Source organism: Variovorax sp. LjRoot130 (assembly GCF_964253755.1).
Taxonomy (GTDB): domain Bacteria; phylum Pseudomonadota; class Gammaproteobacteria; order Burkholderiales; family Burkholderiaceae_C; genus Variovorax.
Window position 1 is genome coordinate 491764 of the sequence record NZ_CAXURM020000001.1, and the last position, 109687, is coordinate 601450.

The 109687-nt window shown below is 66.9% G+C and carries 110 protein-coding genes, 1 tRNA gene and 1 pseudogene (2 of these 112 running past the window's edge); 44 read left to right on the top strand and 68 right to left on the bottom strand.

Going from position 1 to position 109687, the window contains the following annotated elements; genetic code table 11:
- The 9 genes in view from ACSQ86_RS02570 to ACSQ86_RS02610 are tightly spaced (at most 29 nt apart) and all read right to left on the bottom strand, a layout consistent with a single transcriptional unit that may run on beyond the window.
- On the bottom strand, positions 1–959 hold the 5' portion of the coding sequence (locus tag ACSQ86_RS02570) for an ABC transporter substrate-binding protein (protein WP_436308437.1). 88 nt of this gene lie to the left of the window's left edge; only the first 959 of its 1047 coding nucleotides appear in the window; the start codon lies at positions 957–959; its stop codon lies off the left edge, out of view.
- A gap of 29 nt (positions 960–988) precedes the next feature.
- Positions 989–1975 (bottom strand): isopenicillin N synthase family dioxygenase, encoded by a 987-nt coding sequence (locus ACSQ86_RS02575; RefSeq protein ID WP_436302569.1) that lies wholly within the window; start codon positions 1973–1975, stop codon positions 989–991.
- Positions 1972–2667, bottom strand: a complete 696-nt coding sequence (locus ACSQ86_RS02580; protein WP_436302570.1) for a cysteine hydrolase family protein — start codon at positions 2665–2667, stop codon at positions 1972–1974. The genes ACSQ86_RS02575 and ACSQ86_RS02580 overlap by 4 nt, the downstream gene beginning before the upstream one ends.
- Positions 2664–3590 (bottom strand): ABC transporter permease, encoded by a 927-nt coding sequence (locus tag ACSQ86_RS02585; protein WP_436302571.1) that lies wholly within the window; start codon positions 3588–3590, stop codon positions 2664–2666. The genes ACSQ86_RS02580 and ACSQ86_RS02585 overlap by 4 nt, the downstream gene beginning before the upstream one ends.
- Entirely contained in the window at positions 3590–4732 is a 1143-nt protein-coding gene (locus tag ACSQ86_RS02590) for an ABC transporter permease (protein ID WP_436308438.1), read from the bottom strand. The genes ACSQ86_RS02585 and ACSQ86_RS02590 overlap by 1 nt, the downstream gene beginning before the upstream one ends.
- Entirely contained in the window at positions 4725–6245 is a 1521-nt protein-coding gene (locus ACSQ86_RS02595) for an ABC transporter ATP-binding protein (RefSeq protein ID WP_436308439.1), read from the bottom strand. Before ACSQ86_RS02595 ends, ACSQ86_RS02590 begins: the two co-directional genes overlap by 8 nt.
- Positions 6242–7333, bottom strand: a complete 1092-nt coding sequence (locus ACSQ86_RS02600; RefSeq protein WP_436308440.1) for a BMP family ABC transporter substrate-binding protein — start codon at positions 7331–7333, stop codon at positions 6242–6244. The genes ACSQ86_RS02595 and ACSQ86_RS02600 overlap by 4 nt, the downstream gene beginning before the upstream one ends.
- A complete protein-coding gene (locus ACSQ86_RS02605) occupies positions 7323–7730 on the bottom strand; it encodes a VOC family protein (RefSeq protein ID WP_436295055.1) in 408 nt (135 codons plus the stop codon). Before ACSQ86_RS02605 ends, ACSQ86_RS02600 begins: the two co-directional genes overlap by 11 nt.
- A 2-nt stretch (positions 7731–7732) precedes the next feature.
- On the bottom strand, positions 7733–8734 hold the full coding sequence (locus ACSQ86_RS02610) for an isopenicillin N synthase family dioxygenase (protein ID WP_436308441.1): 1002 nt from the start codon (positions 8732–8734) through the stop codon (positions 7733–7735).
- A gap of 236 nt (positions 8735–8970) precedes the next feature.
- On the opposite strand from ACSQ86_RS02610, the gene rutR reads away from it, so the two are divergent.
- On the top strand, positions 8971–9699 hold the full coding sequence (gene rutR / locus ACSQ86_RS02615) for an HTH-type transcriptional regulator RutR (RefSeq protein WP_436295057.1): 729 nt from the start codon (positions 8971–8973) through the stop codon (positions 9697–9699).
- 13 nt (positions 9700–9712) lie between these two features.
- Here rutR and rutF read toward each other — a convergent pair whose 3' ends face one another.
- Genes rutF through rutA form a run of 6 tightly spaced genes read right to left on the bottom strand, consistent with a single transcriptional unit; the run spans position 9713 to position 13945 of the window.
- Entirely contained in the window at positions 9713–10207 is a 495-nt protein-coding gene (rutF, locus tag ACSQ86_RS02620; RefSeq protein WP_093104945.1) for an NADH-dependent FMN reductase RutF, read from the bottom strand.
- A 16-nt stretch (positions 10208–10223) separates the two neighbouring features.
- Positions 10224–10814 (bottom strand): malonic semialdehyde reductase, encoded by a 591-nt coding sequence (locus ACSQ86_RS02625; protein ID WP_436302577.1) that lies wholly within the window; start codon positions 10812–10814, stop codon positions 10224–10226.
- Complete coding sequence (gene rutD / locus ACSQ86_RS02630) at positions 10811–11611, bottom strand: pyrimidine utilization protein D (RefSeq protein WP_436308442.1); 801 nt, start codon at positions 11609–11611, stop codon at positions 10811–10813. The genes ACSQ86_RS02625 and rutD overlap by 4 nt, the downstream gene beginning before the upstream one ends.
- A 2-nt stretch (positions 11612–11613) precedes the next feature.
- Positions 11614–12006 carry a pyrimidine utilization protein C gene (gene rutC, locus ACSQ86_RS02635; RefSeq protein WP_436302579.1) on the bottom strand — a complete coding sequence of 131 codons (393 nt, stop codon included), beginning with the start codon at positions 12004–12006 and terminating at the stop codon, positions 11614–11616.
- Positions 12007–12035: 29 nt separating this feature from the next.
- Positions 12036–12815 (bottom strand): pyrimidine utilization protein B, encoded by a 780-nt coding sequence (gene rutB, locus ACSQ86_RS02640; protein WP_436308443.1) that lies wholly within the window; start codon positions 12813–12815, stop codon positions 12036–12038.
- 17 nt (positions 12816–12832) lie between these two features.
- A complete protein-coding gene (gene rutA / locus ACSQ86_RS02645) occupies positions 12833–13945 on the bottom strand; it encodes a pyrimidine utilization protein A (RefSeq protein ID WP_436295061.1) in 1113 nt (370 codons plus the stop codon).
- 244 nt (positions 13946–14189) lie between these two features.
- On the opposite strand from rutA, the gene ACSQ86_RS02650 reads away from it, so the two are divergent.
- The 3 genes from ACSQ86_RS02650 to ACSQ86_RS02660 are packed head-to-tail and all read left to right on the top strand — an operon-like array spanning position 14190 to position 16201.
- Positions 14190–14642 carry a YybH family protein gene (locus ACSQ86_RS02650; RefSeq protein WP_093104961.1) on the top strand — a complete coding sequence of 151 codons (453 nt, stop codon included), beginning with the start codon at positions 14190–14192 and terminating at the stop codon, positions 14640–14642.
- Position 14643: 1 nt separating this feature from the next.
- Positions 14644–15618 carry a YheT family hydrolase gene (locus ACSQ86_RS02655; protein ID WP_436308444.1) on the top strand — a complete coding sequence of 325 codons (975 nt, stop codon included), beginning with the start codon at positions 14644–14646 and terminating at the stop codon, positions 15616–15618.
- 40 nt (positions 15619–15658) lie between these two features.
- Positions 15659–16201 (top strand): DUF2946 family protein, encoded by a 543-nt coding sequence (locus ACSQ86_RS02660; RefSeq protein ID WP_093104966.1) that lies wholly within the window; start codon positions 15659–15661, stop codon positions 16199–16201.
- A 66-nt stretch (positions 16202–16267) separates the two neighbouring features.
- Here ACSQ86_RS02660 and ACSQ86_RS02665 read toward each other — a convergent pair whose 3' ends face one another.
- From ACSQ86_RS02665 to ACSQ86_RS02680, 4 genes are all read right to left on the bottom strand, one after another.
- A complete protein-coding gene (locus ACSQ86_RS02665; protein ID WP_436295063.1) occupies positions 16268–16885 on the bottom strand; it encodes a c-type cytochrome in 618 nt (205 codons plus the stop codon).
- A gap of 92 nt (positions 16886–16977) precedes the next feature.
- The gene (locus ACSQ86_RS02670) at positions 16978–18396 is read right to left on the bottom strand and encodes an efflux transporter outer membrane subunit (protein WP_436302581.1); all 1419 of its coding nucleotides are present in this window, start codon (positions 18394–18396) and stop codon (positions 16978–16980) included.
- Positions 18389–21553 (bottom strand): efflux RND transporter permease subunit, encoded by a 3165-nt coding sequence (locus ACSQ86_RS02675; RefSeq protein WP_436302583.1) that lies wholly within the window; start codon positions 21551–21553, stop codon positions 18389–18391. Before ACSQ86_RS02675 ends, ACSQ86_RS02670 begins: the two co-directional genes overlap by 8 nt.
- Before the next feature lie 17 nt (positions 21554–21570).
- On the bottom strand, positions 21571–22845 hold the full coding sequence (locus ACSQ86_RS02680) for an efflux RND transporter periplasmic adaptor subunit (protein ID WP_436302584.1): 1275 nt from the start codon (positions 22843–22845) through the stop codon (positions 21571–21573).
- Positions 22846–22991: 146 nt separating this feature from the next.
- On the opposite strand from ACSQ86_RS02680, the gene ACSQ86_RS02685 reads away from it, so the two are divergent.
- Together ACSQ86_RS02685 and ACSQ86_RS02690 are read left to right on the top strand one after the other, a co-directional pair.
- Positions 22992–23648, top strand: a complete 657-nt coding sequence (locus ACSQ86_RS02685; protein WP_436302585.1) for a TetR family transcriptional regulator — start codon at positions 22992–22994, stop codon at positions 23646–23648.
- Positions 23649–23690: 42 nt separating this feature from the next.
- Positions 23691–23765: transfer RNA gene (locus ACSQ86_RS02690), tRNA-Arg, on the top strand.
- Between the two features lie 224 nt (positions 23766–23989).
- On the opposite strand, the gene ACSQ86_RS02695 is transcribed toward ACSQ86_RS02690, so the two are convergent.
- Positions 23990–24376, bottom strand: a complete 387-nt coding sequence (locus ACSQ86_RS02695; RefSeq protein ID WP_436302586.1) for a helix-turn-helix domain-containing protein — start codon at positions 24374–24376, stop codon at positions 23990–23992.
- Between the two features lie 253 nt (positions 24377–24629).
- Here ACSQ86_RS02695 and ACSQ86_RS02700 point away from each other — a divergent pair, with 253 nt between their 5' ends.
- Positions 24630–25250: a helix-turn-helix domain-containing protein gene (locus ACSQ86_RS02700; RefSeq protein ID WP_436306244.1), complete on the top strand. Its 621-nt coding sequence runs from the start codon at positions 24630–24632 to the stop codon at positions 25248–25250.
- 54 nt (positions 25251–25304) lie between these two features.
- Positions 25305–25436: pseudogene (locus ACSQ86_RS02705) on the top strand (hypothetical protein); the annotation flags it as partial.
- A gap of 22 nt (positions 25437–25458) precedes the next feature.
- On the opposite strand, the gene ACSQ86_RS02710 reads toward ACSQ86_RS02705, so the two are convergent.
- The 7 genes from ACSQ86_RS02710 to ACSQ86_RS02740 all read right to left on the bottom strand — a co-directional run bounded on the left by ACSQ86_RS02710 (position 25459) and on the right by ACSQ86_RS02740 (position 32233).
- Positions 25459–26316, bottom strand: coding sequence for an ABC transporter ATP-binding protein (locus tag ACSQ86_RS02710; RefSeq protein WP_436302587.1), 858 nt, complete (start codon positions 26314–26316; stop codon positions 25459–25461).
- Entirely contained in the window at positions 26316–27059 is a 744-nt protein-coding gene (locus tag ACSQ86_RS02715) for an ABC transporter ATP-binding protein (protein WP_436302588.1), read from the bottom strand. The genes ACSQ86_RS02710 and ACSQ86_RS02715 overlap by 1 nt, the downstream gene beginning before the upstream one ends.
- The gene (locus ACSQ86_RS02720; protein WP_436302589.1) at positions 27056–28036 is read right to left on the bottom strand and encodes a branched-chain amino acid ABC transporter permease; all 981 of its coding nucleotides are present in this window, start codon (positions 28034–28036) and stop codon (positions 27056–27058) included. Before ACSQ86_RS02720 ends, ACSQ86_RS02715 begins: the two co-directional genes overlap by 4 nt.
- On the bottom strand, positions 28033–28932 hold the full coding sequence (locus ACSQ86_RS02725; protein WP_436302590.1) for a branched-chain amino acid ABC transporter permease: 900 nt from the start codon (positions 28930–28932) through the stop codon (positions 28033–28035). The genes ACSQ86_RS02720 and ACSQ86_RS02725 overlap by 4 nt, the downstream gene beginning before the upstream one ends.
- A 58-nt stretch (positions 28933–28990) precedes the next feature.
- Positions 28991–30229: an amino acid ABC transporter substrate-binding protein gene (locus ACSQ86_RS02730; RefSeq protein ID WP_436302591.1), complete on the bottom strand. Its 1239-nt coding sequence runs from the start codon at positions 30227–30229 to the stop codon at positions 28991–28993.
- Between the two features lie 627 nt (positions 30230–30856).
- A protein-coding gene (locus ACSQ86_RS02735) for an IS5 family transposase (RefSeq protein WP_436308390.1) occupies positions 30857–31721 on the bottom strand; the annotation gives its coding sequence in 2 pieces (ribosomal slippage) (positions 30857–31304 and positions 31303–31721; 867 coding nt in all).
- Positions 31722–31786: 65 nt separating this feature from the next.
- Positions 31787–32233, bottom strand: coding sequence for a universal stress protein (locus ACSQ86_RS02740; RefSeq protein WP_436302592.1), 447 nt, complete (start codon positions 32231–32233; stop codon positions 31787–31789).
- An 805-nt stretch (positions 32234–33038) separates the two neighbouring features.
- Between ACSQ86_RS02740 and ACSQ86_RS02745 the strand changes: the two genes are divergently transcribed.
- From ACSQ86_RS02745 to ACSQ86_RS02760, 4 genes are all read left to right on the top strand, one after another.
- On the top strand, positions 33039–33680 hold the full coding sequence (locus ACSQ86_RS02745) for a hypothetical protein (RefSeq protein WP_436302594.1): 642 nt from the start codon (positions 33039–33041) through the stop codon (positions 33678–33680).
- A 281-nt stretch (positions 33681–33961) separates the two neighbouring features.
- Entirely contained in the window at positions 33962–34768 is an 807-nt protein-coding gene (locus tag ACSQ86_RS02750; RefSeq protein WP_436295723.1) for a creatininase family protein, read from the top strand.
- Between the two features lie 198 nt (positions 34769–34966).
- The gene (locus tag ACSQ86_RS02755) at positions 34967–36124 is read left to right on the top strand and encodes a hypothetical protein (RefSeq protein WP_436306245.1); all 1158 of its coding nucleotides are present in this window, start codon (positions 34967–34969) and stop codon (positions 36122–36124) included.
- A gap of 93 nt (positions 36125–36217) precedes the next feature.
- Entirely contained in the window at positions 36218–37270 is a 1053-nt protein-coding gene (locus ACSQ86_RS02760; RefSeq protein ID WP_436308445.1) for a serine hydrolase, read from the top strand.
- 220 nt (positions 37271–37490) lie between these two features.
- On the opposite strand, the gene ACSQ86_RS02765 is transcribed toward ACSQ86_RS02760, so the two are convergent.
- The gene (locus ACSQ86_RS02765; protein ID WP_436302597.1) at positions 37491–37712 is read right to left on the bottom strand and encodes a hypothetical protein; all 222 of its coding nucleotides are present in this window, start codon (positions 37710–37712) and stop codon (positions 37491–37493) included.
- Between the two features lie 382 nt (positions 37713–38094).
- Between ACSQ86_RS02765 and ACSQ86_RS02770 the strand changes: the two genes are divergently transcribed.
- Complete coding sequence (locus tag ACSQ86_RS02770) at positions 38095–38451, top strand: hypothetical protein (RefSeq protein ID WP_436302598.1); 357 nt, start codon at positions 38095–38097, stop codon at positions 38449–38451.
- Positions 38452–38644: 193 nt separating this feature from the next.
- The gene (locus ACSQ86_RS02775) at positions 38645–38932 is read left to right on the top strand and encodes a hypothetical protein (protein WP_436302599.1); all 288 of its coding nucleotides are present in this window, start codon (positions 38645–38647) and stop codon (positions 38930–38932) included.
- A 56-nt stretch (positions 38933–38988) separates the two neighbouring features.
- On the opposite strand, the gene ACSQ86_RS02780 is transcribed toward ACSQ86_RS02775, so the two are convergent.
- From ACSQ86_RS02780 to ACSQ86_RS02815, 8 genes are all read right to left on the bottom strand, one after another.
- Positions 38989–39840, bottom strand: a complete 852-nt coding sequence (locus ACSQ86_RS02780; RefSeq protein WP_436310250.1) for an alpha/beta fold hydrolase — start codon at positions 39838–39840, stop codon at positions 38989–38991.
- A 152-nt stretch (positions 39841–39992) separates the two neighbouring features.
- Positions 39993–41087, bottom strand: a complete 1095-nt coding sequence (locus tag ACSQ86_RS02785) for an alkene reductase (RefSeq protein WP_436308446.1) — start codon at positions 41085–41087, stop codon at positions 39993–39995.
- 70 nt (positions 41088–41157) lie between these two features.
- Positions 41158–41862, bottom strand: coding sequence for an SDR family oxidoreductase (locus tag ACSQ86_RS02790; RefSeq protein ID WP_436302601.1), 705 nt, complete (start codon positions 41860–41862; stop codon positions 41158–41160).
- A 122-nt stretch (positions 41863–41984) separates the two neighbouring features.
- Entirely contained in the window at positions 41985–42986 is a 1002-nt protein-coding gene (locus ACSQ86_RS02795) for an NADP-dependent oxidoreductase (protein WP_436308447.1), read from the bottom strand.
- A gap of 9 nt (positions 42987–42995) precedes the next feature.
- Positions 42996–43511: a DUF2147 domain-containing protein gene (locus ACSQ86_RS02800; RefSeq protein WP_436308448.1), complete on the bottom strand. Its 516-nt coding sequence runs from the start codon at positions 43509–43511 to the stop codon at positions 42996–42998.
- Positions 43512–43549: 38 nt separating this feature from the next.
- Positions 43550–44149 carry a TetR/AcrR family transcriptional regulator gene (locus ACSQ86_RS02805; protein ID WP_436308449.1) on the bottom strand — a complete coding sequence of 200 codons (600 nt, stop codon included), beginning with the start codon at positions 44147–44149 and terminating at the stop codon, positions 43550–43552.
- A 32-nt stretch (positions 44150–44181) separates the two neighbouring features.
- The gene (locus ACSQ86_RS02810) at positions 44182–45156 is read right to left on the bottom strand and encodes a Bug family tripartite tricarboxylate transporter substrate binding protein (RefSeq protein ID WP_436308450.1); all 975 of its coding nucleotides are present in this window, start codon (positions 45154–45156) and stop codon (positions 44182–44184) included.
- Positions 45157–45201: 45 nt separating this feature from the next.
- Positions 45202–46155, bottom strand: a complete 954-nt coding sequence (locus ACSQ86_RS02815; protein ID WP_436308451.1) for a 2-hydroxyacid dehydrogenase — start codon at positions 46153–46155, stop codon at positions 45202–45204.
- Positions 46156–46293: 138 nt separating this feature from the next.
- Between ACSQ86_RS02815 and ACSQ86_RS02820 the strand changes: the two genes are divergently transcribed.
- From ACSQ86_RS02820 to ACSQ86_RS02835, 4 genes are all read left to right on the top strand, one after another.
- Entirely contained in the window at positions 46294–47457 is a 1164-nt protein-coding gene (locus ACSQ86_RS02820; RefSeq protein ID WP_436302607.1) for a citrate/2-methylcitrate synthase, read from the top strand.
- Positions 47458–47541: 84 nt separating this feature from the next.
- On the top strand, positions 47542–47751 hold the full coding sequence (locus ACSQ86_RS02825) for a hypothetical protein (protein ID WP_436308452.1): 210 nt from the start codon (positions 47542–47544) through the stop codon (positions 47749–47751).
- The gene (locus ACSQ86_RS02830) at positions 47748–47945 is read left to right on the top strand and encodes a hypothetical protein (RefSeq protein WP_436308453.1); all 198 of its coding nucleotides are present in this window, start codon (positions 47748–47750) and stop codon (positions 47943–47945) included. The genes ACSQ86_RS02825 and ACSQ86_RS02830 overlap by 4 nt, the downstream gene beginning before the upstream one ends.
- A gap of 5 nt (positions 47946–47950) precedes the next feature.
- Positions 47951–48382 carry a class I SAM-dependent methyltransferase gene (locus ACSQ86_RS02835; protein ID WP_436308454.1) on the top strand — a complete coding sequence of 144 codons (432 nt, stop codon included), beginning with the start codon at positions 47951–47953 and terminating at the stop codon, positions 48380–48382.
- 553 nt (positions 48383–48935) lie between these two features.
- Here ACSQ86_RS02835 and ACSQ86_RS02840 read toward each other — a convergent pair.
- The 5 genes from ACSQ86_RS02840 to ACSQ86_RS02860 are packed head-to-tail and all read right to left on the bottom strand — an operon-like array spanning position 48936 to position 55685.
- Entirely contained in the window at positions 48936–49970 is a 1035-nt protein-coding gene (locus ACSQ86_RS02840; RefSeq protein ID WP_436308455.1) for a Zn-dependent oxidoreductase, read from the bottom strand.
- Between the two features lie 40 nt (positions 49971–50010).
- Complete coding sequence (gene manD, locus ACSQ86_RS02845) at positions 50011–51219, bottom strand: D-mannonate dehydratase ManD (protein WP_093105041.1); 1209 nt, start codon at positions 51217–51219, stop codon at positions 50011–50013.
- A 27-nt stretch (positions 51220–51246) separates the two neighbouring features.
- A complete protein-coding gene (locus tag ACSQ86_RS02850) occupies positions 51247–53106 on the bottom strand; it encodes a TRAP transporter large permease (RefSeq protein WP_436308456.1) in 1860 nt (619 codons plus the stop codon).
- Positions 53107–53143: 37 nt separating this feature from the next.
- Positions 53144–54163 carry a TRAP transporter substrate-binding protein gene (locus tag ACSQ86_RS02855; protein WP_436302615.1) on the bottom strand — a complete coding sequence of 340 codons (1020 nt, stop codon included), beginning with the start codon at positions 54161–54163 and terminating at the stop codon, positions 53144–53146.
- A 49-nt stretch (positions 54164–54212) separates the two neighbouring features.
- Entirely contained in the window at positions 54213–55685 is a 1473-nt protein-coding gene (locus ACSQ86_RS02860; RefSeq protein WP_436308457.1) for a mannitol dehydrogenase family protein, read from the bottom strand.
- Between the two features lie 176 nt (positions 55686–55861).
- Between ACSQ86_RS02860 and ACSQ86_RS02865 the strand changes: the two genes are divergently transcribed.
- Positions 55862–56623: a GntR family transcriptional regulator gene (locus tag ACSQ86_RS02865; protein ID WP_436302617.1), complete on the top strand. Its 762-nt coding sequence runs from the start codon at positions 55862–55864 to the stop codon at positions 56621–56623.
- A gap of 121 nt (positions 56624–56744) precedes the next feature.
- On the opposite strand, the gene ACSQ86_RS02870 is transcribed toward ACSQ86_RS02865, so the two are convergent.
- Entirely contained in the window at positions 56745–56966 is a 222-nt protein-coding gene (locus tag ACSQ86_RS02870; protein ID WP_093105053.1) for a hypothetical protein, read from the bottom strand.
- Between the two features lie 437 nt (positions 56967–57403).
- Between ACSQ86_RS02870 and ACSQ86_RS02875 the strand changes: the two genes are divergently transcribed.
- Positions 57404–58132, top strand: coding sequence for a glutathione S-transferase (locus ACSQ86_RS02875; RefSeq protein WP_436308458.1), 729 nt, complete (start codon positions 57404–57406; stop codon positions 58130–58132).
- Positions 58133–58232: 100 nt separating this feature from the next.
- On the opposite strand, the gene rsmI is transcribed toward ACSQ86_RS02875, so the two are convergent.
- Positions 58233–59171 carry a 16S rRNA (cytidine(1402)-2'-O)-methyltransferase gene (gene rsmI / locus ACSQ86_RS02880; RefSeq protein ID WP_436302619.1) on the bottom strand — a complete coding sequence of 313 codons (939 nt, stop codon included), beginning with the start codon at positions 59169–59171 and terminating at the stop codon, positions 58233–58235.
- A 40-nt stretch (positions 59172–59211) separates the two neighbouring features.
- On the opposite strand from rsmI, the gene ACSQ86_RS02885 reads away from it, so the two are divergent.
- The 3 genes from ACSQ86_RS02885 (at position 59212) to ACSQ86_RS02895 (ending at position 61026) form a co-directional block, all read left to right on the top strand.
- The gene (locus tag ACSQ86_RS02885; RefSeq protein WP_436308459.1) at positions 59212–59568 is read left to right on the top strand and encodes a YraN family protein; all 357 of its coding nucleotides are present in this window, start codon (positions 59212–59214) and stop codon (positions 59566–59568) included.
- Between the two features lie 97 nt (positions 59569–59665).
- Entirely contained in the window at positions 59666–60292 is a 627-nt protein-coding gene (locus tag ACSQ86_RS02890; RefSeq protein WP_093105064.1) for an SIS domain-containing protein, read from the top strand.
- The gene (locus ACSQ86_RS02895) at positions 60289–61026 is read left to right on the top strand and encodes a BON domain-containing protein (RefSeq protein ID WP_093105066.1); all 738 of its coding nucleotides are present in this window, start codon (positions 60289–60291) and stop codon (positions 61024–61026) included. The genes ACSQ86_RS02890 and ACSQ86_RS02895 overlap by 4 nt, the downstream gene beginning before the upstream one ends.
- Before the next feature lie 107 nt (positions 61027–61133).
- On the opposite strand, the gene ACSQ86_RS02900 is transcribed toward ACSQ86_RS02895, so the two are convergent.
- Genes ACSQ86_RS02900 through ACSQ86_RS02910 form a run of 3 tightly spaced genes read right to left on the bottom strand, consistent with a single transcriptional unit; the run spans position 61134 to position 64601 of the window.
- Complete coding sequence (locus ACSQ86_RS02900) at positions 61134–62057, bottom strand: NAD(P)-dependent oxidoreductase (RefSeq protein WP_436308460.1); 924 nt, start codon at positions 62055–62057, stop codon at positions 61134–61136.
- Positions 62058–62090: 33 nt separating this feature from the next.
- Complete coding sequence (locus ACSQ86_RS02905; protein ID WP_436308461.1) at positions 62091–63080, bottom strand: Bug family tripartite tricarboxylate transporter substrate binding protein; 990 nt, start codon at positions 63078–63080, stop codon at positions 62091–62093.
- Positions 63081–63113: 33 nt separating this feature from the next.
- Positions 63114–64601 (bottom strand): amidase, encoded by a 1488-nt coding sequence (locus tag ACSQ86_RS02910; RefSeq protein WP_436308462.1) that lies wholly within the window; start codon positions 64599–64601, stop codon positions 63114–63116.
- Between the two features lie 117 nt (positions 64602–64718).
- Between ACSQ86_RS02910 and ACSQ86_RS02915 the strand changes: the two genes are divergently transcribed.
- Positions 64719–65630, top strand: a complete 912-nt coding sequence (locus ACSQ86_RS02915; protein ID WP_436308463.1) for a LysR family transcriptional regulator — start codon at positions 64719–64721, stop codon at positions 65628–65630.
- Positions 65631–65656: 26 nt separating this feature from the next.
- On the opposite strand, the gene ACSQ86_RS02920 is transcribed toward ACSQ86_RS02915, so the two are convergent.
- Together ACSQ86_RS02920 and ACSQ86_RS02925 are read right to left on the bottom strand one after the other, a co-directional pair.
- Positions 65657–66793, bottom strand: coding sequence for a PilT/PilU family type 4a pilus ATPase (locus ACSQ86_RS02920; RefSeq protein ID WP_093105080.1), 1137 nt, complete (start codon positions 66791–66793; stop codon positions 65657–65659).
- A gap of 31 nt (positions 66794–66824) precedes the next feature.
- Complete coding sequence (locus ACSQ86_RS02925; RefSeq protein ID WP_436308464.1) at positions 66825–67868, bottom strand: type IV pilus twitching motility protein PilT; 1044 nt, start codon at positions 67866–67868, stop codon at positions 66825–66827.
- 39 nt (positions 67869–67907) lie between these two features.
- On the opposite strand from ACSQ86_RS02925, the gene ACSQ86_RS02930 reads away from it, so the two are divergent.
- A complete protein-coding gene (locus ACSQ86_RS02930) occupies positions 67908–68606 on the top strand; it encodes a YggS family pyridoxal phosphate-dependent enzyme (RefSeq protein ID WP_436302621.1) in 699 nt (232 codons plus the stop codon).
- On the opposite strand, the gene ACSQ86_RS02935 is transcribed toward ACSQ86_RS02930, so the two are convergent.
- Positions 68599–69294 (bottom strand): hypothetical protein, encoded by a 696-nt coding sequence (locus ACSQ86_RS02935; protein WP_436302622.1) that lies wholly within the window; start codon positions 69292–69294, stop codon positions 68599–68601. The two genes, ACSQ86_RS02930 and ACSQ86_RS02935, sit on opposite strands and share 8 nt — an antisense overlap.
- 88 nt (positions 69295–69382) lie before the next feature.
- Positions 69383–69862 carry an Lrp/AsnC ligand binding domain-containing protein gene (locus ACSQ86_RS02940; RefSeq protein ID WP_436302623.1) on the bottom strand — a complete coding sequence of 160 codons (480 nt, stop codon included), beginning with the start codon at positions 69860–69862 and terminating at the stop codon, positions 69383–69385.
- Positions 69863–69955: 93 nt separating this feature from the next.
- Here ACSQ86_RS02940 and ACSQ86_RS02945 point away from each other — a divergent pair, with 93 nt between their 5' ends.
- From ACSQ86_RS02945 to ACSQ86_RS02960, 4 genes are all read left to right on the top strand, one after another.
- Positions 69956–72919: an L-glutamate gamma-semialdehyde dehydrogenase gene (locus ACSQ86_RS02945; RefSeq protein ID WP_436302624.1), complete on the top strand. Its 2964-nt coding sequence runs from the start codon at positions 69956–69958 to the stop codon at positions 72917–72919.
- An 85-nt stretch (positions 72920–73004) separates the two neighbouring features.
- Entirely contained in the window at positions 73005–74276 is a 1272-nt protein-coding gene (locus tag ACSQ86_RS02950; RefSeq protein WP_436294415.1) for a Glu/Leu/Phe/Val family dehydrogenase, read from the top strand.
- Positions 74273–74890, top strand: a complete 618-nt coding sequence (locus ACSQ86_RS02955; RefSeq protein ID WP_436308465.1) for a nucleoside/nucleotide kinase family protein — start codon at positions 74273–74275, stop codon at positions 74888–74890. The genes ACSQ86_RS02950 and ACSQ86_RS02955 overlap by 4 nt, the downstream gene beginning before the upstream one ends.
- Positions 74891–74994: 104 nt before the next feature.
- Positions 74995–75615, top strand: coding sequence for a DUF2242 domain-containing protein (locus ACSQ86_RS02960; RefSeq protein WP_436308466.1), 621 nt, complete (start codon positions 74995–74997; stop codon positions 75613–75615).
- Between the two features lie 4 nt (positions 75616–75619).
- Here the strand turns inward: ACSQ86_RS02960 and ACSQ86_RS02965 are convergent, their stop codons facing one another.
- From ACSQ86_RS02965 to senA, 7 genes are all read right to left on the bottom strand, one after another.
- Complete coding sequence (locus ACSQ86_RS02965; protein WP_093105107.1) at positions 75620–75847, bottom strand: hypothetical protein; 228 nt, start codon at positions 75845–75847, stop codon at positions 75620–75622.
- A gap of 99 nt (positions 75848–75946) precedes the next feature.
- On the bottom strand, positions 75947–76861 hold the full coding sequence (rocF, locus tag ACSQ86_RS02970; protein ID WP_436294418.1) for an arginase: 915 nt from the start codon (positions 76859–76861) through the stop codon (positions 75947–75949).
- 22 nt (positions 76862–76883) lie between these two features.
- Positions 76884–77693, bottom strand: a complete 810-nt coding sequence (gene phnE / locus ACSQ86_RS02975; protein WP_436308467.1) for a phosphonate ABC transporter, permease protein PhnE — start codon at positions 77691–77693, stop codon at positions 76884–76886.
- Positions 77694–77698: 5 nt separating this feature from the next.
- On the bottom strand, positions 77699–78532 hold the full coding sequence (locus tag ACSQ86_RS02980) for a PhnE/PtxC family ABC transporter permease (protein WP_436308468.1): 834 nt from the start codon (positions 78530–78532) through the stop codon (positions 77699–77701).
- Positions 78529–79368: a phosphonate ABC transporter ATP-binding protein gene (locus tag ACSQ86_RS02985; RefSeq protein ID WP_436308469.1), complete on the bottom strand. Its 840-nt coding sequence runs from the start codon at positions 79366–79368 to the stop codon at positions 78529–78531. Before ACSQ86_RS02985 ends, ACSQ86_RS02980 begins: the two co-directional genes overlap by 4 nt.
- A gap of 16 nt (positions 79369–79384) precedes the next feature.
- The gene (locus ACSQ86_RS02990) at positions 79385–80248 is read right to left on the bottom strand and encodes a putative selenate ABC transporter substrate-binding protein (protein WP_436302628.1); all 864 of its coding nucleotides are present in this window, start codon (positions 80246–80248) and stop codon (positions 79385–79387) included.
- Positions 80249–80280: 32 nt separating this feature from the next.
- Positions 80281–81501 carry a selenoneine synthase SenA gene (gene senA, locus ACSQ86_RS02995; protein WP_436308470.1) on the bottom strand — a complete coding sequence of 407 codons (1221 nt, stop codon included), beginning with the start codon at positions 81499–81501 and terminating at the stop codon, positions 80281–80283.
- Here senA and senB point away from each other — a divergent pair.
- Both senB and selD read left to right on the top strand, forming a co-directional pair.
- Entirely contained in the window at positions 81494–82453 is a 960-nt protein-coding gene (gene senB, locus ACSQ86_RS03000) for a selenoneine biosynthesis selenosugar synthase SenB (protein ID WP_093105460.1), read from the top strand. The genes senA and senB overlap by 8 nt on opposite strands.
- 25 nt (positions 82454–82478) lie before the next feature.
- Positions 82479–83540, top strand: a complete 1062-nt coding sequence (gene selD / locus ACSQ86_RS03005; protein ID WP_436302631.1) for a selenide, water dikinase SelD — start codon at positions 82479–82481, stop codon at positions 83538–83540.
- On the opposite strand, the gene ACSQ86_RS03010 is transcribed toward selD, so the two are convergent.
- Positions 83530–85107: a WS/DGAT/MGAT family O-acyltransferase gene (locus ACSQ86_RS03010; RefSeq protein WP_436302632.1), complete on the bottom strand. Its 1578-nt coding sequence runs from the start codon at positions 85105–85107 to the stop codon at positions 83530–83532. The two genes, selD and ACSQ86_RS03010, sit on opposite strands and share 11 nt — an antisense overlap.
- 205 nt (positions 85108–85312) lie before the next feature.
- On the opposite strand from ACSQ86_RS03010, the gene ACSQ86_RS03015 reads away from it, so the two are divergent.
- From ACSQ86_RS03015 to ACSQ86_RS03045, 7 genes are all read left to right on the top strand, one after another.
- A complete protein-coding gene (locus tag ACSQ86_RS03015) occupies positions 85313–85864 on the top strand; it encodes a hypothetical protein (protein WP_093105125.1) in 552 nt (183 codons plus the stop codon).
- A 48-nt stretch (positions 85865–85912) separates the two neighbouring features.
- Positions 85913–86368, top strand: a complete 456-nt coding sequence (locus ACSQ86_RS03020; RefSeq protein WP_436308471.1) for a phasin family protein — start codon at positions 85913–85915, stop codon at positions 86366–86368.
- A gap of 27 nt (positions 86369–86395) precedes the next feature.
- Complete coding sequence (locus tag ACSQ86_RS03025) at positions 86396–87031, top strand: TetR/AcrR family transcriptional regulator (protein ID WP_093105131.1); 636 nt, start codon at positions 86396–86398, stop codon at positions 87029–87031.
- Between the two features lie 72 nt (positions 87032–87103).
- A complete protein-coding gene (locus tag ACSQ86_RS03030) occupies positions 87104–87877 on the top strand; it encodes an esterase/lipase family protein (protein WP_436302634.1) in 774 nt (257 codons plus the stop codon).
- A 57-nt stretch (positions 87878–87934) separates the two neighbouring features.
- Positions 87935–88162: an addiction module protein gene (locus ACSQ86_RS03035; protein WP_436308472.1), complete on the top strand. Its 228-nt coding sequence runs from the start codon at positions 87935–87937 to the stop codon at positions 88160–88162.
- A 339-nt stretch (positions 88163–88501) separates the two neighbouring features.
- Positions 88502–88870 carry a VOC family protein gene (locus ACSQ86_RS03040; protein ID WP_436310251.1) on the top strand — a complete coding sequence of 123 codons (369 nt, stop codon included), beginning with the start codon at positions 88502–88504 and terminating at the stop codon, positions 88868–88870.
- A gap of 13 nt (positions 88871–88883) precedes the next feature.
- On the top strand, positions 88884–89276 hold the full coding sequence (locus ACSQ86_RS03045) for an iron chaperone (protein WP_436308473.1): 393 nt from the start codon (positions 88884–88886) through the stop codon (positions 89274–89276).
- A gap of 11 nt (positions 89277–89287) precedes the next feature.
- Here ACSQ86_RS03045 and ACSQ86_RS03050 read toward each other — a convergent pair whose 3' ends face one another.
- From ACSQ86_RS03050 to ACSQ86_RS03060, 3 genes are all read right to left on the bottom strand, one after another.
- Entirely contained in the window at positions 89288–92506 is a 3219-nt protein-coding gene (locus ACSQ86_RS03050; protein WP_436308474.1) for a bifunctional cytochrome P450/NADPH--P450 reductase, read from the bottom strand.
- A 98-nt stretch (positions 92507–92604) separates the two neighbouring features.
- The gene (locus ACSQ86_RS03055) at positions 92605–93855 is read right to left on the bottom strand and encodes a branched-chain amino acid ABC transporter substrate-binding protein (RefSeq protein WP_436308475.1); all 1251 of its coding nucleotides are present in this window, start codon (positions 93853–93855) and stop codon (positions 92605–92607) included.
- A gap of 30 nt (positions 93856–93885) precedes the next feature.
- Positions 93886–94542: a TetR/AcrR family transcriptional regulator gene (locus ACSQ86_RS03060; protein ID WP_436308476.1), complete on the bottom strand. Its 657-nt coding sequence runs from the start codon at positions 94540–94542 to the stop codon at positions 93886–93888.
- 74 nt (positions 94543–94616) lie between these two features.
- Here ACSQ86_RS03060 and ACSQ86_RS03065 point away from each other — a divergent pair, with 74 nt between their 5' ends.
- From ACSQ86_RS03065 to ACSQ86_RS03080, 4 genes are all read left to right on the top strand, one after another.
- The gene (locus tag ACSQ86_RS03065) at positions 94617–96236 is read left to right on the top strand and encodes an AMP-binding protein (protein ID WP_436308477.1); all 1620 of its coding nucleotides are present in this window, start codon (positions 94617–94619) and stop codon (positions 96234–96236) included.
- Entirely contained in the window at positions 96236–99538 is a 3303-nt protein-coding gene (locus ACSQ86_RS03070) for a carboxyl transferase domain-containing protein (RefSeq protein WP_436308478.1), read from the top strand. The genes ACSQ86_RS03065 and ACSQ86_RS03070 overlap by 1 nt, the downstream gene beginning before the upstream one ends.
- Before the next feature lie 64 nt (positions 99539–99602).
- Positions 99603–100883 (top strand): SGNH/GDSL hydrolase family protein, encoded by a 1281-nt coding sequence (locus tag ACSQ86_RS03075; protein WP_436308479.1) that lies wholly within the window; start codon positions 99603–99605, stop codon positions 100881–100883.
- Between the two features lie 118 nt (positions 100884–101001).
- Positions 101002–101418 carry a YXWGXW repeat-containing protein gene (locus ACSQ86_RS03080; protein WP_093105154.1) on the top strand — a complete coding sequence of 139 codons (417 nt, stop codon included), beginning with the start codon at positions 101002–101004 and terminating at the stop codon, positions 101416–101418.
- A 41-nt stretch (positions 101419–101459) separates the two neighbouring features.
- Here ACSQ86_RS03080 and ACSQ86_RS03085 read toward each other — a convergent pair whose 3' ends face one another.
- Genes ACSQ86_RS03085 through purU form a run of 4 tightly spaced genes read right to left on the bottom strand, consistent with a single transcriptional unit; the run spans position 101460 to position 104891 of the window.
- A complete protein-coding gene (locus ACSQ86_RS03085; RefSeq protein WP_436308480.1) occupies positions 101460–102185 on the bottom strand; it encodes an LrgB family protein in 726 nt (241 codons plus the stop codon).
- A gap of 3 nt (positions 102186–102188) precedes the next feature.
- On the bottom strand, positions 102189–102539 hold the full coding sequence (locus ACSQ86_RS03090) for a CidA/LrgA family protein (protein ID WP_093105159.1): 351 nt from the start codon (positions 102537–102539) through the stop codon (positions 102189–102191).
- A 17-nt stretch (positions 102540–102556) separates the two neighbouring features.
- On the bottom strand, positions 102557–104032 hold the full coding sequence (locus tag ACSQ86_RS03095; RefSeq protein ID WP_093105161.1) for an FAD-linked oxidase C-terminal domain-containing protein: 1476 nt from the start codon (positions 104030–104032) through the stop codon (positions 102557–102559).
- Positions 104033–104045: 13 nt separating this feature from the next.
- A complete protein-coding gene (gene purU / locus ACSQ86_RS03100; RefSeq protein WP_093105164.1) occupies positions 104046–104891 on the bottom strand; it encodes a formyltetrahydrofolate deformylase in 846 nt (281 codons plus the stop codon).
- 91 nt (positions 104892–104982) lie between these two features.
- Between purU and ACSQ86_RS03105 the strand changes: the two genes are divergently transcribed.
- A complete protein-coding gene (locus tag ACSQ86_RS03105; protein WP_436294433.1) occupies positions 104983–106317 on the top strand; it encodes an aminotransferase class III-fold pyridoxal phosphate-dependent enzyme in 1335 nt (444 codons plus the stop codon).
- Here the strand turns inward: ACSQ86_RS03105 and ACSQ86_RS03110 are convergent.
- The gene (locus tag ACSQ86_RS03110; protein WP_436302645.1) at positions 106301–107116 is read right to left on the bottom strand and encodes a ChaN family lipoprotein; all 816 of its coding nucleotides are present in this window, start codon (positions 107114–107116) and stop codon (positions 106301–106303) included. The two genes, ACSQ86_RS03105 and ACSQ86_RS03110, sit on opposite strands and share 17 nt — an antisense overlap.
- 62 nt (positions 107117–107178) lie before the next feature.
- Here ACSQ86_RS03110 and ACSQ86_RS03115 point away from each other — a divergent pair, with 62 nt between their 5' ends.
- Entirely contained in the window at positions 107179–108252 is a 1074-nt protein-coding gene (locus ACSQ86_RS03115; RefSeq protein WP_436302646.1) for an AbrB family transcriptional regulator, read from the top strand.
- Here the strand turns inward: ACSQ86_RS03115 and ACSQ86_RS03120 are convergent.
- Together ACSQ86_RS03120 and ACSQ86_RS03125 are read right to left on the bottom strand one after the other, a co-directional pair.
- The gene (locus ACSQ86_RS03120) at positions 108246–108524 is read right to left on the bottom strand and encodes a BTH_I0359 family protein (protein ID WP_170855562.1); all 279 of its coding nucleotides are present in this window, start codon (positions 108522–108524) and stop codon (positions 108246–108248) included. The genes ACSQ86_RS03115 and ACSQ86_RS03120 overlap by 7 nt on opposite strands.
- Before the next feature lie 121 nt (positions 108525–108645).
- Positions 108646–109687, bottom strand: partial view of a DUF3108 domain-containing protein gene (locus ACSQ86_RS03125; protein ID WP_436308481.1) — the 3' portion only. The gene runs 77 nt beyond the window's last position; only the last 1042 of its 1119 coding nucleotides appear in the window; its start codon lies beyond the right edge, outside the window; the stop codon is at positions 108646–108648.

Genomic DNA, 109687 nt, shown 5'->3' on the forward strand with positions numbered 1-109687 from the left:
GCCTGGCCGCTGACCGGCACGTCGGCCGCCATCGCCGATGCCAGCTGCACCTTGGTGTTGGTGGGCGAGGTGAAGAATTCCTTGGCCATCATCTCCTGCACCTCGGGCTGCAGGATGAAGTTCAGGTACTTGTAGGCATCCTCCTTGTTGGGCGCGTTCTTGAGGATGTTGAAGGACTGCTCGAAGGCCACCACGCCCTCGCTCGGCACCACCATCTCGACCGGCACGCCCTTCTTCTTGAGCGCGACGATCTCGGGAAAGTCGATCACCGCCACAGTCACGTCGCCGCGCGTGAGCATGGTCGAGAGCGTGCCGCTCCAGTCGGCCTGCGTAAAGGGCAGCAGCTTCTTGATCTCGACGAAGGCGCGGTCGATCGCGTCCTGCGAGCCGCCGTAGATCTTGGCGGTCATCAGGAGGAACAGCATCGCGGCCGTGTTGCCGATCTGGTAGAGGCCGATCTTGCCCTTGAACTCGGGGTTGCTCCAGAGGTCGGTCCAGGACTTGGGCGGCGTCTTCACCAGGTCCTTGCGGTAGCCGATGCCGATGGTCGAGACGATGCCGCGCACGCCGTTGTCGCCCGGGTTGCGCAGGTTGGGGTAGACGTTCGCAAGGTTGGGCACCTTGGCCGCGGGGATGGGCTCGAAGTAGCCCTCGCCGCGCACCACGCTCGCGATGTTCTCGTTGACCATCAGCACGCTGTAGGGCGGCTTCTCGATGCCGGCGGCGCGCAGGTTGGCGATGAAGTTCTTGCCCAGGCCGACGTCGAGCGTGGGCTGCACGCCGCTCGTCTTGTCGAGCATCGGCAGCAGGTCGCTGCGCCAGAACTTCTCCCAGCGGCCGCCGTAGGTGTTGACCACCAGCGGCGCGGCGGCTAAGGAGGGCAGGGCGGGCAGCGCGAAGCCGGCGGCGGCGCCGAGGCTGCGCAGGAGGAGGTCGCGGCGATTTTGAAGAGCGAGCATGGGAAGACTTTCGGGCGGCAGTGGAAGGATCAGGCGGTGACGGAATCGCCGGCCGATGTGCGGCGGTAGTCGTAGTTGCGGTTCAGGCGGTCGAGCAGGTAGTCGCCGTAGCGCACCGGCGCATGCTTCGGCGGGTTCGCCTCGCCGGTGCAGGTCGGCAGGCATTCGATCAGCGCGTCCATGCCCGGGTCGAAGAAGTAGGGCAGCGAATAGCGGTCGCCGCCGGAGCGGTTGATGACGCGGTGCGGCGTCGAGACGAAGCGCATGTTGGTCCAGCGCGCGAGCATGTCGCCGACGTTGAGCACGTAGGTGTTCGCAATCGGCGGCGCCTCGATCCAGTCGCCGCCGCGCGGGCGTACCTGCAGGCCGCCCGCGTCGTCCTGCGCCAGCAGCGTGATGACGCCGTAGTCGGTGTGCGGGGCCGAGCCGATCTGCTCGTCTTCCAGCGGCGGCTGCGGCGGGTAGTGCAAGAGGCGCAGGAAGGTGGTGGGCTTCTCGAAGTGATGATCCAGCGCATGCGCCGGCAGCCCCAGGCTCATGGCGATCAGCTGCACGAGGTAGCGGGAGAGCGCGTCGACTTCGGCGATGTAGCGCTCGATGCGCACCTGGAAGTCCGGCACCCAGCCGGGCCACTGGTTGGGGCCCTGCAGCGGCAGGCCGGCGAGCAGCCGCGGGTCGTCCGGCGGCAGCTCGTGCATGAGCATCAGCGACTCGCTCATGTTCGGCCGCGTCACCTTCGCCACCGAGGAGGTGACGATGGTGGAAGTGGCCATGCCCATGTAGCCGCGATGGAAACCGTTGATCGCGATCGACTGCTTGCGTTCGAGCGGCGAGGCATGGAACTCGCGCGAGGCCGCGAAGGCCGCGTCGCGCGAGGCGGGCGCGACGTTGTGGCCCGCGATGTAGGCGAAGCCGATGGTGCTGAGCGCCTCGTACAGACGCGCCGCAGTCTCGCGCGCAAGAGGCGCCTCGGAGTCGATGTTGCCGTGTAGATCGATGAGGGGAATGGATGTCATGGATGAACTTCGAACGAGGAGTACTGCTGCCAGTGCGCCAGCAGGTCCGCCGCCTCCACCACCAGCCCCAGGTGCAGCGACACCATGCTGAGCGCCGCGGCCTCCAGGTGCGCGTCGGTGCCGCGCACCAGGTCGCGCAGCACGATCACGCGGTAGTTGTGGTTGTTGGCGTCGAAGGCGGTGTTGAGCACGCAACAGTCGGTGAAGCCGCCGTTGAGCACCACGGTGCGGATGCCCTGGTTGCGCAGCAGGAAGTCGAGGTCGGTCGGATAGAAGGCCGAGAGCCGGCGCTTGTTCTCCACCCGCAGGTCGCCGGGATCGACGCGCGTGACCCACTCGGTCCAGCGGCTGCCCTCGATCGCGTGCGCATCGGCATTCGGAATTTCCCCGACATGCAGCGGGAAGGTGCGCCGCCATGCGGCCGGGATGCCGCGCAGGTCGTCGGCGCCGCCGGGCCGGAGCACCGACTTGACGTGCACGATGGGTATGCCCAGCGCGCGGGCTAGGTCGTGGAAGGCGTCGATCGGCGCCACCAACTCGCGTGCACGCGGCGCCGGGCAGGGGCAGTCGGGCCCGTCATCCAGATGGCCGCGGTGCATGTCGATCGAGATCACGGCGGTGGCCGCCGCGTCGAGATAGTCCTCGAAGCCCTCGCCCAGCTCGCGCGGCTGCTCGTAGACGTAGGCCTTCATCGTCTTTCCTCCCGCACATAGGGCACGCCCAGGGCGCCCGGTTCGCCGTCGCCGCCGCGCCGGGCGAGCGCCACCCAGACCATCACGCCGAGCGTCACTGCATAGGGCGTCATCAGCACGAAGTACTGCGGCAGCTGCACGCCGGCCGCGGCCAGCTGCGGGATCAGCGCCTCGATGCAGCCGAAGAGCAGCGCGCCGGCCAGCGCCTTCCACGGCGACCAGCGCGCGAAGATCACCAGGCCCACTGCGATCCAGCCGCGCCCGCCGGTCATGCCGGCGATCCACAGCTTGGTGCTGACCACCGAGATGTAGGCGCCGGCCAGGCCGACCAGCGCGGAGCCGGCCAGCACCGCCGCGAAGCGCCAGGCCGAAACCGAGAGGCCGGCCGCATCGGCGGCCTGCGGGTTCTCGCCCACGGCGCGCAGCCTGAGGCCCGCATCGGTGCGCAGCAGGAACCAGGTGACGGCGGCGAAGACCGGCAGCGTGAGCCAGACCATCGCGTTCTGCTGGAACAGGCGCCCGACGACGGGCAGCGAGGAGAAGGGCCACAGCGCCATCGTGCCGATGCCGGGCGTGGCCTGGTTGGTCCATTGGGCCAGCGTGCCGACCAGTGCCGTGAGCCCCTGGCAAAAGAACACGAGCGCGAGACCCGCGATCACCTGGTTGACGCGCAGCCAGATCACCATCACCGCGAACAGCAGCGAGACGACGGCAGCCGCGAGCATGGCCAGCAGCAGCGACACCGCCGGCTCGCCGAAGGCCAGCTGCGCGCCGATGCCGGCCAGCGCGCCGACCAGCATCAGCCCTTCGGCGCCTAGCGAGAGCACGCCCGCGCGTTCGCAGACGATCAGGCCCAGCGCGGCCAGCGCATAGGGCACTGCGAAATCCGGCGTGTTGGCGAGCCAGTTGAGGACGATGTCCATCACGCTGCTCCGGTGCCCACGCGGCGCAGGCGATGCCTGATGAAGAAGTCGCTCGATGCCACGCACACCACGATCACGGCCTGGATCAGCTGCACCATCGAGAAGGGCACCTGGTAGAACACCTGCAGGCTGCGCCCGGTCACGAACAGCGCCGCGACCATCAGCGCGACCACGCTGGCGGCCAGCGGGTTGTTGCGCGCGAGGAAGGCGATCAGGATGCCGGAGAAGCCATAGCCCTGGTAGAAGGCCTGCGTGAGCCGGCCCTCCTGCCCCGCGGCGACGGCGAAGCCCGCGAGGCCGGCCATCGCGCCGGAGAGCAGCACCGCGCCGTAGATGACGCGCGCCACCGGTACGCCGGCTGCATGCGCCATGCGCGGGTTGGCGTCGACGAAGCGCAGGTACAGGCCGGCGCGGCTCACGCCGACCAGCCACCATCCCAGCAACGCAACGACGGCGGCCAGCAGAATCGCGCTGTTCACGCCCGAGAAGAGATCGGGCAAGCGCTCGAAGGCGCGGAACTGCGGCGAATAGGGGAAGTTGTCCTTCGGGTCCTTCCAGCTGCCGTACACCAGGTGCAGCAGGAAGTTGGCCGCCATGTAGTTGAGCATCAAGGTCGAGATGATCTCGTTGACGCCCAGCCTGAGCTTGAGCAGCGCCGGGCCCAGCACCCACAGCAATCCGGCGGCCAGCGCGGCAAGGAACATCAGCGGCAGGCGTAAGGAAGGCGGGCCGATCTCGAAGAGGGAAACGGCCGTGGCGCCGATCGCACCCCAGATCATCTGGCCCTCGAGGCCGAGGTTCCAGAAGCGTGCGCGAAAGGCCATCGCACCGGCCAGCCCGACCAGGATCATCGGCGCCGCCTGGAACAGCACGGCGCGGAAGTTCTGGCCATCGAGGAAAGTCTGGACGATGAACTCGTTGAGCAACTCGCCGGCCGGCACGCCCGCGGCCACCAGGATGGCGGCCGAGAGCAGGAGCCCCACGCCGATGGCGGCGGCGAGGATCAGCGCCTGCCAATGCCAGGCCATGTGCTGGCGGATCTCGAGCGCATAGCGGCGCGCGCCCCAGGGCTGGCGCGCGGATGCCGCCGCCGGTGTGTCCGCGAGGTGCGTAATGGGCATCGCGAGCGAGGGCTCAGCCATGGTCCACCATCGCCTGGCCGATGGCCTGCCGGTCCGCCGGCTGCGCGAACTCGGCCACGATGCGGCCGCGCGTCATCACGCCCACGCGGTCGGCCAGTGCGAGCACCTCGTCGAGGTCTTCGCTGATCAGGAGCACGGCCGCGCCGGCATCGCGCGCGGCGCGCAGCCGCGCATGCACTTCGGCGCCGGCGCGCACGTCCAGCCCGCGGCTCGGGCTGTGGGCCAGCACCAGCCGCGGCGACTTGCCGAACTCGCGCGCCAGCACCAGCTTCTGCGCATTGCCGCCCGACAGCAGCGCAGCCTTCTGCGCGATCGAGCGCACGCCCTGCACGTCGAAGGCGGCGACGGCGGCTTGCGCGTCCTGGTCCATCTCGCGGCGCTTCAGGCGCCAGGCCGAGCCGTAGCGCCCGCTGTGGACCTGTCCGATGCCGTAGTTCTCGGAAACCGAGAGGCCGCCCGCGAGCGCGAGGCCGTAGCGGTCGGCGGGAATGGTCGCCAGCCCCAGTGCACGGCGCGCCGTCGTCGGCGTCGCCTTGAGATCGCCATGGCGATCAAGCGCGATCTCGCCTTCGGTCCGGCCCGGCAGGCCCATGATCGCGCCCGCCAGTTCCCCCTGGCCGTTGCCGCCGACGCCGGCCAGCCCGTAGATCTCGCCCGCGCGCAGGTCGAGGTCGATGCCGTCGAGCACGCGGCGGCCTTGCACTTCGGGCGAACGCAATCCGCGCACCGTGAGCCGCACCGGGCCCGGCGTCGCGCGCGTCGACCCGGCTGCGGGCGCGGTGATCGATTCGCCGACCGTGAGCCGGACCAGCTCGCCCACCGGCATCTGCTGCGGGTCGACCGTCGCGACCGTGCGGCCGCCGCGCATCACGGTCACGCGGTCGGCATGGCGCTTGACGTCGGCCATCTTGTGCGTGACCAGCACCACCGCCGCGCCGCGGCGCGCGAGCCCATGCACGGTCGAGAGCAGGCGCTCGGCCTCCTGGTCGGTCAACACGGCGGTGGGCTCGTCGAGGATCAGGATGCGCGTGCCGGCCAAGAGCACCTTGAGGATCTCGACGCGCTGCTGCTCGGCCACCGACAGCCGGTCCACGCGCTGCGCCGGGTCGATGTCGAAGCCGAGTTCTCGCGCCTTGTCGCGGATCGCCTCTTCGACGCGGCGCAGGCGCTTGCCATGGCTTTCGAAGCGCTCGGACCGCGGCGCGGTCAGGAGGATGTTCTGCGCCACCGTGAAGGGCTGCACCAGCCGGAAGTGCTGGTGGACCATGCCGATGCGCGCCTTCGCCGCATCGCGCGGCCCGCTGAAGCGCACCGGGTTGTCGTCGACCGACATCGTGCCGGCCTCGGCCGCATAAAGGCCGGCCGCGATGTTCATCAGCGAGGACTTGCCCGCGCCGTTCTCGCCCAAGAGCGCATGCACTTCGCCCCAGCGCGCCGAGAAGTGCGCGTCGGTCAGCGCCGCAAATCCGTCGAAGGACTTGTGGATGCCCTGGAGCTGCAGCGCCGTGGTCATTTCTGCGTGACGACGCCCTTGACGAACCAGTCCATCTTCCAGAGATCGGCATCGGACAGCACGGCGCCCTTGGCGACGCGCTCCTTGCCGTCGCGGTCGGCCAGCGGGCCGGCATAGATCTGCTTGCCCTTGAGCAGTGCGTCGCGTTCTGCTGTGATCGCGGCGGCCTTGTCCTTCGGCACCCCGGGGCCGAAGCCCGCGATGTCGGTGCCGCCCGCGCTCATCGGAATGAAGGCGCCGTATTGCGCCGGCTTCCAGTTGCCGGCCATGATCTTCTTCAGCTCCGGCGAGAGGAACTTGTCCCACACCCAGACCGAGGAGCACAGCGTGGCCTTGGGCGCGAACTGCCGCAGGTCGCGGTGATGGCCGGTGCCGTAGACGCCGCGCTCCTGCGCCACGATCTGTGGCGTCGGGCTGTCGACGTGCTGGCCGATCACGTCGGCGCCCTGGTCGATCAGCGCGGCCGCGGCGGCGCGTTCCTTGACCGGGTCGTTCCACGAGCCGGTGTAGATCACGTTCACCGTGGCATTCGGGTTCATCTTCTGCGCGCCGAGCGCGAAGGCGTTGATGGTCCAGTTGACGACGCCGAAGGGGTTGGCCGCGACGAAGCCGAGCTTGCCGGTCTTCGAGGCTGCGCCTGCAGCCATGCCGCAGAGGTACTGGCTCTCGTAGGTGCGGCCGTAGAAGGATTCGAGGTTGGCGCCGTTGCTGGTGCCCGAGCCGTTGAGGAAGGCCACCTCGGGGTACTTGGCCGCGAGCTCCTTGAAGCTGTCGGAATAGCCGAAGGCGGTGCCGATGATGATGTTGGCGCCGCGCTGGATGAACTTCTCGGCCGCGGGCTTGATGGCGGATGCGTCTTCCGGCACGTTCTCGACGAACTGGATCTTCTCGCCCGTTTCCTTCTCGACCTTGATGCGCGCCTCGTCGAAGGCCTGCGTCCAGCCGCCGTCGTTCTTGGGGCCGAAGTACAGCATCGCGATCTTCGGCTTGCCCTTCAGGGTGAAGCCGTCGGCGGCCACCGCCGGGCCGATCAGCGCGGCGCCCGCGACAAGCGCTGCGACCGCGCAAGGAATCGATTTACGCAACATCACTCGGACCTTTCATCATGAAATTGATACGGAACACATTGCCCTCGGGGTCGAGCAGCACCGACTGGTACCAGTGGTAGTAGGTGACGTAGGGCGCCTTGACGAGCGTGGCGCCGGCAGCGACGGCGACCGGCACCATGCGGTCGACTTCCTCTTGCGAATCGACATCGATGTTCAGCAGGAACTTGACCCCGCGCGTGTCGGAGAACTCGGCCAGCTGCAAGAGCTCGTAGGCATCGAAGGCGTTGAAGCCCAGCTTGGCCTTGCCCGCGTCGAGGCCGCGGAAGATCGGCGAGCGGATGGCCTCGATCTCGGGGAAGCCGAACACGCGCTGGTAGAAGCCGCTGAGCGCGACGACGTCTTTCGCGAAGACGTTGACGTAGGAAAGATGAGGCATGTTCAGGCTGTCACTTTGGTGCCGCCGAAGGTCGTCTGTTTCAGGAACTTCGACTTCAAGTGGTCGCCGGAAGAGATCGGCGCGTACTTCGGCGCCTCGCCCGGCGCGAGGCAGCTCGGCAGGCACTCGACCATCGCGTCGTAGTTGGGCTGGTGGAAGAACACCAGCGACTGCCGGCGGTTGGTGGCGGCCGCATCCGGCGGCGGGTTGACCACGCGGTGCAGGGTCGAGACCCACAGGTCGTTGGTCCACTGCATCATGAGGTCGGCGATGTTCACCACCAGGCCGCCCTCGACCATCGGCACGTCGACCCATTGGCCGGCCTTGTTGAAGACCTGCAGCCCCTTGTCGTCAGGCAGCACGACGGTGAGGCTGCCGTAGTCGCTGTGCGCGCCGGCGCGCAGCTGGCCGGGCAATGCAGCCTCGGTCTGCGGCGGGTAGCTCAGCACGCGGAACATGCTGATGTGCTTGTCGATCTTGTCGTCGAAGAAGGTCTCGGGAAGTTCCAGCGCGAGCGCGAAGATGCGCATCAGCGAACGCGAGAGATCGCTCATCGCCTCGAAGTATTCGTCGAAGGCCGGCTGGAAGCCCGGCAGATCGGGCCAGACATTGGGCTCGAAGTGCGGGCCGGCCGCAGCGCCCCGGTGGTAGTCGTCGGCCGGCACATTGGAGGGACCGATGGAGAAGGACTCCTTCAGGTCGCCCGGCGCCGCTTCTTCGAGGCTGTACGACAACCCTTCCTCGCCCACCGCACTGTAGCCGCGCACCGCGTCGTCGCGCGGGCGATCGACCTTGCGCTTGTCGGCCAGCGGCAAGGCGAAGAATTCACGCGAGGCCGCGGAGACGCGCGCGATGAGTTCGGGGGCGATGCCGTGGTTGGTGATGACCAGGAAGCCGATGCTGCGGCAGGCCTCGTCGACCTTGCGCGCCACCTCGGCCTTGCCTTCGGGCGTTCCGGAAAAGAAGGGCGCCAGATCGATGATCGGTACGGACAGCAGGGTCATGCTTTCAATCCTTCGGTGTGACGGTGGCGGCGCTTCGACATGCAACGTCCATGCCAGTTGGACCAAATGGACAAATGCGCTTTGCTGCATCGGCGTGGTGCGCGGGCAGCGGTGCGGCACGGCGAATGCGTGCGCTGGGTGTTGCCATGGTGCGTACCATGGGCGGTATGGCTCGTGCATGCGGGCTGCATCGCAGACAACGAGAATCCCGGGTGGAGAAAGAAGCAAAGCAACACATGCCGAAAACTCGCAGCAGCAGCATCAAGCCGCCGTCCGTGCTGGCCGTCGAAGCGCCGCCATCCAAGCGCGTGCATCCGAAGCGCGCGCCCGTGGCGCGCAGCGTCACGTCGGTGAACCGGCGGCTGCGCCAGATCGAGGACAAGCGCGCGGCGATCCTGCGCGCGGCGCTCGGGCTCTTCTCGCGCTTCGGCCTGCACGGCACCAGCGTCGACCAGGTCGCAGCGCGTGCGGATGTCTCGAAAAGCAACCTGCTCTACTACTTCGCCAACAAGGAGGAGCTCTACGTCTCGGTGCTGCGCGAGTTGCTCGCCGTGTGGCTGGAGCCGCTGCGCGGCTTCAGCGCCGAGCAGGACCCGCGGCAGGCGATCGGCGACTACATCCGGCGCAAGCTGGTGATCTCGCGCGACCAGCCCGATGCCTCGCGCCTGTTCTGCCTCGAGATGATCCAGGGCGCGCCGCTCTTGCGCGACGAACTCGATCGCGAGCTGCGCGACCTGGTGACGCGCAAATCCGAAGTGATCCGCGCCTGGGTGGCCGCCGGCAAGCTCGCGCCGGTCGATCCGCATCACCTGATCTTCGCCTTGTGGGCCACCACGCAGCACTACGCCGACTTCGGCGTGCAGGTGCAGGCCATCACGGGTCGTACGCTGGATGACCCGGAGTTCTTCGAAGAGACGGTGGACAACGTGCAGCGCATCGTCTTGAGCGGCATCACCACGCGCTGAGCGCGCCGCGCGCTCAGTGCGGCGCGGCGACGATGTCGTGGTAGCGGCGGTCGAAGTAGATCAGGCCGTGCGCGGTGCCGCCGATCGCGATCGCAACGGCCTCGCAGAACAGCACGTCGTGGGTGCCCACCCGCGTCACCTGCGACACGCGGCAGTCGAAGGACACGGCCGCGTCCTCGAGCACCGGCGCACCGGTGCGCTTGCGGCTCCAGCGGCCCGCGGCGAAGCGCTCGTCCATCGGCGTCTTGCCGCCGAACAGGCCCGACAGCGCCTGCTGCCCCGCGGCCAGCGCGTTCACGCAGAGCACGCCGTTGGCCTGGAAGGCCGGGTAGACCGAGGCCGAGCGATTGAGGCAGACCAGCAGCGTCGGCGGCTCGTCGGTCACGCTGCACACGGCCGATGCGGTGAAGCCGGCGCGGCCGCCGGGGCCGTCGGTGGTGATGACATGCACGGCCGCGCCGAGGCGGGCCATCGCATCGCGGTAGTCGCTCTTGGGCAAGGCGTTCATGGCGGCGGTGCTTTCCTCAGGCGAGCGCGCAGGCTTCTGCGAAGTCCAGGCGCGGCAGGCGGCCGAACAGCTTCGAGGGGTCGCCGTGGCCCAGGTTGATCAGGAAGTTGGTGGTCCAGGGCGTGCCGGTGAAGAAGGCGGCGTCGATCTTCGCCCTGTCGAAGCCGGACAGCGGCCCCGCATCCAGCCCCAGCGCGCGCGCGGCGAGCAGCAGGTAGGCGGCTTGCAGCGTGGCATTGCGAAAGGCGGTTTCGCGGGCGGCCTCGACGCTGCCGGTGAACCAGCTTCTGGCGTCGGCATGCGGGAACAGCGTGGGCAGCTTGTCGTAGAAGGCGCTGTCCCAGGCCGCGATCACGGTGACCGGCGCGCTCATCGTCTTCGCCAGATTGCCCTTCGACAAGGCCGGCGCCAGGCGCGCCTTGCCCTCGGGCGTGCGCACGAAGACGAAGCGGCCCGGTGAACAGTTGGCCGAGGTCGGCCCGGTGCGCGCCAGCGCGTAGACCTGTTCGAGCAAGGCGTCGGAGACCGGCTCAGGGCGCCAGCCGTTGTGCGAGCGGGCCTCGGTGAAAAGAAGTGCCAGGGCGGCGTCGTCCAGGGAGGGTTTCATGCGGGGACTCCAGGTGCGCCCACGCGCGCCAGGAAGGCGAGCAGGCTGCGGTTGAAGAGCTCGGCCTCGGTCACGCTGTGTGCATGGCCGCCATGGGGCACGCACTCGAGGCTCGCGTGAGGCAGGCCCTCGGCGAGGCGCTGCGAGCAGGTCCAGGGGACCAGCACGTCGTCGGTGGCGGCTGCCACCAGCGCGGGCGCGGCGATCTCGACCAGCCGCGCGTCGACATCGAAGGCGCGCAGCGCACCGATGCGCGCGCGCATGTTGGCCTCGCCGGGGAAATGCGCGAGCGCATGCTCGACTTCGTCGGCCACGCGCTGCGCGTGGGCGGCGCACCAGGCGGCGGGGTAGAGAAAGATGGGCTGCGCCTCGACATAGGCGCGTGGGCCGCAGGCGCCGAGCAGCGCCAGGCGCGCGTCGAAGCAGCGGGCCGAATGCGGATTGGGCTTCGACCACGCGTTGACGAGCACGAGGCTGGCCACGCGCGAGGGTGCGTCGAGCGCGAGCTGCAGGCCGACCAGGCCGCCGAGCGCGTGGCCCACCAGGTGGCAGCGCGCCGTCGAGGTGGCGTCGAGGATCTCGATCACGTCGCGCGCCATGTCGGCGATCGCATAGTCGGCCTGCAGGTCGACGGGGCTGCGGCCGGTGCCGCGCTGGTCGTAGGCGATCACGCGGTGGCCGGCCCCGATCAGTGCAGCGATCTGCGGCAGCCAGAAGCCCGCCGAGCCGCCGAGGCCCGAGGACAGCAGCACGGCCTCGCCCTCGGCCGGCCCGTGCACCTCGTAGTGCAGCGGCATGCTCAGGCCTTCTTGCCCACGTGCGCGATCGAGGCGATCTCGATCAAGGCGTCGGGCTTCACCAGGCCGCACTGGATGCAGTAGCGCGCCGGCTTGGTGCCGGGGAAGAACTCGGCATAGACCGCATTGATCTTCACGTAGTCGGCCCAGTCCTTGATCATGATCATGTTGAAGGTCACGTCGTCCATGGTGCCGCCGGCGGCCTCGACCACGCCCTGGATGGTGGTGAGCACATGGCGCGCCTGCGCGCTCGCGTCGCCGACATGGACCACGTTGTTGTCCTTGTCGAAGGGCAGGGTGCCCGACACGTAGAGCACGCCGTCGGCGAGCGTGCCGGGAACGTAGGGTGCGAGCGGCACGCCGGTGCCGGGCGGGATGATGGCTTGCTTGGGCATGGTTCGTTGCTCCTTTCGGGAAAGTGAAATCAGGCAGTGACCGCTTCGGCCGCTGCGGGTTGGGTGGCGGCCTCGGGCGCGAAGGTGCTGCAGAAATCGTCGACCTTCGAGACCCAGCCGAAGAAGGTCTCGACGTTGTAGACCGCGGCCTGCTGGATAGCGGGGCCGCCGAGCTCGTGCGTTGCGTCTTCGAGCATCACGGCGAAGTACTCGAGGTGGAAGGCGTCGCGCAGCGTGGACTCCACGCACACGTTGGTGGCAATGCCGGTGAAGACCAGGTTGCGGATGCCGCGCGCGCGCAAGCTGCTGTCGAGCGTGCTGTTGAAGAAGCCGCTGTAGCGGGTCTTGGGAATGACGATGTCGCGGGCCTGCGGCCGGAGCGAATCGACGAGCGCGTAGTCCCAGCCGCCCTTGGCGAGGAACTTGCCTTGCAGCTCGGGCTTCTTGCGCATGGTCTTGAGCGCGTTGGACTTGTACCAGTTGGGCGAGCCGGGGCCGCCGGCTTCCACGTAATCGGCGTCCCAGCCGTTCTGCAGGAACACGACCAGCATGCCGGCCGCGCGCGCGGCGGCGATGGTGCGCGCGATGTTGGCGATCACGCCCTGCGCGCCCGAGATGTCGAAGCCGGCGGTATCCACATAGCCGCCGATCGAGGCGTAGGCGTTCTGCATGTCGACGACGATCAGCGCCGAGTTGGCGGCATGCAGCGCCAGCGGTTCGGGCCGGGCGGGCAGCACCAGCGGCGCGGGCGCGCCCGGTGCGTTCGGCACGCCCACCGGCGTGCTGGAGGCGATGGTGGTGTTCTTCATGGCGGGGTCACTTCGAATCAGGCGGCCAGGCGCTCGACGGCGACGCGCGAAGGCACGGGGCTCGCGATGTGCGTGCGGCTTTTCATCAGCGGCTGGATGTGCTCGCCGAAAGCCTCCACGCCGAGCACGAAGTCGTCGAAGGTCAGCAGCACGCCTTCGGTGCCGGGCACCTCGGCGACTTCGTCGAGCAGGCGCGCCACCGTCGCATAGGAGCCGACGAGGGTGCCCATGTTGATATTGACCGCCGAGGTCGGGTCGGCCATCTGGCGCACGTTGGTGTCGGCGCCCGACTTGGTGTCGGCCGCGCTCTGCTGCGTGAGCCAGGCCAGCGCTTCCTGGTCGGCGCCGGCCTTGTAATGCTCCCACTTGGCGCGCGCGGCTTCGTCGGTGGCATCGGCGATCACCATGAAGAGCACGTAGGAGGTCACGTGGCGGCCGGTCTTCTTCGTCGCCTCGATGAGCTTCTCGGCCGCCGGCGCAAAGGCCTTGGGCGTGTTGACGCCCTTGCCGAAGCAGAAGTTGTAGTCGGCGTACTTCGCGGAGAAGTCCATGCCGGCGTCGCTCTGGCCGGCGCAGATCACCTTCATGTCGGCCTGCGGCTTCGGGCTCACGCGGCAGTCGTCCATCTTGAAGTGCTCGCCCTTGAAGTCGGACTGCCCGGTGGTCCACAGCTCGCGCAGCACCTGCACGTATTCCGACAGGTACCGGTAGCGGGTCGCGAAGAATTCGTCGCCGGGCCACATGCCCATCTGCGAGTACTCGGGCTTCTGCCAGCCGGTGATGAGGTTGAGCCCGAAGCGGCCGTTGGAGATCGAGTCGATGGTGGAGGTCATGCGCGCCACGATGGCCGGCGGCATGACCAGCGAGGCCGCCGTGGCGAAGAGCTTGATCTTCGAGGTGACGGCGGCCAGCCCGGCCATCAGCGTGAAGCTTTCTAGGTTGTGATCCCAAAACTCGGTCTTGCCACCGAAGCCGCGCAGCTTGATCATCGAGAGCGCGAAGTCCACGCCGTAGTGCTCGGCCTTCTGCGTGATCTGCTTGTTGAGTTCGAAGCTCGGCTTGTACTGCGGAGCGTTCTCCGAGATCAGCCAGCCGTTGTTGCCGATGGGGATGAAGATGCCGACGTTCATGCGTTGCGCTCCTGGACCGAAGGTGAGGGATGGGCTGTGGGCGCAACGCCGAAGGACGCGCGCCGACGGTCTTATGCATAGGCCGTGCCATTTGGCTAAGTCTTTTAAAATCAACCACTTGCAGGTTTCCGTCGGTAGAAGTTGGACCAAATGGTCCAAAATGGAGCGTTTGGTCTGTGCGGTCGTGGCCGGCCTTGGTGCAAGGACCCCGCACAATCACCGTCAGTTGCCTGTTTCCTCTGCCATGCCCAAGACCAAACTCCGCGCCGCTGCCGTCGGCGGCACCGCCGACGACGTCGAGGCCGCCTTCTACGAAGCGCTGCAGCGCGGCGATATCGATGCATTGATGGTCTGCTGGGCCGACGAGGACGAGGTGTTCTGCGTCCATCCCGGCGGCCCGCGGCTGGTGGGCACCGAGGCGATCCGCGCCGCCTTCGAGCACATGTTCGCCAATGGCGCGATCCACGCCACGCCGGCACGCGTGCGCCGGGTCGAATCGCTCGCGAGCGCGGTGCACAACGTGCTGGAGCGCATCGAGGTGCTTACCGCCGAGGGGCCGCGCCATGCCTTCGTGCTGGCCACCAACGTCTATCACAAGACCGCCCAGGGCTGGCGCATGGTGGCGCACCATGCAAGCCCGGGCAGCGTGCACGCGCCCGAAGACGAGGACGACGCTGCCCCCCAGACGCTTCACTGACATGCAATACGTCGCACCCCTCTGGCTGCCGGGCGGCAACCTCCAAACCATCTGGCCCGCGCTCTATGCACGGCGCCTGGAGGCCCCTTTGCCGGCCTATCGGCGCGAGCGCTGGGGCACGCCGGACGGCGACTTCATCGACGTGGACTTCCTCGATGCGGCCGGTTCCGGGCCGAAGCCGCTGCTGATCCTGTTCCACGGCCTCGAGGGCTCGTCGAAGAGCCACTACGCCGAGGCTTTCGCGGCCTTTGCGATGGTCCGCGGATGGGACTATGCGGTGCCGCATTTCCGCGGCTGCAGCGGCGAACTCAATCTCGCGCCGCGCGCCTACCACTCGGGCGACTATGAGGAGATCGGCTGGATCCTCGGGCGCTTGCACGCGCAGCATGGCGGGCCGATGCTGGCGGCAGGTGTCTCGCTTGGCGGCAATGCGCTCTTGCGCTGGACCGAAGAGGCGGGTGACGAGGCCTCGAAGCTGGTCAGCGCCGTGGCCTCGATCTCGGCGCCGCTCGATCTGGCCGCCGGCGGCATGGCGATCGGCCGCGGCTTCAACCGGCTGGTCTACACGCGCATGTTCCTGTCGACCATGAAGCCCAAGGCGCTGGCCAAGCTGGCCCAGCATCCGGGCCTGTTCGACCGCGACAAGCTCCTCGAGGCCCAGGATCTCTACGCCTTCGACAACGTGTTCACCGCGCCGCTGCACGGCTTTCGCGACACCGACGACTATTGGACGCGGGGCTCGGCCAAGCCGCATCTGCACGCGATCCGCATTCCCGCGCTGGCGGTGAATGCCACCAACGACCCCTTCGTGCCGGCGGCCAGCCTGCCGCGCCAGGACGAGGTCGGCCGCCACGTCACGTTGTGGCAGCCGGCCCATGGCGGCCATGTGGGTTTTCCGCTGGGCGCGCCGCCCGGCCATGTGCGCGGCATGCCGGAGCGCGTCGGCGGCTGGCTTGCACAGCATTTGAGCGCTTGAACTACAGCCGCGCGGCCCGATCCGCGCCAGAATGAGCGCCATGGACGACATCGTCAAACAGGCGCTCGCCAAGTGGCCCAACGTGCCGCACTGCTACGGCTGGCTCGGCCTGGACGCGCGCGGCAACTGGTACATGCGCGACGACCGCACGCAGGCCATGGGGCCTTTTCCGGTGGCCAAGGGCTCGCTGCTCAAGCACGACAAGCTGATCGATTTCATCCAGCGCAACTATGAACACGACGAGCGCGGCCAGTGGTTCTTCCAGAACGGCCCGCAGCGCGTGTACGTCGAGCTCGAAGCCGCGCCGTGGATCTGGCGCGTGGCCGAGGACTTCTCGGTCCGTTCGCACAGCGGCTTGGGCGTAGAGCCCTCGGCCTGCCTGCTCGACGAGGAGGGCAAGCTCTACCTGGTGGCGCCGCTCGGCCTCGGGCTGGTCCATACGCAGGACGTGGGCGTGGCGGCCGAGGCGGTCGAAGCGGGGCGCTGGGCGCCGGAGAACGTGCGCGCCGCGGAACTGCCTGCGCGCTTCGGCCATGTCATGAGCCCGGCCGCGGGCCAGCCGGTCAAGCAGCCGGCGCGCTGAATCCATCTCGCGCGCCAATGAAAAAGAGCCCGCATGCGGGCTCTTTGTTCGAGGAGATGGACTTTCTTACTTGGCCGCTGTTGCAGCCGCCGGTGCGGCCGCGGCATTGGACGCCGCGCCCTCGGGTGCCGCTGCCGCGGGACGGTCCGGCACCGGGAACTTGGCGCCGCCCGAATTGGCCAGGTAGGCCACCGCACGGCCGATCTCGACATCCTCGAAGTCGCCGCCGCCCTGCGGGGGCATGGCGCCCTTGCCCTTGAGCGCATGCTCGAGCAGCGTGGCGTAGCCCTGGCCGATGCGCGGGCCCCAGGCCGCGGCATCGTTGAGGTGCGGAGCAGTGGGGATGCCGGGCGCGCCGTGGCAGGCCACGCATTGCGCCTTGAACACGGCTTCGCCGGCGGCGAGCGGCCGGTTGGCATCGCGGATCTCGATCGAGCCGACCTTCTTGAGGCGTTCGGCGATCTCGCGATCGCGCGCTTCCTTCGACACGCCGTAGAGCGACATGTTGTCGCCTTGCGCATCGCCCGAGGGATGGGTGCCGGAGACCACGTAGGAGACGAGGCCCGCGATGATCAGGATGGGAGCGATGAACGAGAAGAAGACCGCGAGGAGCAGCTGTTTCGGGTTCTTGATCGGGCCGGTGTGGGCGTCTTCTGTGGCCTGGTAGTGCGGGTCGTCGCTCATTGGCGTCCTCAATATCGGGGGCTCTTCGGGGGCGTTTTCGAAATCAACCGGCGATTATAGAGAGGCGCCCCGGGGGCGCCTCTCTGACCCTCTCATCGTGTAGCCCAGCCGCCGCCCAGTGTCTTGTAGAGCGCAACCTGGCTCTGCAACTGCAGCAGCCGGGTCTGCACCGCCGCCTGCTGCACGCTGTAGAGCGAGCGCTGCGAATCGAGCAGGTCGAGTGCGCTTGCGATGCCGTTGCGGTAGCGCAAATCGGAGAGCTTGAAGCGGACCTCCTCGGCGTTCGATTGCGCGCGCAGGGCCCGCAGCTGCTCGCCGAGCGTGGCGCGGCCGGCGAGCGCATCGGCGACCTCGCGGAAGGCCGTCTGGATCGACTTCTCGTACTGCGCCACCGCGATCTCGCGCCCGGCCCGTGCCGAATCCAGCCCGGCCTGGTTGCGGCCCGCATCGAAGATCGGCAACGTGATCTGCGGTGCGAAGGACCACGCCTTGGAGCCCTTGTCGAAGAGGCCCGAGAACTCGCTGCTCGCGGTGCCGATCGACGAGGTCAGCGTGACGCGCGGGAAGAAGGCCGCGCGCGCCGCGCCGATGTTGGCATTGGCCGCGATCAGCTGCTGTTCGGCGGCACGGATGTCGGGCCGCTCGCCCAGCAGGTCGGAGGGCAGGCCGGCCGGCAGGTCCGGCATCGGCGCGATCGCATCGAGACCGCGGCCGCCTTCGGTGGCCGCAGCCGGCACCGGCGCGCCGAGCAGCAGGGCCAGTGCGTTCTCGTCCTGCATGCGCAGGCGCTGCTGCTCGGCGTAGGACGCACGCGCGGACTCGGCCAGCGTGTCGGCCAAGCGGAGGTCGATCTCCGAGACCACGCCGCTGTCGAAGCGCATGCGCGTGAGCTTCTGCGACTCCTCGCGCGTTACCAGGGTCTGGCGCGTGAGCTCGAGCAGCTGGTCATCCGCGATCAGCGTGAGCCAGCCGCTGGCGACCGCACCGATCAGGCTGATCTGCGCCGCCTTGCGCGATTCCTCGGTGGCGAGGTACTGCGCCAGCGCCTGCTCCTTGAGGCTGGCGACGCGGCCGAAGAAGTCGAGTTCCCAGGCGGTGATGCCGAGGTTGACCGAATAGCTCGATGCCACGCTGCCGCCCACGCCTATCGCCTGGAGCGCGTTCGGGCTCGAACGCGAGCCGCTGGCCGTGAGATCGAGCGCGGGAAACTGGGCCGCGCGCTGGATCTGGAACTGCGCGCGCGCCTGCTCGATGTTGAGCACGGACACGCGCAGGTCGCGGTTGTTGGCCAGCGCGGTCTCGATCAGCTTGGCGAGGCGCGGGTCGGTGAAGAAGTCCTGCCAGGCGAGCGTGGAGGCGGGCGATTGCGCGCTGCTGGCGGGCTGCGCGCCCGGGTAGACAGCCGGCACGGGCGCGGCAGGGCGCTCGTACGCCGGGATGAGCGAGCAGCCGGCCAGCACCATGGCTGCGGCGCCGGCCAGCGCGGTGGAGACGAATTTCTTTTTAGTCATGGGCTGGGGCTTCCTCGATGCCCGCGGCTTGCGCGTGGCGCTTGTCGACCTCGTGCTGGCGCTCGCTGCCCTTGAACAGGCTGCGCACGACCACGAAGAACACCGGCACGAAAATCACCGCGAGCGCGGTGCCGGTCACCATGCCGCCGATCACGCCGGTGCCGATCGCGCGCTGGCTCGCCGAGCCTGCGCCCGTGGCCAGCACCAGCGGCAGCACGCCGAGGCCGAAGGCCAGCGAGGTCATGATGATCGGGCGGAACCGCAGATGGGCGGCGGCCAGCGCCGACTCGACCACGCCCTTGCCCTGCGCCTGCAGGTCCTTGGCGAACTCGATGATCAGAATCGCGTTCTTCGCCGACAGGCCGATGATGGTGATCAGGCCGACCTGGAAGTACACGTCGTTCGAATAGGCGCGCAGCAAGGTCGCGAGCAGCACGCCCAGCACGCCCAGCGGCACCACCATGATCACGGACAGCGGAATCGTCCAGCTCTCGTAGAGCGCGGCAAGGCACAGGAACACGGCCAGGATCGAGAAGGCGTAGAGGATGATCGCCTGCGCGCCGGCGAGCTTCTCTTCGCGCGACTGGCCGGTCCATTCGTAGCCGAAGCCCGGCGGCAGCTGCGCGGCGAGCTTTTCGATCTCCGCCATCGCGGCGCCCGAGCTGTAGCCCGGCGCCGCCGAGCCTGAGATGCGGACCGCGGGGTAGCCGTTGTAGCGCACCGTCTGCTGCGCGCCGGTGATCCAGCGCGTGCTCGCGAAGGCCGACAGCGGCACCGGCTCGCCCTTGGTGTTGCTGGCGTTGAGCCTGAGCAGGTCGTCAGGTTGCATGCGCGCCGGCGCGTCGGCCTGCACCACCACCCGCTGCAGGCGCCCCTGGTTCGGGAAGTCGTTCACGTAGGTCGAGCCCAGCGCCGTCGACATCGTGCTGTTGATGGCGTCGAAGCTCACGCCCAGCGCGTTCGCCTTGTCGCGGTCGATGTCGATCTGCAGTTGCGGCGCGTCTTCCAGGCCGTCCGGGCGCACCTGCGTCAGGATCGGGCTCTTGCCGGCCATGCCGAGCAGCTGGTTGCGCGCGTTGACCAGCGCCTCGTGGCCCGCGCCGCCGCGGTCCTGCAGGCGGAAGCTGAAGCCGCTGGCGTTGCCGAGCTCGGGGATGGGCGGCGGCGACAGCGGGTAGATGAAGGCATCGCGGATGCCCGACAGCGCTCCGAAGGCGCGGCCGGCCACCGCCTCGGCCGAATGGCTCGGGTCGTGCCGTTGCTCCCAGTCCTTCAGGGTCACGAAGGCGAGGCCGGCGTTCTGGCCCTGGCCCGAGAAGCTGAAGCCCAGCACCCCGACCATGCTCTCCACCTCGGGCTGCTTCAGGATGTACTTCTCGACATCCTGCATCACCGACAGCATGCGCTCCTTCGTCGCACCCGGCGGCAGCTGCACGTTGACGATGATGTAGCCCTGGTCTTCCTGCGGCAGGAAGGAGGTGGGCAGCTGCCGGTACACCAGCACCACCGCGCCGATGATGGCCACGTAGATCACCAGGTAGCGCGCCGCGCGCTTGAGTATGCGCGCCACCAGGCTCTCATAGCCCTTGGCGGTGCGGGCGAAGCTGCGGTTGAACCAGCCGAAGAAGCCGCGCTTCTCGTGGTGGTGGCCGGCCTCCACCGGCTTCAGCAGCGTGGCGCACAGGGCCGGCGTGAGCGACAGCGCCATGAAGGCCGAGAAGCCGATCGAGGCCACCATCACCGCCGAGAACTGGCGATAGATGTTGCCGGTGGAGCCGGCGAAGAAGGCCAGCGGCACGAACACCGAGATCAGCACCACCGTCACGCCGATGATGGCGCCGGAGATCTGGCGCATCGCCTTGCGCGTGGCTTCCAGCGGCGAGAGGCCTTCCTCGCTCATGATGCGCTCGACGTTCTCCACCACCACGATCGCGTCGTCCACCACGATGCCGATCACCAGCACCATGCCGAACATGGTCAGCACGTTGATCGAGAAGCCCAGCGCCAGCAGGATGCCGAAGGTGCCCAGCAGCGCGATCGGCACCACCACTGTCGGGATGAGCGTGTAGCGCCAGTTCTGCAGGAACAGGAACATCACCAGGAACACCAGCGCCACCGCCTCGAACAGCGTCTTCACCACCTCGGTGATGGAGATGTTAACGAAGCGAGAGCTGTCGTAGGGGATGGTCCACTTCACGCCCTGCGGGAAGTAGCGCGCGAGCTCGGTCATCTTGGCGCGGATCGCCTTGGCCGACTGCAGCGCGTTGCCGCCGGGAGCGAGCTGCACGCCGATGCCCACCGCCTGCTCGCCGTTGAGGCGTGCCGAGGTGGCATAGCCCTGGCCGCCGAGCTCGATGCGCGCCACGTCCTTGAGCCGGACGGCGGAGCCGTCGGTGTTGGCGCGCAGCACGATGTCGCCGAACTGCGAGGTCGTGGTGAGCTGGCCGTTGACCACCACGGTGGCCGCGATCGCCTGGCCCGCCACGTTGGGCAAGTCGCCGATGGTGCCGGAGGACACCTGCGCGTTCTGCGCGCGGATCGCCGCGTTGACCTCGGCCGCCGACAGGTTGTAGCCCTGCAGCCTGGCCGGGTCGATCCAGATGCGCATCGCGCGCTCGGTGCCGAAGAGCTGGGCCTGGCCTACCCCGGCCACGCGCTGCAGCTCGGGCACCACGTTGCGCGATGCGTAGTCGCCCAGCGCCGTGGTGTCGATAGCCGGGTTGTCGGAGGACAGCATCGTGAACAGCAGGAAGTTGTTGCGCGACTTGTCCACGCGCACGCCCTGCTGCGTCACGGCCGCCGGCAGCCGCGGCGTGGCGCGCGACAGCCGGTTCTGCACGTCCACCTGGGCGAGATCGGCGTTGGTGCCAGTCTCGAAGGTGATGGTGATGGTGCCGGTGCCGTCCGCCTGCGCCACCGATTCCATGTAGATGAGGCCCGGCGAGCCGTTCATCTCGCGCTCGATGACCGAGAGCACGCTGTCCTCCAGCGTCTGGGCCGAGGCGCCGGGATAGGCGACGTTGACGACGATGGCCGGCGGTGCCACCGGCGGGTACTGCGCGATCGGCAGCTGCGTGATGGACACGGCGCCCACCACGATGACGAACAGCGCGATCACCCACGCGAAGATCGGGCGGTCGATGAAGAACTTGGCCATGCGGGGACGCTCCTTACTTACTGCTTCGCGGCGGGAGCCGAAGCGGCTGCCGCGGCAGCAGGAGCAGCGTTCGCAGAGCCGGCGGAAGCCGGCGTCGGCGCCTTCCAGGGCACTGCCTTCACCGGCGCGCCGGGCGGCATCATCATCAGCTTCTGGAAGCCGTCGACCATGACCTGCTCGCCGGCCTTCAGGCCATCGAGCACGATCCACTGGTTGTTCTGGGCCGCGCTGATCTTCACCGTGCGCTTGTGCATCTTGCCCTCGGCATCGACCACCGTCAGCGTGTCGCCCTGCTGGGTGCGCGTGACCGCTTGCTGCGGCACGGTGATCGCGTTGCTGACCTGGGCCTGCTCCACCTTCACGCGCACGTAAAGGCCGGGCAGCAGCTCGCCCTTCGGATTCGGGACTTCGGCGCGCAGCGTGACCTGGCCGGTGGTGGAATCGACCGTCAGGTCAGAGAACAGCAGCTTGCCCGGCAGCGCGTACTCGCTGCCGTCTTCCAGCAGGATGCGCACGCTGGCCGCGTCGGCGCCGCTGGCGCGTTTGAACTGGCCGGCCTCCATCGCGCGGCGCAGTCTGAGCACGTCGCTGGCCGATTGGGTGAAGTTCACGTACATCGGGTCGATCTGCTGGACCACGGCCAGCGCGGTCGCATCGCCCTGGCCCACCAGTGCGCCTTCGGTCACCAGCGCGCGGCCGATGCGGCCGGAAATCGGCGCCGTCACGCTCGCGTAGCCGAGATTGATCTTGGCGGTCTGCACCGAGGCGCGGCCCACCGCAACATCCGCTTCGGCGGTCTTGGCCGCGGCCACGGCATTGAGATATTCCTGCTTGCTGACCGCGTTGGCTTCCACCAGCGGCTTGTAGCGCTCGGCCAGTGCCTTGGCCTGCACCGCATTGGCTTCGGCGCGCGCCAGGCTCGCCTCGGCGCTCTGCGCGGCAGCGGCGTAGGGCGCGGGGTCGATGCGGAACAGCGGCTGGCCCGCCTTCACGTCGCTGCCTTCGCGGAACTGCCGCTGCTGCAGGATGCCGGCGGCACGGGCGCGCACTTCAGCCACGCGCGAAGCTTCGAGCCGGCCGGGCAGCTCGGTCACCAGTCCGACATCGGTCGGCGTGGCGACCACCACGCCGACTTCGGGCGGCGGCGGTGCGCCGCCGCCACCCTGGGCGGCGGCGGCCGGTGCTCCGCTCTTGCCGCAGGCCGCGAGCGCAAGCACCGCAGCGACCGCGGCCGTGACGGCCGCGCCGCGCGGCGAAAACAACGAATGACGCGAGACATGCAGTACAGGCATGCGATTCCTTTGAGCAAAGAAGGGGGACGGTACGTCGCGGCGCGGGTGCCTAAAGCATCACGGCGAGTCAGGCCATCGGGAGGCCCTCTAGTTTACATACATTCATGCATGTATAGTCATTAACCTCATATCCATAAGGGGGCATAGTGGTCCGACGTACCAAGGAAGAGGCGCAGGCGACACGGCACCGGCTGCTCGATGCTGCCGAAGTGCTGTTTCAAAGCCAAGGCGTTTCGCAGACCTCGCTGCAGCAGATCGCGCAGCAGGCCGGCGCCACGCGTGGCGCGATCTACTGGCACTTCAAGGACAAGGCGGATCTCTTCAACGCGATGATGGAACGCGTCACGCTGCCGCTGGAGGCGGCGACGCGTGAGGCGAGCACGACAGGCGAGGATCCGCTGGCGGCGATCGAGCGGGTGATGGTCCAGGCCCTGAGCCTGATGGTCAGCAATCCGCAGGTGCGGCGCGTGTTCGAGGTCGCCACGCTCAAGGTCGAATACACCAGCGACATGGACGCGGTGCTGCAGCGCCATCGCAGCGCGCGCAACGAATGCGTGGTCGATTTCGGCAATGCGCTGCAGCACGCGGCGCGCCAGGCGGACATTCAGCTGCCGATTCCGGTCAAGACCGCGGCCTACGGCCTGCATGCAGTGATCAGCGGGCTGATCCAGGACTGGCTGCTGGAGCCCGAGGCCTTCGATCTCGTGCCGGCCGGCCGCCACATCTTCCGCGTCTACCTGGCTGGCCTGGGGTTCGAGCGCCCGTCGATGGTTGTCGACGCAGCCTGCAAGGCCGCCGCCTGATGGGCGATAATGACCGGCTCCGGTCGCTGGCCGGAGCCCCATCTCGCTGTATTTCAACGGATAGAATTCGGCCCTCCGAAGGCTGAGATCCAGGTTCGATTCCTGGCGGCGGGACCAGAACATCGTTTCGTACAGTCTCAAAACAGCTCAGAACCCGCATGCTTCCTAGCATTGCGGGTTTTTCTTTGCCTCGCGCCGTCGCACCACGTACCATCACATCGCAGATAAATACCATCATTTTTGTTGGTATCCGTCGATTCGCAAAAAGCCGATACGTATCTGATCTTGCTAAGAAAAAGCGGTTCGGACGTGCCCCCCGCGAGAGCGACTGCCCGACATTTTCAGCGGAGTTGCGACCGTCTAGTACCAGCGGGCCGACTCGTTTCATGCGATGCCTGATTAACCCGTCTCTTTCGGTCTGTTGCGCCTAGCGACGGCTTGACGACGTATTGGTTGCCCTCCATCAGGTTTGAAACAGTCGTCTTCAGGGCGTAGGCCAACGTTCCTAATGTCCAGAGCGAGGGGTTTGCGAGTCCTCGCTCAATCAAGGAGATGTAGGTTCGGTCGAGTTCGCAATCAAAGGCCAGTTCGCCTTGCGACCGGTTCGCCTCAATTCTCAGCTGCTTGATCTTCTTGCCAAGTGCCACCGAAATCGGCTCTACGCGTGGTCGGGGCGACTTGTCGTTTCTCAATGGAGCCGTTGGCATGGGGCTCAACAATGTCGACATGACGAGTTAGAATCGACGGCATATACACTGCATAGAAATTGATGCTGTATGCGGGCGATTGGTACCTCGCGTTCACTGGGGCCGTTTGCGGCTCCGTCATCTCGCACCCTCGGCGAGCGTGGGAAGGCGCCCGAACGAGCACACGTGATTGCTCCAGCGCCGGGTGACACTGCTGAGCTCGAGCAGTACCGAGTTCCAGAAGGTCGCGCTTATGGTTAGAGCACAGGCGTCACCCTTCCCGACGGCCGAAAAGCTGAGGCTTCCTGCCAGTCTGTTGCGTCCGCGTGCTCGGTTCGCACCCGCGAAAAGCGAACCGCTATCGCGACTTGGAGAGCAGATCAAGGCGCTTCGCATTGCGGCAGGCAAAACGGGCGGCGAGCTTGCCGCGCAGTGCGGAGTCTCGAGTTCGCTGCTCTCGCGCGTCGAGCGCGGGTTGGTGTCCCCTTCGGTGGAGACGCTCAGCCGAATCGCCGAGGGCCTGGATGTCTCGCTGTCGCGCTTCTTCTCAGATCAGCGCAGCAGGTCGGATCTGTCGCTGGTGCGCGCCGGCCATGGCATCGTTGTGGATCGCATCGGCGCGGTGGAGAACTACCGGTATGAGCTGCTGGGGCACCTGCTGTCGGGCAATCTGTTCGTGGAGCCCTATCTTGTCCGGCTGTTGCCTGATGCCAAGCCCTATGTCGACTTCCAGCACCCGGGAATGAAGTTCCTCCACCTGACTTCAGGCAGGGTGCGTTACCGGTATGGCACCAAGGCGATGGACTTGAACCCCGGAGACTCCCTTCTGTTCGAAGCGAGCGCGTTGCATGGCATCGAGCAAGTCCAGGAGGTCCCGGTCAGCTACCTGGTCATCGTGTACACGATGCGGGAGTGAGAGGAACTGGACAAGGGCGAGGAACCCCCACGCGCGTGGGCGCAAGCGACCCGTATCCGCACACGGCGGGCGCAGCCGGCGACTCCGTTGACCCCCGACTTCGAACGCTACGCCGATGGCGGGGGCATGTACCTTCGGGCGAAGGCGGCCGGCAAGTATTGGCGTTTGGACTACCGCATCGACGGCAAGCCCAAGACGTTTCCCGATCTCATCGCACGCCGAGAAACAGCCGTCCAACGTCCGGATTTTCAAGCAGTTCGGTGCCCGTGCCCGCTATTGCGACCGCCCCCGAAACCAGCGCGTAGCCGATGTCGGCGAATTGGAGACCCTTCTTCGCGTTCTGCTCGACCATGATGATGGTTTTGCCGTCGCGTTGCAGGTCGGACAGGATTTCAAACACCATATCGATGAAGCGTGGCTCGAGTCCGATCGAAGGCTCGTCCACCAACAAGATGCGCGGATTCATCACCAGCGCACGCGAGATTTCGAGCAGGCGCCGCTCTCCGCCTGATAGCACGCGCGCCGGCTGGTGACGGCGATGGGCCAGGCTTTGATACCTTGCGAACACACGCTCGGCGGCGTTCCTGGCCTGGTCAGGCTGCTCCAGCAGGTAGCCCCCCATCAGGAGGTTTTCCTCCACCGTCATGTCGGGGAACACCGAGTTGTCCTGCAGGACGTAGGCGATTCCGGAATGCTCGAGCTTTTGGTTCGGCGACAAGCGCGTGATGTCCTCGCCGTTGACACGGATGCTGCCTCCGATGATACGGGTGAAGCCGTAGATGGAATGCAGCACCGTGGATTTGCCGGCACCGTTGGGGCCGATCATGCACAGCGACTGACCGGCGGCCACCTGCAGGTTCACGCCGTGGAGAATCTCCATCTTGCCGTAGCCTGCACGGAGGCTCTCGATGGACAGCTGTGGCCTGCCGCCGGCAAGCTCGGCGATGCGCTCGCGCGAAGGCCCCTCGCTGATCAGGAGCGCGGCCTCGCGCGCGACGTCATCGACCGAGAGCAGGTCTTCGTCCAGATCGGCGTCGTCGCGCCGCCGGTGTTTCTCATTCGCCATCAGCGCGCCCCCAGATAGGCATTGATCACACGCGGATCATTCTGGATGGCGTCGGGCTCCCCCTCCGCGAGCAGCTCGCCATGCGCGAGGCAGTAGATGTATTCAGCCAGCCGCATGATCACCCGCATGTTGTGTTCGATGACGAACAGCGTGATCCCGAACTCGCGGTTCACTCGCTGCAGCCGGCTGATCAGGCCGTTGATCAGTGTCGGATTGATGCCGGCCGTAGGCTCATCGAGCAGCAGCATCCTGGGTTCGTTCATGAGCGCCATGGCGAACTCGAGCAGCTTCTGCTGCCCGAAGGAAAGTTCACCCGCCTGAAGCTGGCGTTTGGCGTACAGGCCGACGAACTTGAGGAGATCCTCGGCCTTGCCGGTCTCGGCGGGCGAAACGCGGCGAAACATCGAGCGCCATCGATCGCCGGCCTGCGGCACGCTGATGATCATGTTTTGCATGCAGGTCATCCTGCCGTAGATGCGCGTTTGCTGAAATGTGCGCAACAGACCGAGACGGGCGATCTCAAGCACGCGCAAACTCGAGATCTCGCGCGCCTGAAAGCGGATCGAGCCGGCGTCGATGGGGTGATAGCCGACGATCGAATTGAACAGCGTGGTTTTGCCGGAGCCATTGGGGCCGATCAAGCCGACGATCTTGCCCTCGGGCACGTCGAGACTGATCCCGTTGTTGGCGACCACGCCGCCGAATGTCTTGCGCACGCCCTGGATGCTGAGGATCGCCGTCACTGATTGACCTCCGATCCTTCGACCCGGTGGCCGAACAGCTCCGGCCAGCGCTCGTGCACCCACCCGAGAATCCCGCGCGGGAAGAACACAACGATGATCACGATCAACAAGCCGAGCGCCACGCGCTGCCAGCCGAGCAGGTAGGTCCAGAACACCTCCTTGGTCAGGTGGAAGATCACCGCACCGATCACGGGACCCCAAAGCGTTCCCTTGCCGCCCAGGATCGCCATCAACACCATCCACACACCGAAGGTCGCGCCAGCAAACGCGACCTCGCGCGAATCGATGAAGCCGATCATGTTGCCCACGGCACCGCCGGAAAGTGCCAGAAACAACGCCGAGATGCACCACGCCGTGGTCTTGTACCGCGTCGTGCGCAGGCCCATCGCTTCGGCCTTGTCTTCATCGTCGCGGATGGCGTTGAGCGCAAGACCAAAGCGTCCGGCATACAACCAGCGCAGGAACGCAAAGGTGATGGCCACAAGTGCGAAGCAAAGGTAGTAGAAAAAGCTCTCGCGCCCGCCGATCGCGCCGGGGAACAACGGCGGGACCATGCCCGCGCCGGCGCCGATGAACTCCCAGCCGCTGGCAAGTTCGCCCGCGGCAATGCCAAGACCGAGCGTGCCGATGGCGAAGTAGTGTCCGCGCAAGCCCAGCATGCCGGACCCGAGCAGCGCGGCAGCGACGACTGCGAGCAGGGCGCCCACACCCAAGCCAAGGAACAGCGCCGGGAAATAACCGAGACCCGAGTCCCGCTGCACCACGGCACAGGCGTATGTGCCGATTCCGAAGAACAGGATGTTGCCGAAGGAGTTGTAGCCCATCTGACCGCCTTGCAGGTCCCAGGTAAGCGCGAACACGATCATCACCCACAGGAACGCCAGCTGCGTGCGGTAGTCGGGCACAAGGATCGGCGCCAGCAGCGCCAAGATCGCGACGCCGGCGTAGAGGGACGGGCGCGTGAACGCCGAGTTCATCGCAGGACTTTCCGCTTGCGACCGAGTGAGAATCGCCGCCACACGAGAATAACGACCAGGAGCCCATACACAAATGCCGCCTGGTATTCCGCGCCGAGGATGAATCCGGCGAAATTTTCGGCCGCGCCGAGCCCGAGCGCTGCGACGAACACGGCAATCACATTGCCGAGTCCGGCGAGGATCACGATCATGAACGAGCGCACCGTGTACGGCAGGCCCAGGTACGGATGCACGACCCAGGTCATGGCAACCAGGGCCCCGGCCGCCCCGCAGATCGCCGCGTTGATGCCGAAGGTCCAGGCGTACACCGCGTCCGTATCAACTCCCATGATGCGCGCGGCGCGCGCGTTCTGCGCCGTGGCCCGGATCGCCCGTCCCATGCGCGAACGCTTGAGAAACCACATCAGCGCAGCGCCGACCACCAGGGCCGCCACGAATGAGACGAGCTTGATCTCGGCGACCGTGACCCGCCCGCCGAACAGAAACAAGGTTCCGAAACCGGACTCGGCCGTGCGCACATTCGCGCCGAACAGGCCATTGGCGAGTTGCTGCAACAGAATGCTCAGGCCAAAGGTGGCGAGGATGGAAATGAACAGATCCTTGTCCACGATGCGGAAGATGACGCTGCGGTACAGCACCCAGCCGAAAAGGAACATCAGCAGCGCGGCCAGCGGAATGCCGAACAATGGGTGGATGCCGGCGGCATAGAGGAAGAACGCGGTGTAACCCCCGAGCATGACCAACTCACCCTGGGCGATATTGATCAGGTTCATCACGCCCCAGACGAGCGCCATGCCGTAGGCCGGAAGCACATAGATCGCTCCGATCAAAATGCCGTCGAGCAGCAACTGCACCGACAGCACGGGCGCGTCGAACAGCAACTGGAGGTTGTTCATCTCGCCATGCACCCCTCCCAGTCCCGGGCCGCCCGGACTGAGGAACGGGACGACGTCGCTACGGCGCGACCTTTCGCGGCCAGACCAGCTTGGCCTCGGCCCATTGGGTCGGGGCTACCACCCTGTAGTGTCCGTTCTGCACCTGGTAGAGCACCATGGGCTTGGCGGTGTTCTTCCCGCTCGGGTCGAACTTGATCGGCCCGTAAAAGGTCATGATGTCGGTGCTGGCGATGGCATTGCGCACTTTCTCGGGATCGAAGGACTGGGCGCGTTCGAAGGCGTCCACAAAGACCAATACCGACGCCGTCGACTCGGCCGCCTGGTAGGGCGCTTCGTAGCCGAACTCCTTCTTGAACAGCTGCGCATACTGCTCGGCACTACCGAACCACCGATCCCGATAGTTCAAACTGCGGTCCCACTGCGAAGCGCACAAGACCGACTCGGCGAGCTTACCCAGCGTTTCCGCAACCTGGGCCGAGTCGCAGTGCGTCGTGGCGATCATCGGGACGTCCACCTTCATCTCCGCCGTCTGTCGCACCACGAGGGTCGCGCCCTTCTCGTGGCCGGACACGATGAGCAGATCGGGTTTGACGGCCCTGACCTTGGTGAGCGTCGCCGCCATGTCGTTCAGTTCGGGCGGCAGCTTGTCGTCAATGACGATCTTCATGCCGTGACGCGTGGCGTCCTCCACGACGCCATCGCGTACGTCCAGGCTGAACGGATCGTTCTCAAAAGCCATCGCGACCTTGAGCGTCTTCGGGTCGCGACCGTTCTGCTTGGCGACTTCGGCCGCCAGATTCACTGCATCGCGCAAGTAGTAGTCCGAGGTAGAGAGGACGGCGAAGAGGTAGCGATACCCTTGGGTGAACAATTCGCGCGCTGCGCCATTGCCTTCAACGTGAGGAACTTTGTACTTCTCGGTCACCGGCGCGATCGCCTTGGTCAATCCCGAGCTGTAGGCGCCGAGCACGAACTTCACTCCGTCCTGGGCAATCAGGCGTTCGGCGAGCTGCGCCCCGCGCGCCGGCGTGGATTCATCGTCGTAGTAGACGATCTTGAATTTGTAGCTCTTGCCGCCGATCTTGACGCCGCCCTTTTCGTTGGCGCGCTTGACCGCAAGATCGTAGCCGTCCTTCGTGTTCTTGCCGTTGACGGAGTACTTGCCGGTGAGCGACACCGCCGCTCCGAGAACGATGGAATCGACTTCGACGTTATCGGCGCCCTTCGCTGATGTCATCAATAGCAGGGCGCAGGCGCCCGCGGTCGGCAGGAGTGTCATGGTGGACGTTTTCAGCATGATTCTCTCCTTCTGCATCCATCCCGATGGAGTGTCGGCGCGCGACGACCCCCGCTCCTCTATCAGGAGTTGATCTTGGCGCCCGCGGGGACGGCTCGCTCAATATAGCTCTTCGATATACCCAAGGGGGTAGTGGTTCGATAGAGTCCTGACCGGTGCAATCGAAGGGGCTGCGGCGGCGCGAGCTGTCGGAGCGGAACCGACGCGCCGCGATGACATCCAGTCGACGGGTGTGGTCGGCATCCTCGGCTCGGCGCTCTACGACCCGGTCTGGACCAGCGCCATTAGCTCCAAAGCCGATTTCGGCTTGGCACTGGCGGCGTTCGGCCTGTTGCTCTACGCCAAGGTCTCGCCCGTGGTCGTCGTGGTGCTGGCTGCGCTCGCAGAGTGGGCACTGTCGGTTGAGCGCGCTGCCCTCATGGGCAAAGAACAGAAGAGGGCGTTCGGTTGTGTGAGTGGGTCGCGCAGACTTCGGCTTCCTGGCCCACTCGAAGGACCACATGACCATCGCCTCCGCCGAACGCGTCCCGACCCACACCGACCAGTTGGCGCTCGGGGTGGGTCCCCTCAGCACCCAGCACCTGATCCACGCGCCAAAGACTCGGGATCTGTTCAGGCCCTTAGAAGTTATCCGTAAATAATATTCACCGCCAGCGGCACCTTTCGGTAGGCAATGATTGCGGCGGCAAGATGATTCAGTGCGAGGAAGCTGCGTTCGAGCTTCTCGTAGCGCACCAACAGCTTGCGGAAGCGGTTGAACCAACTGTGGCATACCTCGACCACCCAACGGCGAGCCTTCTTCCACGGCTGGCGCCGTTTGGCCTCAGTCTCTTGCCTACGGTCCACGACATGGGGGATATAGCCGTGCGACTCAATGATGCGAAGGGCCTCCGCGCTTCGGTAGCCGGCATCTGCGCACAGGTGTTTGCTGCGTCGAATTGGCGTGCGCTCGCGCTCGACCACGATGGCGCTGAGGACCTCATCGATTCGCTTGCCGTCATTCACGTTGGCCCCGGTCACGATGAACGACAACGGGACGCCACGGCCGTCCACCAGCAGGTGACGTTTGCTCCCCTTTTTTCCCCCGGTCCGTCGGGTTCGGTCCGACAGTTTCTTGCGCCAAGGGAGCCTTGAACATCGCCCCGTCAACGCTCTGCCATCGCCAGGCGATGCCTTGCATCTGGTCATACTCCGCCAGCCCTGCCTTCCACAGTGCCTCGAAGAAGCCTGCCCTCTCCCACTCGAGAAAGCGCTTGTGGATGGCGCTGGCGCTGCCGAAGCGTTCCTTGGGCAATGCTTTCCACTGGCACCCCGTGCGCAGCACGTACACGATGGCCTCGAACACCTGCCGCGCAGGCTTCGGCGGTCGTCCTGCGCCAGGACTTCGAACGTACGCCTTCTTCGGCAATGCGGCGCGCGCCGGAATCAGCGGTTCGACCCGCTGCCAGAACTCATCCGTCACCACCCAGGACTCGACTCGCTTTGCCGTCATCGTCTCGCTCCGACACCGCGCTCAATGCGGCTCGGAGGCGTAGTTTACTATTTACGGATAAGTTCTTAGCGCAGCACCAGGACGGGCGTGTGCGAGTGGGTCAGGACGTGCAGCGTCTCGCTACCCATCAGCAACCGCGCGAGACCCCGACGCCCATGCGAAGCCATCACAATCAGATCGCATTCGCGGCTTTTGGCGAGCTCGACAATGGACTCGGCCACCATGTTCGACCTCATGACGACAGCCTCTGCACTGCGAACCCCCTTGGCGTGCGCGGCGCCTTGGACCGCATCGACCAACTTCTGTGCAGCAACCACCGCTCGATGACGCGCCTCCCCGCTCTCCCGCTGGTCCAGCACGGTGGAGCCATCGAAGTGGCTGGACGGTTCGAGGTGCGCCACAGTGACAGCCAACAGTTCAGCCCCGGTCAGCAAGCTCAGGTCGATCGCCTTGGCGACGGCTTGTTCGGACAGCGCAGAACCATCGGTAGCGACAAGAATGCGTCTGAACATGGTGCTTCTCCTTGGGTAGCAGAGATTACTCCCGATCGACCCGGGCAGGAAAAGGAGGAGTCTGGGAAAAGGCCCTAAAGGATCGACGCAGAAGTGCCAGTGCCGTGGTACCGACGGTGCTTCGCAGCGAGCCAAGCCTAATGATGCAGGGATGCGCACATGGCTCTTTGTGATTGCAACTCTGGCCGCGCTCGCGGCGATGGCGTGGGCGAGCGACACCGTCACGTTGCAGGGGGAGTGGACTGTCTACACGGTCGAATGTCGGCAAGGAGGTTGGCAGGGCCAGCACTGCAACGGGCACTCGTTGCCGCCGACCGGCTGAGGTTCCGGGCGCTCAAGGCGCGCCGCGAAGTTCTTTTTTTGAGAGTGGCGCCGCTGAGCCCTCCGGCAAGATCTCGAACTGTGTGGTCCGGGACGGACGCAACTGAAGCTGTAAGCCCACGGCAGACGCACCTCGTCACGTCCCACATGAGATGGTCCGCGGTCGGCCAATCACCGAGGCGAGCGATCTCACGCCACCGTTGCATGCCGTCGCAAAGTGGAGTTGGTGGCTGTTGCAGTACGGAATTTCTGTGGGCAACGAAGCGAATGGTTGATGAGATGCCGTGGCCTCTGAGCAAGAGGCAACAAATGGTACTAGGCGCTCAAGGAACAAAATGAGCAGACGCCTCATCCAGGAATGGTGCTGAAAGGAGCGATGCTTGGGCTGCTGCCCTACCTGGTAGACGCCGCGCCCCTGTCCCTCGAGTGTCGGCCCAACGGCTCGCCGTCCAGCGCTCAGAGGGGCGCTGGACGGCGAGCCGGCGTGCCAAGTGCCACCGAGGCCTCCCGGGCGGCCGGCGAGCTGCCGGATCCAGCGCTGCGTGTCGGCGTCGACAACCTGCCCGTCACCGGCGCGGACCGCTTCAGTACCAGCCGTGACGCGATGACGATGAAGCGCATCGGCATCAGCCAGGAGTGGCGTCGCCGGCAAAACGCGCTGCGCGCCAGGCCGCTGCGGAAGCGGCGATCGAACGGAAAGCGGTTGCAGACGCAGGCCGCTCTCGCCGACACCCGCCTGCAGACCGCGCTCGCGTACCTCGATGCCTTCTATGCCGGCGAGGCGCTCAAGCTCACCACCCTCATGGAGCACCACGACGATGAGGAACTTGAAGCCGCCCGCGCCCGGCTTTCCTCCGCGACCGGCAGCAGCCAGGAGGTGCTTTCCCTCACCGGCGCCCGAGGCAGTTCGGAGGATGAGTCGGCCGAAGTCCGGCAGCAGAACGCCGCGAAGCTTGCGCTTCAGCGCTGGGTCGGCCTGATGCCCGATGAGCCGGCTCTGACTGCACCCTTCCCACCGAGGAAGCCTACGTTGCCCGCGCTGGTCGTAGGTGGGCTGCGGCCACTATGTCGACGCGTTGAATGCTCCCACACCTCAGCCTTGAGGGCTGGAAAGCGCCAGTCCTGATCGTCAGCGACGAAAGGGATCGATCTTGAGGTGCGGTCCACGCCTTGCAGAGGCTTGGCCAAAGGGGAGGTACCTGGAGATTGCCGGCGCGAATCACTTTTGGCTTTCGCGGAACGCGAGCACTCAGGCAGCGTTCGCAGAGTTTATCGCCGCTTCACAATGAGCCTTTTCGCGCGGAAGCTATCCACACTTTCCCTGTTGCGGTCGAGCAAGCACAAGGCTTCTCTTGTGCCACAGTGGGAGTGGAGATCCCTTCATCAACCACTAGACACCAACTATTGATGCGTACGTTGTTTGCCTTGCTCACTCTTTGGGTGGCCGTTTTCAGCCCCGCTGCGTGGTCTGCCTCCAGCAGCGTCTATCTCGAGGAGTTGACCTCGACCGAGATCCGCGATGCCATCCACGCCGGCACGACCACGATCATCATTCCGGTCGGCGGCACCGAGCAGAGCGGACCACACATGGCGCTGGGCAAGCACAATGTGCGGGTCAAGGTGCTGGCAGGCAGGATTGCCACATCGTTGGGTCATACCTTGGTCGCGCCGGTGCTGACCTATGTGCCCGAAGGCAGCATATCCCCGCCTGCTGGACACATGCGCTTTGCCGGCACGATTTCGGTGCCGGAAGACGCCTTCAAGAGCGTACTGGATGGCGCCGCGCGCAGCTTCAAGCAGCATGGCTTCGTCGACATGGTGCTGATCGGTGATCACGGCGGCTATCAGGCCCAGCTCAAGGCGGTGGCGACGCGCCTGAATCACGATTGGGCAGCGACGCCTGCCCGTGCCCACTTCATCGGGGACTACTACCGGATCACGCAAACCGACTACGTGCAGGCACTCAAAGCCAAAGGATTGAGCGATGCGCAGATCGGCATGCATGCGGGCACGGCCGATACTTCGCTCATGATGGCCATCGACGCCACGTTGGTCAGGCCAGATCAAATGGCACGTGACCCGCTCGAAGGCGCGGCCAATGGCGTCGCTGGCGATCCGCGCGCCTCCAGCGCGGCGCTGGGTCAGTTGGGCGTCGATTTGATTGTGGCGAAAACGGTGGCCGCCATTCGCACCGCGCGGGGTGCTTCGCGTTGAGCGCGCCACTTTCATTCCATGATGTGTGAACCGGTGGAGGGCTTGAGCATGCGCAAGAATCCCGTTGTCGTCGTTTCCGGGATGGTCGCCGTGTCGGCGGCCGCTTGGTGGGTCACAAACCAGGCCGTCGCGACCCCGGCGAACGCGCCGCCATCCGGCGCTTCCACGCAGAAGAGCCCCGTGGCGACGGTGCCGGGCATGCCGGCTGTACCCGACCGGAACAATCTTTACAGCGAGACGGGTGCCAACCGCATGAGCCCGGCGGTCGCTGGGGCCCTGGAGCGGGTGTATGTGCCCAACCACACGTCCAATACCGTGTCGGTGATCGATCCGGCCACGCTGAAAGTGGTCGATACGTTCAAGGTGGGCGTCAACCCGCAGCACGTGGTGCCTGCGTGGAATTTGCGCACGCTGTGGGTAGCCAACAATGCAGAAGGTCGGCGCGATGGCAGCCTGACGCCGATCGATCCCAATACCGGCAAACCGGGTCAACCGATCCCGGTGGAAGACCCGTACAACATGTACTGGTCTCCAGACGGTCAATCGGCCATCGTGGTGGCCGAGGCGTACAAGCGTCTGGACTTTCGTGACCCACGCAGCATGAAGTTGCAGTATTCGATTGCCACGCCGAAGTGCGACGGCATCAATCACGCCGACTTCTCGATCGACGGCAGGTTCGCGCTGTTCACCTGCGAGTTTGACGGGGCGGTCACCAAGATCGACCTAGTGAATCGCAGCATCGTGGGCACCCTCAAGCTGAGCAAATACTTCGATCGGCCGGATGTCCTCGCGCGGATCGCGACACCCGGCAAGAAGCCCGCCAAGATACCCGACCCGGGCCAGGTTGGTGGCGAAATCCGTACTACCCATGGCATGCCGCAAGACATACGGGTATCGCCGGACGGCAAGGTTTTTTTCGTGGCCGACATGATGGACGACGGTGTCCATGTGGTCGATGGCGAATCGTTCAAGCAGATCGGCTTCATAGCCACCGGTATCGGCGCGCATGGCCTGTACCCCAGCCGCGACGGCACAAGCCTGTACGTGGCCAACCGTGGCACCAACAAGATCCACGGCACGCCGGGCGGCAAGGGCAGCGTCTCGGTCATTGATTTCGCGACCCGTACCGTCACCAAGACCTGGCCCGTGCCGGGAGGCGGCAGCCCTGACATGGGCAACGTCAGCGCCGACGGAAAACACCTGTGGCTCTCCGGCCGGTACGACGATGTGGTGTACCGCTTTGACACCACGACGGGCAGCGTCGACAAGATTAAGGTCGGTCGCGAACCGCACGGGCTGACGGTGTGGCCGCAGCCTGGCAGATACTCGCTGGGACATACTGGGAATTTGCGCTGATCGGCGATGGCTGCCACGCCGCCGTTGTAGTCCAATTCGCCACCCTCGCGTTAATAGGACATCGGCCTTATTCCGGCCGAGGAGTACCCGATCATGCTCCTGCGTTACGCCCTCGCCTGGAGCCTGCTGTTGGTCTGTTCCACCGGGCGGGCAGGCACCGATTTTGCCTCGGCGCATGTCATGGTCGTAGACGACGCCAGCGGCGAGGTGCTGCTGAGCAAGGACGCCGCGAGCGCCGCGCCGATTGCGTCGCTGACGAAGCTGATCACGGCGATGGTGGTGCTCGATGCGCAGCAGGACCCGTACGAGAGTCTGCGGATCGAGGCGGCGGACACGGACCGCTTCAGGCACAGCCGCGGGGGTATCCCGGTCGGATCCGTGGTGCCGCGTGGCAACTTGCTCGAACTGGCGCTCCTCGCCTCTGACAACCGCGCGACCTCGGCACTGGTTCGCCACTATCCCGGAGGGTTGGCGGCGTTCGCTGCGGCCACGCGGCGGAAGATTCACTCACTCGGCCTGACCAGCACGTTGATCGAGGAGCCGACGGGGTTGTCGCCGAACAACGTGTCGAGCGCGCAGGACATGGTCAAGGTGCTGCGCGCAGCCGCGCGTTATCCCGCAATCTCGCATATCACGAGCCAGCGCAGCCATACCGTGCTGGTCGGCGGTCGGCGCTGGACCGTGCGCAACACTAACCGGCTCGTCGGCGCACCGGGGTGGCATGTGCTCTTGTCGAAGACGGGCTTTACCAACGATGCAGGTCGCTGCTTGGCCATGCGTGCCGAAGCCGGTGGACGGACGGTGACCGTCGTCTTGCTGGGTGCAGCGATGCCCTCGCAGCGCGCCCGCGATGCAATCACCATCCGCCGTCGGTTCGTCGACGCAACGCCTGCCCCGGTGGCGCGTTCGGCAGGAGCGCGCGTGCGGTTGGCGGCCCAGCGCCCGCGCGTCGTCACACCTGGGCCCCCGCCATGGCCTGCCGCAGGAAGCACGCCAGAAGCCACTACGCCAATCGTCGAATCCGGCGGCCAGGCAGTGCCAATGGCTGCTCCGTCGCAGTATGCGGAGGAGGCCAAGGGAAGGAAGCGGCAAAGCCGGGAGCAAATGAGAGGGCGAGTGCGTAGAACTGCCTGGCCGCGGGCGTAACGCGCCCTTCGGGTCGCAAGCCGGCCTTTGCGGATCGTGTGGATGGTCTCGATGCCGGCGAGGATGATGCGCGCGCAGCGGGTGGAGTCGCGCCGGAGTCGGCCTAATGTCGACCGCCGGCGCCCGGGTCTGAACCTGCGCCCTTGGTGGAATCTTGGCGTGATTCGGCTCGCCCCGTTTCCGCACAGCCTCGGCGACTGGATGCTGCGGCGGCCGACCTTCAGGAGCTGGATTGATGGCGCGCAATCGCTGCCTGCAGTTCTGCGAGCAGGCGCGGATCGTGCGTGGCGCGCTCCAGGAAGCGCTCGTCGGCCAAGGCGTTGGCACGGCGCTGCGCCAAACTACGCACCGCAGCGGCGGCACGGCCCAAAATCTGGCTGATCAAGGAAAACGCGGTGTTCCCCATTGCGCGCTGCGGACGCTGGTCGACGAAAGAAGTCATCGTGTTCCTCCCACCGACACCTGTTTCACAGCGTCCCACTAAGCATCAAAAACCCGCACGCTCCCTGGCGTGGCGGGTTTTTTTTTGCCTCACACCATCTCGCCGCGTAGCATCTCATGTCGGTACTTTGTCGGTACTTCTGCAGGTATCTGATAGGGGCCGGAAATCGAAGTACCGACACACAGGATGATCGATGCGATCAATCCGAGCATCCCCTATCGTAGGCCGCCACCGCTGGCGGCAAGCGACAGGATCTCGCAGCGAAGGCACAAGCGCGGATCGGTCACGTTCGGCAACCATCTTCACAGAGCAGACGTGACTTCGCTCCCGGGGCGCGCGTTGTGTACTGCAGGGGGCAGTTTTCGCCCCTTCAGGAGTCTCTGTGAACCTCAATCGTTCAGCCTTCTTCAAGTGGTCCGCGGCCGGTGCTGTGGCAGTTGGTGCACTTTTCGCCGCCGCGTCAGCGAATGCCCAGGTGAACTGGTCCGTCGGCATCAGTGCTCCGGGCGTGGCGATCGGCGTTGCCGAGCCTGGCCCCGTGTACTACGAGCCGGCACCTGTCTATTCGCGTCCTGCACCAACCTACTATCAGCCGGCTCCTCCCGTGTACTACCGGCCGCCGCCGCCAGCTTATTACCGCCCGGCACCGGTGTACTACGGGCCGCCGGCGCAGGTCTATGACGGGCCGGGCGAGCGTTGGCGCCATCGCCATCACCACCGTCGGGATTGGGACGATTGATCCGGGTGCGCCCCGGAGAGGACGTCAGTACCTCTGTACGCGCCCCACATTTGGGCCTGAGTCAAACGCTGCGTGCTCTTGATCGCTGCCGAGCCGGGAAGCGAGCACTTTTCAGCGACGCTTAAGGATCGACGAAGAGACTGATTCTCAGCAAAGGAACAGTCCCGAGCCCCACCGAAAAGGATCGAACGCCATGAAGTCTTCCGCTGCCCCCAAGCCCCTCACCCCGTCGCAGATCGAGCTCGTGCTCGAGTTGCTCGAGTTGCGCCAGCTGGCGCCGCAGGAGACGGCTGCGAAGTTCAACCGCTTGACCCAGGTCGGCACCTTCTCCGAAGCCCAGCAAGGGGCCATCGAGATCCTCTTCGCGCTCGAGGAGGACGATATCCCCGATGCACTCTTCGAATTCGCAGACGACGATGCCCGAAACATCGTTCGCGATGGGCTGGCGCACGAGGTGCGGCTCACCTTTGTGGGAGCCTAAGGCATCAATGTTGTCTGCGGCGACCAGGCCCCTGAATAACAGCTGTCCTCAGATCTCTATCGAGCAAGGAATTCGAGCGCCTTGGGCACAAAGACCGCATGGAACTGGAATACTCCGCCATGCCCGGCATCGGGGTAGATGATCAGGGTGCTGTTCGGAAGCCGCCGCGCCAGGTCGCGCGAGTTCGACGTGGGGACCATCCGGTCATCGTCACCGTTGACGATGAGCACGGGATGCTTGACCACTGAAAGATCGGCAGGTTCTTTCTGGCCCCAAGCGCTCAGCGCCCGCAACTGCGCCACGTACGCGGTGATGGAGATCTCCTTGTCACGGTTCTCCGAACGTTCCTTCAAACGCTGCAGAAACGCCTTGCCAGCCTCGATGCCATTGGGCGTGCGAGTGAAGAATAGGAATTGCTTCGGATCTTGGCCGGTGAAGAAACCCCGGAGAAGGTCGTAGTTCGCGACTCTGGCCACGGTGCTGATGCCCTCGCCACCAGCGGGACCTGTGCCCGCGAGAATTATCTTGCGGACGAGTTGCGGCTCCTTCAGCACGATTTCCTGGGCGATCATTCCACCCATCGAGAGGCCGAAGAGGTCAACCTGCTCGAACCCCTTCGCTTTGATGAAGGTGATGGCGTCGTCGGCCATCTGCTCCATCGAACTGGACGGCGAGCCGCTGGATGCCCCGACACCGCGGTTGTCGAAGGCGATCACGCGATGCTTCGCCGCAATGCCGTCCATGATCCGGGGGTCCCAGTTGTCCAGCACGGCGGCCAGATGGACGAGAAACACCACCGGCGTTCCGCCATTTTGCTTTCCCAACTCGCGGTATGCGAAATTGACTCCGCCTGCGGAGATGGATTTCGTTGGAACGTTTGTCCAGTGGATGCTCACCGCCTGGTCCATTGGCGGTGGACTGGTCTTCGCGCCGTCGGGCGGACCATCGCTTGCCCCTGCCGCCGGTGAAATAAATGGTGCAGCCAGGGCGATAGCCAGGACGCCTGCTTTGGGTAAACGACGCATTGCATGATCTCCAGGGTTGGAAACAGTCGGTCAGCTCATGCCGGCACACTGGATTGCTGTGCAAGGGTCGGGTAGTCGGTGTAGCCCCTTGGGCCTGGGGTGTAGAAGGTCGCCATGTCCACGGCATTCAGCGCCGCTTCGGCCCGCATGCGCTCCATCAGGTCGGGATTGGCGAGGAACGGGCGGGCGAAGGCGATGAGATCTGCTTGGCCTGTCTTGAGCGCACTTTCTGCACCGGCACGATCGAAGCCGCCGGCAAGGATGAACAAGCCCTGGAACGCAGCGCGAAGCCGAAACTTCAACTCGGCAGGCATCGGCGGCGCGCCCATCGCCGAGTGATCGAGCAGGTGGACGTACAGCATGCCCAGCTGCGAGAGCTCCTGGGTGAGCGCCAAGTACTGAGCCTCGACGTCGGGGTAGGCTCCCGTGCTGTTGAACACGCCGTAAGGCGACAGCCGGATCCCGACGCGATCGGCGCCGACGGCGGCTGCCGTGGCGCGGGCGACCTCGAGCGCAAAGCGATTGCGGCCATTGATGCTGCCGCCGTAGGCGTCGGTGCGCTGGTTCACATTGGCGTTCAGGAACTGCTCGATCAGATAGCCGTTCGCGGCATGCAACTCGACGCCGTCGAATCCCGCTTCGATGGCGAGCTGCGCCGACTTGGCGTACTCCTCCACGGCGTGGGCGATGTCGGTCGCGGTCATCGGCCGAGGGGCGCTGTGCGGCTGCATGCCCCGTGAGTCGGTGTACATCTCGCCGGGGCAGACATTGGCCATCGGCGCGACCACCTCCGCGCCTGCGGGCAGGTTGGCCGCATGGGTCACGCGACCGGTGTGCATGAGTTGCACGAAGATCTTGCCTCCCTTGGCATGGACCACATCTGTGACTGCCTTCCATCCGCGCACCTGCGCATCATTGAAGAGCCCCGGGATGCGTGCGTAGCCCAGGCCGTTGGGCGACGGCGAGGTACCCTCGGTGATGATCAGGCCGGCCGTTGCACGCTGGCCGTAGTACTCGGCGATCAGTGCGTTGGGTGTGTTCGCATCGACGGCGCGACTGCGCGTCATTGGTGCCATGACGGCGCGGTTGGCGAATTGAATTGAAGGTGCGACGAGAGGTTCGAAGAGCATTGTGATCCTTGGTTGAATGCGGGGCGCTCGAGCCCTTGTTGTTGGCTGGTGATCCAGTCAGGTTTCGGGTTCAGGACGCCTGCGGGAGGTAGCTGGGCCTCGGCGCCGTCATCCCGCGCTTGACCTGCAGCGTGAGCTCATCGGCCAGCACCTCGTCGAAGCCCGACTCGAGTCCGTCGAGCGCACGCTTGACGATCTCCTCAGGGCTGGACTTCGGGACATCGAACCCGCGCGTGAGATCGGTATCGACGTAGGCCATGTGCAGTGCCAGCACTTGAGTCTTCTGTGTCGATAGCTCGTTGCGCAGGGCATTGGTGAGCGACCAGGCTGCGGACTTGCTCGCCGAATAGGCTGCCAACTCGCCGCCGTTCACCCACGAGGCGACCGACAGGACGTTGAGCAACGCGCCGCCGCCGTTGGCCTTGAGAATCGGCGCGAAGGCCTTGCTCATGCGCAACACGGCGAAGAAATTGGTCTCGAAGATGCGCCGTGCGGCGTCTTCGCTATCGGCTGCGAGAAAGCCTCCCGGCTGGGCAATGCCGGCGTTGTTGATCACCAGCGTGACATCCGACGCCAGCGCTGCGGCGGACGACACGTCTTCCGACTTGGTGACGTCGAGTCGCAGGGCCTGAACACCGGATTGGGTGACGGCCGCGGGGTCGCGTGCGCCCACATAGACCTTGCGGGCGCCGCGGGCGAGCAGTTCGCGCGCGAACGCCAGGCCGATGCCGCGATTGGCACCTGTGACGAGGGCAACTGCATTCTCAATCTTCATGGGAATCTCCAAAGAGGGGGACAAACAGATTCAGCTGCCGGCTTTCAGGTCTTCCAGCAACACCGAAATGAACAAAACGCACTTGAACTTGGCGACGGCATTTCCCTTGGCGGGACTTGCCTCTATCTCACCTTGACGACGACCTTGCCCTTTGCGCGGCCGGCTTCGACGTAGGCCAGGGCTTCATTGGTTGATGCGAACGGGAACACCCGGTCCATCACGGGGCGGATGACGCCAGCATCGAAGAGACGGGTGATCTCGCGCAGTTGGCTTCCGTTCGCCTTCATGAAGAGGAACGAGAAGCTGACCCCGCGGCTCTTTGCCTTTCGTCTGATTCCAGAGCTCAGCAGCCGCATGACCAGTTTCACGAACCCCGGTGCCCCGATTTCCTTGCCGAAATTGGGATCAGGCGGTCCGGAGATGGTGATGAGCTTTCCGCCGCGCTTGAGCACGCGAAGGGATTTTTCGAGCGTCTTGCCGTCCTGGCTGTTCAGGACCACGTCGTAGTCGCGCAAGACATCCTCAAAGTCCTGCGTCTTGTAGTCGATGACGACGTCTGCGCCCAGACTCTTCACGAGCGCGACATTGGTCGTGCTCGTCGTCGTGGCAACGGTTGCGCCCAGATGCTTGGCCAACTGGATGGCAAAAGTGCCTACGCCGCCGGAGCCCGCCTGAATGAAGACCTTCTGGCCCCTCTTCAGATCGGCCTTCTCGATCAGTGCCTGCCAGACCGTCAGGGCCACCAAGGGGATGGAAGCGGCTTCTTCCATCGTGAGGCCCTGGGGCTTGAGTGCGAGGGAAGCCTCCTTGACCGGCACGAGTTCAGCGAACGTGCCGATCCGAAAATCATCCGCCCGCGCATAGACCTCATCGCCCAGCTTGAACTGCCGCACGCGCGGGCCGACCTTGACGACCACCCCAGCTACGTCGTGGCCCAGGATGAGGGGCAGGCGATAGGGCAGGATGAGCTTGAACTCACCATCCCTGATCTTGGAGTCCAGCAGGTTGACGCCAGCGGCATGGACCTGGACCAAGACCTCGTCATCGCGCAATTCCGGATTCGGCATATCTGCCAACCGCAATGCGCGCTTCTTTCCATATCGCTCGAGAACAAATGCCTTCACGGTTCTTCCTTATTCCTGGCGTACCCAGGTCTGTGAACGGCCCAGCATTGGCACACCGATGTAGCCGCGCACGCTGAGCTTCTTGCCGTTGTCGGTCAGGCGCACATTGCTGCGGTAGACCTTGCCGTTGTCCGGATCGAGAATCTGGCCGCCGGCATATTCGTCGCCGTCCTTCGTCAGGCCATTCAGAATCACTAGCCCGACGATCGGTGCGTTCTTGTTTGCGCCTTCACACTTGTCGCACTTCGGATTCGGGTCTTCATTCGGAGCCGGGAACACTTTCTCGATCTTGCCCAGCAGGGCTCCATTCGATTCCGTGATTCGGACCAGTGCCCTCGGCTTGCCGCTGACGTCGTCGACGTTCTTCCACAGGCCAATGGGCGACGCCTCGTTTGCCCAGACTGGCGGCATCGTGAGCGCTGCGGCCGCGGTGAAGGCTTTGAACGCGAGCGCGGGCAGGAGCGGGAGGGCAAGAGAGCGAGGGTTGCCAGAGGATTTATATTTATGTCGCATGATGATCATCATATTTGTGGCCGAACGAAAAGCGTCGTTTCTCGGTGGATTTAGGCGGGAGGCAGGTGCTTCAGTGCGGCCTCGCACAGGCTGGCCGATAGTGCGGGCTCGTCGACTGCACGAGCCAACAGCAATGTGCCCACCATGGTGGCGACGGTCACGAGTGCTCGTTCGTGAGCACCGGGCTGCCCCCAGTCAGGCGACTGACGGGCGACAAGATCGATCATTTCCTTGATGTGCCGGGTGGTCACTCGGCGTACTTCGGGTGCCTGGCGCGGCGTCTCCGAGCCCAGGGCGGCCAGGGGACATCCCATTTCAACCTGCTCCAGGTGCTCCCGCGAGAGATAGGTGCGAAGCATGGATGCCAAAGCCTGCTCGGAGGGCGCGCTGGCAACAACGTCCGCCGCTACGGCGGCTGACTCGGCGCACGCCCGATTCGCTGCTTCCGCCAGCATGGCCTCGCGCGACTCGAAATGGGCGTAGAAAGCGCCATGGGTCAGGCCGGCCTCCTTCATGATGTCGGCGACTCCGGTGCCGTCATAGCCGCTACGACGGATCGCCCGTGCAGCTGCGCACACGATGCGCTCGTGTGAAGCTTCCTTGGCTGCCGTTCTGACGTTGTGCTTTGCGTTTCGCATGATGCGCATCATACATGCTTTCGCAAAGCACGTAGCCCCCGGACTCACTCCAACGGGATGCCCGCCTCCTTGACGACCTTGCCCCACTTTGCGAGGTCGGACTTGATCAGCGCGGCGTACTCCTGCGGCGTCCCGCCCTGGATCTCGATGCCCGCGGCCTCCAGCTTGGCCCGCACGTCAGGCAGCTTCAGCGCCGCGTTGATCTCGGCATTGAGCTTGGTGACAATCGCCTTGGGCGTGCCGGCAGGCGCCAGGAACCCGCCATTCGTGTTGGCGTCGTAGCCCTTGAGCCCCTGTTCGTCCGCCGTCGGCACGTCCGGCAGAGACGTTGTTCGCTTGCGGGTCGACACCGCAATTGCGCGTACGTTGCCGGCCTTCACCTGCGACTGGATGGCGCTGATCGTGTCGATGTAGAGCGCAGTGCGCCCGGCCAGCAGATCCGGGTGGGCAGCGGCAGATCCCTTGTAAGGGACCAGCAGCACCTGCGCGCCGCTCGCCATGCGGAACATCTCTGCCGCCATTTCCTGAGCACTGCCGCGGCCAGAGGTGGCGACCTTGGACTGGTCTGGATTGGCCTTCATCCAGGCCACGAACTCGGGCAGTGTCTTGGCGGGAATCTGCGGGTAGATCGCGAACACCAGCGGAACCTCGTGGGTGTAGACGATGGGCTCGAAGCTTTTCTCCGGATCCCAGCCCAGGTTCTTGAACAGGAACTTGTTGATGTTGTGGCTGCCGCCCACGATGCCGATCGTGTAGCCATCGGGCGCTGCTTTGGCAAGGACATCCGTGCCGAGGTTGTTGGATGCGCCAGGCCTGTTGTCGACGACCACCGGCTGACCCATCGACACCGCGAGCTTGTCTCCGACGACGCGGGCAATGGTGTCGATAGCACCGCCCGGCGGGGCGGGCACGATGATCTTGATAGCGCGGGTCGGGTAGGCCTGGGCCGATGCCAAGGTCGGCACCACGGCCAGGGACGCCGAGGCGGCAAGGATCTTGAACAGGGCTCTGAGTTGCATAGGAGTCTCTCTTGTGGGTGGGTAAGTCGGGGCTCGCCCTGGGGCTCAGGTGGTCAGGCTCATCACCGGGCGTTCGCCTGCCAGGGCCTGAGCGAGGCTGTCAAGCACCATCTCGCCCATGGCGGTTCGGGTCTCCCAGGTGGCACTGGCGCGGTGGGCCTGGAGGGTCACGCTGTCGGACTGGCGCAGCGTCAGGGGAACGCGGGGTTCGTCGACGAACACGTCCAAGCCCGCACCAGCAATGCGACCGGCGGCCAGCGCCTCTGTCAGGTCAGCCTCATTGACTAGGCGGCCACGGGCGACGTTGACCAGGAAGCCGCTTGGGCCGAGCGCTTCGAGCACGGCCGCGTTGACGATGCCTTCGGCCGTGTCCGCCGCCGCGCACAGTACCAGCGCGTCGGAGTCACGCGCGAGGTCCACCAGGTACGGCACGAACCGGTGGGGGATGTCGTCCATGGGGTGCAGATCGGTATAGCTGATCGGGCAGCCGAAGGCCGCCGCCCGAGCCGCGACGGCGCGGCCCACCCTCCCCATTCCGACGATTCCAACGCGCATGCCGCTGAACCGGCGCGCGAGTGGGATGGCGCTGGGTTGGGGGCTAAGTTCCCACTGGCCGCCGCGCACGAAGCGGTCGCCGGCACACAGGTTTCGGCAAGCGGCGATCAGCAACCCGATGGCCAGATCGGCCACGTCTTCAGTCAGCGCGCCCAGGGTTGCGGTGACGGGCAGGCCACGGCCTCGGCAGTACGCCAGATCCACAGCGTCGGTGCCGACTCCGTTGACGGCCACGACCTTGAGGCCAGGCAACTGCTCCAGCATCGGTCGCGAAATGCCGGTGTGCCCGCCGGTGATCACGGCGTCGACGGATGCGCCATGTTCGCGCAGCCAGGCTTCGCGGCCGGTTGCCTCGAAGAATTTGTGAACTGTGTAGAGCGATGCGAGCTTGTCGTTGATCGCAGGGATCAGGATCGGATTGAGTTGGAGGACCTGGGGTTTCATGTGAATTCGCTCAACGGGGACAGATGTGTCCCATGTGTTCAAGACGGCTTTTTCAGGATGGGAGTATGTTGTTAATGATTGATTGCTAAGTCAATATTGATGTATAAAATCAACATATAAACTTTCTCGCACCCGACCATGGTTTCCTGGATTTCGATGGACGAGGTGTGCCACCTCCTCGGGGTGCGACCCCAGACGGTTTACGCCTACGTGAGCCGCGGCAAGCTCGAAGTCATGCCCGATCCGGCCGATACGCGCCGTAGCCTGTACCGCGCCGAGGACGTAGCAAGCTTGGCCAAGCGCAAACAGGCCGGCCGCAAACACGAGACCCTGGCCGCCAACACGCTGTTCGGCTCGGAGCCCAGCATCCCGACGGCCCTGTGCGCGTTCTTTCGCGGGCGCCCGTATTACCGCGGCCAGGATGCCGTGAGCCTGGCCCGGTCGGCCACCCTGGAAGACGTGGCTCAACTGTTGTGGGGCGCCGAGCAACCCGCCGACTTTTCGTCCGCTGCGCTGATGCGCTCGGGCAAGCCTGGCCGAGTCGCTGCTTTCACTGCCTTGGCCGGTCTGGCAGCCGCCGGGCATTCCACCCGTGGACGTCTGACACGGGTGCTGCACAACGAGGGCCAGAGTTTGGTGGGTCAGTTGGCCAATGCATTCGGTGCCCAGCCGGGGCGCCAGCCGCTGCACCTGCGCTTTGCGCAAGGGTGGAAACAATCGACCCAGGTGGCTGATTTGCTGCGAACTGTCATGGTGTTGCTGGTCGACCATGAGTTGACAAGTTCAGCCTTTGTCGCGCGCATTGCGGCTTCGACAGGCGCCTCGTTGCCGGCATGCCTTCTGGCCGGATTGACCACGCTGTCGGGCCCGTTGCATGGTGATGCCTCAGGCCGCGTCCAGGCGCTGTTCAGCGAAGTGGAACGACTTGGAGAGGACCAGGTGGTGGCCCACTACCTGTCGACCGGTTTGCCCTTGGCAGGATTTGGTCACCACCTCTATCCCGATGGCGATCCGCGCGCAGCCGCCTTGCTGGCGTTGTTCGAGCCCCCGGAGGTGATCGCGCGCTTCATCCAGAAGGTGACGAACCTGACCGGTTTGCAGCCCAACATCGACGTGGCCCTGGCCGCCCTGGTTGCGCACCATCGACTGCCCGCCGATGCGGCATTTGGCCTGTTTGCAACGGCGCGCAGTGTCGGGTTGCTGGCGCACAGCTTGGAACAACTGGGCGTGGCGCAAGTCATCCGCCCACGCGGGCGCTATGTGGGCCCGATACCCAACATGCCGCAGGGCGCCCGAACTTAGGCGGCCTCTGCCGTTCGAGCTTCTGCCGGCGACCAGGGCCCTTCGAGCGTGTATCGGATCCACCGAATGGTGCCGGCGTGTTGCATGACTGTCGTCGTGCTCAAAGGCAAGGTGAGCTTCGTCTTTCCCCACCACAAGGAAACCTTCGAGGCCGGGGACGCGTACTACGTTCCTCCGGGTCATATTCCGGTGCATTACACGGAGACCGAGATCGTGGAATTCAGCCCGACCGACGTCCTGCAGGAGACGATCAAGGTCGTGATGTCGAACCTGCAACGGGGCGGCGCCTCATGAACTACCGGCTGGCTTACGCCATCGGCTTCCATCCGTGGGCGGATGCCGCCGCCGATCCGCCATTCGTCGCAAAGGCGGCGCAGATGTTCGATCGCGAAGAGCTGGGCCGCCAGCCGCCTTACGGACGTGCGCTCGATCTCGGCACCGGGAGCGGCATCTGGGCATCGAGCTCGCGAAGCGTGGCTGGCAGGTGACTGGCGTGGATCTCGTCGAGAAAGCATTGCGTCGTGCACATGATCGAGTGCGCAGCGCAAGCGTGGAGATGAAGCTCGTCCGGGGTGACGTGACTGCGCTGGGCCGCGCAGGCATCGGCGACGGTTTCCGGTTGATCCTCGATACGGGAGCATTCCATGGCCTTCAACCGGAAGAGCAGATCGCGATGGGGCAGGAAGTCACAGCCGTCTCCGCACCTGACGCAACGGTGCTGCTGTTCGTGTGGCCAAGACGGATTCGGCCCTTGATTCGTGGCGCCTACCGCAGCGACGTCGAAGCCGCGTTTCCCGCCTGGGAGATCACCGACGTGGAGCCTTCGCATTTCAGTTTGCCGATCCTGCTGGAAGTGGTCCTGAGGCCCGACGAGAAGTGGTACCGGCTGCGGAGAAAACTGTCGTTTGACCTGATCAACCGCTGATAGACCGCTTGAAAGAAGCCACTCCCGAGCGTCCGGAGATGGGCCGACCTCGGTCATTTTCTCCGTGACAACACATCATCAGCTTCGTGCCAAGGAGCCTTGGACGCCAGGTGAATATGCTGCTGCTTCAATGGGGTAAATGGCGTGTCGAGCGTACCCAACGAGAACGACATCCAGGAAGCTGCGTCGTCGTGAATACTGTGCCACGCCAAGACCCCAGGCGACGAACTGCGGCCACTATCGCCGCCCTGAGGGCTGACTTCGCACGATCGCATCGTCGGCCTACGCGCGCTCGCCCGAGCTCCTGCTGCTCGGCAATGTCATCCTCGAAGAGCACCAATTGCTCGAAGGAGAAGTAGGGGACGCCTTCGAGCGCTTCGTGCTTCAGCTCCTGAGCGACCAAGGCGTCGAAGTAGGCGAGTTCGCGGCGGCGCTCAAGGCGCTTGGCAAGCTACGAGAAACATTGGCCGAACTGCAGCAACTGCTCGACCAGGCCGCTCGCGCTGCGAGCTGGGGGTGCCTTTGTCAGTCGAGGCCGAGTACCTGCGGGCGATCACGCGTTCTCGCCAAAGTCCAGCAGCACCTTGCAGCTGTAGCGTGGATTGCGCTCGGCAATGTCGAACGCTCCGGCCACGTCACGGAAGTCCACCTTGTGACTGATGATGCGTCCGGGGTCGACCAGCCCACGCTGGATCCAGTCGATCACGGTCGGGAACATCGCGCAGTTCAGGCGCGAGGCGTAGAGCGAGAGCTCCTTCTTTGTCAGTTCCTGCTGCGGAATGGCAGAAGGCGTGGCGGAGAAGCCCAGCACACCGATTCGGCCCGCAGGCGCCGCAATGCGCACCGCCTCTTCGACAATCGTCGGATGGCATACAGCATCGTAGATGAGGGTCGGTCCGCCAACGACACCGCGTTTGGACAGTGCCTCCGGCAGCGATTCACGCGCGGTATTGATGATCTCGTCCTCCGCCGCGCCGCAGTCGAGCGCCAAGGCGAGCCGCTCGTCGAAGTGATCTGTGATGAGCGCGCGAATGCCGTAGACGCGCTTGAGCACCTGCATCAGGTTGAGGCCGATCGGCCCGGCACCGTAGATCAGCGCGACATCGCTGGGAAAGACGCCAGTACGTTGGGTGACGTTCGCGGCCACGGCAAAGGGCTCGATCACCGATGCGCTGGTATCGGCCAAGCCCTTGGGCACCACGTAGGCATTCTTCTCCGGCACGCAGGCGTACTGGCTGAAGCCGCCGTCGCGATGCACGCCGATCACCTGCAGGCGGCTGCAAACGTTCTGCCGCCCGATCAGGCAGGCATGGCACTCCCCACAACTGATGACCGGGTCCACGACCACCGTCTCGCCGATGCGCGCGGCGCTGACGCCGGCGCCCACCGATTCGATGCGACCGACGAACTCGTGGCCGATGACGCGCGGGTAGGAGACGAACGGGTTGTGGCCGTGAAAGATGTGCAGGTCAGAGCCGCAGATGCCCGCGTAGCGCACGCGCACGCGCACCTCGCCGGCCTGGGGCTCGGGCATGGGCCGCTCGCGCACGGCCATGCTGTTGGGTTGATCGACGACGACGCTTAGCATGATGAAATTTCCTGTTGGTTTGAGATGCCGTGGGGCGTGGTCACCAGTTCCACATCGAGCCATCGGCGAGCCGCGCCACGGGCAGATAAGCGCGCTCGTAGGGATACCTGGCCGCCAGCGCCTCGTCGATGTCGACGCCCAGTCCGGGCACTTCGTCCATCACCAGGTAGCCATCCTCGAAGCGATAGTTGTGCGGAAAGACTTCGTCGGTGAGCGCCGTGTGCGGCATCAACTCCTGGATGCCGAAATTGGGAACCCACAGGCCGAAGTTGACGGCTGCCGCCATGCACACCGGCGACAGGTCGGTCGCACCGTGAAACCCGGTGCGCACCTGATACATCGCCGCATAGTCCGCGATGCGGCGCACATGCGTGATGCCACCGGCATGCGTGATGGTCGAGCGGATGTAGTCGATCAGCTGCTCGCTGATCAGGTTCTTGCAGTCCCAGATCGAGTTGAAGACCTCGCCCACGGCCAGCGGGGTGGTGGTGTGCTGGCGGATCAGGCGGAAGGCCTCCTGGTTCTCGGCCGGCGTTGCGTCCTCGATCCAGAACAGGCCATAGGGCTCGAGTTCCTTGCCGAGCCGGCCGGCCTCGATCGGCGTCAGGCGATGGTGGGCGTCATGCAGCAGATGCGTCTCGAAGCCCACCGCCTCGCGCACCTTGCGAAACAGCTCGGGCGTGTGACGCAGGTAGAGCGAGGTGTCCCACGGCTCTTCCGGCGGCAGGCCTTTTTCGGCCGGCTCGTAGAAGCCCTTGGTCTTGCCAACGCCATAGGTCTTCGCCAGACCCGGCACACCGGACTGCACGCGGATCGCCTTGAAGCCCTCTTGCGCGTGCTTGTGCACCGCCTCGATCGCTTCGGCGTGGTCGCGGCCATTGGCGTGGCCGTACACCATCAGGCCGTGCCGGCTCTTGCCGCCGAGCAGCTGGTACACCGGCATGCCCGCGAGCTTGCCCTTGATGTCCCACAGCGCCATGTCGATGGCGGCGATCGCCGTCATCGTGACCGGCCCGCGCCGCCAGTAGGCGCCGCGGTAGAGGTACTGCCAGATGTCCTCGATGTTGCGGGGGTCGCGCCCGATCAGGCAGGGAAACACGTGTTCGTCCAGGTAGGACTTGACGGCCAACTCGCGGCCATTGAGCGTTGCGTCGCCCAGGCCGTGAATGCCCTCGTCCGTGACGATCTTCACCGTCACGAAGTTGCGGCCGGGGCAGGTAACGATCGTCTGGATGCGTTCGATCTTCAATTCAGTCTCCAGGAAGTACGACGATGCTCAGAGGAATCCGACCGAGAACCAGGGCACGAACACCAGCAGCAGGAGCGCGAGGAACAGCGCCGCCATGTGGGGCCAGACACGCGGCATCGCGACGTCCGGCGGCACCCGGCCGATCGCACAGGCCGCATAGAAGCCGACCCCGAACGGTGGCGCGAACAGGCCGAGGCCCATCGCGAAGATCACGACCATCGCGTAGTGCACCTCGTTGACGCCGACGAGCTTGGCGATGGGGAACAGCAGCGGCCCGAACAGCACGATCGCGGGGATGCCCTCGAGCAGGCTGCCCAGCACCACGAACGCCAGAGCGGACACCAGCAGGAAGCCCACCTTGCCGCCCGGCACCGCGGTCATGATCTTGACCAGGTCCTGCGCAAAGCCCGACTGCGTCAGCGCCCACGCCATGGCGGTGGCGCAGCCGACGATCAGCAGGATCGCCCCCGACAGGCACGCCGTGTCGAGCAGCATGGGGTAGATTCGGCGCCAGTCGAACTGACGGTAGATGCAGATGCCCGCGAGTACGGTGTAGAAGATGCCGATCGTCGACACCTCGGTCGCGGTGGCCACGCCCTCGACCACCGCGGTGCGGATGATCACAGGCAGCGCGAGCGCCGGCAGCGCCACCAGCAGCAGTTTGCCGACCTGCTGGCGCGTCGCCTTGGTGACGCCCGACATGTCTTCGCCGCGCGTCTGCCACCAGACGACGCATGCCATCAGCACCAGACCGACGACGGCCGGCATCAGGCCGCCAATGAACAGTGAGGTGATCGACACGCCGGTCACTGAGCCGACCGTGATGAGCACGATGCTCGGCGGGATGGTTTCCGACATGGCGCCCGAGGCCGACAGCAAGCCGATCAGGTCGCCATCCTTGCTGCCGCGTTTCTTCATCTCGGGGAACAGCGCCGGGGCAACTGCAGCCATGTCGGCCGCCTTGGCACCCGAGATACCGGACACGATGTACATCGCGCCCAGCAGCACGTACTGCAGGCCGCCGCGTACGTGGCCGATCAGGCTCACGAGGAAATTGATCATCGCGCGGGCCAGGCCGGTCATCTCGATCAGCGAGCCCAGGAAGACGAAGAGCGGCACGGCCAGAAGGATCAGGTGAGACATGCCTTCCTGCATGCGGTTGGGCATGATCGACATCGGCGTGCTGGTGGAGAACGCCAGGTACGACATCGTTGCCAGGCCGAACGCGAAGGCGATGGGAACGCCGATCACGATCGCGCCGACGAGCATGACCAGAAAGAAGATCACCAGGTTGATGTTTCCCAAACCGGCCAGCGTCGGCGACAGCAGCCACAGCGCCGCGCCGCCCAGCGCCACAGCACCACCGGTGAGCGCAATTTGCTTCCAGCTCGCCTGCTCGAAGAGCCGCGTCATGGCGGTCACCAGCATCAGCGCCGTGCCTGCGAACACAGCCCCTGCGCGCCATCCCTCGCTGATCCCGAGCACCGGCGTCGAGACCTCGATCTCTCCGTGCCAATGCTCCCAGGCCGGACCGACCAACATGACCAGGAACGCGACCACCAGGCACATGCCGAGCGCATCGAGCCAGGCGCGCCTTGCGGGCGGCAGATCCTTGATGAAGGTCGTCAGGTGCATGTGGGCGGTGCGCCGCAATGCAATGCACGACCCGAGCACCGCCAGCCACAGGAACAGGATGCTGGCGAGTTCGTCGGTCCAGGTGATCGGGTCATGCAACGCGTAGCGCGCGAAGGCGCCGCCACCCAGGATCAGAACTTCGGCCACCACGATGGCGGCAGCGGGAATCTCGGTCACCCAAGCCAGCAACCGGTCGAACCAGCGCGAAGTGGCAGGCGTGGCAATAGCGAGCGGATCGACAGTGGACTGCATGGGGCGCTCCTGATCGGGATGGTTGGCCGTGCGGGCGTCAGACGAGCTTGCCCGAATACTTCTCGAGCTTGGCCCAGGCCTCGTCGCCGTACTTGCCCTTCCACTCGGTATAGAAGCCCGCGGTCTTGAGCATGTCGCGGAACGGTCCCGGATCGGGTTTGTTGAAGGTCACGCCCAGCTTGGTCAGTTGGGCCTGCGCGTCGGCGTTCAGCCTCGCGATGTCCTCGCGCTGCTTGAGGGCGGCAGCGTTGAGATTTTTCGACAGCGACTCCTGAACCTCCTTCGGCAAGGCCTGCAGCTTCTTCGCGTTGCCAAAGATGAAGTGGCCGTCCCAGGTATGAGCCGTCAGCGAACAGTACTTCTGAACTTCGTAGAGCTTGGCACTCTGGATCAGCGCGAGCGGATTCTCCTGCCCGTCGACCACCTTGGTCTGCAGCGACGAGTAGAGCTCGCCGAACGGAATCGCGGTCGGCGATGCGCCCATGGCCTTGAACATCGAGATCCACAGCGGGATGCCCGGCACGCGGATCTTGAAACCTTTCAGGTCGGCCGGCGAGACGATGGGCTTGCTGGCCGACGTGATATTGCGGTAGCCGTTGTCGAGGCACTTTTCATAGGCATGCAGGTTCGCCTTGGCCAGCGCGGATCGGACATGGGCGCCCAGATCGCCGTCCATCGCGGCCCACACCGCGTCATAGTCCTTGAACGCGAAGGCCACGCCGTTGATGCCAGCGGTTGCCACCAGCGTCTGCAGATTGGTGCCGGCGGTGGACATGATGTCGATCGCGCCGGCGCGCGTCTGCGAAATCATGTCCGGCTCGCTGCCGAGCTGACTGGTCGGGTAGACCTGCAAGTCGACCCGGCCGCCGGTGTCCTTGCGTATCGCTTCGGCCGCTTCCTTGATGCGCAAGGTGCCGGGATGGTCGGCCGGGAAGGCGGTGCCGTACTTGAGCTTGATCTCGCTTTGCGCAAAAGCGAAGCGGGCTGGGAGCGTGGCGGCCACGCCGGTGACGGCGACGGCGGTGGCGAACTGGCGGCGAGTGGGCGCGAAGGTCATGACAAGGTCTCCGTTGGGTCTTCTGGGTCGGTGGTGCGGGATGCGCGATTCAGGTGGACAGCAACGCCGTCATGCCGCCTTGGCGCAGCGTGGACAGGTGCCGCGCCAGACGGCCGGCAAAGACCGGCGGCCAAGGCCCCGTGCCGAAGACGGCGCTGTGCGCCAACGCGGCGTTCGCCGCGTCGGTGTCGTTGGCGGCCCGCCGCAGGCGCGCAGCGAGCGCCTCGGCGCCCGGGTCGCTGATGACCAGTGCTGCGCCGTTGTCGCTGTGCCCGGCGGCCAGGTAGTGCAGCCAGATCGCCAATGCGCGCTCGAGTTGCGGGCGCTCCACCCCCGCCACGAGGCTCTCGCGCAAGGCTGGCAGCCAGCGCACCGGTATCTTCTGGGTCCCGTCCATGGCGATCTGCTGCGTGCGGTGGGCCAGCGCCGGATTCTCGAAACGCCTGAGCAATTCGTGGCAATAGGCCAGTACGTCATAACCGGATGGGGCCGCCACGCTCGCGCGCAGATCCTCCAGCATCAGCCGACGCGCGAAGCCGCCGACCAGAGGATGCGCCATGGCGTCGGACACCGTCTCCAGTCCGCCCATCTGGCCGGCGTAGGCGAGCGCCGAGTGCGTGCCATTGAGCAGGCGCAGCTTCATCGCCTGATAGGGACGCACGTCGCTGGTGAGCAGGGCGCCAGCGTCCTCCCAGGCCGGTCGAATGCCGGCGAAGCGGTCTTCGATCACCCACTGGGTGAACGGCTCGCAGACGATGGCCGCCTCGTCACGAAGGCCGAGCCGAGCGGCGGCCCATTCGAGCGAGACGGGCGTCGCCGCCGGCACGATGCGGTCGACCATGCTGTTGGGGCAGCCGATCTCGGCTTCGATGCGGCGTGCAAGCTTCGCATCGAACAGGTCCGCGTACTGCACCAGCAGCTTGCGCAAGGTGTCGCCATTGCTGGCCATGTTGTCGCAGCACACCAGCGTCAACGGGGCGCCGGCGGAGCGGCGGCGGATGCCTGCGGCCAACACGCCCAGCGTCGTTCGCGGCGTCTGCGGATTCGCGATGTCGTGGCGCACAAGGACGTCGTCGATGTCGAGGTCGGCGCTGGCCGGGTTCTGGCTGTAGCCCTTTTCAGTGACGGTGCTGGTCACGATGGCCGTCGCCGGACTGGAGATGGCCGCGATGACCTGCTCAAGTTGCCTGGGTGCGTACAGGGCGTCGCATAACGCACCGACAACCCGTGTGCGTGCATCGTCGCCGTGGCGCTCGGTCACCGAATACAGGTGGTCTTGCGCTGCCAGCGCCTCGGAAACGCGCGGGTCGCGCAGGCTCACCCCGACGATGCCCCAGCGAAGGTCGCCCCGCGCGACGACCGCCTCGGTGTAGAGCGCCTGATGGGCACGGTGAAACGCGCCCAGTCCGAGATGCACGATGCCCCGCGCCAGGCCGCCGCGGTCGTAGTGCGGGCGCGCGATGCCGTCGCCGAGATCGCGCAGGCCGCGCTGCGAGAGCCGCGAGTTCTGATCTGCTGACAAGGGCACTTCGGCGTCTCCGATTATTCACCACAGTACCATGGTGGCATGGCACGATGCGAGGAGTCTACGAATCAATCCGGGCGTGAAGTACCGGTAGAAACCCGGATAGGGTCGCGATCATGGCGTGCACTACCATGGTGTAAAGTGACTCATCCCACCAGAGAAGCACCCATCCGATGACCGCCCGAGTCCTTGCCAGCAACCCCCACCATGCCAATGCGCAGCATGTCGAAGACCCTTTGGTTGCGGCGCTGGCCGGTTTCAAGCTCGACCCCGCGCGCTCCTATACCGCGCAGGTGCACAGCCAGCTGCAAGAAGCCATCGTGCGCGGCGTCTTGCCCCCGCGCACGGCGCTCTCGGAAGCGACGATCTCCAAGCTGATCGATGTGAGCCGCACGCCGGTGCGTGAAGCGCTGGCGCAACTGGCTGATGAACAGATGGTGCTGATCTACCGTCAGGTCGGCACGATCGTGGCACCCGTGCGCATGTCGCTGCTCGAGGAAGGCCGCTTCGTGCGCAGCACGCTGGAATGCGCGAGCCATGTGCAACTCGCCCAGACCATCACACCGGCGCAACTCAACGAATTCGGCCAGATCGTCGCGCGCCAGCGCGACGCTGTCGCGAGCGGCGAGATCGATCGCTTTTCCGAGCTGGACGAGTTGATGCATCGGCGGCTGTTCGAGTTTGCAGGTCGCGAACACGTCTGGGCCATGCTGGAACCTATCAAGCGCCAGTTCGACCGCGTGCGTTGGCTGCTGCTGGGCCACGTGGCCGGCCATGCCGAGCGCGCGCTGAAGGAACACGAGCAGATGCTGGCGCAGATGGCGTCGCGCGACGTGGCCGGTCTGGGCGCGAGCGTCGCCGCCCATATCAATCACATCACCGCACACCTCACGGCGCTGCGCGAACATGCGCCCGCGAGCTACTTCGCCGACTGACCGATCCCTGGCTTGACCTCAGCGTCCAGCAAAGGTGGATAGTCTTCCCTGGGTTCGTGCGCCACGGACCTGCTCTGACGCAACCTCAGCCTCGGCGACTGGATGCTGCGGCGGCCGACCTTCAGGAGCTGGATTGATGGCGCGCAATCGCTGCCTGCAGTTCTGCGAGCAGGCGCGGATCGTGCGTGGCGCGCTCCAGGAAGCGCTCGTCGGCCAAGGCGCTGGCACGGCGCCGCGCCAAATCCTGCACCGCGGCGGCGGCACGGCCCCAAATCTGGTTGACCAAGGAAAACGCGGTGTTTCCCATTGCGCGCTGCGGACGCAGGTCGACGAAAGAAGTCATCGTGTTCCTCCCAGGAACGAGTGGCCGAGGCCGAAGACGGAATATTAGGGTTTTCCCTTATTCCTGGGAAGTTCAGCTTCCTGATGTTTGTCATTCAGAGCGCTGATAGCGGCCTTTTTCGATTGCGTTGCCCCGAACGCGCGGGGGCCGTAGGGAAACAGCGGGGCACGTGGGGGAAACAGAGGGGAAGCGCACCCGCACGTCTGGGCGCTAGGGGCATGGCGCCGTGGCCTCCACCTGTTAATGAAGTTGCTATGCTGTGGCGCATCGTCGCTCGCTTGGGGCGTTGCGCCAGCGCGACATCTTGAATTTCGTCGGTATTTTTGTATCCGGGAAGCCGAAGCCGCCAAGGTTCAGCATTCATGCGGGGTGCCAAGGGGTTTGTGATTCCTCGCGGCATTTCCTTCAGGCCTTCCCATCTCCACGCGGAGGGCCTCTTGACCTACCAACTCCACTACTGGCCCACCATCCAGGGCCGCGGCGAATTCGTGCGCCTCGCGCTCGAGGCAGCTGGCGCCGCGTATGTCGACGTGGCGCGCGAGCCGCCGGGCAAAGGCGGCGGCGAGGCCGCGCTCGCGCGGCGGCTTAGCGATCCGGACAATCCGCGCGCGGCCTTCGCGCCGCCCTTCCTCGTCGACGGCGACATCGTGGTCGGCCAGACCGCCGCGATCCTGCTCTACCTCGGCCCGCGGCTCGGGCTCGCCGGCATCGGCGAGGCCGACGGGCTCTGGACGCACCAGCTGCAGCTCACCATAGCCGACATGGTGGCCGAGGTGCACGACACGCACCATCCGATCTCGGTCGGCCGCTACTACGAAGACCAGCGCGAGGCCGCGCTGGAGCGCGCCAAGTGCTTTCGCGAAGAGCGGATTCCGAAATTCCTCGGCTGGTTCGAGCGCGTGCTCGAGCGCAATCCCGCGGGCGACCTCCACTTGGTCGGCGATACGCTGACTTACGCCGACCTGTCGCTGTTCCAGCTGGTGGCGGGTCTGCGCTATGCCTTTTCGAAGGCCACGGCGCGCGTGTTGGCCGAGACGCCCGCGGTCGCCAAGCTGCATGCCAACGTGGGCCGCCGCCAGCGCGTGCACGACTACCTGCAGAGCCCGCGTCGCATCGCCTTCAACGAAGACGGTATCTTCAGGCGCTATCCGGAACTCGACGGTTAGGGCCTGTTAACGCTATTTGCGGGGACCGCACGCACGGCGTCGCGCGCTTTGATTGGCACGCCCTGGCATGCCTTCGCGACCCCGCAAATAGCGTTAGGCCCTAGTCGCTGGGCTCGTCGCGCAGGCGCAGCGCGGTGTCGTAGAGCGCATTGCGCGGCGCGCCGCTGATTTCGGCCGCAAGCCGCACCGCGCTCTTGAGCGGCAGCTCGGCAAGCAGCAGCCGCAGCACGCGTTCGGCTTCGGCATTGCCATCGTCCTCTGCCACGGCCTTCGGATGCAGCACCAGCGCGAACTCGCCGCGCGTGCGGTCGCGGCCGGCTGCAAACCAGTCGGGCAGGGCGGCAGCGGCGACCGTGGCGATCTCCTCGAACTGCTTGGTGAGTTCGCGGCCCACCGTCACACGCCGCTCGCCCAGAATGGCCAGCGCGCGTGCCAGCGCTTCGATGCGGTGCGGCGCTTCGAGCAGCACCACGCTGCGCGGCTCGGCGGCCAGTGCCTGCACGGCGGCATCGCGCTCACCGGACTTGCTGGGCAGGAAGCCGGCGAACACGAAAGCGCTGCCCGCATCGCCCGCCGCGACCAGCCCGGCCGCACCGATCAGCGTCGTCACGCTGCTCGCGCCGGGCAGCGGCAGCACCCGGTAGCCTGCCTCGCGCACGGCCGCGACCAGGCGCGCGCCCGGGTCGCTCACACCGGGCGTGCCGGCATCGCTGACATAGGCGATGCGTTCACCGCGCGCGAGCCGCGCGATCACCGCCTGTGCCGCCTCGGCCTCGTTGTGCTGATGCAGGGCGAGCAGCTGGGCCGAGGGGCGATCGATGCCATAGGCGCGCAGCAGGCTCTGGGTGTGGCGCGTGTCCTCGCAGGCGACGGCATCGACCAGCTGCAGCACCTGCAGTGCGCGCAGCGTGATGTCTGCCAGGTTGCCGATCGGCGTGGCGACGACATAGAGCGTCGCTTGCGGATAATGCTGCGCACCCGCAGCATCGCGCGCGGCCTGCAGGGCGGCGCCGAACGAAGCGGGGGCGAGAGAGTTCAATGGGTTTTCTCCAGAACAAGACGGCGGGGAGGCATTTCAAGTGACGACCAAGCAGCGCGGCGATGCGGCGGAAGACGCCGCGCTCGCCCATCTCCAAGCGGCCGGCCTGGTGCTGGTCGCGCGCAATTATCGAACCCCGGGCCGCGGCGGCGGCGAGATCGACCTGATCGTGCGCGATCCGCGCGACGGCACGCTGGTGTTCGTCGAGGTGCGCCAGCACGCCGGCGCCACGCATGGCGGCGCGGCCGGGAGCATCACCGCGGTGAAGAAGCGGCGCATCGTCTTCGCGGCGCGGCACTACCTGAGCCGGCTGCGCACGCCGCCGCCTTGCCGTTTCGACGTCGTGCTGGTGGAGGAGCGCATCGCCTGGATCCAGGCCGCCTTCGACGCGGATTGAGCCTCCGCCGAGGGAACCGATGCGTTGCCCCATACTCAAGTGCATCAAGCGCAGCACCTACGTCTTGTTTCAGAACCCACAGTTATCATCCCGGCCCATGCTCGAGCAACGGATCCAGCAGCACTTCATCGACAGCGCGGACCTCAAGTACCAGGCAGGTCCGCTCCTGAGCAAACCGATCGGGCAGGCGATGCAGGCCCTGCTCGCCTGCGTGACCAGCGGCGGCAAGATCCTGGCCTGCGGAGCGGGCGTCTCGGGGCTTCTCGCCGCGCTGTTCGCCGCTCAGTTCGTCGGCCGCTTCGAGCGCGAACGGCCCGAGCTGGGCGCGATCGCGCTGCCGGGCGACACCACCGACCCCGCCGCGGACACCGCCGACGCAAGCGATGCGGACCGGTTCGCGCGCCAGGTGCGTGCCCTCGGCCAGGCCGGCGACGTGCTGCTGACGCTGAGCGCCAGCGGCCAGTCGGCCGCAGTGCTGGCCGCGGTCGAGGCAGCGCATGCACGCGACATGACGGTGGTTGCCCTGCTGGGCAACGCCGCGGGCAGTGGCGCCAGCAGCAGCCCCGGCGGCGCCGTGGGGCGTGCATTGCGCGAAACCGATGTCCAGATCTGCGTGCCGCACGAACGCGCGGCGCGAATCCACGAAGTCCACCTGCTTGCGCTGCACTGCCTGTGCGACGGCGTGGACGCCCAGCTACTCGGAGAACAGGAAGGTTCCATATGACGAAGACATCCATCCGGCGCATCGCGTTGACCCTGACCGCCGGCGCCGCACTGGTTGCCGGCCTTTCCGCTTGCGTGCCGCTGGTGGTCGGAGGGGCCGCGGTCGTTGGTGCGGGGATGGTCGCGACCGACCGCCGCAGCTCGGGCGCGCAGATCGACGACCAGGGCATCGAGCTGCGCGGCGGCGCGCGGGTGCGCGAGATCGCCAACGACCAGATGTACGTCAGCATCACGAGCTTCAATCGGCAGGTGCTGTTGACCGGCGCGGTGGGCAGCGAGGCCGACCGGCGGCGCGTCGAGGAGGTGGTGCGCCGGGTCGACAACGTGCGTTCGGTGGTCAACGAACTGACGGTGGGGCCGCCGAGCACCTTCCAGCAGCGTTCCAACGACGCCTTCATCGTCGGCAAGATCAAGGCCTCGCTGCTCGATGCCAAGGACGTCTTCGCCAATTCCTTCAAGATCGTCGCCGACCGCGGCACGGTCTACCTGATGGGCCTGGCCACGCGGCGCGAAACCGATCGCGCGACCGACATCGCGCGCGGCGTCTCGGGCGTGGAGAAGGTGGTACGGGTGGTCGAGATCGTCAGCGAAGCGGAGCTCGCGAACCAGGCGCAGCAGGGCGGCACCGGTCCGGCGCCGGCCTCGCGTTCCAACGTGCCGCTGCCGCCGATGGAGCCGCTGCCGCCGGCGGGTTCACCGCCAGCGGGCGGCGCCACTGCCACGCCGGTTCGATAGGAATTCCACCAGGAACACCGCGGAACCGGCTTTGCCGAGCCGCTGGTGTTGCCCCCTGCAAGGGGGTTGGCGTAGCGACACGAAGTGCGCGAAGCCTGGGGGTGGGCTCAGCGCAGCCTGGTGATCAGGCTCGAGGTGTCCCACCTGTTTCCGCCGGCCTGCTGCACGTCGGCATAGAACTGGTCGACCAGCGCGGTCACCGGCAGCCGCGCGCCGTTGCGCTTGGCTTCGTCGAGCACCAGGCCGAGATCCTTGCGCATCCAGTCGACGGCGAAGCCGTAGTCGAACTTGCCTTCGATCATGGTCTTGCCGCGGTTGTCCATCTGCCAGCTCTGCGCCGCGCCCTTGCCGATCACGGCCAGCACTTCGTTCATGTCCAGGCCGGCGCGCTGGCCGAAGGCGATCGCCTCCGACAGGCCCTGCACCAGGCCGGCGATCGCGATCTGGTTGACCATCTTCGCAAGCTGGCCTGCGCCGCTGTCGCCGAGCAGGGTGACGGCGCGCGCAAAGGCCGCGATCACCGGCTTGACGCGCTCGAAGGCCGCCGTGTCGCCGCCGCACATCACCGTCAGCACGCCGTTCTGCGCTCCGGCCTGGCCGCCGGAGACTGGGGCGTCGATGAACTGGAGGCCGCGTTCCAGCGCCGCCTTCGCGAGCTCGCGCGCGACATCGGCGGAAGCCGTGGTGTGGTCGACGAACACCGAGCCTTGGGCCATGCCCGCGAAGGCGCCGTCGTCGCCGAGCACGACCGAGCGCAGATCGTCGTCGTTGCCGACGCAGCAGAAGACGATTGTTGCGCCTGCGGCGGCTTCGCGCGGCGTGGCCGCAGGGCGCAGCGCGCCCTTGGCCTGGGGCGCGAATTCCTTCTGCCAGTCGGCGGACTTGGCGGCCGTGCGGTTGTAGACCGCGACACTGTGGCCGGCCAGCGCAAGGTGGCCGGCCATGGGGTAACCCATCACGCCGAGGCCGAGAAAGGCGAGCTTGCGTGAGGGCGTGGAGTCGTAGGACTTGGAGGCAATGGAGGAGGTCATCGCTCGAGCTTATTCTGCTTTTTGCGGCCTCGATCAGTCCACCTTGATGTCCGAGCGCGCGGCCATGGCACGCATCCTGGGCAGTTCCTCTTCGATCCGTGCTTTCAGTGCCGCGCCGTTGCCGTAGGCGTAGGTCAAGCCGATGTCGGCCAGTTTCTTCCTCATCTCCGGCGCGCTCGCGACCTCGGCCAGGGCCTTCTCGAGCTTCTGCTGCACCGCAGGCGGAAGGCCGGCCGGCGCCACCAGGGCGAACCAGGTGCCCATGGCGAAGCCCGGATAACCGCTCTCGGCCACGGTCGGCACCTGGGGCAGCAGGGGCAGGCGCTGCGCCGAGAGCACTGCGATCGGCTTGATCTTGCCGGCCTTGATCAGCGGAGTGGCCGCCACCACGGTGTCGACCGCCACCTGCACCTGGCCGCCCATCAGCGCGGTGAGGCTGGGGGCGCTGCCGTTGAAGGGAACATGCACCATGCGGATGCCGGCCGCCGACTTGAGCATTTCGCCGCCGAAGTGCACGGAGGAGCCGGTGCCGAAGGAGCCATAGGAGAACTTGTCCGGCGCCGCCTTGGCCTGCGCGACGATGTCCTTGAGCGTGCTGCCGGCGGTGGTGTCGCCGGCCACCAGGATCAGGCTCATGTCGGCGACCATGCCGATGGGCGTGAAGCTGCGGATGGGGTCGTAGGGCAGCGACTGGCGGATCGCCGGGTTCAGTGTGAGCGTCGTGCTGGCGCCCAGCAGCAGCGTGTAGCCGTCCGGTGGCGCCTTCGCGACGATCGAGGCCGCGATCACCGTGCTGGCGCCGGGCTTGTTCTCCACCACCACGGGCTGGCCCAGCTTCTCGCCGAGGCCGACCGCCAGCATGCGGCCCAGCACATCGGTGGCGCCACCGGGCGCAAAGGGCACCAGCAGCTTGATCGGCCGTGCCGGATAACCGTCCTGGGCGAAGGCGCCGGTGCATGCGGCGGCCAGCGTGCAGGCGGTCAGAAGAAACTGGAGGAAGCGGCGCAGGGGTGGCGTGCTCATGTGAGCTCCTGTGGAGAGGGAAAGTGGAAAAAGTCAGGCCAGCAGCGGGCTCGGCACGCGCGCATGGCCGCTGGCCTGGTCGTAGGCATGGCCGATCTCCAGCACGGCCGCGTCGGCCTGGGCCGGGCCGATGATCTGGATGCCCGCAGGCAGGCCGCCGGGCCCGAAGCCCGCCGGCGCGGCCAGCGCCGGCAGTCCGGCCATGGTGGCGGGCACCACGGCCTGCATCCAGCGGTGGTAGGTGTCCATGGCGCGTCCGTCGATGGCGTGCGGCCAGTCCAGGCCGGCATCGAAGGGGAACACCTGGGCCGCGGGCATCACGAGGAAGTCGAACTGTTCGAACAGGCCGCGCAACACCTGGTACCAGGCCGAGCGCTCGCTGGCGGCGCGGTAGACCTCCTGGCCCGAGAGCCGAAGGCCGCGCTCGATCTCCCATACCGCCTCGGGCTTGAGCAGCGCGCGCGTGGCCGGGTCGTGATAGAGCGCCGCGTTGGCGCCCGTGAAGGAAAAGCTGCGCAGGTCGATCCAGGCGCGCCACAGGCGTTCGAAGTCGAAGTCCGGCAGCACGGGTTCGACCGTGCAGCCGATGGTCTCGAAATGCCTCAACGCCTGCGCACAGGTGCCCAGCAGGCCGGGCTCGGTCGGCAGGTGGCCGCCCAGATCGCCGAGCCAGCCGATGCGTGCGCCGCGGAAGTCTCGTTCCAGGGCGCCGGTGAACGCGGCGGGGTCGTCCTGCCGGCGGGTGAGCGGGAGGCGAGGATCGAAGCCGGCCTGCACCGACAGCAGCAGGGCCAGGTCGGGAATGTTGCGCGCCATCGGGCCGGCGACACTGAACTGCTGAAAGAAGACCTCCTCGGTCGGGCCGTGCGGCACGCAGCCGACGGAGGTGCGCAGGCCGTACACGTTGTTGAAGGCCGAGGGCGTGCGCAGCGAGCCCATCATGTCCGAGCCGTCGGCCAGCGGCAGCAGGCGCAGCGCCACGGCCACGCCTGCGCCGCCGCTGCTGCCGCCGGCGGAGCGCGAGGGATCGAAGGCATTGCGGGTGGTGCCGTAGACCGGGTTGTAGGTGTGGCCGCCGAGCCCGAATTCGGGCGAGTTGCTTCGGCCGATGAAGATCGCACCCCCGCGGCGCATGCGCTCGAACACCACGGCATCGGTTGTCGAAACCCTGCCGCTGAAGATCGGGGAGCCGCGCGTCGTGACCATGCCGGCCGCCGGCATGATGTCCTTGGGCGCCTGCGGAAAGCCGTGCAGCAGGCCCAGGCTCTCGCCGCGCGCGAGCTGCGCGTCGCGCTCCGCGGCCAGCCGGCGAAGCGCGTCGCGATCCTGCAGCGCGACGATGGCATTGACCTTCGGGTTGAGCCTGTCGATCTGCGCGAGGTAGGCGTCCAGCACCTCGGCGCAGGAAAGCTCCCTAGCGTGGATGGCGCGAGACAGCGCGGTCGCTTCCAGCGCCACGATGTCGGAGGAGGGCGCGCCAGTGGCGCGCGCGCCGGTCGGCGAAGCGGGTTTCAACAGCATGTTCGGCAGCGGCAGGATGGATGCACGGGCGCAGGATAGGGCAGGCCCCAGCCTTTGAACAATCGCTGTTTTTTCCAGTTATCTTTGCAATTTACGCAAACCGGACCCGCCGTGCCCATGCTGTCCCATCGCCTGCAGGAAACCTCGCTGCGCTACTTTCTCGAAGTGGTGCGCTGCGGCTCCCTCACCGAGGCCGCGGTTCGCCTGAACGTGACCGCCTCGGCCATCAGCCGCCAGGTCGCGATACTGGAAGACCTGCTGGGCGTGCCGCTGTTCGACCGCAGGCCGCGCGGCATGGTGCCCAGCGCCGCGGGCGAGTTGCTGGCCGCGCATGCCCGGCGCGGAGCGCTGGAAGCCGATCGCGTGGTTTCGGACATCCAGGGCCTGCAGGGGCTGCGCCGCGGGCGGGTGCGCATCGCCAGTTCCGCGGGCTTTGCGATCGAGTTCCTGCCGCGCGCTATCGCGGGGTTCCGCGAGCGTTACCCGGGCATCCAGTTTCATCTCAGAGTGGCCAGCCCGATGGACGTCACCACCGCCGTGCTGCACGGTGATGCAGACATCGGCCTGACCTACAGCCGCACGGCCGAGCAAGGCATCCGGATCGAACACCGGCAGCCGGCCTCCGTGCTGGCCATCATGCGGCCCGACCATGCGCTGGCCCGCCTTCGCAGCGTGACGCTGGCCCAGATGCGCGCTTTCCCGATCGCGCTGCCCGAGGCCGACAACACCGTGCGCCAGCTCTTCGATATCGGCTGCAGCGAGCGCCGCATGGTGTTCGAGCCGGTGCTGGTCAGCAACCATTTCGAGACGCTCACCAACTTCGTGCTGTACGGCGGCGGCCTGTCGATCTCCGGCGAGATCACGGTGCGCGATCGGGTGCGGCGCGGCGAGTTGCACGCCGCCGAGATCCGCGAGCGCGGCATGCGCGGCCGCGCGATCGAGCTGCAAACCCTCACCGGCCGCACGCTGCCGGAGGTGGTTCGAACCTTCCTGGGTTTTCTGCGCGAACAGCTGCCGGCGCCGGCTTGAGCGCTCCGAACCGGCCCGCGGTGCTGCTAGACGATCGCGAAGTGCTCGGTGCCCGCGGACAAGTCGGTGCTGCGCGCGCGCTGGCTGTTGAGCTTGATCTGCAGGCGCAGGTCGTTGGCCGAGTCGGCGTTGCGGATCGCTTCTTCGAAGGAGATCGCATTGCCTTCGAACAGGTCGAACAGCGCCTGGTCGAAGGTCTGCATGCCGAGGTTGCGGCTCTTCTTCATGATCTCCTTGATCTCGCCCACTTCGCCCTTGAAGATCATGTCGGCAATTAGCGGCGTGTTGAGCAGGATCTCGACCGCGGCGATGCGGCCATGGCCGTCTTCGGTCGGGACCAGGCGCTGCGAGATCAGCGAGCGCAGGTTCAGCGAAAGGTCCATCAGGAGCTGGGCGCGGCGCTCCTCGGGGAAGAAGTTGATGATCCGGTCCAGCGCCTGGTTGGCGCTGTTGGCGTGCAGCGTGGCCATGCACAGGTGGCCGGTCTCGGCGAAGGCCACCGCGTGCTCCATGGTCTCGCGGTCGCGGATCTCGCCCATCAGGATCACGTCGGGCGCCTGGCGCAGCGTGTTCTTGAGCGCGGCTTCCCAGCTGTCGGTGTCGATGCCGACTTCGCGCTGCGTCACCACGCAGTTCTTGTGCGGGTGCACGAACTCGACCGGATCTTCCACCGTCACGATGTGGCCGTAGGAGTTCTCGTTGCGCCAGTCGATCATCGCGGCCAGCGTGGTCGACTTGCCCGAGCCGGTGGCGCCCACCAGGATGGTGAGGCCGCGCTTGGTCATCGCCACGTCCTTGAGCACCTGCGGCATGCCGAGCGCATCGATGGTCGGCAGCTTGGCCGGAATGGTCCGCAGCACCATGCCCACCTTGCCCTGCTGCACGAAGGCATTGACGCGGAAGCGGCCGATGCCGGTAGGCGAGATCGCGAAGTTGCACTCCTTGGTGCGCTCGAACTCGGCCGTCTGGCGGTCGTTCATGATCGAGCGCGTGAGCGCCAGCGTGTGCTGCGCGCCGAGGGCCTGCTGCGAGACCTTGGTGACCTTGCCGTCGACCTTGATCGCGGGCGGAAACTCGGCCGTGATGAAAAGGTCGCTGCCGTTGCGGCTCACCATGAGCTTGAGGAGTTCGTTGATGAACTGGCTGGCCTGATCGCGTTCCATGTCGGTACTCCGGTGCGGGCGGGGCTGTTCTTCAGCCCGGGAAATTCTCGGGAATCTTGGCCTTGCCGCGCGCTTCGGCCGCGGAAATGACGCTGCGACGCACCAGGTCGGTCAGGTTCTGGTCGAGGGTCTGCATGCCCTGGCCGCTGCTGGTCTGGATCGTCGAGTACATCTGCGCGACCTTGCCTTCGCGAATCAGGTTCCGGATCGCGGAGGTGCCGAGCATGATCTCGTGCGCCGCCACCCGGCCCTGGCCGTCCTTGGTCTTGCACAGTGTCTGCGAAATCACGGCCTGAAGCGACTCCGACAGCATGGCGCGGATCATTTCTTTCTCCTCGCCGGGGAACACGTCGATGATCCGGTCGATGGTCTTGGCGGCCGAGGAGGTGTGGAGCGTGCCGAACACCAGGTGGCCGGTTTCGGCCGCGGTCATCGCGAGGCGAATGGTTTCGAGGTCGCGCATTTCGCCGACCAGGATGGCGTCCGGGTCTTCGCGCAGCGCCGAGCGCAGCGCGTTGGCGAAGGAGAGCGTCATCGGCCCGACTTCGCGCTGGTTGATCAGGCACTTCTTCGACTCGTGCACGAACTCGATCGGGTCTTCCACCGTCAGGATGTGGCCGTACTCGGTTTCGTTCAGGTAGTTGACCATCGCCGCCAGCGTGGTCGACCTGCCCGAGCCGGTGGGCCCGGTCACCAGCACCAGGCCGCGCGGCTTGAGCGCGAGGTCGCCGAAAATCTTCGGCGCGTTGAGCTGCTCCAGCGTGAGGATCTTCGAAGGAATGGTCCGGAACACCGCCGCCGCGCCGCGCGCCTGGTTGAAGGCGTTCACGCGGAAGCGCGCCAGGCCGTCGATCTCGAACGAGAAGTCGACCTCGAGGAATTCTTCGTAGTGCTTGCGGTGCGTGTCGCTCATGATGTCGTACACCATGGCGTGCACCGCCTTGTGATCGAGCGCGTCGACGTTGATGCGCCGCACGTCGCCATGGACCCGGATCATGGGCGGCAGGCCGGACGACAGATGCAGGTCCGATGCCTTGTTCTTGACGCTGAAGGCCAGCAGTTGGGTGATGTCCACGAAGCTCCTCGGTGACGTTTTGATACGCTTTTGACGATTATGACGATGATTGGTGACAAGCTCCAGCAAGTTCGGGCCCGGATCGTGACGGCATGCACGGCGGCCGGCCGCAATCCGGCGAGCGTGCGCTTGCTTGCGGTGTCCAAGACCTTCCCCGCCGAGGCCGTGCGCGAGGCCCGCGCCGCCGGACAGATTGCCTTCGGCGAGAACTACGTGCAAGAGGGGGTGGCCAAGATCCAGGCACTGGCCGATCTGCGCAGCGAGCTCGAATGGCACTGCATCGGCCCTCTGCAGAGCAACAAGACGCGGCCCGTGGCCGAGCATTTCGACTGGGTGCACAGCGTCGACCGGCTCAAGATCGCCGAGCGCCTGGCCGAGCAGCGGCCGGCGCATCTGCCACCGCTTCAGGTGTGCCTGCAGGTCAACGTGGACGGCGGCGCCAACAAGTCCGGCGTGCCGGCCGAGGAGGCCCTGCAATTGGCGCGGGCTGTGGCGGCCTTGCCACGCTTGCGGCTGCGCGGGCTGATGGCGATCCCGGAGCCGGCGCCGGATTTCGAGGCGCAGCGCGCGGTGTTCCTGCATGCGGCGGTGCTTTTCGAGACATTGCGCACGGCGGGCCTCGAGCTCGACACGCTTTCGCTGGGCATGTCGGCCGACCTCGAAGCGGCGGTCGCGGCCGGCAGCACGATGGTGCGGGTGGGCACGGCGATCTTCGGGGGGCGGGTGGTGTCTACTTGACGAGGGCGTTCCCCACCACAAAGATAAATGCCGTCACAGGGAAACAAAAGACGAAGAACAAGAGGCCGGCCCCCATCGACCGCAGCCGCGAGAGTCGATTCAGCTCTCGATAGGCGCCCCATCCGGCAAAGATCCACGCGAGCATGGCGCCGAATACGGCGAACTGCACCAACAGCGACGCCCGGTAGGCGGAGCTTGCGAGCAATCGCTCCTTGTTCTCGATGAGGAAAGCCGCAAGATTGCCAGCGTATGCGGCGTCGTGCAGTTCCTTGAACAGAGCGGGATCGAAGGCCCTGACCGTCCCGGCAAAGCCCAGATAAAGACCTGTCGCGAGGAGCAGGAGAACGCCGGCGTAGTAGAAGTGGATGGTCAGGAATTTCTGAAGTCCCGCTCTGCCTCCGGCGATGCGCCACGCCAGGTACAGCGCAGTTCCATACGCCAGGACGTTCATCAGGGCAAACACGCTGTCGGTGCCGAGCTCGAGCAAGGGGTCGCCCCGACTCAAGGGGATCTTCAGGATCCAGCCGATCGCAAAGGAAATCGCCAGGAAGATCAGTGCTTTCTGCGTCGCCGATTCGTCGCTGGAAAGACGTTCGGCGATGAAGCGTTTCGGCCCGGTCAACAGAGGAAAAAGAGCCTCGAAGTAGGTCGGGATCAGACCGACGAGCCTTTCAAAGATCTCTTTCATGCTTTGCGCTCTTGGTTGCTCCTGGCCCAAGACAGCGGCGCAATGGCGATTGCGCCGCCGGGGATTGTGCGCGCGCACTGGCCGCAAGTCACATCAAGAGTGGAATCCGCGCGCTGCTTTTCACCTCTTCCATCACCGCATAGGTCCGTGTCTCCCGCACGCCCGGCAGCTGCCACAGCACCGTGCCCGCGAACTCGCGATAGGCCGCCATGTCGGCCATGCGCGTCTTGAGCAGGTAGTCGAAGCCGCCCGCGACCATGTGGCATTCCATGATCTCGTCGCGCACCTGCACCGCGGCCTTGAACTGATCGAACACGTTGGGGGTGGTGCGGTCGAGCAGCACCTCGACGAAGACGGTGAAGCCGCGGCCGAGCTTGTGCGGATCGAGCCGAGCCTCGTAGCCCTGGATGAAGCCCTCGCGCGTGAGCCGCTGCACGCGCGCCAGCACGGCGGTGGGCGATAGCGAGACGGTCTCGGCCAGCTTGAGGTTGGAAATGCGTCCGTCCTCCTGAAGAATCTTCAGGAGTTTCATATCGATCCGATCCAGACTGGCTGCTTCAGTGCTCATGACTGGAGAATTATCCAGCGAAAGGCCGATATTTGGTGAATAACTCGGCGGCGAAAGGCGGACCATCGCTGCATCGATACCGGAGCTTTTCCCATGCGCCTGCCTACCCCCTATCGGCCGGAAGCCGACATCGTTTCGCACCGCCTCGCAGCCCTGAAGGGTGCGCTCGACTGGACCGCGGCGGCCGGTGCCGCCGCGCCCTGGGTGCGTGCCGTGCGCGACCGGCCGCCGCCCTTCTGGGCCATGGAAAGCCTGCTGCGCGAGTACCCGATCTCGAGCGCTGAGGGCCTGGCGCTGATGCGCCTGGCCGAAGCGCTGCTGCGCGTGCCCGATGCCGAGACCGCCATCGCGCTCACCGCAGACCAGCTGGGCCGCGCCGATTTCGAAGGTGCCGCCGACTCGACCTTGTCGCGCCTGTCCTCCTCCGCGATCGCGCTGTCGAAGAGGTTCCTGCCCGACCCCGGGCACCCCGGATCGGAGCCCGGCCTGATGGCCCGCCTCGGCGCGCGCACCGTGGTGGCAGCCACGCTGCGCGCCGTGCAACTGCTGGGCCGCCAGTTCGTGCTGGGCCAGACCATCGAGGAGGCGATGGCCGAGGCCCGATCGGCGCACAGAAAGCAGGAGGCCCTGCGCTTCAGCTACGACATGCTGGGCGAGGGCGCGCGCACCGATGTCGACGCGCTTCGCTACCTCGACAGCTACGTCAACGCGATCCGGTCCATCGCGGCCGGCGCCGACAGCGGGGGCACGCCCGAACACAACGACGGCATCTCGATCAAGCTCAGCGCGCTGCATCCGCGCTATGAAGATGCGCAGCGCGAACGCGTGATGCGCGAACTGGTGCCGCGCGCGTGGCAGCTGTGCGAACTCGCGGCCGATGCGAATCTCAACCTCACCGTCGACGCCGAGGAGGTCGACCGGCTCGAGCTCTCGCTCGAGGTGTTCGAAGTGCTGGCCGCCAAGGTGGCGGCCGAGCGTCCGCAATGGCGCGGCTTCGGCCTTGCGATGCAGGCCTACCAGACGCGCGCGCTGGAACTGGTCGAGCACATCACCGCGATCGCCCGCAAGTATCGGCTGCGCCTGATGTGCCGCCTGGTCAAGGGCGCCTACTGGGATGCCGAGATCAAGCGCGCCCAGGAGCTGGGCCTGCCGCACTACCCGGTGTTCACGCACAAGCACCACAGTGACATCAGCTATCTGGCCTGCGCGCGCGCGCTGCTGGCAGCGCCCGATGCGGTCTACCCGCAGTTCGCGACGCACAACGCGGGGACCATTGCGGCCATTCTCCAGATGGCCGGAGACACCCCTTTCGAACTGCAACGCTTGCACGGCATGGGCGAGGGCGTCTATCGCGAGGTGATGAAGAGCACCACCGCGCCGGTGCGCATCTATGCGCCGGTAGGCCAGCACAAGGACCTGCTGGCCTACCTGGTGCGCCGGCTGCTGGAGAACGGCGCCAACTCCTCCTTCGTCAACCAGCTGGGCGACGAGGCGATCGCGATCGACGAGCTGCTGGTCTCGCCGCTGTGGCTGGAGCGCGATGCCTCGCTGCCGCTGCCGAGCACGCTCTACGGTCCGCCGCCGGCACGCCGCAACAGCAACGGCGTGGATCTGGCGGTCGAATCGATGCGTGCGCCGCTTCTTGCCGCCTACGATGAATGCACCGTGCCGGCCGTGGCCGAGTTCGACGCGCAGCGAGCCGCCGATGCAGTGGCCGTTTCGGCGGCCAGCTATCGCACCTGGAGCAAGACCCCGGTCGCGCAACGCGCCGCGGTGCTGCGCCGCGCGGCCGATGCGCTCGATGCCGAGCTGCCGCGCTTCTGCGCCTTGCTGGTCAAGGAAGCCTTCAAGACCTGGGGCGATGCGGTCGCCGAGGTGCGCGAGGCGGTCGACTTTCTGCGCTACTACGCCGACGAGGCCGAGCGCGTCATGCGGCCGGTCGTGCTGCCCGGCCCCACCGGCGAGAGCAACGAACTGCGGCTGACGGGGCGCGGGCCCTGGGTCTGCATCAGCCCCTGGAATTTCCCGCTCGCGATCTTCCTGGGCCAGGTGGCGGCCGCGCTCGCGACCGGCAACACGGTGCTGGCCAAGCCGGCCGAGCAGACGCCGGCCGTCGCCCTCGAAGCCGTCCGGCTGCTGCATGCGGCGGGCGTGCCGGCCGATGCGGCGCAACTGCTGCACGGCCCCGGCGAGACCGTCGGCGCCGCGCTGGTGGCGGCGCCCGGTGTGGCCGGCGTGGTGTTCACCGGCTCGACCCAGGTGGCGAAGATCATCCACCGCGCGCTGGCCGCCAAAGACGGCCCGATCGTGCCGCTGATCGCCGAGACCGGCGGCATCAACGCGATGGTCGTCGACTCCAGCGCGCTGCCCGAGCAGGTGGTCGATGCGGTGGTGCAGAGCGCCTTCCGCTCGGCCGGCCAGCGCTGCTCGGCGCTGCGCCTGCTGCTTTTGCACGAGAGCATCGCCGACGGCGTGATCGAGATGATCCGCGGCGCGGCGCAGGAGCTTGCGGCGGGCGACCCGTCCGAGCTCGCGACCGACGTCGGCCCGGTGATCGACCGCGAAGCCTTCGAGGGCATCCAGCGCCACCTGCAGCGCCTGAACGCGGAAGCCCGCGTGCTGGTCGCGCCGGCGTCCTCCGCACCGGCGGTGGCCAACCTGATCGCGCCGCATGCCTACCTGCTGCCCTCCATCGAGCGCGTGAAGACCGAGATCTTCGGCCCGGTATTGCACATCGTGCGCTGGTCGGGCGAGCCACAGGCCGTGATCGACCAGATCAACGCGCTCGGCTTCGGCCTCACGCTCGGCATCCAGACGCGCATCGACAGCCGTGCCCAGGCCATGGCTGCGCGCGCCCACGTGGGCAACATCTACGTCAACCGCAACATCATCGGCGCGGTGGTCGGCGTGCAGCCCTTCGGCGGCGAGGGCCTGAGCGGCACCGGCCCGAAGGCGGGCGGGCCGCACTACCTGCTGCGCTTCTGCGCGGAGCAGACGCTCACCATCAACACCACTGCGGCCGGCGGCAATGCCGCGCTGCTTGCCGCAAGCGCATAAGGGGCAACGCAACGCGCATAGGCCATGGCGCAGCGGGCGCCGCGCAGCTATCGTCCGCCGCATCCCAACAGCAACCAGGAGTGCCATGAGCGCCGATCTGTCCTACGTTCAACCGACCGCCAACAGCCCGTGGGGCACCTATCTCTCGCAGGTCGACCGCGTCGTTCCCTACCTGGGCGGCCTGGCCCGCTGGGTCGAGACGCTCAAGCGCCCCAAGCGCGCGCTGATCGTCGACGTGCCAATCGAGATGGACGACGGCACCATCGCCCACTTCGAGGGCTACCGCGTGCAGCACAACATGTCGCGCGGCCCGGGCAAGGGCGGCGTGCGCTTCCACCCCGACGTGACGCTCGAAGAAGTGATGGCCCTGTCGGCCTGGATGACGGTGAAGACCGCCGCGGTGAACCTGCCCTACGGCGGCGCCAAGGGCGGCATCCGCGTCGATCCGAAGAAGCTTTCGCTGCAGGAACTCGAGAAGGTCACGCGTCGCTACACCAGCGAGATCGGCATCATCATCGGCCCGCAGCAAGACATCCCGGCGCCCGACGTCAACACCAACGCCCAGATCATGGCGTGGATGATGGACACCTACTCGATGAACGTCGGCGGCACCGCCACCGGCGTGGTCACCGGCAAGCCGCTGCACCTGGGCGGCTCGCTGGGCCGCGTCAAGGCCACCGGCCGCGGCGTCTTCGTCACCGGCCGCGAGGCGGCGCGGCGCCTCGGGTTGGAGCTGCGTGGCGCGCGCATCGCGGTGCAGGGCTTCGGCAACGTGGGCTCGGTCGCGGCCGAGCTGTTCGCCGAGGCCGGCGCCAAGATCGTCGCGGTGCAGGACCACACCGGCACCATCGTCAACAGCAAGGGCCTCGATCTGAAAGAACTGGTGCCGCTCTCGCGCACCGAGGGCGTGGTGGGCTTCAAGGGCGGCGACGTCATCAACAACGAGGCCTTCTGGGAAATCCCCTGCGACATCCTGATCCCGGCCGCGCTGGAAGGCCAGCTGACCGCCGAGCGCGCGCAGAAGACGACTGCCAAACTGGTGCTCGAAGGCGCCAACGGCCCGACCGTGCCGACGGCCGACGACATCCTGGCCGAGCGCGGCGTGCTCGTGGTGCCCGACGTGATCTGCAATGCAGGCGGCGTGACGGTGAGCTACTTCGAGTGGGTGCAGGACTTCTCGTCCTTCTTCTGGGACGAGGACGAGATCAACGTGCGGCTCGACCGCATCATGATGAACGCGCTCAACCACATCTGGGACACAGCCGACAAGCACAGGATCACGCTGCGCACGGCGACCTTCGCGGTGGCCTGCGAGCGCATCCTGATGGCACGGCAGGAACGCGGCCTCTATCCATGACGCCTGACTACAGCGCGCACATCGATGCCCTGTTGGCCGATGGCCGGCGCAAGCTGCTCGGCCTGGTCGGGGCGCCAGGCTCGGGCAAGTCGACGCTCGCGCTGGCGCTCCGGCAGGCCCTGCCCGGGCGCGTGCAGGTGGTGCCGATGGACGGCTTCCACCTTGCCAACGCGGAGCTGCAGCGGCTGGGTCGGGCCGATCGCAAGGGTGCGCCCGACACCTTCGACAGCGCGGGCTATGTCGCGCTGCTGCGGCGCCTGCGCGAGCAGCGCGAGGACGAGATCGTCTACGCGCCCGAATTCCGCCGCGAGATCGAGGAACCGATCGCAGCTGCGATCGCGGTGTTGCCGCAGACGCGGCTGCTCATCACCGAAGGCAACTACCTGCTGCTGCAGGAAGGCCCGTGGGCCGAGGTCGCGCCCTTGCTCGACGAGGTCTGGTACGTGGAAGTCGACGACGGCCTGCGCATGGAGCGCCTGGTGCAGCGCCACCAGCAGTTCGGCCGCAGCCGCGAAGCAGCGCTGGCCTGGGTGGCAGACACGGACGAGCCCAACGCGCGCCGCATCGCCGCCACGCGCGGCCGGGCGCACCGCGTGATTCATCGCGACGCCTGAGGCGGGAACGCGGCGCGGATCAGGACGTCCAAAAGAAGCCGGTTACGCCGGTGGCATGCCGCTAGCATCTGCGGCTCGCCCATTCCGATGCTTCGATGCCTGTCATGCGCCTTTCGTCTTCATGCACCGCCGCCGCGCTGCTGTTCTCGCTCCTCCTGGCGGGCTGCATCTCGCCTGCCAAGCGCGTCTCCTACGACCCCGAGGAGTTCGATTCGACCACCACGCACACGCGCGTCTTCCGCGCCACGCAGGCGCAGACCTGCGAGGCCGCGCGGCGCGCGCTCTTGAGCCAGGGTTATCTGGTGACGGCGGCGAATGCCGACCTGGTGGCCGGCCGCAAGAGCTTCCAGCCGACCGGCGAGGTGCATGTGGAGGTCGAATTGCGCGTGGTCTGCGCGCGCGAGGGCAGCGCCAACAGCACGGTCGCCTTCGCCAGCGCGCTGCAGGACCGCTACAGCCTGAAGAAGGTCAACAACTCGGCGAGCGTGGGCGTGGGCGCGCTGGGTTCCCTGTCGCTGCCGTTCTCGTCCAGCGACGATGCGCTGGTCAAGGTGGCCAGCGAGACGCTGACCGACGAACGTTTCTACGACCGCTTCTTTGCCTTGATCGACCGCTTTCTGGTGCCCGAATCGGTCGAGGTCACGCCGGTCGCGCCGCCCGAGCCGCCGAAGCCGAGCACCGACGCGCCGCTGCGGCCGGTGCCCCTGTCGCCTTCCCGAGGTTGAGAACTCAAAGCGCGACCGAGCGCGCCGCGTAGGCCGGCAGACCAGTCAATCCGCAGAGGCGCTGCAGCACGCCGTAGCCCTGCGCCAGCGCCGCGGAATAGGTGGCGAAGGCGCGGTCGGCGCGGTGCAGCGGCTCGAAATGGCCGTCGTGGCGCACGTCCTCGTGAATCACCCAGTAGTAGGAACCGTCAAAGGGTTGTTCCACCAGCAAGCCAATCTTTCGCACGTCCATCTCGGTACTCCGTTTTCAAAATGAGTACTAAAGAATGTAAGACTATGTGTCTATTTGGCGGAGGTGAAAAAGTCACGCTCCGGTGGCTTTTGCGCTCCCTCAGCGCACCAGTGTCGACTTGCCGAACAGGCTCTCGATCAGTTCCACCGCCACTTCCGCCGTGCGGTTGCGCACGTCCAGCGCCGGATTGAGTTCGACCACGTCGAGCGAACCCAGCCGGCCGGTGTCGGCGATCATCTCCATGCACAGCTGCATCTCGCGCCAGGTCGGCCCACCGCGCACGCCGGTGCCGACGCCCGGCGCGTAGTCGGGGTCCAGGCAGTCGAGGTCGAAGCTCACGTGCAGGTGCGTGTCTTCGTCGATGTCCTGCAGCGCCTCGGTCATGGTCGTGCGCATGCCGTGCTCGTCGATGTGGCGCATGTCGAACACGTGCAGCCCGAGCGCGCGGATCGCGGCCTTCTCGTCGGCATCGACGCTGCGGATGCCGAGGAAGCGGATCGCGTCGTGCTCGAGCGCTGCGGCCTCGCCGCTCCAGCCGGTCAGCGCCGCCGGCCCGTGGCCGAGCAGGCAGGAGACCGGCATGCCGTGGATGTTGCCGCTCGGGCTGGTGCGCTCGGTGTTGACGTCGGAGTGCGCGTCGAGCCACAGCACGCGCAGCTTCTTGCGGCGCTGGCGCGCATGCCAGGCGATGGCGCTGATCGAGCCGATCGCGAGGCAGTGGTCGCCGCCCATCAGCAGCGGCAGGTGGCCGGCACGCAGCGCCTCGTCGACGGCGGCGTAGACCGATCGATTCCAGGTCACCACCTCGTCGAGATGGCGCAGCCCGTTCGCCGGCTCGGTCCAGGGCGTGGCCGGCCCGGCCAGGTTGCCGCGGTCGACGATCGCGAAGCCGAGTCGCGCGAGGGTGCCGGCGATGTCGGCGACCCGCAACGCATCGGGCCCCATGCCGGCGCCGCGCACGCTGGCGCCGATGTCGGTGGGCGCGCCGATCAGCTGGATGGTGGGAGTGTTCATTGGAAAAAACCTCCGATGGGTATCAGGCGTAGGCCGGAGCCAGTCCGCGGCGCAGTCGGCTGCTCGCGCTGTCGACGATGAAAACCAGCACGAACATGGCGCCGATCACAGTCGACGCCTGTGCCTGCTGGAACAGCGAAAGATGAAAGTACAGCATCTGCCCGAGCCCGCCGGCGCCGACGAAGCCGAGCACCGCCGCCATGCGGATGTTCATCTCCCAACGGTACAGCGTATAGGCCAGCCATTGGGGCCAGACCAGCGGCAGGCTGCCGTAGGCGAAGGCCGCGACCGCGCCGCCGCCGGCATCGAGCAGCGCGCGCTCCGGCGCTTCGGGCACGTTCTCCAGCGTTTCGCTGAAGAGCCGGCCGAACACGCCGGTGGTATGCAAAGCGAGCGCCAGCACGCCCGCGAAGGGGCCGAGCCCGGCCGCGAGCACCATCAGCGCGGCCCACACCAGCTCGGGCACGCTGCGCAGGAAGTTCAGCACGAAGCGCGAGGCCTGGCGCAGCGCCAGCCCGAAGCGCCCCGAGGCGGGCAGCGCCAATGCGGCGCCGGCCAGCATCGCGAGCAGCGTTCCGAGCGCCGACATCGCGAGCGTCTGCAGCGCGCCCCAGGCCGTTTTGGCCAGGAAGGCGGGCGAGAGGTCGGGCGGGAAGAACTCGGCGATGAACTTCGCCATCGCCGCGATCGACTCGCACGCGAACAGGGCGCGGAAGTCGATGCCGAGGTAGATGAAGCTTGCGACCACCGCGATCGCCACCGCGGAAGTCGCCGCGATGCAGCCGAGGCAGGGCCCGGCGGCCCGTGCGCGCTCCGAGGCTGACGGCTGCATAGGCTTCACGCCAGCCACTTTCGCAGCGCCGCGCTGAGTGCATCTGCCATCAGCACCAGCAGCAGGAACACGATCAGGATGGTGCTGGCCTCGCCGCCGTTGAGCATCTTCATCGACTGGTCCATCAGCTGGCCGAGCCCGCCTGCGCCGACGAAGCCCATCACGACCGAGGCGCGAACCGCGCATTCCCAGCGGTAGACGGTGTAGGAGACCAGCTCCTGCGCGGCGCCCGGCAACAGGGCGTAGAACAGCGCGGCGAGGCGCCCGCTGCCGGCCTCCAGCAGCGCCCGCGCGGGCCGCGTGTCGCCCGACTCGAGGATCTCCGCGTAGACCTTGCCGAGCATGCCGCCGTAGGTGATCGCCAGCGCGAGCACGCCGGCCGCCGGGCCGAGGCCGAGGGCGCGCACCAGTACCAGCGCCCAAACCACTTCGGGGATGGCGCGCAGCAGGGTGAGCACGCCGCGCGCTGCCGTGCGCACCGCCTGGCCGCGCCAGCGCCCCGGCCCGGGGCCGATGCGCGAGATCGACAGCGCCTGCGTCACCGCGAAGGCCAGCGGCACGGCGAGCACGAAGGCGAGCGCGACGCCGGCCGTGGCCATGGCGAGGGTTTCCAGCGTCGCGCGCGCCAGCAGGCCGAGGAAGTCGGCCGACAGCGCCGGTGGCAGGAAGCCGGCCAGGAAGCCGCCCATCACGCGCAGGCTGGCGGGGGCCAGCAACGCCTGCGGCTTGAACTCTGCGATCACCAGCATCGGCCACAACACCAGCAACCCGAGCAGCAGCGCGCCGAGGCGCCGGCGTGCGAGCGGATCGCGCATTGCGGGCGGGCTCGCGGCACTCATCGGCAGGCGGCCGGAAGCACGGGCTCGCGGCTGCCGCGTTCGATGTCGTTGAAGCCGCCCTGTGCCTGGGTCGGCAGCACGCCGCCTTCGGTGGCGTAGAGCTCCTGCAGCATCGCGCGGCTGACCGCCGCGGCCGGTGCGTCGAACACCACCACGCCGGCGCGCAGGCCGACGATGCGATCGAACCATTTCAAGGCCAGGTCCACCGCATGCAGCGAGGCCACCAGCGTCGCGCCGGTGGCTTCGCTCTGCGCGATCAGTTCGCCGACCGCCATGTCGGCCAGCGCGGGGTCGAGCGCGGAGACCGGCTCGTCGGCGAGCATCAGTTCGGGCGCCTGGTAGAGCACGCGCGCCATGCCGACGCGCTGCAGCTGGCCGCCCGAAAGCCGGTCGCAGCGATCGAACAGCCGGTCGGCCAGGTCCAGCCGTGCGAGCGCGGCCTGCGCGCCGGCGATGTCGCTCGGCACCAGCAGCGAGACCAGCGCGCGAGCGCTCGACCAGGCGCCGAGCCGGCCCGCGAGCACTGCCGTGATGACGCGCAGGCGCGGCGGGATCGGCGGCGCCTGGTGGACGAGGCCGATGCGTGCGCGCAGCGCCTTCAGCGGCCGGGCCCCGAGCTGCCATGGCCGCGCGCCCAGGAGCTCGACGCGGCCCTCGCTCGCGCGCAGCGCGGTCGCCGCGATGCGCAGCAAGCTGGTCTTGCCCGCGCCCGATGGACCGATGACGGCCACGCGTGCGCCGCGTTCGACGGCCAGCGTCACGCCTTGCAGCGCGCGCTGGCCGTTGGGATGCACGAGGCCGACATCCTCGAGCGCCAGCGCGGCTTCGGCGTTCACCGGCTGCCCCAAGCCCTTACTTGATGAGGCCCGCGGACTTGGCAGCGGCTTCGATGCCGTCGTAGTTCGAGGCCTTGGTCGGGATGAACTTCGAGGCGCGCTGCAGCGCCAGGATCTCCTTGTGCTCCGGATTCGCCGCGTCGAGCTTGAGGAAGGCATCGGCGAGCTTCTTCGTCGTCGCGGCATCGAGGCCGGGCCGCACGGTCCAGTTGTAGTCGTAGTAGGGCGCCGTGGTCGCTAGCACGCGCACCTTGGCGGCGTTGGGGTTGGCCGATTCGATCAGCTTGTCCATCACCGAGGCGTTCAGCACGCCGGCTTCGGCCCGGCCCGCGGCCACGAAGGCCACGGTGGCATCGTGCGCGCCCGAGAACGCGACGGTCTTGAAGTCCTTGTCGGGATTGATGCCGGCCTGCAGCAGGAAGTAGCGCGGCATCAGGTGGCCCGAGGTCGAGGAGGGCGAACCGAAGGCGAAGGTGGCGCCCTTGAGATCGGCCAGCGTCTTGGCCTTGCTGTCGGTCGGCACGATGAACTTGCTGGTGAACTTCTCGTCCTCGGCGCGCTGCACGATCGGCACGGCCGCGCCGTTGGTGCGCAGCTTGGCCTGCACGAAGGTGAAGCCGCCGAGCCAGGCCAGGTCGATCTTGTTCGTCGCCAGGCCCTCGACCACCGCGGCGTAGTCGGTGACGGGCGTGAACTGCACGTCGAGGCCGGTCTCCTTCTTCAGGTAGTCGCCGAGCGGCTTGAACTTGCGCTGCAGCTCGGTGGGCGCCTCGTCGGGAATGGCCGACACGCGCAGTACGCCGCTCTGTGCATGGACTGGCGTGCCGGCGGCGAATGCGAGCAGGGAGAAGAGGGCGAGCTGGAGGAGTTGTCGTTTCATGGCGCGCTGCCGGTTGGAGGGAGGGCTGCAGTTTAAGGAGCGGCGGTCCGGAAGCCCGCGAAGACGTCGTCGCGATCGGGCTGGAAGAAGTTGCGGTAGCGGAGGTCGTGCAGCCGCGCATGGGTGGCGAAGGCCCCGCCGCGCAACTCGCGATGGTCGCCGAACCAGGGGGCGGAATAGTCGCGATAGGGCCCGGCCGCGAAACCCGCGTAGGGTTCGAAAGTGCTGGCCGTCCATTCCCATACGCTGTGTCCCCAGGCGAAGTCGGGCTGCGAGGCGGCCGCTTGTTCCCATTCGGCGGCCGTGGGCAGGCGGCGTCCGGCCCAGCACGCATAGGCTTCGGCCTCCCAGGCGTTGAGGTGGATCACGGGCTGGTCGGGGTCTAGCGGCAGCCAGCGGTCGAACCATCGCGTCTGCCATTGCGGCTGCCGGCGCCAGCGCGCGGGATGGCTGCGCGACTGCGCCGCGCGCCAACGGCCTGCATCGCCGGGCCAGAAGGCCGGATCGTCGTAGCCGCCGGCCTCGACGAAGCGCAGGTACTGGCCGGCCATGACCGGCGTGGCATCGATCTCGAAGGCGGCCAGGGGAACAGGATGCTCCGGCAGCTCGTTGTCGAAGGCGAAACCGCCGCGGGTTGCCGGCCAGCCGATGCGAACCTGCGCAGCGGGCACCGTGATCGCGGGCGCTGCGGCGAGGCGCGGCAGGGCCAGGCCTGCGGGTGCGCCGTAGCCCAGCGTCGCGCGCAGCCAGGTGAAGGCTTCGCCGTGCATGTCTTCGTGGAACAGCGCCAGGCGGTGGAAGTACAGGGCTTCGTCGCTGTCGTCCTGCTGCGCGAGCGCGGCGAGGCAGGCGTCGAGTTGCGCGTCGAGCCGCGCGCCGAGTTCGTCACGCGAGGGCAGCGGCGCAGCCCAACGCGCGATGTGGGAAAGGCGCGCCGAGTCGAACAGCGCATCGGGGCCCGCCAGGCGAGCGGGCTCGCTGGCCTGAACCCAGCCGTCGGTGTCGACCGTGTGCGGGCCGCGCAGCACCCAGAATTCGGCGAACCATGCGAGGTGCGCCAGCTCCCATGCGACGAGGTTTACGCCGGGTTGCTGAGGCACGCGCCATTGCGCATCGCTCAGGTCGAAGGTCCAGGCGCGCGTGCGCGCGCGGCTCTCGCGCAGCGCGGCCGCGAGCGCTTCGCCGGCGAGGGTTCGCGCCTCAGCCATGGTCACGCAGGACGCGCCGCCCTGCCAGAATGGCCCGGTGCTCAAACCCCGAGTCCTGATCGTTACGCCGGCACTGGCGGACGCCAACAACGGCAACTGGCGCACCGCCTCGCGCTGGGCGCAGTTCCTGTCGGGGGTGGCCGAGGTCGAGATTGCACGCACGTGGGACGGCGGGCATTGCGACGCGATGATCGCGCTGCATGCGCGCCGTTCCGCCGATTCGATCGCACGCCTGCGGGCCGCGCGACCGGACTGCCCGATCGCGCTGGTCCTGACCGGCACCGATGTGTACCGCGACATCGACGAGAGCAAGGCAGCGCAGCATTCGCTCCAGTGTGCCAGCCAACTCGTGGTGTTGCAGCCCGATGCGCTCGATCGCCTTGGTGCCGGCGAACGCACCAAGGCCCGCGTGATCCTGCAATCGGCCAGCCGCATGCGCCGCCGCGACGGCGCCCGCAGCCTCGACCTGGTGGCGGTCGGCCATCTGCGCGACGAGAAAGACCCGCTCACCCTGATGGCTGCGGCGCGCCGACTGCCTCCGGAGACGCCGATCCGCATCGCGCACATCGGCGACGCGCTGGCGCCGGAGCTGGGCGAAGCGGCGCGCCGCACCATGGCCGAGTGCCCGCACTACCGGTGGCTCGGCGGGCTGCCGCGCGAAGCCGCGCGGCGCTGGATCGCGCGCGCCGGCGCACTGGTGCACATGAGCCGCATCGAGGGCGGCGCGCAGGTGGTGATCGAGGCCGTGCGTTCCGGCGTGCCGGTGCTGGCGAGCCGCATCGGCGGCAATCTGGGATTGCTGGGCGAAGACTACGAGGGCTGCTTCGCCGCCGGCGACGATGCGGCCCTCGCCGCGCTGATGCAGCGCTTCGTGTCGGAACCCGCGTTCGCGGCACGCCTGGCGGCACAGTGCGCGCTGCGCGAACCCGATTTCACCCCACAGGCCGAACGCCAAAGCGTGCGGCGCCTGCTGCGCGATCTGCTCGCGCCACCATAATCTTTGCGACCCACGAAAGCCCTCCATGAACGATCGCACCCTCTCTCCAGGCATCCGGCTCACCAGCTTCTCCCACGGCGGCGGCTGCGGCTGCAAGATCGCGCCGGGCGTGCTGTCGGAAATCCTGCGCAACAGCGGCGGGGGCCTGATTCCGCCCGAGCTCATGGTCGGCATCGAGACCGCCGACGATGCGGCGGTCTACCGGCTCAACGACGAGCAGGCGCTGATCGCCACCACCGATTTCTTCATGCCGATCGTCGACGACCCCTTCGACTTCGGCCGCATCGCGGCGACCAATGCGATCAGCGACGTGTACGCGATGGGCGGCACGCCGATCATGGCGCTCGCGCTGGTCGCGATGCCGGTCAACCAGCTGCCGGTGGAGGTGATCGGCGAGATCGTGCGCGGCGGCCAGGCGGTCTGCCGCGAAGCCGGCATCCCGATCGCGGGCGGCCACACCATCGACTCGGTCGAGCCGATCTACGGCCTGGTGGTGATGGGCCTGGTGCATCCGGACAAGGTCCGGCGCAACGCCGATGCCAAGGCCGGCGACCTGCTCGTGCTCGGCAAGCCGCTGGGTGTGGGCGTGCTCTCGGCCGCGTTGAAGAAAGAGAAGCTCGATGCCGAGGGCTATGCGCAGCTGATCGCCAACACCACGCGGCTCAACAAGCCCGGCATCGCGCTGGCCGCGCTCGAAGGCGTGCATGCGCTGACCGACGTGACCGGCTTCGGTCTGGCGGGCCACACGCTCGAGATGGCGCGCGGCGCCGGGCTCCGGGCGGTGATCGACTGGCCGCAGGTGCCGCTCTTGCCGCGTGTCGCCGAAATGGCGGCGCAGGGCTTCGTGACCGGCGCCTCGGGGCGCAACTGGGCCGGCTATGGCGCCGAGGTGCAGCTCGATGCGGCGCTGCCGCCGGTGGCGCAGGACCTGCTGAGCGATCCGCAGACTTCGGGCGGCCTGCTCGTGAGCTGCGCGCCCGACACCGTCGATGAGGTGCTGGCCTTGTTCCATGCGCAGGGCTTCGAAGCCGCGCGCGTGATCGGCCGCATGGAAGCCGGGCCGGCCGGCCTGCGCGTCAGCGCGTAGCCGCGGCAGCGGTCGCCGTCCTCTTGCGCGCCGGCGCCTTGCGGACCGCGGCCTTGGCGGGCGCGGCTTTCTTGCGGGCAGGTACCTTGAGCGGCTTCGCGGCGTTGGCCGCCGTGGCGGCCGCCAGATGCGGGGTCGCCTCGGCGGCCTCGAGCGACCTGATGCGCGCCAGGATCGCGTGGTGCTCTTCCAACAGGTAGTCCGCGATGTCCTCCACGTCCGGCACCGCGCGGCGGCAGGCGATCAGGCCGAAGTCCAGCATGCCGTTGTAGCTCTGCACCGTCATGTTGAGCGCCATGCCATGGCTCGGGATCGACACCGGGTAGTAGGTCAAGAGCTTGGCGCCCGCGAAGTAGAGCGCGGTCTGCGCGCCCGGCACGTTCGAGATCACCACGTTGGCCACCGGCGGCAGCCGGTCCGCCAGCCGGGAGCGGCCGTACATCGAGGCCAGGCCCGACATCAGCCAGGGCGCGCCGAAGGAAGGGAAGTCGGTCGGGATCGCGGCCTTGATGCTGCCCATCAGGTTCTTCGCGGCGGCCGAGGATTCGGAGATGACCTTGATGCGCTCGATCGGATCGGCGACGTCGGTCGCCAGCGTCATGACGGTCATCGAGACCTGGTTGTTCGACGAAGTGTCGCCCGGCGCGCGCAGCGTGACCGGGATGGCTGCGCTCATCGGCTTCTTCGGCAGCTTGCCGTGGTCCGACAGGTAGCGCCGCAGCGCGCCGGCGCAGATGGCCATCACCACGTCGTTGAGGCTGGCGCCGAGCTTCTTGCCGGCCTGCTTGACTTCGGCCAGTGGGATCGAGCGCACCGCATAGGAACGCTGGTTGGTGATTGCCACGTTGAGCGGCGTGCGCGGGCCGAGCACGTTGAGATTCTTCGGCAGCGCCCAGGCCTTGCTGCCCTCGCTGGTCGGCTGCGGGACGATGAGGCTGCGCACCGCGCGCGCCATGTCGGGCAGCGTCTTCACCAGCTTCACGTACTGCTGCAGCGTGTTGGTGAAGGCGGCGCCCGCCAGTTCGGCCACGCCGAGCTGGTAATTCCTGCGCCGCGCGATCTGCCGCGGCGCTTTGATGGGGTCGGGATGGGGCGTCAGATCCATGATCGCCTGCGCGAAGGCGGCGCCGGCCTGGCCGTCGATGCCGGCATGGTGCACTTTCGAGTACATCGCCATGCCGCCGCCCTGCAGGCCGTCGATCACGAAGAACTCCCACAGCGGCCGGCTGCGGTCCATCAGCGTCGAATGCAGGCGGCCCACGTACTGCTCCAGCTGCCGCATCGTGCCGGGTCGCGGCAGCGTGACGCGCCGCACGTGGTAGTCGAGATCGACATCGTCGTCTTCGACCCAGACGGGGTTGGAGAGCTCGAAGGGCATCAGCGCGAGCTTGCGCGTGAAGATCTCCGAGAGGTGCATGCGGCTCGCGATGTGCGCTTTCACGTCCTCGTAGAAATCGCCTTTGTAGCCGGCGGGCAGCTCGAGCAGGTGCAGGCCGCCGACGTGCATGGGCGTCTCCGGCGTCTCGGTGTGGAGGAAGGTTGCATCGAGGCCGCTCAGGTGTTTCATTCGGGTGTCCTGTGTCTTGCGCGTCAAAATGATCGGCAATGTGGCAGGCGCCGGATAGCGGGTAAGCCCCGAGGGCGTCTCGTCGTAGCATCGCGGGGGCCGAAGAAAATTGGGGCAGTTGGACTAACTATCGAACCGTTCTAGTTTTTCAGGCCTAGGCCTTTGCGAAGAAGATGAGCCTCATCAACTTCACCAGGAAACCACCATGTCCACGCAAAACATCTCCACGGCCGCCATCCATGTCGTCGGTCAGTACAACGAGGCCGGCAAGACGCTGGTCAGCGCCTACCGCACCGGCGCGCATCGGCTGCTGAACGGCGCCGCTTCGCGCTACAGCGCCTTCCTCGGCAAACGCCAACTGCCGCTCCTGAACGACGACATCAAGGCCCGCCTGATCGGCGCGCAAGACAAGATCAACGGCTTCCTGGCCAACCGCCTCGACATCGACACCGGCCGCGTGGTCTCGGTGATGGACCGTGTCGCCGCCGGTACCACGAGCGGCATCGAGTCGGTCGCCAAGGTCGCGGCGCGCGTCGAGTCGCCGCTCGGCAGCTCGGTGCTGAACACGCTGGGCAGCGTCCACATGCCGATCGCCAACGTTTCGGTGCAGATCGCCGACAAGATCGCCGCCGGTGCCAAGCAGATCGAAAGCCGCGTGGCCGGCGATACGAGCGCCGCCCAGGTCGTCAAGACCGTGAAGGCCAAGGCCAAGCCGGTGGTGCGCCGCGCCGTGCGCAGCACCACGCGCAAGGCCTGATGGCCGTGGCGGCCGGCCGCCTTTCTTTCAACGTCCTCCGGAGCAACGATGGCGACTCGCCGCGATGAAACTGTCAGCGTGAAGAAGAAGGCGGCGGCCGCCAAGAAAGCGGCGCCGGCCAAGAAGTCGGCGCCGCGCAAGGCGGCTCCAGCCAAGAAAACGACAGCCGCCGCGCCTGCAAAGAAGGCCGGCGCGCAAGGCCTGCTGCGCGCAGGCCTGAAGGCCTTGGGCAACGTGCGCAACGACGTCGTCAAGCGCCAGACCAACGTCATCGAAAGCCTGCTCGGCATCGGGCAACCCAAGCCCGATGCCCCGGCGCGCGGCTTTCCGGGGCTCGACAGCTTCGGTATCCGCAAGTTCGAAGACGTGTTCGACCAGCGCGTCGCCACGGCGATGCAGCGACTGGGCATGCCCAGCGCACAGGAAATCCAGGAACTGCGCGAGCAGATGCGCCTCTTGCTCGAGCATCTCGAGCGCATCGAATCCGGCCGGCGCAAGCGCTGAGGCACAACGCTTCGAGCCCTTCAGCCCGTGGCCAGCTCCAACACGACGCGCGAACGCATCCTGCAGACCAGCCTGGCGCTATTCAACGCGCAAGGGCTCGCGGCAGTGTCGACGCACAGGATCGCGGCCGAGCTCGAGATCAGCCCCGGCAACCTCCACTACCACTTCAAGGCCAAGCAGCTGATCGTCGATCGGCTGTTCCGGCGCTTCGAGGACCGGCTCGAACTGCTCAACGCCTCGTCGGATACCGTGCGCGCGATCGACGACCTCTGGCTCGCGCTGCACCTGCGCTTCGAGGCCATCGACGCCTACCGCTTCGTCTACCGCGACATGGCCTACCTCTCCGGCGAGTACCCCGAACTCGGGCAGCGGGCGCAGGGGCTGACGGCGCAGAACCTGCTGGCGGCGCAATCCTTGTGCGAAACGCTGGTGGCCGCCGGTGTCATCGATGCGACAGCCGAGGAGGCGCAGATGCTCGCGCTGCAGATGGTGTTCACCACCACCTGCTGGCTTTCCTTCGAGCGGCTGGTGCCGGGCCGCGACGCCCTGCAGCAGGCCGATCCGGGGCTGGCGGCCTTCTACACGCTGACGTTGGTTTCCCCCTACGTTTCCCGCGAATCGAGGGCTTACCTTGATTACCTCCGGGGCAAATACCTCCGATAAATGAGCTTGCCGTCCGACTGGTATTCGGCCTGCGCGACCGCACATTCACCCAGAACGACGAAGGAGAACTTCATGATGGCAGCCACCCACAACCCGATCCCGCCGCCCTCGCGCCTGCTGCTTCTTGCTGAGGCGCGCGCGCTCTGGGAGGCCGGCGCTGCCGTCGCCCTCTGGCCGCTGCTGCAACTGACGCCGCGCGGCGACGGTCATCCGGTGCTGGTGCTGCCCGGCCTGGTGGCGAGCGACATGTCCACCAAGCTGCTGCGGCACTACCTGCGAAGCCGCGGCTACGACGCCCACGGCTGGGGCCTGGGGCGCAACCTCGGCCCGCGCGAGGGCATCGAGGACGGCATGATCGAAAAGCTCGAATCGCTGCATGCCGAAACCGGCCGCAAGGTCAGCCTGATCGGCTGGAGCCTGGGCGGCGTCTATGCGCGCCTGCTCGCGTCGACCCGGCCGGACCTGGTGCGCAGCGTGGTCACGCTGGGGAGCCCCTTCACGGGCAGCGCACGTGCAACGAATGCATGGCGCGTCTACGAAGGCGTGAGTGGCCAGAGCTCGGAAGACCCGCGGCGCATGAAGCAGGTGCGGCCGACGCCCAAGGTGCCCACCACCTCGATCTTCAGCCGCAGCGACGGCGTGGTCGCGTGGCAATGCAGCGTGGAAGAGACCGGGCCGAGCTCGGAGAACATCGAAGTGGTGGCCAGCCACCTGGGGCTGGGTGCGCATCCGGCGGTGCTCTATGCGCTGGCGGATCGGCTGGCGCAGCCGGAGGGGGCGTGGAAGCCTTTCAATCGAGGCGCGCTCGGGCCGCTGGTGTTTCCTGATCCGGCGCGGCCGGAGTAGGCGCGCGGCGATTGTGGCAAGCTACGCTTCATCGAGCAATTCCACCAGGAGATCAGCGTGAATACCGATCTCGAAGCCCTTGAAGCCGAGGTACTGAAGCTTGATCCTTCCGATCGGTCACATCTTCTCGAGCGGCTCATCGCGAGTCTTGATCCGGATCCTGAAGTCGAAGAGGCTTGGGAACGCGAAGCGAACAGAAGGGAAGCTGAACTGAGTTCCGGCGCTGTCGCGGCCGTGCCTGGGCACGAGGCCATGGGTCAGCTGCGCTCCAAGCTTTCGCGGTGACCTGGTCTCTGCATCCAGGCGCCGTGCAGGATCTCGCGGGCATTCTGGATTTTTACTCCGAGCGCGCGGGTTCGTGGCGCAGCGCTTCCTCGCCGAGTTCGAGCGTGTTGCCGAATTGTTGGTGGAGCATCCGCGCTTCGGCACGCCGACCGCGAGCGGGCGCAGGGCCTTTCCCCTTGCGAATATTTCCCTACACGGTCGTGTATCGACAGCTCGATTCCGATATTCGCATCCTCATCGTCCGCCATCAGCACCGAAAGCCCAACTACGGTGGAGCGAGACGATAGTCCGTGCGTTCGGACATCATTTTGGGACGAACCACGATGGAGGTGGGCCATGATCTTCGATCACATCGGCTTCAATGTGAGCGATTTGCAGGCCAGCAAGGCCTTCTATGTCCGGGCGCTGGCGCCGCTCGGCATCGGTGTCGCGATGGATGGTGAAGGCTGGGTCATGCTCGGCCGCCTCGGCAGACCCCAGTTTTGGATCGGCTCGTTCGGCAGCAGCCCGGGTCCCATTCACATCGCGTTCGCGGCCGAGAACCGCGAGCAGGTCCGTCGGTTCTACGACGCAGCGCTCGCCGCAGGGGGCAAGGACAACGGCCCGCCAGGGCTGCGCGAGCACTATCACGCCAACTACTACGGCGCCTTCGTCATCGGTCCCGACGGGCACAACGTCGAGGCCGTGTGCCACGCGCCGGAGGCTTGAGCTTCCGCACAGCATGGCGACGACCCGGACGACGCCGAAGAACATCGACGCGTACATCGCGGCCTTTTCGCCCGAGGTGCAGGCGATCCTCGAAGAGATCCGAACGACGATCAGGAAGGCCGCACCCGACGCCGAGGAGACGATCAGCTACCAGATCCCCGCTTTCACGTTGGGCGGTGTTCTGGTGTACTTCGCGGCCTTCAAGAAGCACATCGGCTTCTATCCGCCGGTGCGGGGCGACGCGCGGCTGGAGAAGGCCGTGTCCGTCTACGCGGGGGAGAAGGGCAACCTGCGACTCCCGCTCGACCAGCCGATGCCGTACGGGCTGATCGAGCGGATCGTGAAACTCAGGGTCAAGCAGAACCTGGCCAAGGCAAGCGCGAAGGCGGGGAAGCGGCGAAGCTGATCATCGCGACTTCAGTTCCCCGCCCACACATCCAGCACATAGCGCTTCTCGGCAATCATCCTGTCCAGCCAGGCGTTGCCGTCCTGCCCATGCTCGCGCGCGATGTCCGACAACGCGCGCCGCACGTCGGGCTCCATGCGCGAGCCGTCGCCGCAGACGTAGACGATCGCGCCCTGTTCCAGCAGCCGCCAGACCTCGGCCGACTGCTCGCGGATGCGGTCCTGCACATAGACCTTGCGGTCGCCCGCGCGCGAGAACGCGGTGTGGAACTGCACCACGCCGCGCTCGGCCCAGCTCTTGAGCTCGTCGGCATAGATGAAGTCCTGATCGGGATGCCGGCAGCCGAAGAAGAGCATGGCCTTGCCTGGCGTCGCGCCCTTGGCGATCTGCGCCTCGCGTTCCTGCAGGAAGCCGCGAAAGGGCGCGAGGCCGGTGCCCGGCCCGACCATGATCATCGGACGCTGCGGGTCGTCGGGCAGGCGGAAGCCCTCGGCCGTGGTTTCGCGCACCACGCCATGCACCATTTCGCCGGCCTCGGTGCGCGAGAGATAGTTGGAGCACACGCCTTCGAACTGGCCGAAACCGGAGCGCGCAGGGCCCGCCACCACGCCCACCGTGACACTGCAGCGCCCGCTGTCGACCGAGGGCGATGAGGAGATCGAGTAGTAGCGCAGCGAGAGCGGCGACAGCATTTCCAGAAACACGGCGAACGGCACTTGGCAGGCCGGAAACTCTTCCAGCAGGTCGAGCACCGACTTGCGCTTTTGCAGCACCTCGCTCTTGTAGAGCGCCGCGGAGGCCTCGTCGGCGCCCGACAGCGCCGCCAGCTTCGGCTTCGTGAAGGGGCATTCGGTGTGCGCCGCGAGTTGGGCGATCTGCTTGCGCGTGACTACGTCCTGGAGCTCGACGTAGTCGCCCAGCAGGCGGTCGACCGCGATCACCTGGTCCACCGGCAGCGCGGCCTTTCGCCCGGGTTGCGCCTGCAGGCGCACATGCGCCTTGCGGTCGAAGCCGAAGCGCGCCATCGCGCGCTCCACCTGCGCCGGGCCGTTGCGCGGCACCACGCTCAGGTGGTCGCCGGGCCGGTAGCTCACGCCCTCGGGCAGCTGCAGTTCGACGTGCCGTGTCGAGCGTCCTTCGACATCGCTGCTGCCGGCGCTTTGCAACTCACGGTTTTCGATCACGCGCATGCCCACGGCGCCCAGCGCATCGACCAGCGCGTTCTTCTGCGGCGGCGGCAGTTCCTCGAGCGTGTAGAGCGGCTCGCTCTGCGCCGGCGTGTAGTCGCCCTGCTTGAGGTCGAAGGCCGCGACGAGCTGCGGCCACAGCGCATCGCTCCAGTTCTGGAAAGCGCCGTCCATGTCCTCGCGCGCATCGCCTTCGCCGCGTGCGTGGACGCGCGTCGCGCCGAGCGCGGCGAGCCGCTCGTCGATGCGCCGCGGCACGGCCTGGTAGGTCGAGGCCCAGTCGGTGTTGCCGCAGCCGAACACGCTGAAGCGCACGCCGTTGAGCGAGTCGTCGGCCTTGTCGAGCCAGCGATGGAACTCGGCCGCGTTGTCGGGCGCCACGCCGTTGTAGGAGGCGCAGACGACGGCGACGGCGCCGTTCGCGGGCAGCCGCTCCGCATAGTCGTCGAGCGAGGCGAGCTGGGTCGAGAAGCCGCGCATCTCGCCGGCCTCGGCCAGCTGGCGCGCCAAGTCCTCGGCGGTGCCGAGGTTGGAGCCCTGAAGGACCAGCAGCGATGTGCCGTGGCGCGCGGCCCGCGGCTTCGCGGCGGCAGGGCGCTCGACCGCGGCCTGCACCGACTGCGAGGAGGCCTCGCCGCGCGGCCGTGTGGCCGGATCGCGCAGCAGCGCCTTGATCTTGAAGCCCTCCGGCTTGATCGTGAGCGCCTCCTTGATCTTGAGCTTGTAGCCCGTGTGATCGACCAGCGTGAAGCGCTGCAGGATCATGCCCAACGTGAGCACCGCCTCCTGCAGCGCGAACTGCCGCCCGATGCACGCGCGCTGCCCGTTGCCGAAGGGCTTGAAGGCATTGACGGGCCGCTCGCGCTCGGCGTCGCGACTGAAGTGGTCGGGGTTGAACCGTTCCGCGTCCTCGCCCCACACCGTCTTGTCGCGATGCAGCGCGAGCGCATGCATGATGACCATGTTGCGCTTCTTGATCGTGTACTGGCCGCCGATGGTCGTGTCTTCCTTCGCCGCCATCGCGATCGCCGGCGCGGTCGGGAACATGCGCAGCGATTCCTTGAGCACCTGCAGCACGTAGACCAGGCGGTTCACTTGCGCGTAGCTGGGCTTCACCGAGAGGTCGGACCCGAACACGTTGTCGACCTCGGCCTGGGCCTTGGCCATCGCCTCGGGGTTGTTCAGCAGGAAGTAGATCGCGAAGGACAGCAGGCCGCTGGTGGTCTCATGGCCGGCGATCAGGAACTCGATGCATTCGTCGCGGATCTGCCGGTCGTCCAGCCGCTCACCGGTCTTCTTGTCGACCCCGGCGATCATGTAGCTCAGCAGGTCGGGTTTGGTCGCGATGTCGGCGCCGCTCGCTCGCCGCTCCTGGATGATGTCTTCCACCATCTTGTGCATGAAGCGGATGTCCTTGCGCTGCTGCGCCAGCTCCTTCTTGAGCATCAGCTCCTCGAGCGGGATGCCGCGCCGGTTCTGCACCGTCTCGAGCGTGCGCACCATCGCGTCGACGAAAGGGTGGAAGCCCTCGCGGTAGAAGGAATTGAAGCGGTAGCCGAAGCCGCACAGGCCGATGGTGTCGAGCGTGAGCGCGGTCATGTCGCGCACCACGTCCACCTCTTCGTCGAAGTTGAGCCGCTCCCACTTGGTGACGAGCTGCTCGGCGATGTCCAACATCATCGGGTGGTAGGCCTGCATCGCGCGCTGGCTGAAGTTGGCCAAGAGGATGTTGTGCGGCTTCGACCAGGTCGCCTCGTGCGTGTCGGAGGTGAAGAGGCCGTGCGAGAGCGCGCGCAGCCGGCGCAGCGTGCCCTTGGTGCTCTTGTCGAAGCGCTTCTCGTCGCACAGCTCGTCGACCAGCGCGGCCGAGGACACCACGATCACCGGCATGCCCGGCATGTCGAGCCAGTAGATGGCGCCGAGCTCCTGCGCGATCTTCCACATGTCGAGCACCGGCGAGTCGGAGCCGATCGACAGGATGTTGCCGACGAAGGGTTTCTTCGCCGGATGCGGGATCGGGTAGAGCGCGTTCTTGCCTGCCATGGTGTTCTGATGCCTCCGGTCAGCCCGTTGCGTGCGACATCGCAGTATCTCGATGCCGCTGCGCGCGGCAGGCAGGGCTATCCCTTAGCGCGAGGGCATCAGGAGGCAGGTCGGACCATCTTGCATTCCGTGCCTTGCGCCAGCTCGTTGCCGGTGTAGACCGCGTCGGTGCGAAAACCATAGTTCGTGCCTTCCCAGCCCACCTTGACCGTCTTGCCGTCCACCGGTGCGATGGTGTTGACGACCTGGGGCAGCAGCAACTGGTGGTCCTCGGCGCGCATGCGCACGGGGCCGACCACCGAGTCGAAGCTCAGGTCTTCGAGGGCGCGCGCGACCTTCACGGTATCGGTGCTGCCGGCCTTGTTGATCGCGGCCGCCAGCAGGCGCGGCGTGAACTCGATGCGCGGCGCGAGGAAGTCCTTGCCTGTTTTGGCCCTGTAGGCCTTGGCGAGCGCATCGGCCTTGGGCGTGTCGGCCTCGCCCGGATGCCATTCGGCCACCCAGGTCAGCTGGCCCAGCTTGGCCTGCGACACCGCGAGCACGGTGCCCGGCACGGAGCCGGCGCTGTGATTGAAGTAGCGCAGGTTGTAGCCGGCGTCGCCCGCGGCCTTGAGCAAGAGCGTCATGTCCTGGCCCCAGTTGCCGCTGATCACCGTGTCGGCGCCGGCCTGCCGCACGTTCGCGAGGTAGGGCGAGAAGTCCTTCACGCGCCCGATGGGATGCAGCGCCTCGCCGACGAACTGGACGTCGGGCCGCGCCAGGCCCACCAGCTGGCGGCCGTAGCTGGCCCATTGCTTGCCGTGCGCATAGTCCTGGTTGAGCAGGTAGACCTTCTTGATGTCCGGCGTCTTCTTGATGTAGTTGGCCAGCGCCTTCATCTTCATTGCGGTGTTGGCCTCGGTCTGGAAGTGCCAGAAGCTGCAGCCCTTGCCGGTCATCTCAGGATCGATCGAGGAATGGTTGAGCACCAGCAGTTCCTTGCCCGGGTTGCGCTGATTCCAGCGGTTCACCGACTGCACCAGCGCCGTCACCACCGAAGAGCCCGAGCCGCCCGTGATGATGACCTGCGCGCCCTGGTCGATGGCGGCCTGCAGCGCGCTCTGGCTCTCCTGCGCGGAGAGCTTGCTGTCGAACTGCAGCAGCTGCAGCTTCGTACCGCCGAGCACGCCGCCCTTGGCATTGAGGTCTTCGACCGCGTACTGGATGTGCGTGAGCATCAGCTCGCCGACGTTCGCGAAGGGGCCCGAGAGCGGGTCGATGTAGGCGATCTTGTAGGTCTGCTGGGCCGATGCGAGGCCCGATGCGGCCAGCATTGCCAACGCGAGGGGCGCGAGGCGAAGGGAAATCATGCGTTGTCTCCTTGGGGTCGTCGGTGAGGATCAGGTCGTTGTGCGCAGGCCCAGCACGCGCCATGCAAGCTTCGACAACTGGGCGATCACCTCGTCGGGGGAAAGACGGCCGTCGGGCCGGTACCAGCTGTAGAGAAAGCCCGGCAGGCTGAGCGCGGCGAATGCCGTGATCCGGGTGTCCTGGAAGTCCAGGTCGCCGTCGCTGCGGGCTTCCTCGAGCAGCGGGAAGAGCCGGTCGTAGAAGTGGTGCGCGAGCTTTTTCTGCGCGGCGATGTACTCGGGGCGGTAGACCTGCGGTTCGCGATAAGGGAAGAAGGCGCAGGGATGGTGCGTGACGGTGGCGCGGATCAGCCGCTCGATCCCTTCCTTGACCTTCTCGGCCGCAGGACGCTCGTCGCCGTCGGCGAAGTCCAGCGAGGTGAAGCAGTCGACCGTGGGGCGCCACGAGAGCGTCTCGAAGATCTCCTGCTTGTCGCGGAAGTAGTAGTAGACGAAGGGCTTGGTCACGCCGAGCGCGCGCACGATCTGCGCCATCGTGGTGTTCGCGTAGCCCTGCCGCGCGAAGAGGTCGGTCGCGGCCTGGAGGATCCGCTCGCGCTGCGCGTCGGTCGATTGCGTCGCGGCGCGCTGGCGACCGGTGCCCTGCGGCAGGTGGGGTTTGTGCGGTGTCGCCGAAGTTATACCCATGGGTAGGATTGTTGGAGCACCATGCGGCGATGGCAAGCGGCCAGCCCTATCGATAACCCTGTGAGACTGACGCCATGGAGACAACCGCGCTTCCCGACCGCCCGCAGCAGCCCCTGCACGAGTACCTGCGCAACCATGCGCGCGAGCGTGGGAATCACGCAGCCTGCATCTGGTACGGGCGCACGATGAGCTACGCCGAGCTCGATGCCGCGAGCGATGCCTTCGCGGCGCGGCTGCAGGCCATCGACGTGAAGAAGGGCGATCCGGTGGTGCTCTTCCTCAACAACTGCCCGCAGTACCTGGCGGCGCACTTCGGCATTCAGAAGATCGGCGCCATCGTGTGTCCGAGCGGGCCGCTCAACAAGGAGCATGAGCTGGCCTACCAGGTCAATGACCTGAAGGCGCGCGTGATCGTCGCGGCTTCGTCGCTCTTGCCGGTGGTCGACAAGGTGAAGCCGGCGAGTGCGCTGGAACATGTGTTCGTGGTGCACTACGCCGACCTGCTGCCGGATGACCCGACGCTCGACCTCCCGGCTGACCTCGCTGCGACGCAGCGCGAGCCGCGCAACGTGCCGGCGGGCTGCGAAGATTTCCTCGCCGTGATGCAAAGCGGCGCGCGCCCCTCGCCGGTCGCGCTGTCGATGGACGACATTGCGCTCATGACCTACACCTCCGGCACCACCGGCCTGCCCAAGGGCGCGATGCTGAGCTACGGCAATGCGCTCTTCAAGACGCGCGCCGCCGCCGACTGCAACGGCGTTGCCGCGAGCGACGTGCTGCTGTCGATCGCGCCGCTCTATCACATCGCCGGCATGCTGATGGGGGTCGACGTGCCGGTGCTCACCGGCGCCACCTCGGTGCTGCTGCACCGCTTCGAGCCGCGCGCTGTGCTGCAGGCCATCGAACGCTACAAGGTGAACTGGTGGTACAGCATCGCGCCGATGAACGTGGCCTGCATGCAGGTGGAAGGCATCACGCGCTTCGATCTGGCTAGCCTGCGCATGAACCCGGTCACGAGCTTCGGCATCACCTTCACCGAGCCGCTGGCTGCGCAATGGCGCGGCTTCGCGAAGAATTGCACCTCCTTCGAAGCCGCCTACGGCCTCTCCGAAACCCACACCTGCGACACCTACACGCCGCACCACGCGCCGCGCTGGGGCACGCAGGGCGTCGCGGTGCCGGGCGTCACGATCCGCATCGTCGATGCCGACACCGGCGAAGACAAGGCGGTGGGCGAGGTCGGCGAGATCGTGCTCACGAGCCCGGGCACCTTCAAGGGCTACTGGAACAAGCCCGAGGCCACGGCCGCGACCTTGCGCAAGGGCTGGGTGCACACCGGCGACATGGGCAAGCTCGATGCCGACGGCTATCTCACGTTCATCGGCCGCTTCAAGGAGATGATCAAGGTCTCGGGCTACAGCGTGTTTCCGGAAGAGGTCGAGACCATTCTCATCAAGCATCCGGCGGTGGCGCAGGCCGCGGTCGTCGCGCAACCCGATGCGGAGAAGGGCGAGGTGGTCAAGGCCTTCGTCGTGAAGAAGCCGGGCTTGGAGCTCGACGCCGATGCGCTGATCGCCTGGTCGCGCGAGAACATGGCCAGCTACAAGGCGCCGCGCGCGGTGCGCTTCATCGATGCCTTGCCCACCACGGGTGCCGGCAAGGTGCTGCGCCGGCTGCTGAAAGACCAACCCTGATGTTCCGAAGAATTCTGATTGCCAATCGCGGCGAGATCGCGGTGCGCCTGGTGCGCGCGCTGCGCGACCTGGGTATCGAAAGCGTTGCCGTCCATGCGAAAGACGATGCGAATGCGCTGCATGTTCAACTGGCGGACACGGCCATCGCGCTCGGCACCACGGGCCCCTCGGCCTATCTGGACATTGCGGCGCTGATCGCAATCGCGCGCGAGCAGGGCTGCGATGCGGTCCATCCCGGCTACGGCTTCCTCAGCGAGCGCTCGGACTTCGCGCAGGCTTGCGCGGAGGCCGGGCTGCGCTTCATCGGCCCGACGCCAGAGCAGCTTGCCCTCTTCGGCGACAAGGCACGTGCGCGTGCTTTGGCGGAGCAGTGCGATGTGCCTGTGATGCCGGGCAGCGCCGGCGCGGTGACGCTGGCCGAAGCGCAGGCCTTCTTTGTCGCGCAGCAGGCAGAGGGTGCCGGCGTCATGGTGAAGGCCATCGGCGGTGGTGGCGGTCGCGGCATGCGGGCCGTGCTGAACGCGGCGGATCTGCCGGGAGCGCATGCACGCTGCGTGTCCGAAGCGAAGGCGGCCTTCGGCGTCGAGGGCGTTTATGTCGAGCGGCTGATGCGCAATGCGCGCCACATCGAGGTGCAGGTATTGGGCGACGGCAGCGCGGTCGCCAGCCTGGGCGAACGCGAGTGCACCTTGCAGCGGCGCTTCCAGAAGCTGGTCGAGATCGCGCCGAGCCCTTCGCTCTCGTCCGTGCTGCGCGAGCGCATCACGCAGGCGGCGCTGCGCATGGCGCAGGCCGTGGACTATGAGGGGCTGGGCACCTTCGAATTCCTGGTCGACGAGCAGTCGAAGAATCTTCCTTTCGTCTTCATCGAAGCCAATCCGAGGTTGCAGGTCGAGCACACGGTGACCGAGGCCGTCACCGGGCTCGACCTGGTTCAGTTGCAGATCGCGGTCGCGTCCGGGCAGCCGTTGGCCGCGCTCGGCATCGATGCGAATCGAAGCGCGGCGCAGCGCGGCTTCGCGGTGCAATGGCGCATCAATGCCGAAACGCTCGACGTAGAGAGCAACGCCAAGCCGTCCGGCGGGATCCTGTCGCGCTTCAACCTGCCGGCCGGTCCCGGCGTGCGTGTCGACACGCACGGCTACGCGGGCCTCGCGCCTTCGCCCCACTACGACACGCTGCTCGCCAAGCTGATTGTGCATTCGTCCTCGCCGAGCTTCGCCGACGCGCTGCGGCGCTCGCTGCGCGCGCTCGGGGAATGCGCCATCGAGGGCATGACGACCAACCTGGCGCTGCTGCGCGCGATCGGAGCGCGGCCCGAGTTCGCAACGCAGAAGGTGCACACGCGCTTCGTCGAAGAGCATTTGGCGGATCTGCTCGCCGCGGCCGTGCACATCGATGCGAGTGCAGCGAAGTCGGCAGGGCCCGTCGCTGGCACGAACGACGTGGCCGTGCCGCAGGAGGATGAGGAAAACGACCTCGTGATCAAGGCCCCGATGCCCGCGCGGCTGGTGCAGTTCGAGGTCGAGGTCGGCGACGTCCTGCCGGCCGGCGCACAGCTCGGCGTGCTCGAGGCGATGAAGATGGAGCATCTGCTGCACGCGCCCGCGGCCGGCCGCGTGCTTGCGCTGCTGGCCGTGCCCGGCGACTACCTGGTCGAGGGCCAGTCGCTGGTGCGGCTCGAAGCGGTGGATGCGCAGGCCGTGGAGGCCGAGGCGCGCGCCGAGCACGATCTCGATGCCATCCGGCCCGACCTGCAGAAGGTGATCGACCGCCATGCGCCCACGCTCGACGCCAACCGCGCCGCCGCGGTCGCGAAGCGCCACGCGCAGGGTGGCCGCACCGCGCGCGCCAACATCGCGGACCTGTGCGAGCTGGCCGAGGACCCCGGCAACTTCACCGAATACGGCGCGCTCGCCATCGCCGCACAGACGCGCCGCCGCACGCTCGAAGACCTGATCGCCAACACGCCGGCCGACGGCATGGTGACCGGCATCGGCAGCATCAACGCGAAGCAGTTCGGCCCCGAGAGGTCGCGCTGCGTGGTCATGGCCTACGACTACACGGTGCTGGCCGGCACGCAGGGCATGCGCAACCACCACAAGACCGATCGCATGCTGGGCATTGCGCACCAGCTGAAGCTGCCGGTGGTGCTGTTCGCCGAAGGCGGCGGCGGGCGGCCGGGCGATACCGACATGCCCATCGTCGCCGGCCTCAACAACCACACGTTCAGCCAGTTCGCGGCGCTGTCGGGCAAGGTGCCGGTGGTGGGTATCGTGCACGGCCGCTGCTTCGCGGGCAACGCGGCGCTGGTCGGCTGCGCCGACGTGATCATCGCCACCGAGGCCAGCAACATCGGCATGAGCGGACCCGCGATGATCGAAGGCGGTGGCCTCGGCACCTTCGCGCCCGAACAGATCGGGCCCAGCAGCGTGCAGTCGCGCAACGGCGTGATCGACATCCTGGTGAAGGACGAAGCGCATGCGGTCGCCGCGGCGAAGCAATACATCTCCTACTTCCAGGGTCCGACGAGCGACTGGCAGTGCGCCGATCCGCGTGCGCTGCGCCATGCGGTGCCCGAGAACCGGTTGCGCGTGTACGACGTGCGCGCCGCGATGCGCGGCGTGGCCGACAGCGGCTCGCTGCTGGAGCTGCGCGCCGGTTTCGGCGCCGGCATCGTGACGGCGCTGGCGCGCATCGAGGGCAAGCCCGTGGGCCTGCTCGCGAACAACCCGCACCATCTCGGCGGCGCGATCGACGTCGAAGCGGCCGACAAGGCCGCGCGCTTCATGCAGCTGTGCAACGCGCATGGCCTGCCGCTGGTCGCGCTGTGCGACACGCCGGGCTTCATGGTCGGGCCCGAGATCGAAGCCGAGGCGCAAGTGCGCCACGTGTGCCGGATGTTCATGGTGGCCTCGCACCTGCGCGTGCCCTATTTCGCCGTGGTGCTGCGCAAGGGCTATGGATTGGGCGCGCAGGCGATGACGGCCGGGGGCTTCGATGCGCCGGTCTTCACCGTGGCCTGGCCCACGGGCGAATTCGGCGCCATGGGGCTCGAGGGCGCGGTGCGGCTTGGTTTCCGCAAGGAACTCGAGGCCGCGGCCGAGGGCGTGGAACGCGATGCCTTGTTCAAGAAGCTGGTGGCCCAGCAGTATGCGAACGGCGAAGCGATCCACATGGCGCAGACGCTGGAGATCGATGCGGTGATCGACCCCGCCGACACGCGCGCCTGGCTGGTGCGCGGGCTGGCATCGTCCGCTGCTGCACAGCACTCGGTCGCGCCCTACGTCGATACCTGGTGAGGCGCGCAAGGCCCTGAGTTACACGGGGGCCGCGAAGGCTCCGTAAACTGGGGTGCTTTTGCGCATGAACCTGGTTTCACGATTCGTCGCCTGCACCGCGCTGCTGCTGAGCCTTCTGCCCGTCGCGTTGCCGGCCCAGCCGCGGGCAGTGCCCGCCATTCGCTGGGTCGCCAGCTGGGCCGCCGCGCCGCAGGACTACCTGAAAGCGCCCGCGCTCCCCGGCATCCAGACTTCGCCGGCGGGTGCGCCGCCCCCTGTCATCGACGGCCAGACCCTGCGCCTGCGCGTGTTGCCGACGCTGGGCGGCGAGCGTGTACGTGTTCGCTTTTCCAACCTGTTCGGCAAAGAGCCCTTGCGCATCGTCGGCGCCAGCGTGGCGCGCAGCACCGGCCCCGATGCGGTGTCGCCGGCGACGCTGCAAGACCTGCGTTTCGGTGGCCTGGCGAGCGCGACGATCGCTCCGGGCGAGGAGCTCTGGAGCGATGGCGCACGGCTCGGTGTCGAGCCCGGGCAGGCCGTGGCGGTGAGCTTTCAGGTCGAGGCGCGCACGTCCTTCGCGACCGTGCATCATCTTGGAAGCACATCGATGGTGCCGGGGCCTGCGCTCATGCAGCCGAAGTGGCGCAATGCAACGCCGTCGTCATGGAACCACATCGTGACCGGCCTCGACGTCGCCAGCCCGGCCGCGCCGCGCGTGGTGGTCGCATTCGGCGACTCCATCACCCAAGGCCTGGGTGCCGGCGAGGGGCAGGCGCTGCCCTCGCGCTATCCGGACCGGCTCGCGACGCGCATGCGCGAGCAGCCCGGCAGTGCCGGGTCCGTGGCGGTGATCAATGCCGGCATCGCCGGCAACCGCTTGCTCACCGATGGCGTCGGCCCGCGGGGCATCGAGCGCTTCCGGCGCGACGTGCTGGCGCAAAGCGGCGTCACGCATGCGGTGATCCTGATCGGCATCAACGACATCGGCCTCAGCTTGCCCATCGCGGTACAGGGGCTCGCGCCGGTGTTCCATCCGCCCAGCGCCGAGCAGATCACGGCCGCTTTGCAGCAGCTGATCGAGGAGGCGCATGCCAAGGGCGTGAAGGTGCTGCTGGGCACCATCACGCCCTTCAAGGGCGCGGTCTCCTGGAGCGAGGAAAAGGAGATTCGCCGGCAGGCGGTGAACCGCTGGATCCGCGGCCGCCAGGACGTCGATGCGGTGGTGGATTTCGATCGGGCCTTGCGCAATCCGGCCGATCCGGCGGCGCTCGATCCGCTCCACGACGGGGGTGATCACTTGCATCCCGGCAACGCCGGCTATGCCGCGATGGCGGATGCCATCGACGTGCGCGAACTGCGGGAATAGCGCCTTCGGCAGGCAGCAAGAGGCGACACAGCTTTACACAAGATTTCGCGTGAGGCTTACACGGGCTTCACATCGGCCGGGGACGATGAAGGCTCCAACAACTCATGAGGAGCCCCCCATGAAAAAACTTGCTGTCACCTTGGCCGTGGGCGCCGCGTCCCTTCTTTCGGTGGGCGCCGCCGTGACGATACCGACCACCGCGCAGGCCCAGCCCGCGGTCATCATCCAGACGCCGCCACCGCCGCCGCGCTCCGAACGCATGCCGCCGCCGCGCCGCGGCTATGTGTGGGCGCCCGGCCACTACGAGTGGCATGGTGGGCGCCATGTCTGGGTTCGCGGCGGATGGGTTCGCGCACGATCCGGCTATGCCTACCGTGCGCCGGAATGGCGTGAACGCGATGGCCGCTGGGAATACAACCGCGGCCGCTGGGACCGCGACCGCGACGGCGTGCCGAACCGCTACGACCGCGACCGCGACAACGACGGCGTGCCCAATCGCTACGACAGCCGGCCTAACAATCCGAACAGAAATTGAGTAGCCAGGAAGAACGCCCGCCTCGGCGGGCATTTTTCTTTCTAGAGCATCCGGAACACCAGCGGCATCAGCAACGCAGCCAGCACCACCTGCATGCCCAGCGCCAAGCCTGCATACGCGCCCGCATCGGCATCCACGTGCAACGCACGCGCCGCGCCGATGCCATGGGCCGTGGTGCCGAGCGCAAAGCCGCGCGCCGTATAGCCGGTGGCATCGGTACCGATGCGCAGCGCGTCGAAGAGGTACTTCCCCGAGAGCGCGCCGATCATGCCGGTGAGCACCGCGAACACTGCAGACAGCGCCGGAATGCCGCCGATCTTTTCCGAGATGCCCATGGCCACCGGCGCCGTGACCGACTTGGGCGCGAGCGAGAGCACCACGTCGTGCGGCAGGCCCACCGCCCAGCCCAGCGCGACGGCCGATCCGCCCGCCGCCACGCCGCCTGCCAGCGCCGCGAGCAAGAGGCGGCCAAAGCGCGCGCGCAGTTCGGCGCGCCGCTGCCACAAGGGCCAGGCCAGCGCCACCACCGCCGGACCAAGCAGGAAGTGGATGAACTGCGCGCCCGCGAAGTAGCTCGGGTAGTCCACGCCCGTGGCCAGCAGCCCGCCCGCGAGCGCGATCACCGACCACAGCACTGGGTTGGCCCAGGGCGCGCTGCCCAGCTTCGCGTAGGCCGCGTTTGCCAGCAGGTAGACCACCAGCGTGGCCGTGAGGCCGAAGAGCGGCGTGGCCGAGAGATAGATCCAGAGTTCGACGAAGCGCGGCACGGCTCAGGTCTTGTTCTTCTTGCGGTTGAATCCGTGGAGCACCAGCACGGTCACCGCCAGCCCGATCCAGGTCGACAGCACGACGACGAAGAGCATGCGCCCACCGTACTGGCCGAGGAGCGCGAGATGCGTCATCACACCGACGCCGACCGGAATGAACAGCAGCGACAGGTGCGCGAGCATGAAGCTCGCGCATTCGGCCACCGGCTCGCGCACCGCGGGGAAGTAGAGCGCGCCGAGCAGCAACATCAAGCCGAGTACCGGCCCGGGCAGCGGCAGCGACAAGCCACGAGAGAGCACTTCGCCGATCGACTGGAACACGAGCAGCCAGGCCAGGCCGCGCAAGCCGTTCATCGTGCGTGCCTTCTCATTCAGAAGCGAGGGAGGTCCGGATGCGCCACGCGCCCGCCGCGCACCACTTCGCGGCCGTACTCGGCGCAGCGCTGCAGTGTGGGAATGGCCTTGCCGGGGTTCAGCAGACCTGCCGGATCGAAGGCGCGCTTGACGCCGAACATCTGCTCGTTCTCCTCGGCCGTGAACTGCACGCACATGCTGTTGAGCTTCTCTACGCCCACGCCGTGCTCGCCCGACACCGTGCCGCCCATCGCGACGCTGGTCTCCAGGATGTCGGCGCCGAAGAGCTCGCAGCGGTGCAGCTCGTCGGGGTCGTTGGCATCGAAGAGCACCAGCGGATGCAGGTTGCCGTCGCCGGCATGGAACACGTTGCAGCAGCGCAGGTTGTACTTCTTCTCCATCTGCTGGATCGCGAGCAGGATGTCGGCCAGGCGCTTGCGCGGGATGGTCGAGTCGAGGCACATGTAGTCGGGGCTGATGCGGCCCGAGGCCGGGAAGGCGTTCTTGCGGCCGCTCCAGAACTTCAGGCGCTCGTCCTCGTCGCGGCTCACCGAGAGCGCGGTGGCGCCGCAATCGCGCAGCACGGCGCTCATGCGACCGATCTCTTCTTCGACCTCCTCGGGCGTGCCGTCGGATTCGCACAGCAGGATGGCTTCGGCGTCGAGATCGTAGCCGGCGCGCACGAAGTCCTCGACCGCGGCCGTCATCGGCTTGTCCATCATCTCGAGACCCGCCGGGATGATGCCGGCCGCGATCACGGCCGCCACCGCATCGCCGGCTTTGCGCACGTCGTCGAAGCTGGCCATGATGCAGCGCGCGAGCCGCGGCTTGGGCACCAGCTTGACGGTGACCTCGGTGGTCACGGCCAGCATGCCTTCGCTGCCGATCACGAGCGCGAGCAGGTCCAGACCCGCGCAATCGAGCGCCTCGCTGCCGAACTCGATCGCCTCACCTTCGGCGGTGAAGCCGCGCACGCGCAGCACGTTGTGCAGCGTGAGGCCGTACTTGAGGCAGTGCACCCCGCCCGAATTCTCGGCCACGTTGCCGCCGATGGTGCAGGCGATCTGGCTCGAAGGGTCGGGCGCGTAGTAGAGGTTGAAAGGCGCGGCCGCCTCGCTGATCGCGAGGTTGCGCACCCCGCACTGGACGACCGCGGTGCGGCTGACCGGGTCGATCTTCAGGATGTTGTTGAACTTGGCCAGCGAGAGCGTGACGCCGACGGCGTTGGGCATCGCGCCGCCCGAGAGCCCGGTGCCCGCGCCGCGCGCCACGACGGGCACGCCGAGCGCGTGGCAGGTCTTGAGCACGGCCGCAACCTGCGCCTCGGTCTCCGGCAAGGCCACGGCCAGCGGCCGCTGGCGGTAGGCGGTGAGGCCATCGCACTCGTAGGGCGTGGTGTCCTCGGCGTTCCAGATCAGCGCATGCGCCGGCAGGTGGGCCTGCAGCGCGCGCACCACCTGCGACTGGCGTTCGGAGGCGTGGAGCGCGTTCATGGAAAAGACTCTACTACTTGAACACCACCGTCCGGTGTCCGTTCTGCAGCACGCGGTGCTCGCTGTGCCACTTCACGGCGCGGGCCAGCACCTGGCTCTCGGTGTCGCGGCCGCGCGCCGTCAGGTCTTCGACGGTGTCGGTGTGGTCGGCGCGTTCCACGTCCTGCTCGATGATCGGACCCTCGTCGAGGTCGGCGGTCACGTAGTGGGCGGTGGCGCCGATCAGCTTCACGCCGCGGTCATGCGCCTGGTAGTAGGGCTTGGCGCCCTTGAAACTGGGCAGGAAGGAATGGTGGATGTTGATGGCGCGGCCGGCCAGCTGGGTGCACAGTTCGTTGCTGAGGATCTGCATGTAGCGCGCCAGCACCACCAGCTCGGCGCCTTCGGCTTCGATGATCTCCAGCTGCTTCGCCTCGCCCTGGGCCTTGGTCGCGGCCGTCACCGGGATGTGGTGGAAGGGCACGTTGTAGCTGGCGGCCAGCTGGTAGAAGTCGCGGTGGTTCGAGATGATGGCGCGCACGTCGATCGCGAGCAGGCCGCTCTTCCAGCGGAACAGCAGGTCGTTGAGGCAATGGCCTTCCTTGCTGACCAGGATCACGGTCTTCATCGGCTCCGCCGCGGCGTGCAGCTTCCAGCGCATGTCGAAGCTTTGGGCCAGGCCGGCGATCTGCTCGCGCAAGGCGGCTTCGCTCTGGTCGCAGGCAAAGCGCACGCGCATGAAGAACAGGCCCGTGCCGTGGTCGTTGTACTGCGCCGCTTCTTCGATGTTGCCGCCGCGCTCGAGCAGAAAGCCTGAGACGGCATGGACGATGCCGGTGCGGTCGGGGCAGGAAAGGGTGAGGATGTACGCGGGGGTCATAAGGCCGGAGATTGTCGCAGGGCTGCCGGGCAACGCAGCCGGTGCCAAAATGCCCTTCTCCCCTTCAGCGCCTCCCCGGCAGGAGTGACCCATGGCCTACAACGACTTCACCATGGACAACCAGTGGTTGCCCTTCACCCCCAACCGCCACTTCAAGAAGGACCCGCGGGTCTTCGTGGCCGCCGACGGGATGGAGTTCACCACCCATGACGGCAAGAAGGTGATCGACGGCATCTCCTCGCTCTGGTGCGTGGGCGCGGGCCACAACCGCAAGCCCATCAACGAGGCGATCAAAAAGCAGCTCGACACGCTCGACTACGCGACCGCCTTCCAGGTCAGCAACGACCGTGCTTTCAAGGCCGCCGAGATGATCGCCGCGATGGCGCCGGGCGACCTCAACAAGGTGCTGTTCTGCAACTCCGGCAGCGAAGCCGCCGACACCTCGCTGAAGGTGGCGCTGGCCTACCACCGCGCGCGCGGGGAAGGGCACCGCAATCTCTTCATCGGCCGCGAGAAGGGCTACCACGGCGTCGGCTTCGGCGGCATGTCGGTGGGCGGCATTCCGGGCAACCGCAAGGTGTTCGGCTCGGCCTTTTTGCCGCGCGTGGACCACATGCGCTTCATCCACGATCCGGTGAACCATGCCTACATCCACAACCAGGAGCCGGTGTGGGCCGAGGATCCGCTGGCCGACCTGGAGCAGCGCATCCTGCCGCTGCACGACCCGAGCAACGTGGCCGCGATCATCGTCGAGCCGGTGGCGGGTTCCGCCGGCTGGTACCTGCCGCCCAAAGGCTACCTGCAGAAGCTGCGCGAGATCTGCGACAAGCACGGCATCCTCCTGATCTTCGACGAGGTCATCACCGGCTTCGGCCGCATGGGCACCAACTTCGCCTCCGACTACTACGGCGTGGTGCCCGACATGCTGAACTTTGCCAAGTGCGTGACCAACGGCGTGATCCCGCTGGGCGGCGTGATCTGCCGCGACAAGCTGTACGACGCGATGATGAACACCTCGGCGCCCGAGCATGTGGTCGAGTTCTTCCACGGCTACACCTATTCGGGCCATCCGGTGGCTTGCGCGGCAGCGATTGCGACGCTCGAGCTGCTGCAGAAGGAGCAGCTGTTCCCGCGCGCGGGCGAAATGGGCAAGGTGCTGGGCGATGCCTTCCACAGCACCTTCAAGGGCCTGCCGAACGTGATCGGCATCCGCAGCCTGGGCCTGGCCGCTGCGGTCGAACTCGCGCCGATCGCGGGCTCACCGGGCAAGCGGGCCTACGACATCTTCCTGGACTGCTATCACAAGGGGGCACTGGTGCGGCCGGCGGGTGACGTGATCGTGATCGCACCGCCCTTCGTCGTCGAGAAGTCGCATATCGACACGCTGGTCAACACGCTGGCCGACTCCATCAAGAAGAACGCTTGACCCCGGCGCAGTAGTCTTTTTCCGGCAGGGCAGGCGTGAGCCACACGGCGTCGAAGGCGCCGGGCTCGCGCGATGTCATCGGTACGCCGGCCTGCAGTTGAACCGTCTTCACCGCCAGGTCGCTCGGCAGGTGCTGCGGCACGCCGAGCGCCTTGGCGGTATGGCCGGCGCCGCTCAGCAGCAGCACGGTCTTGCCCGGCACCCGCGCCTTGACGATCGCCTGCGCCATCGCGCGGTCGCGCGCGATCTGGATGCGCGTCATCGGGCCGATCTGCGATTCGGGCAGCAGGTTGCAGTGGCCGTTGCGCACCGCGTCCTGCTGCGTCTTGTGCGCTTCCTTGCCGAGCTGCACATCGAGCGACACGTCGGCCATCGCATCCTTCATGCGTTCGCGCGGAAGGTTGGCGCCGACGACGGGCACGCCCGCGCGCACCGCGGCCATCACGGCCGGGCCGTAGGCGCTCCAGGGCCAGGCCTTCTCGTTCCAGTTCAGCGCGGCCTGCACCTGCGCTTCGGTCGCAGTGGTCGCGAGGCCAGCCGTGGTCGCGCCTTCTTCCGCCATCTCGAGCGCCAAGGCGGCCAGGCGGCCGCGTGCGGCCAGTGTCTCGACCGTCTCGCGCTCGATCACCTGGTGTTCGGCGGCGTCGTGCTGTTCGCCCAGCAGCAGCGCGTCGGCCGGCAGCAGCGCCATCGCGCGTTGGGCGACCGGTGCATCCGCGCGCGGCGCGAAGACCGTGCAACCGGTGAGGATGGCCGCGGCCACGATCAAGGACGGTGTGAAAGAGCGTCGAAACAGCATCGAGCCATACTATGCGACGGCGGCCGCAGCGCGCCGCCGTCCATTTCCCCGTTTTCCTGTCCGTGTCCCTCCGCTTTTCGGTTCGCGTCCTCGCCACGCTCTTGCTTGCACTCGTGGCGGCCGGCCTCTGCCTTGCCCTGCACACGCCGCTGCCCTGGATGATCGGGCCGCTGCTGGCGGTGTCCCTGGCCTCGATCGCCGGCGCGCCGACCGCCAGCCACACGCCCTTGCGCAATGCGGGGCAGTGGGTGATCGGCGTCGCGCTGGGCCTCTACTTCACGCCGCAGGTGGTCGCTCTGGTGGCTGGCGTGTGGTGGGCCATCGTGCTCGCCATCGTCTGGGCGCTGGCGCTGGGCTGGGCCTTCGGTTGGAGCTTGCAGCGCTTGCATGCGGATCGGATGCCGCATGTGCCTGCACGTTCCATGAGAGCCACGACTTACTTCGCAGGTGCGATCGGCGGCGCGTCCGAAATGACGCTGCTGGCCGAACGCGTTGGCGCGCGCACCGATCTGGTCGCTGCCGCGCACAGCCTGCGGCTGGTGCTGGTCACGATCGCGATTCCGTTCGCGATGCAATGGAGCGGGCTGCACGGGCTCGAAATCAATGTGGCCAGCGTGCGCGAGGTGCGCTGGGGCGGGCTGGCGCTGCTCGCGTCGGCCACCGGCATCGGCGGCTTGGTCATGCGGATCGCGGGGCGCACCAACCCCTGGTTCATGGGGCCGCTGGTGGTGTCGATGGGATTCACCATGGCCGGCCAGCAGCTGTCGGCCGTGCCGGTGTGGCTGTCGAATGCGGCCCAGCTGGTGATCGCGGTGAGCCTGGGCGTGCGCTTCAGCCGCGAGTTCCTGCACACGGCGCCGCGCTGGCTGGCCACGGTGGCGCTCGGCACGCTGGCGATGATCGCGCTTTGTGGCGCGTTCGCGTGGCTCTTGGCCTTGGGCACGGGGCTGCATCCGGCCACCATGATCCTGGGCACCTCGCCCGGTGGCATCGCCGAGATGGCGATCACCGCGAAGGTGTTGCAGCTGGGGGTGCCGGTGGTGACGGCGTTTCAGGTGTGCCGGCTGGTGGCCGTGCTCTTGATCGTCGGACCGATGTACGGTCAGCTCTATGGAAAGCGCCGCGGCGCTCAGTGAACGAGGACGGGCGTGTGCGCCAGTTCGGCGTAGCCCTCGAGCGTGTCTTCGACTTCTTCCTGCGTCGGCGTGTTGAGTTGCCAGGCGGCAATCTGCTGCTGGAACAGTTCGGCCCAGGAACCGTCGAGGTAGACCTCCTTGCCGGAGCGCTTGTCCACAATCTCGAAACCGTGGCGCGCCAGCACCGGAATGTCGGGCGCTACCGGCGAGTCGCCTTCGGTCGGCTGCACGTGCACGACGACGAAGGAGTCGGAGTCGTAAAGCATTTGCATGGCGGGTCCAGTGAGGATGTCGATGGCATTCATGTTGGTTAGATAGCAATCAACGCGCCAGTTTCAATATGGGCTGTTGTTTTGTAGGTACAGGTCGTGATTTTTTGTACTTCATTCGGCTTCAGGGACGCATCGACTCCACGCTGCGCAGTTGCAGATCGGCGAAATCGCCGTTGCTCTGGGTCTGCTTGATGCGCACCGGCAGATAGCCGAGTTCAGGCGCCAGCCAGAGCTCGACCTTGTCGTCGAAGGGCTTGCGCGGGTTGCGGGTGAGCTTGCGCGCAGTGAATTCGCCGGCCTGCAGGCTCAGTTTTTCATCGTCTTCGACCTTGAAGATCCAGATGTCGGCGTCCCGCGGGCCCACCGTCTGGATCGCGAAAGCCGCACCGGGCGGATAGCGCCCCGGATCGCCGGCCATCAAGGCGCCGAGTTGCAGGATCACGCTCAGCCGATCCTGCGCGCCCGGCATCAGCGGCACGCTCGGCGTATTGTTGCTGAACACCACCGTGCCCTGATCGCGCATGAAGTGCGAGGCCACCTCGTTCCTGCGCTTGTCCGAGAAGCGTGCCGGTTCGATGCCGTTGGCGCCGATCACGCCGTTGCTCTGCTGGCTGCGGATGGTCCGGAAGAGGAAGTTGAGCGACAGCTGGGCGTCGTACTGCTGGCCATCCTGCAGCCAGGTCAGGTTGCCGAACACGCCCTGCATCGGCGCCGTGCCCTGCTGTCCGGTGACCGCGAAGGCGAGCCGCACCGAGCCCGGGATGCGCTGCGGTACCGGTGCTTCGGCCTGGCCTGCGGCGTTGCTGCCGCCGGCCGCGGCCGATGCGCCCTCAGTGGGTGCCGGGGCCACCGCCTGCGGCGCGGGCTCTGCGGGAACGCCGGCTTCGACCGGCGCCTGGGCCGTCAGATCCGGTCCGACCGCCTCGGCCGGCGCCGAATTCTCGGGCGCAGGGGCGGGCGCCTGCGGACGGGCCACAGGGCGCGGGCGCGCGGGTTTGGGGGGTGGCGGCTTGGCGGTGGCTGCAGGCTGCGGCGCGACCGCCTCCGCCGCCGGCGGCGCGATGACGATGGTGCGCGTGCTGAACTTGTTGGCCAGCGGCGAAGGATGCGGCCCCACGGCCATGGGTGCCAGGCCCAGCAGCGCCAGGTGGGCGAGCAGCACG

Excerpts from the sequence above, each read along its gene's own strand:
- ACSQ86_RS03105 (WP_436294433.1), top strand. The coding sequence starts at position 104,983 with ATGGCCTACAACGACTTCACCATGGACAACCAGTGGTTGCCCTTCACC.
- ACSQ86_RS02625 (WP_436302577.1), bottom strand. The coding sequence starts at position 10,814 with ATGAAACCCTCCCTGGACGACGCCGCCCTGGCACTTCTTTTCACCGAG.
- rutC (WP_436302579.1), bottom strand. The coding sequence starts at position 12,006 with ATGCCCAAGCAAGCCATCATCCCGCCCGGCACCGGCGTGCCGCTCGCA.
- ACSQ86_RS02730 (WP_436302591.1), bottom strand. The coding sequence starts at position 30,229 with ATGCTGAAAACGTCCACCATGACACTCCTGCCGACCGCGGGCGCCTGC.
- ACSQ86_RS02610 (WP_436308441.1), bottom strand. The coding sequence starts at position 8,734 with ATGACCCTGCTGTCCGTACCGATCATCGATCTGGCGCCCTTCTTTTCC.
- ACSQ86_RS02980 (WP_436308468.1), bottom strand. The coding sequence starts at position 78,532 with ATGAGTGCCGCGAGCCCGCCCGCAATGCGCGATCCGCTCGCACGCCGG.
- ACSQ86_RS02945 (WP_436302624.1), top strand. The coding sequence starts at position 69,956 with ATGCGCCTGCCTACCCCCTATCGGCCGGAAGCCGACATCGTTTCGCAC.
- ACSQ86_RS02955 (WP_436308465.1), top strand. The coding sequence starts at position 74,273 with ATGACGCCTGACTACAGCGCGCACATCGATGCCCTGTTGGCCGATGGC.
- ACSQ86_RS02595 (WP_436308439.1), bottom strand. The coding sequence starts at position 6,245 with ATGACCACGGCGCTGCAGCTCCAGGGCATCCACAAGTCCTTCGACGGA.
- phnE (WP_436308467.1), bottom strand. The coding sequence starts at position 77,693 with ATGCAGCCGTCAGCCTCGGAGCGCGCACGGGCCGCCGGGCCCTGCCTC.
- ACSQ86_RS03075 (WP_436308479.1), top strand. The coding sequence starts at position 99,603 with ATGAACCTGGTTTCACGATTCGTCGCCTGCACCGCGCTGCTGCTGAGC.
- ACSQ86_RS02810 (WP_436308450.1), bottom strand. The coding sequence starts at position 45,156 with ATGCAACTCAGAGCCCTGTTCAAGATCCTTGCCGCCTCGGCGTCCCTG.
- ACSQ86_RS02890 (WP_093105064.1), top strand. The coding sequence starts at position 59,666 with ATGCTCGAGCAACGGATCCAGCAGCACTTCATCGACAGCGCGGACCTC.
- ACSQ86_RS02900 (WP_436308460.1), bottom strand. The coding sequence starts at position 62,057 with ATGACCTCCTCCATTGCCTCCAAGTCCTACGACTCCACGCCCTCACGC.
- ACSQ86_RS02920 (WP_093105080.1), bottom strand. The coding sequence starts at position 66,793 with ATGGAACGCGATCAGGCCAGCCAGTTCATCAACGAACTCCTCAAGCTC.
- ACSQ86_RS02895 (WP_093105066.1), top strand. The coding sequence starts at position 60,289 with ATGACGAAGACATCCATCCGGCGCATCGCGTTGACCCTGACCGCCGGC.
- ACSQ86_RS02915 (WP_436308463.1), top strand. The coding sequence starts at position 64,719 with ATGCTGTCCCATCGCCTGCAGGAAACCTCGCTGCGCTACTTTCTCGAA.
- ACSQ86_RS02815 (WP_436308451.1), bottom strand. The coding sequence starts at position 46,155 with ATGAAACCCCAGGTCCTCCAACTCAATCCGATCCTGATCCCTGCGATC.
- ACSQ86_RS02600 (WP_436308440.1), bottom strand. The coding sequence starts at position 7,333 with ATGTTGCGTAAATCGATTCCTTGCGCGGTCGCAGCGCTTGTCGCGGGC.
- rocF (WP_436294418.1), bottom strand. The coding sequence starts at position 76,861 with ATGAACACTCCCACCATCCAGCTGATCGGCGCGCCCACCGACATCGGC.
- ACSQ86_RS02965 (WP_093105107.1), bottom strand. The coding sequence starts at position 75,847 with ATGGACGTGCGAAAGATTGGCTTGCTGGTGGAACAACCCTTTGACGGT.
- ACSQ86_RS03045 (WP_436308473.1), top strand. The coding sequence starts at position 88,884 with ATGGCGACGACCCGGACGACGCCGAAGAACATCGACGCGTACATCGCG.
- ACSQ86_RS03020 (WP_436308471.1), top strand. The coding sequence starts at position 85,913 with ATGGCGACTCGCCGCGATGAAACTGTCAGCGTGAAGAAGAAGGCGGCG.
- ACSQ86_RS02840 (WP_436308455.1), bottom strand. The coding sequence starts at position 49,970 with ATGCTAAGCGTCGTCGTCGATCAACCCAACAGCATGGCCGTGCGCGAG.
- ACSQ86_RS03030 (WP_436302634.1), top strand. The coding sequence starts at position 87,104 with ATGATGGCAGCCACCCACAACCCGATCCCGCCGCCCTCGCGCCTGCTG.
- ACSQ86_RS02870 (WP_093105053.1), bottom strand. The coding sequence starts at position 56,966 with ATGACTTCTTTCGTCGACCTGCGTCCGCAGCGCGCAATGGGAAACACC.
- ACSQ86_RS02805 (WP_436308449.1), bottom strand. The coding sequence starts at position 44,149 with ATGATGCGCATCATGCGAAACGCAAAGCACAACGTCAGAACGGCAGCC.
- rutB (WP_436308443.1), bottom strand. The coding sequence starts at position 12,815 with ATGAAGAACACCACCATCGCCTCCAGCACGCCGGTGGGCGTGCCGAAC.
- ACSQ86_RS03050 (WP_436308474.1), bottom strand. The coding sequence starts at position 92,506 with ATGGCAGGCAAGAACGCGCTCTACCCGATCCCGCATCCGGCGAAGAAA.
- ACSQ86_RS02905 (WP_436308461.1), bottom strand. The coding sequence starts at position 63,080 with ATGAGCACGCCACCCCTGCGCCGCTTCCTCCAGTTTCTTCTGACCGCC.
- ACSQ86_RS02855 (WP_436302615.1), bottom strand. The coding sequence starts at position 54,163 with ATGACCTTCGCGCCCACTCGCCGCCAGTTCGCCACCGCCGTCGCCGTC.
- ACSQ86_RS02935 (WP_436302622.1), bottom strand. The coding sequence starts at position 69,294 with ATGAAAGAGATCTTTGAAAGGCTCGTCGGTCTGATCCCGACCTACTTC.
- ACSQ86_RS03065 (WP_436308477.1), top strand. The coding sequence starts at position 94,617 with ATGGAGACAACCGCGCTTCCCGACCGCCCGCAGCAGCCCCTGCACGAG.
- ACSQ86_RS02580 (WP_436302570.1), bottom strand. The coding sequence starts at position 2,667 with ATGAAGGCCTACGTCTACGAGCAGCCGCGCGAGCTGGGCGAGGGCTTC.
- ACSQ86_RS02960 (WP_436308466.1), top strand. The coding sequence starts at position 74,995 with ATGCGCCTTTCGTCTTCATGCACCGCCGCCGCGCTGCTGTTCTCGCTC.
- ACSQ86_RS02910 (WP_436308462.1), bottom strand. The coding sequence starts at position 64,601 with ATGCTGTTGAAACCCGCTTCGCCGACCGGCGCGCGCGCCACTGGCGCG.
- ACSQ86_RS02825 (WP_436308452.1), top strand. The coding sequence starts at position 47,542 with ATGACTGTCGTCGTGCTCAAAGGCAAGGTGAGCTTCGTCTTTCCCCAC.
- ACSQ86_RS02575 (WP_436302569.1), bottom strand. The coding sequence starts at position 1,975 with ATGACATCCATTCCCCTCATCGATCTACACGGCAACATCGACTCCGAG.
- rutD (WP_436308442.1), bottom strand. The coding sequence starts at position 11,611 with ATGCCGCTGCACTACGAGGTGCACGGGCCGGCCGAGGGCGAGGCCGTG.
- ACSQ86_RS03060 (WP_436308476.1), bottom strand. The coding sequence starts at position 94,542 with ATGGGTATAACTTCGGCGACACCGCACAAACCCCACCTGCCGCAGGGC.
- ACSQ86_RS02830 (WP_436308453.1), top strand. The coding sequence starts at position 47,748 with ATGAACTACCGGCTGGCTTACGCCATCGGCTTCCATCCGTGGGCGGAT.
- ACSQ86_RS02725 (WP_436302590.1), bottom strand. The coding sequence starts at position 28,932 with ATGAACAACCTCCAGTTGCTGTTCGACGCGCCCGTGCTGTCGGTGCAG.
- purU (WP_093105164.1), bottom strand. The coding sequence starts at position 104,891 with ATGACCCCCGCGTACATCCTCACCCTTTCCTGCCCCGACCGCACCGGC.
- ACSQ86_RS02585 (WP_436302571.1), bottom strand. The coding sequence starts at position 3,590 with ATGGACATCGTCCTCAACTGGCTCGCCAACACGCCGGATTTCGCAGTG.
- ACSQ86_RS03015 (WP_093105125.1), top strand. The coding sequence starts at position 85,313 with ATGTCCACGCAAAACATCTCCACGGCCGCCATCCATGTCGTCGGTCAG.
- ACSQ86_RS03080 (WP_093105154.1), top strand. The coding sequence starts at position 101,002 with ATGAAAAAACTTGCTGTCACCTTGGCCGTGGGCGCCGCGTCCCTTCTT.
- ACSQ86_RS02695 (WP_436302586.1), bottom strand. The coding sequence starts at position 24,376 with ATGTCGACATTGTTGAGCCCCATGCCAACGGCTCCATTGAGAAACGAC.
- ACSQ86_RS02750 (WP_436295723.1), top strand. The coding sequence starts at position 33,962 with ATGCGTACGTTGTTTGCCTTGCTCACTCTTTGGGTGGCCGTTTTCAGC.
- ACSQ86_RS03120 (WP_170855562.1), bottom strand. The coding sequence starts at position 108,524 with ATGCAAATGCTTTACGACTCCGACTCCTTCGTCGTCGTGCACGTGCAG.
- ACSQ86_RS02650 (WP_093104961.1), top strand. The coding sequence starts at position 14,190 with ATGCCCAAGACCAAACTCCGCGCCGCTGCCGTCGGCGGCACCGCCGAC.
- ACSQ86_RS02775 (WP_436302599.1), top strand. The coding sequence starts at position 38,645 with ATGAAGTCTTCCGCTGCCCCCAAGCCCCTCACCCCGTCGCAGATCGAG.
- ACSQ86_RS02930 (WP_436302621.1), top strand. The coding sequence starts at position 67,908 with ATGACGATGATTGGTGACAAGCTCCAGCAAGTTCGGGCCCGGATCGTG.
- ACSQ86_RS02850 (WP_436308456.1), bottom strand. The coding sequence starts at position 53,106 with ATGCAGTCCACTGTCGATCCGCTCGCTATTGCCACGCCTGCCACTTCG.
- rutA (WP_436295061.1), bottom strand. The coding sequence starts at position 13,945 with ATGAACGTCGGCATCTTCATCCCCATCGGCAACAACGGCTGGCTGATC.
- ACSQ86_RS03095 (WP_093105161.1), bottom strand. The coding sequence starts at position 104,032 with ATGAACGCGCTCCACGCCTCCGAACGCCAGTCGCAGGTGGTGCGCGCG.
- ACSQ86_RS02605 (WP_436295055.1), bottom strand. The coding sequence starts at position 7,730 with ATGCCTCATCTTTCCTACGTCAACGTCTTCGCGAAAGACGTCGTCGCG.
- ACSQ86_RS02710 (WP_436302587.1), bottom strand. The coding sequence starts at position 26,316 with ATGGCGAATGAGAAACACCGGCGGCGCGACGACGCCGATCTGGACGAA.
- ACSQ86_RS02720 (WP_436302589.1), bottom strand. The coding sequence starts at position 28,036 with ATGAACTCGGCGTTCACGCGCCCGTCCCTCTACGCCGGCGTCGCGATC.
- ACSQ86_RS03090 (WP_093105159.1), bottom strand. The coding sequence starts at position 102,539 with ATGAACGGCTTGCGCGGCCTGGCCTGGCTGCTCGTGTTCCAGTCGATC.
- ACSQ86_RS02865 (WP_436302617.1), top strand. The coding sequence starts at position 55,862 with ATGACCGCCCGAGTCCTTGCCAGCAACCCCCACCATGCCAATGCGCAG.
- ACSQ86_RS03055 (WP_436308475.1), bottom strand. The coding sequence starts at position 93,855 with ATGATTTCCCTTCGCCTCGCGCCCCTCGCGTTGGCAATGCTGGCCGCA.
- ACSQ86_RS02590 (WP_436308438.1), bottom strand. The coding sequence starts at position 4,732 with ATGGCTGAGCCCTCGCTCGCGATGCCCATTACGCACCTCGCGGACACA.
- ACSQ86_RS02755 (WP_436306245.1), top strand. The coding sequence starts at position 34,967 with ATGCCGGCTGTACCCGACCGGAACAATCTTTACAGCGAGACGGGTGCC.
- ACSQ86_RS03070 (WP_436308478.1), top strand. The coding sequence starts at position 96,236 with ATGTTCCGAAGAATTCTGATTGCCAATCGCGGCGAGATCGCGGTGCGC.
- ACSQ86_RS02780 (WP_436310250.1), bottom strand. The coding sequence starts at position 39,840 with ATGGACCAGGCGGTGAGCATCCACTGGACAAACGTTCCAACGAAATCC.
- ACSQ86_RS02680 (WP_436302584.1), bottom strand. The coding sequence starts at position 22,845 with ATGCCTGTACTGCATGTCTCGCGTCATTCGTTGTTTTCGCCGCGCGGC.
- ACSQ86_RS02790 (WP_436302601.1), bottom strand. The coding sequence starts at position 41,862 with ATGAAGATTGAGAATGCAGTTGCCCTCGTCACAGGTGCCAATCGCGGC.
- ACSQ86_RS02800 (WP_436308448.1), bottom strand. The coding sequence starts at position 43,511 with ATGATGATCATCATGCGACATAAATATAAATCCTCTGGCAACCCTCGC.
- rutR (WP_436295057.1), top strand. The coding sequence starts at position 8,971 with ATGCCGAAAACTCGCAGCAGCAGCATCAAGCCGCCGTCCGTGCTGGCC.
- ACSQ86_RS02820 (WP_436302607.1), top strand. The coding sequence starts at position 46,294 with ATGGTTTCCTGGATTTCGATGGACGAGGTGTGCCACCTCCTCGGGGTG.
- ACSQ86_RS02670 (WP_436302581.1), bottom strand. The coding sequence starts at position 18,396 with ATGACTAAAAAGAAATTCGTCTCCACCGCGCTGGCCGGCGCCGCAGCC.
- rutF (WP_093104945.1), bottom strand. The coding sequence starts at position 10,207 with ATGAACGCCTTGCCCAAGAGCGACTACCGCGATGCGATGGCCCGCCTC.
- ACSQ86_RS02940 (WP_436302623.1), bottom strand. The coding sequence starts at position 69,862 with ATGAGCACTGAAGCAGCCAGTCTGGATCGGATCGATATGAAACTCCTG.
- ACSQ86_RS02765 (WP_436302597.1), bottom strand. The coding sequence starts at position 37,712 with ATGACTTCTTTCGTCGACCAGCGTCCGCAGCGCGCAATGGGGAACACC.
- ACSQ86_RS02760 (WP_436308445.1), top strand. The coding sequence starts at position 36,218 with ATGCTCCTGCGTTACGCCCTCGCCTGGAGCCTGCTGTTGGTCTGTTCC.
- ACSQ86_RS02660 (WP_093104966.1), top strand. The coding sequence starts at position 15,659 with ATGGACGACATCGTCAAACAGGCGCTCGCCAAGTGGCCCAACGTGCCG.
- selD (WP_436302631.1), top strand. The coding sequence starts at position 82,479 with ATGAACGATCGCACCCTCTCTCCAGGCATCCGGCTCACCAGCTTCTCC.
- ACSQ86_RS02990 (WP_436302628.1), bottom strand. The coding sequence starts at position 80,248 with ATGAAACGACAACTCCTCCAGCTCGCCCTCTTCTCCCTGCTCGCATTC.
- ACSQ86_RS02740 (WP_436302592.1), bottom strand. The coding sequence starts at position 32,233 with ATGTTCAGACGCATTCTTGTCGCTACCGATGGTTCTGCGCTGTCCGAA.
- ACSQ86_RS02785 (WP_436308446.1), bottom strand. The coding sequence starts at position 41,087 with ATGCTCTTCGAACCTCTCGTCGCACCTTCAATTCAATTCGCCAACCGC.
- ACSQ86_RS02665 (WP_436295063.1), bottom strand. The coding sequence starts at position 16,885 with ATGAGCGACGACCCGCACTACCAGGCCACAGAAGACGCCCACACCGGC.
- ACSQ86_RS02950 (WP_436294415.1), top strand. The coding sequence starts at position 73,005 with ATGAGCGCCGATCTGTCCTACGTTCAACCGACCGCCAACAGCCCGTGG.
- ACSQ86_RS02675 (WP_436302583.1), bottom strand. The coding sequence starts at position 21,553 with ATGGCCAAGTTCTTCATCGACCGCCCGATCTTCGCGTGGGTGATCGCG.
- ACSQ86_RS03010 (WP_436302632.1), bottom strand. The coding sequence starts at position 85,107 with ATGAAACACCTGAGCGGCCTCGATGCAACCTTCCTCCACACCGAGACG.
- ACSQ86_RS03110 (WP_436302645.1), bottom strand. The coding sequence starts at position 107,116 with ATGCTGTTTCGACGCTCTTTCACACCGTCCTTGATCGTGGCCGCGGCC.
- ACSQ86_RS02655 (WP_436308444.1), top strand. The coding sequence starts at position 14,644 with ATGCAATACGTCGCACCCCTCTGGCTGCCGGGCGGCAACCTCCAAACC.